63 protein-coding genes and 1 pseudogene are annotated in these 115,343 nt (G+C 73.3%); 34 read left to right on the top strand and 30 right to left on the bottom strand.

Going from position 1 to position 115,343, the window contains the following annotated elements:
- Positions 1-271: 271 nt before the first annotated feature.
- The 9 genes from ABH925_RS27075 to ABH925_RS27035 form a co-directional block, all read right to left on the bottom strand.
- Positions 272-1,618 (bottom strand): cytochrome P450, encoded by a 1,347-nt coding sequence (locus ABH925_RS27075; protein ID WP_370151745.1) that lies wholly within the window; start codon positions 1,616-1,618, stop codon positions 272-274.
- 58 nt (positions 1,619-1,676) lie between these two features.
- On the bottom strand, positions 1,677-2,759 hold the full coding sequence (locus tag ABH925_RS27070; protein ID WP_370151743.1) for a selina-4(15),7(11)-diene synthase: 1,083 nt from the start codon (positions 2,757-2,759) through the stop codon (positions 1,677-1,679).
- 201 nt (positions 2,760-2,960) lie between these two features.
- On the bottom strand, positions 2,961-4,436 hold the full coding sequence (locus tag ABH925_RS27065) for a cytochrome P450 (RefSeq protein ID WP_370151741.1): 1,476 nt from the start codon (positions 4,434-4,436) through the stop codon (positions 2,961-2,963).
- Entirely contained in the window at positions 4,433-5,101 is a 669-nt protein-coding gene (locus ABH925_RS27060; RefSeq protein ID WP_370151739.1) for an ATP/GTP-binding protein, read from the bottom strand. Before ABH925_RS27060 ends, ABH925_RS27065 begins: the two co-directional genes overlap by 4 nt.
- The gene (locus tag ABH925_RS27055; RefSeq protein WP_370151737.1) at positions 5,082-5,483 is read right to left on the bottom strand and encodes a DUF742 domain-containing protein; all 402 of its coding nucleotides are present in this window, start codon (positions 5,481-5,483) and stop codon (positions 5,082-5,084) included. Before ABH925_RS27055 ends, ABH925_RS27060 begins: the two co-directional genes overlap by 20 nt.
- Complete coding sequence (locus ABH925_RS27050; protein ID WP_370151753.1) at positions 5,480-5,866, bottom strand: roadblock/LC7 domain-containing protein; 387 nt, start codon at positions 5,864-5,866, stop codon at positions 5,480-5,482. Before ABH925_RS27050 ends, ABH925_RS27055 begins: the two co-directional genes overlap by 4 nt.
- A 17-nt stretch (positions 5,867-5,883) precedes the next feature.
- Positions 5,884-7,455 carry a sensor histidine kinase gene (locus tag ABH925_RS27045; RefSeq protein WP_370151735.1) on the bottom strand — a complete coding sequence of 524 codons (1,572 nt, stop codon included), beginning with the start codon at positions 7,453-7,455 and terminating at the stop codon, positions 5,884-5,886.
- A gap of 356 nt (positions 7,456-7,811) precedes the next feature.
- The gene (locus tag ABH925_RS27040) at positions 7,812-8,222 is read right to left on the bottom strand and encodes a nitroreductase family deazaflavin-dependent oxidoreductase (protein ID WP_370151734.1); all 411 of its coding nucleotides are present in this window, start codon (positions 8,220-8,222) and stop codon (positions 7,812-7,814) included.
- A gap of 81 nt (positions 8,223-8,303) precedes the next feature.
- Entirely contained in the window at positions 8,304-9,527 is a 1,224-nt protein-coding gene (locus tag ABH925_RS27035) for an FAD-dependent oxidoreductase (RefSeq protein ID WP_370151732.1), read from the bottom strand.
- Between the two features lie 776 nt (positions 9,528-10,303).
- On the opposite strand from ABH925_RS27035, the gene ABH925_RS27030 reads away from it, so the two are divergent.
- On the top strand, positions 10,304-10,531 hold the full coding sequence (locus tag ABH925_RS27030) for a hypothetical protein (protein ID WP_370151730.1): 228 nt from the start codon (positions 10,304-10,306) through the stop codon (positions 10,529-10,531).
- Between the two features lie 54 nt (positions 10,532-10,585).
- Complete coding sequence (locus ABH925_RS27025) at positions 10,586-11,137, top strand: GNAT family N-acetyltransferase (protein ID WP_370151728.1); 552 nt, start codon at positions 10,586-10,588, stop codon at positions 11,135-11,137.
- Positions 11,138-11,162: 25 nt separating this feature from the next.
- Here ABH925_RS27025 and ABH925_RS27020 read toward each other — a convergent pair whose 3' ends face one another.
- On the bottom strand, positions 11,163-11,942 hold the full coding sequence (locus tag ABH925_RS27020) for an SDR family NAD(P)-dependent oxidoreductase (protein WP_370151726.1): 780 nt from the start codon (positions 11,940-11,942) through the stop codon (positions 11,163-11,165).
- Positions 11,943-12,012: 70 nt separating this feature from the next.
- Here ABH925_RS27020 and ABH925_RS27015 point away from each other — a divergent pair, with 70 nt between their 5' ends.
- The 4 genes from ABH925_RS27015 (at position 12,013) to ABH925_RS27000 (ending at position 17,740) form a co-directional block, all read left to right on the top strand.
- On the top strand, positions 12,013-12,921 hold the full coding sequence (locus ABH925_RS27015; RefSeq protein ID WP_370151724.1) for an arylamine N-acetyltransferase: 909 nt from the start codon (positions 12,013-12,015) through the stop codon (positions 12,919-12,921).
- A gap of 332 nt (positions 12,922-13,253) precedes the next feature.
- Positions 13,254-13,766 (top strand): potassium channel family protein, encoded by a 513-nt coding sequence (locus ABH925_RS27010; RefSeq protein ID WP_370151722.1) that lies wholly within the window; start codon positions 13,254-13,256, stop codon positions 13,764-13,766.
- Positions 13,767-13,924: 158 nt separating this feature from the next.
- Positions 13,925-15,856: an alkaline phosphatase family protein gene (locus ABH925_RS27005; RefSeq protein WP_370151720.1), complete on the top strand. Its 1,932-nt coding sequence runs from the start codon at positions 13,925-13,927 to the stop codon at positions 15,854-15,856.
- A gap of 267 nt (positions 15,857-16,123) precedes the next feature.
- The gene (locus tag ABH925_RS27000) at positions 16,124-17,740 is read left to right on the top strand and encodes a carboxylesterase/lipase family protein (RefSeq protein ID WP_370151717.1); all 1,617 of its coding nucleotides are present in this window, start codon (positions 16,124-16,126) and stop codon (positions 17,738-17,740) included.
- Between the two features lie 46 nt (positions 17,741-17,786).
- On the opposite strand, the gene ABH925_RS26995 is transcribed toward ABH925_RS27000, so the two are convergent.
- From ABH925_RS26995 to ABH925_RS26935, 13 genes are all read right to left on the bottom strand, one after another.
- On the bottom strand, positions 17,787-19,223 hold the full coding sequence (locus ABH925_RS26995; protein ID WP_370151715.1) for a zinc ribbon domain-containing protein: 1,437 nt from the start codon (positions 19,221-19,223) through the stop codon (positions 17,787-17,789).
- Positions 19,220-19,777 carry a phage tail protein gene (locus ABH925_RS26990; RefSeq protein ID WP_370151714.1) on the bottom strand — a complete coding sequence of 186 codons (558 nt, stop codon included), beginning with the start codon at positions 19,775-19,777 and terminating at the stop codon, positions 19,220-19,222. Before ABH925_RS26990 ends, ABH925_RS26995 begins: the two co-directional genes overlap by 4 nt.
- Positions 19,774-21,732, bottom strand: a complete 1,959-nt coding sequence (locus tag ABH925_RS26985; protein WP_370151712.1) for a putative baseplate assembly protein — start codon at positions 21,730-21,732, stop codon at positions 19,774-19,776. The genes ABH925_RS26990 and ABH925_RS26985 overlap by 4 nt, the downstream gene beginning before the upstream one ends.
- Positions 21,732-22,178 (bottom strand): GPW/gp25 family protein, encoded by a 447-nt coding sequence (locus ABH925_RS26980; protein WP_370151710.1) that lies wholly within the window; start codon positions 22,176-22,178, stop codon positions 21,732-21,734. Before ABH925_RS26980 ends, ABH925_RS26985 begins: the two co-directional genes overlap by 1 nt.
- Positions 22,179-22,194: 16 nt before the next feature.
- Entirely contained in the window at positions 22,195-24,102 is a 1,908-nt protein-coding gene (locus ABH925_RS26975; protein ID WP_370151708.1) for a VgrG-related protein, read from the bottom strand.
- Complete coding sequence (locus ABH925_RS26970) at positions 24,102-24,821, bottom strand: LysM peptidoglycan-binding domain-containing protein (RefSeq protein WP_370151706.1); 720 nt, start codon at positions 24,819-24,821, stop codon at positions 24,102-24,104. The genes ABH925_RS26975 and ABH925_RS26970 overlap by 1 nt, the downstream gene beginning before the upstream one ends.
- Positions 24,822-25,259, bottom strand: a complete 438-nt coding sequence (locus tag ABH925_RS26965) for a phage tail protein (protein ID WP_370151703.1) — start codon at positions 25,257-25,259, stop codon at positions 24,822-24,824.
- A 125-nt stretch (positions 25,260-25,384) separates the two neighbouring features.
- On the bottom strand, positions 25,385-25,768 hold the full coding sequence (locus ABH925_RS26960) for a hypothetical protein (protein WP_370151700.1): 384 nt from the start codon (positions 25,766-25,768) through the stop codon (positions 25,385-25,387).
- 2,955 nt (positions 25,769-28,723) lie between these two features.
- Positions 28,724-28,882, bottom strand: a complete 159-nt coding sequence (locus tag ABH925_RS26955) for a DUF6760 family protein (RefSeq protein ID WP_370151697.1) — start codon at positions 28,880-28,882, stop codon at positions 28,724-28,726.
- Positions 28,879-29,355: a hypothetical protein gene (locus tag ABH925_RS26950; RefSeq protein ID WP_370151695.1), complete on the bottom strand. Its 477-nt coding sequence runs from the start codon at positions 29,353-29,355 to the stop codon at positions 28,879-28,881. The genes ABH925_RS26955 and ABH925_RS26950 overlap by 4 nt, the downstream gene beginning before the upstream one ends.
- Entirely contained in the window at positions 29,355-29,798 is a 444-nt protein-coding gene (locus tag ABH925_RS26945) for a phage tail protein (RefSeq protein WP_370151693.1), read from the bottom strand. Before ABH925_RS26945 ends, ABH925_RS26950 begins: the two co-directional genes overlap by 1 nt.
- A gap of 53 nt (positions 29,799-29,851) precedes the next feature.
- Positions 29,852-31,450 (bottom strand): phage tail sheath family protein, encoded by a 1,599-nt coding sequence (locus ABH925_RS26940; protein ID WP_370151690.1) that lies wholly within the window; start codon positions 31,448-31,450, stop codon positions 29,852-29,854.
- A 157-nt stretch (positions 31,451-31,607) separates the two neighbouring features.
- Positions 31,608-32,225, bottom strand: coding sequence for a DUF4157 domain-containing protein (locus ABH925_RS26935; protein ID WP_370151687.1), 618 nt, complete (start codon positions 32,223-32,225; stop codon positions 31,608-31,610).
- A 164-nt stretch (positions 32,226-32,389) separates the two neighbouring features.
- On the opposite strand from ABH925_RS26935, the gene ABH925_RS26930 reads away from it, so the two are divergent.
- The gene (locus ABH925_RS26930; protein WP_370151684.1) at positions 32,390-33,793 is read left to right on the top strand and encodes a hydrolase; all 1,404 of its coding nucleotides are present in this window, start codon (positions 32,390-32,392) and stop codon (positions 33,791-33,793) included.
- A 67-nt stretch (positions 33,794-33,860) separates the two neighbouring features.
- Here ABH925_RS26930 and ABH925_RS26925 read toward each other — a convergent pair whose 3' ends face one another.
- From ABH925_RS26925 to ABH925_RS26915, 3 genes are all read right to left on the bottom strand, one after another.
- Positions 33,861-35,975, bottom strand: a complete 2,115-nt coding sequence (locus ABH925_RS26925) for an ATP-binding protein (protein ID WP_370151681.1) — start codon at positions 35,973-35,975, stop codon at positions 33,861-33,863.
- The gene (locus ABH925_RS26920) at positions 35,972-36,640 is read right to left on the bottom strand and encodes a DUF4255 domain-containing protein (RefSeq protein WP_370151678.1); all 669 of its coding nucleotides are present in this window, start codon (positions 36,638-36,640) and stop codon (positions 35,972-35,974) included. The genes ABH925_RS26925 and ABH925_RS26920 overlap by 4 nt, the downstream gene beginning before the upstream one ends.
- Positions 36,641-36,796: 156 nt before the next feature.
- Positions 36,797-37,462: a LuxR C-terminal-related transcriptional regulator gene (locus tag ABH925_RS26915; RefSeq protein ID WP_370151676.1), complete on the bottom strand. Its 666-nt coding sequence runs from the start codon at positions 37,460-37,462 to the stop codon at positions 36,797-36,799.
- Positions 37,463-37,589: 127 nt separating this feature from the next.
- On the opposite strand from ABH925_RS26915, the gene ABH925_RS26910 reads away from it, so the two are divergent.
- The 4 genes from ABH925_RS26910 (at position 37,590) to ABH925_RS26895 (ending at position 44,735) form a co-directional block, all read left to right on the top strand.
- Entirely contained in the window at positions 37,590-40,538 is a 2,949-nt protein-coding gene (locus ABH925_RS26910; RefSeq protein ID WP_370151674.1) for an AAA family ATPase, read from the top strand.
- Between the two features lie 92 nt (positions 40,539-40,630).
- A complete protein-coding gene (locus ABH925_RS26905; RefSeq protein WP_370151672.1) occupies positions 40,631-41,740 on the top strand; it encodes a hypothetical protein in 1,110 nt (369 codons plus the stop codon).
- 167 nt (positions 41,741-41,907) lie between these two features.
- On the top strand, positions 41,908-44,214 hold the full coding sequence (locus ABH925_RS26900) for a molybdopterin cofactor-binding domain-containing protein (protein WP_370151670.1): 2,307 nt from the start codon (positions 41,908-41,910) through the stop codon (positions 44,212-44,214).
- Between the two features lie 44 nt (positions 44,215-44,258).
- Positions 44,259-44,735 carry a (2Fe-2S)-binding protein gene (locus ABH925_RS26895; protein WP_370151668.1) on the top strand — a complete coding sequence of 159 codons (477 nt, stop codon included), beginning with the start codon at positions 44,259-44,261 and terminating at the stop codon, positions 44,733-44,735.
- Positions 44,736-44,763: 28 nt separating this feature from the next.
- On the opposite strand, the gene ABH925_RS26890 is transcribed toward ABH925_RS26895, so the two are convergent.
- Together ABH925_RS26890 and ABH925_RS26885 are read right to left on the bottom strand one after the other, a co-directional pair.
- The gene (locus ABH925_RS26890; RefSeq protein WP_370151665.1) at positions 44,764-45,012 is read right to left on the bottom strand and encodes a VOC family protein; all 249 of its coding nucleotides are present in this window, start codon (positions 45,010-45,012) and stop codon (positions 44,764-44,766) included.
- Positions 45,009-45,194 carry a hypothetical protein gene (locus ABH925_RS26885; protein WP_370151664.1) on the bottom strand — a complete coding sequence of 62 codons (186 nt, stop codon included), beginning with the start codon at positions 45,192-45,194 and terminating at the stop codon, positions 45,009-45,011. Before ABH925_RS26885 ends, ABH925_RS26890 begins: the two co-directional genes overlap by 4 nt.
- 514 nt (positions 45,195-45,708) lie before the next feature.
- On the opposite strand from ABH925_RS26885, the gene ABH925_RS26880 reads away from it, so the two are divergent.
- Positions 45,709-48,702: an amino acid adenylation domain-containing protein gene (locus tag ABH925_RS26880; RefSeq protein WP_370151662.1), complete on the top strand. Its 2,994-nt coding sequence runs from the start codon at positions 45,709-45,711 to the stop codon at positions 48,700-48,702.
- 13 nt (positions 48,703-48,715) lie between these two features.
- Here ABH925_RS26880 and ABH925_RS26875 read toward each other — a convergent pair whose 3' ends face one another.
- Positions 48,716-49,402, bottom strand: a complete 687-nt coding sequence (locus ABH925_RS26875) for an SH3 domain-containing protein (protein WP_370151661.1) — start codon at positions 49,400-49,402, stop codon at positions 48,716-48,718.
- A 251-nt stretch (positions 49,403-49,653) separates the two neighbouring features.
- Here ABH925_RS26875 and ABH925_RS26870 point away from each other — a divergent pair, with 251 nt between their 5' ends.
- The 12 genes and pseudogenes from ABH925_RS26870 (at position 49,654) to ABH925_RS26815 (ending at position 78,255) form a co-directional block, all read left to right on the top strand.
- Positions 49,654-50,262 (top strand): TetR family transcriptional regulator, encoded by a 609-nt coding sequence (locus ABH925_RS26870; RefSeq protein WP_370151659.1) that lies wholly within the window; start codon positions 49,654-49,656, stop codon positions 50,260-50,262.
- A complete protein-coding gene (locus ABH925_RS26865; RefSeq protein WP_370151657.1) occupies positions 50,259-50,975 on the top strand; it encodes a rhomboid family intramembrane serine protease in 717 nt (238 codons plus the stop codon). The genes ABH925_RS26870 and ABH925_RS26865 overlap by 4 nt, the downstream gene beginning before the upstream one ends.
- Entirely contained in the window at positions 50,968-51,711 is a 744-nt protein-coding gene (locus ABH925_RS26860; protein WP_370151655.1) for a class I SAM-dependent methyltransferase, read from the top strand. The genes ABH925_RS26865 and ABH925_RS26860 overlap by 8 nt, the downstream gene beginning before the upstream one ends.
- Before the next feature lie 186 nt (positions 51,712-51,897).
- Positions 51,898-61,746, top strand: a complete 9,849-nt coding sequence (locus ABH925_RS26855; protein ID WP_370151653.1) for an amino acid adenylation domain-containing protein — start codon at positions 51,898-51,900, stop codon at positions 61,744-61,746.
- Between the two features lie 137 nt (positions 61,747-61,883).
- Positions 61,884-63,917 (top strand): AMP-binding protein, encoded by a 2,034-nt coding sequence (locus ABH925_RS26850; RefSeq protein WP_370151650.1) that lies wholly within the window; start codon positions 61,884-61,886, stop codon positions 63,915-63,917.
- 47 nt (positions 63,918-63,964) lie between these two features.
- Positions 63,965-64,894 (top strand): fatty acid desaturase, encoded by a 930-nt coding sequence (locus ABH925_RS26845; protein WP_370151648.1) that lies wholly within the window; start codon positions 63,965-63,967, stop codon positions 64,892-64,894.
- Between the two features lie 29 nt (positions 64,895-64,923).
- Positions 64,924-64,995 (top strand): annotated as a pseudogene (locus tag ABH925_RS26840) (DUF664 domain-containing protein); the annotation flags it as partial.
- Between the two features lie 103 nt (positions 64,996-65,098).
- On the top strand, positions 65,099-65,371 hold the full coding sequence (locus ABH925_RS26835; protein WP_370151646.1) for a hypothetical protein: 273 nt from the start codon (positions 65,099-65,101) through the stop codon (positions 65,369-65,371).
- Positions 65,372-65,426: 55 nt separating this feature from the next.
- A complete protein-coding gene (locus tag ABH925_RS26830) occupies positions 65,427-66,155 on the top strand; it encodes an aspartate/glutamate racemase family protein (RefSeq protein ID WP_370151644.1) in 729 nt (242 codons plus the stop codon).
- Between the two features lie 11 nt (positions 66,156-66,166).
- Positions 66,167-68,845 (top strand): amino acid adenylation domain-containing protein, encoded by a 2,679-nt coding sequence (locus ABH925_RS26825; protein ID WP_370151641.1) that lies wholly within the window; start codon positions 66,167-66,169, stop codon positions 68,843-68,845.
- Entirely contained in the window at positions 68,823-76,934 is an 8,112-nt protein-coding gene (locus tag ABH925_RS26820; RefSeq protein WP_370151639.1) for an amino acid adenylation domain-containing protein, read from the top strand. The genes ABH925_RS26825 and ABH925_RS26820 overlap by 23 nt, the downstream gene beginning before the upstream one ends.
- 1 nt (position 76,935) lies before the next feature.
- On the top strand, positions 76,936-78,255 hold the full coding sequence (locus ABH925_RS26815; protein ID WP_370151637.1) for an MFS transporter: 1,320 nt from the start codon (positions 76,936-76,938) through the stop codon (positions 78,253-78,255).
- 69 nt (positions 78,256-78,324) lie between these two features.
- Here ABH925_RS26815 and ABH925_RS26810 read toward each other — a convergent pair whose 3' ends face one another.
- A complete protein-coding gene (locus tag ABH925_RS26810; RefSeq protein WP_370151636.1) occupies positions 78,325-79,764 on the bottom strand; it encodes an NDP-hexose 2,3-dehydratase family protein in 1,440 nt (479 codons plus the stop codon).
- 202 nt (positions 79,765-79,966) lie between these two features.
- Between ABH925_RS26810 and ABH925_RS26805 the strand changes: the two genes are divergently transcribed.
- From ABH925_RS26805 to ABH925_RS26760, 10 genes are all read left to right on the top strand, one after another.
- Positions 79,967-83,128 (top strand): amino acid adenylation domain-containing protein, encoded by a 3,162-nt coding sequence (locus ABH925_RS26805; RefSeq protein WP_370151635.1) that lies wholly within the window; start codon positions 79,967-79,969, stop codon positions 83,126-83,128.
- Complete coding sequence (locus ABH925_RS26800; RefSeq protein WP_370151632.1) at positions 83,125-83,613, top strand: hypothetical protein; 489 nt, start codon at positions 83,125-83,127, stop codon at positions 83,611-83,613. Before ABH925_RS26805 ends, ABH925_RS26800 begins: the two co-directional genes overlap by 4 nt.
- On the top strand, positions 83,610-84,518 hold the full coding sequence (locus tag ABH925_RS26795; protein ID WP_370151631.1) for an ABC transporter ATP-binding protein: 909 nt from the start codon (positions 83,610-83,612) through the stop codon (positions 84,516-84,518). The genes ABH925_RS26800 and ABH925_RS26795 overlap by 4 nt, the downstream gene beginning before the upstream one ends.
- Entirely contained in the window at positions 84,515-85,360 is an 846-nt protein-coding gene (locus ABH925_RS26790) for an ABC transporter permease (protein ID WP_370151629.1), read from the top strand. Before ABH925_RS26795 ends, ABH925_RS26790 begins: the two co-directional genes overlap by 4 nt.
- A 2-nt stretch (positions 85,361-85,362) precedes the next feature.
- Positions 85,363-86,556 (top strand): macrolide family glycosyltransferase, encoded by a 1,194-nt coding sequence (locus ABH925_RS26785; protein ID WP_370151627.1) that lies wholly within the window; start codon positions 85,363-85,365, stop codon positions 86,554-86,556.
- 26 nt (positions 86,557-86,582) lie between these two features.
- Positions 86,583-87,368, top strand: coding sequence for an FkbM family methyltransferase (locus ABH925_RS26780; RefSeq protein ID WP_370151625.1), 786 nt, complete (start codon positions 86,583-86,585; stop codon positions 87,366-87,368).
- Positions 87,369-87,378: 10 nt separating this feature from the next.
- Positions 87,379-88,494 carry a Gfo/Idh/MocA family protein gene (locus ABH925_RS26775; RefSeq protein ID WP_370151622.1) on the top strand — a complete coding sequence of 372 codons (1,116 nt, stop codon included), beginning with the start codon at positions 87,379-87,381 and terminating at the stop codon, positions 88,492-88,494.
- A gap of 159 nt (positions 88,495-88,653) precedes the next feature.
- Positions 88,654-91,929, top strand: coding sequence for a non-ribosomal peptide synthetase (locus tag ABH925_RS26770; protein WP_370151620.1), 3,276 nt, complete (start codon positions 88,654-88,656; stop codon positions 91,927-91,929).
- 94 nt (positions 91,930-92,023) lie between these two features.
- The gene (locus ABH925_RS26765) at positions 92,024-106,888 is read left to right on the top strand and encodes a type I polyketide synthase (RefSeq protein ID WP_370151618.1); all 14,865 of its coding nucleotides are present in this window, start codon (positions 92,024-92,026) and stop codon (positions 106,886-106,888) included.
- Between the two features lie 53 nt (positions 106,889-106,941).
- The coding region (locus ABH925_RS26760) for a type I polyketide synthase (protein WP_370151616.1) at positions 106,942-115,343 on the top strand (8,402 nt) is incomplete at its 3' end.

Below are 115,343 nucleotides of genomic sequence, written 5' to 3'. Positions count from 1 at the left end.
GGCCCCAAAACCATCACCGGCTCCACCCACGACTTCTCGAACGGCTGGAACAGCGGCCCCGGCAGCGCCGACTTCCACTACTGAGCCTTCGCGTAGGCAAGCCTTCGCGTAGGCAATGCGAAGGCCCCGGCGCTCGTGACGGGCGCCCGGGCCTTCAGCATTGTTCGGGTCAGCCGCGGGTGACGCTGGCGGCCCCTTCAGTCCCTCCCTTGGCCAGCTCGCGGCAACCGTTCGAGTTGATCGCGCTGTAGTGGCTCATAGTCCGCCGGGCTCACCGCCCGCGCGGTGTCACCCGCATCGGCAGCCGGTCGGGGTGCGGCATGGCCGCGACGGCCTCGCGCGGGGTGTGACCGGGCTCGGGCACCAGCCGCCAGCGGGCCAGCACCGTCGCCAGTGCGATGGTCATCTCCGCCGACGCGTAGGCGTCGCCGATGCACTTCCGGGCGCCTGCGCCGAACGGCAGGTAGGACTCCCGGGACATTCGGGCTCGTCGTTCCGGCAGCCAGCGGTCCGGATCGAAGCGCCGGGACTCCGGGTCCAGCCGCCGGTTCAGCGCGTAGAGGCTGAACGCCACCTCGGTCCCCTCCGGCAGCAGGTGCCCGCCGAGCTCGACCGGCTCGGTGGTGCGGCGCATCAGCAGCGTTACGCTGTGCAGGCGCAGCGACTCCTCGACCACCCGGCCGGTGAGGTCGAGCTTAGGCAGGTCCTCGAAGCCGATGGGGCCCGGGCCGACTACGGAGTCGACCTCGTCGAACAGCCGCTGCTCGATCCGGGGGTTCCCGGCGATCTCGTGGAAGGCCCAGGCGAGGGTGCTGGCGGCGGTCTCGGTACCCGCGAACAGGATGGTCATCAGTTCGTCACGCACCTCCTCGTCGGTGAGCGCGTCGCCGGTGTCGGCGTCGCGGGCCGCGAGCAGCAGCGACAGCAGGTCGGGGCTGTTGGTGTCGCCGGAGTGCCGCGCGGCGGCGATCACTTGGTCGATGACCTGACGCAGCCGCGCCGCGGCCGCGTCGAACGCGCGGTTGGGGGTGATCGGCAGCCGGTCCAGGGCGGGCGGGAACATCGCGCGCAGCAGCATGTTCTTGAGGATCACCGGTACGTCCCGGCGCACCACCTCGACCGCCGACCGGCCTATGTCCGCCGAGAACATCGTCTCGGCCAGCGTCGCGATCGCGAAGCCGCTTGCCGCGTCGTCGACGTCCAGCAGTTGTCCGGGGTGCCAGGACTCGGCCATCTCGACGGCCCGACGGCCCATCACCTCGCCGTAGCCGGCGATCCGGGAGCGATGGAATGCGGGCTGCATCAGCCTGCGGTGCCTGCGATGCACCTCGGTGGCCGCGGTGGCCAGCCCATCGCCCACCAGCGGACGCATCCGGGTGAACAGCCTGCCCTTCTCGAAGCAGGCGGCCTTGCCGACCATCACCTCGTGGGCGAGCTCGGGCCGGGTGGCGAACAGGACCGGCAGGGTGCCGACGTCCACCCGCACCAGCGGGGCCACGTCCCCGAGGGACTCCAGGAAAGCCAGCAGGTGATGCCGGACCCGCCACAGTGCCCAGGTGTGCCCGAGCAGCGGGAGGCCACCGGGGGCAGGCGGGACAGTTCGCAGTGCGGCGGGCACGCGGTACTCCTTTCGGGCGGGCAGGCAGTGGGCACTCGGCAGGTGGTTGGGAGTGTGGCTACGCGGTGAGGCGGACCCGCGGGGGGGCGGCCAGTGCCGGGAGCAGGTCCCACCACCAGGCGATGGCGGGGATGTCCAGGGGGTCGGGGCTGTCATCGGTCGGCGTTTCGCGGAACGCGCCCGGGAGGTCGGCCGGGTCCTCGGGCCGGGTGTAGCGGATCGAGCTGATGCCCCAGTCCTGGGCGCCGCGGATGAAGCTGCCCAGACCGTCCAGGTACTGCCGCAGTTGCGGGCTTCCCTGTCTACGAAGGTCGGTGCAGAGGCGCAGGAACAGGCTCATCACCCGGTCGCGCTGCCCGATCGCGACGGTCATCGCCTTGTCGGGGGTGCAGCCGTGCTCCTGTTCCAGGACCCGGATCACATTGAGGTAGTAGTGACCGGTCCGGCTCTCCTTGTGGTAGGAGAACAGGTCGTTGTCCCAGGTGATGATGAAGAAGGCCATCTCCGCCGCGGCCCGGACCCGGACGTGGTCGCGCTCGTGCGGCTGGAGCTCGTAGCCGTGGCCCATCTCCAGGAGCGGGAGAACCACCGAGGTCGCGCCGTCGTACAGCCGCATCAGGGTGTAGTCGTTGAGGTCCGGTACGGTCCCGGCGCTGCGGTGCGACGCCTCCCACACCACGGTGAAGAAGTACTCGCGCAGGGCGTCGATCCAGCGCACCACCTGCCCCGGAGTCGCGTGGTCGGAGAGCCGGTGGCGCAGGTCGCGCAGGCCCATCGCCAGCGGATCGCCCAGCATCATGGGGACCTCGGGGTTCTGCGCGATCCGCAGCAGTCTGCCCAGGGTCGCCGTCAGCTGGCCGGGGAGGCGCCCCAGTTCGCCCTCCTCGCAGTGGCCGTCGTCGACGCCGAAGAGCCACAGAACGAAGTCGGCGAGTATCCCGATGACCTCCTCGCGGCCCTCGGGCAGGATGCGGGCGGCAAAGGCGCCGATGCCGTGTGCCACCAACTGGCCGCGCAGTTCCTCCGATCCGATACCGAAGCGGTGCGCCCACTCGGCGGTCCGCCGGTCGATGGCAGCATGCCGGGGATGGATGGCGGGAGGTATGGGGGAGTAGATCGGGGGCACCGTCAGGGCGCGCATAGGTCCTCATCTCGGTCATCCGGCATCGGCCTGCCACTGTCCGTCCGGTTCGCCGAGCAAGCTCGCGGCACCGGCCGAAGTGGATCACACGAGAGGCAAATACACCGGAAACGGAGGCGAACCGTCAAGGTATGACAATGCGCCACTGGCGCATTGTCATACCCGGACACATTCAGTCGCTCAGGGCGCGGACTCCGCCGCTCAGCGTCCCAGCAGTCGGCGCCACCACGAACGGCGTGCCACCGGCGCCGGCAGTTCCGTCTGCCCGGACGGTGCAGGGCCCACGGTGGCGGTTGCAGTGTCGGGCGCGGCCGTGGCGGCTGGCTGCGGCGTGGGGGCCGGGATCTCACCGGTCCGCTCCCTGGGCGCCTGCGTCCGGGGCCTGAACTCCACCGGAAGCTCGGCCAGATGGCGTGAGAGCCACGCCGAGGTCCAGCTCAGCCCGCTTTCGTCGACCGCCAGGTGCACGTCGGCGAGCCGGGTCAGCAGCACGTCGATGCCGGTGTCAGCGATGGCCCGGCCCAGGTCCTGGCCCGGGCACTCGTGCGGGCCGCTGCTGAAAGAGAGGTGCGAGCGGTTGCCGTGCACCGGCGTGGTGAGGTCGGGGCGGACCTGCGGGTCGACGTTGCCGGCCGCCAGGGCGAGCAGCAGCATGTCGCCCTCCTTGATCTGCTGGCCGGCCAGCTCGGTGTCGCCGGTGGCCCAGCGTCCGGGCACCACGGCCAGCGGCGGCTCGTCCCACAGCACCTGCTCCAGGGCGTCGGGCAGGGTCATGTGCCCGCCGGACAGATTGGCCCGGAACCGGTCGTCGGTGAGTACCATCCGCAGGGTGTTGGCGATCAGGTTGACCGTGGTCTCGTTGGCGGCGACCAGGATCAGCCGCAGGTGCTCCAGGACCTCGTCCTGGCTGAGCTCCGCGTCGTGCGACATCAGCCAGGACGTGAGGTCCTGGGACGGCTCGGCGGCCTTGCGCATCAGCAGCTGACGCAGCGTCTCCACCACAAAGTCATTGCTGGCCAGGGCGGTTTCGGTGCCCTTCATCAGATCGCGGGCCGCGGCGACCAGACGCGGTCCGTACTCCTCGGGCATGCCGAGCAACTGCGTCATCACCAACATCGGCAGCTGTTCCGCGAACTGGCTGACCAGGTCGGCCCGGCCATCCGCGGCGAAGGCGTCGATCAGCTGGTCCGCGAAGCGGGTGACATGGCGGCGGACGCCGCGGCGGTCGAAGCGGCCGAGGCTGTCGGTGACCGCGCCGCGCAGCCGCTTGTGCTCCTCGCCGTCGGCGAACACGCACAGCGGCTGCCAGCCGACCATCGGCAGCAGCGGCGAGTCCGCGGCGATCCTGCCGTCCTGCAGCGCCTTCCACCGCCGGGAGTCCCGGGAGAAGGTGGACGAGGTGCGCATCACGGTCAGGTTCTCCCGGTGGCCCAGCACGAGCCAGGCCGGGAGGTCGCCGTGCAGCAGCACCGGCGCGACCGCGCCGTGCTCGGCACGCAGCTTCTCGTACAGGCCAGTGGGGTCGGCCTCGGCCTCCTCGCCGTAGAGCCGGCGGATTCCGTCCGTCCCGAGGCCGTGGGCCGGGCAGCCCGGCGGCGGGACGGCGGCGGGGTCCAGGGTGCCCGGACCGGCGGGAGAGGTCTCACTGCGGTTGTGGTCGGTGTGGGGGGTGGTCACGGTTGCTCCGGGGACACGGTGAGGGAGTAGAGGTAACGCATCAGGGACATCAGTACGTCCCGGCTGGACTCGCGCAGGCGGGCGTCGCAGTCCACGATCGGTACGTCGTCGGGCAGGTCCAGCGCGGCGCGCAGTTCCTCGACGGGGTGGGACGGGGCGCCGGGGAAGGTGTTGAGGGCGACGACGAACGGCACGCCGCGTTCCTCCAGCCGTCCGATCACGTCGAAGCTGACCTCCAGACGGCGGGTGTCGACCAGCACCACCGCGCCCAGCGCGCCCTCGAACAGCCCGTTCCAGAGGAACCAGAAGCGCTGCTGACCCGGGGTGCCGAAGAGGTAGAGCACCAGTTCGTCGTTGATGCTGATCCGGCCGAAGTCCATCGCCACCGTGGTCGCGGCCTTGCGCTCCACCCCGACGGTGTCATCGACGCCGACGCCGGCCTGCGTCATCGTCTCCTCGGTCGTCAGTGGTCGGATCTCGCTCACCGAGCCGACCATGGTGGTCTTGCCGACGCCGAAACCACCCACGATCACGATCTTGACGGCGGCCGTCGCCGACGCCGGCAGCGCGTCGTCGCTGCTCGGGCCGACCAGGGTGTCCGAACCGCCGTGGGTGTCGGAGCCGTTGACGTCGGCGCTCCTGATGTCAGAGCCGTTGAAGTCCATGCATCACCGCCTCGATCAGGGCAGGGTCGGGAAGGAGGGCCTTGGGGATGGGAGCGCGGGCCTTGACCCGGCCGTCCGCTAACAGGTCGGCGAGCAGCACCGTCACCAGGCTCACCGGCAGCCGCAGGTAGGCGGAGAGCTCGGCAACGGACAACGGGGAGCGACAGAGCCGCAGGATGGAAGCCTGCTCCGGCGGCATGACCGGATCGGGCTCGGCACTCGACACGATCAGGGTGACCAGATCGAGCGCGGCCCGCTGCCGCACTCCACCGCGCCCCCGCGTGATCACGTACAGCCGCTCCGGCTCGTCGTCGTCCCACTGCCGACCGCGGTCGCGACCGCGGTCCCGGCCCTGGCCGCGGCTCCGGTCCGGACCACTCATTCGGCCTGCTCGTCGTTGCGCGGCGGGGTACTGAGGTGCTCGCCGATCCGGGCCACCAGGTCCCGCATCCGCTGGCCCATCAGCCCGGCGTCCACGCCCTCGTCGGCGAGTACCGCGAGGTACGCCCGGGCGCCGGCCGCCATCAGGTAGAAGAACCCGCCGGACATCTCGATCACGACCAGCCGCATCCGCCCGTCGGCGTGCGGGAACTCCAGGGCGACGGCGGCCGCCAGGCTCTGAAGTCCGGCGCAGGCCGCGGCCAGGCGGTCGGCGGTGTCGGTGTCGGTCCCGTACTGGGCCATGCGCAGCCCGTCGGAGGACAGCACCACCACGTGGCGCGTCTGCGGGACGCCGTCCGCTAGATCCTTGAGCATCCAGTCCATGTTGGCCCGTTGCTGAATCACGGCTGCTGCTCCCTCATGCCTGACGTGTCGTCACTGTTGCTGTGGCCGGCCGGCGCTGACGGGCGCGACTCACGCGAGTCGCCACTCACCGCGCTCTGGAAGGCGGCCAGCCACAGGCCGGGTTGCACGGCTTCCGAGGTTCCGTGTCCGCTCGCGTCGCGGTGGTCGTTCGCCGGTCCGGAGTCGTGCTCGGCCCGGAGCGCCGCGGTGGCGGTGGCCGCCGCCGGGGCCGGGCTGCGGCGGCGCCGCTGCGGCAGCCCGATCGGGGTCCGCTCGGTCACCACCGGGGCCTCGTCCTCCCCCGCAGCGATCGGCTGCGGTCCGTTCACCGGCCGACGGGCGGCCGGGGTGGTGCCGGTGGTGTCCGCCGGGGCGGTCGGACGCGGGCCGGAGGAGGCGCCGATTCCGTGCGCCTTTCCGGTCGCCGGGGCCGTGGTGATCAGCTCCTGCGGCACGATCAGCACCGCGCGGACCCCGCCATAGGCGGACGGCCGCAGCGACACCTGGAACCCGTAGGCCTGCGCGAGCCGGCCGACCACGGCCAGACCGAGCCGGGGAGTCTCGCCGAGGTCGTTGAGGTCGATCCCGGCCTGGGCCTCCTTGAGCATCCGCTCGGCCCGGGCCCGGCCCTCCTCGCTCAGGCTCAGCCCGCCGTCCTCGATCTCGATGGCGATGCCGGTCTGCACCTCGACCGCGGTCAGGTGCACCCGGGTCTGCGGCGGCGAGTAGCGGGTGGCGTTGTCCAGCAGCTCGGCCAGCGCGTGGATCAGCGGCTCGACGGCCAGGCCGACCACGGCGACCTCGGACACCGGGTGCAGTTCCACCCGCTGGTAGTCCAGGATCCGCGACATGGAGCCGCGCAGCACGCTGTAGAGCGGGACCGGGTTGCTCCACTGGCGTCCCGGCCGGGCGCCGCCGAGCACCGCGATGCTGTCCGCGAGCCGTCCGACCAGCGCGTTCCCGTGGTCCACACGCAGCAGGTCGTCGAAGACGGCGGGGTCGTGGCCGTGCCAGTCCTCCATCTCCCGCAGCTCCTGGGCCTGGCGGTGCACGATGGCCTGCACCCGGCGGGCGATGTTCACGAAGGCGCGCTGCGCGGACTCGCGCAGACCCTCCTCCGCCTCGACCGCCTGCAGCACCCAGCGCAGCACCGACAGCCGCGCGGCGTGGAACTCGGGGGTGACCGCGCCGGTGTCGGCGGCGGCGTCCCTGAGCACGTCCTCGACGAAGTCGCCCTGCTGCAGTCGTGCCACCGCCTGCGGGAGCAGTACCTCGGCGAGCCGGACGGTCTGCGCCTCCTGCTCGGCGAGCCGGTGCCGCAGCTCCGCCTCGGCCTGCGCGTGGCGTTCCCGCAGCGTGCTGAGGGCACGCCCGCGACGGGCCGCCTCGACGGCCACGGCGGCCACCATCACCGTCGCGGCGACGCCGCACCAGATGACCTCGGCGCGCGCGGCCGCCGCGGCGAACGACGCGGCGGCGACCGCCGCACCCGCCGTCACGACCGTGGGCAGGAGCCACGCGAGAACCGGAGCCGGTCGGCGTTCGGGTGGGGATCCAGCACGAACCATCAGCGTCCTCAAGCGATCGGAAGGTCGGGGGAACGACGAGCGGAAGGGGTCGGCGCGGAGTGGCCGGGCAGGGGTGAACCCACCGCCCGAAGCGTCAGGCAAGCCGGGGCTATTCTGTCATGGACGCAACATATGGCCGAACCCGTCCGTAGCTTAGCCGGTTTGGATCATTGTGATGCAACATCAACCGCCTTACACGGCGCCACCTTTGATGTATCCCTAGCGCTCGGCGAAGGCCCTGCGCGGGATTCGGCGCTGCTGCTACGGCGCGCGCAGCCCGGCCGGCGCGTGCCGGATCTACGGTAATCCCCCACAGCGGCACGGGAGTTCACCGGCCAGGCGGTGCGGACCACGGGTCAGCCGGCGCGGCGCTCCAGCGCCACCACCGGGATGACCCGGGTGGTCTTCTCCTGGTACTCGCCGAAACCGGGGTAGAGCCGGGCCTGTTCCGCGTAGATCCGGTCGCGTTCGGCGCCCTCGGTGACGGTGGCGGTCACCTCGACCGTCTCCGAGCCGACCTCGATCACGGCATCCGGGTTGGCGCGCAGATTGTGGTACCAGGCGGGGTTGGTGGGGGCGCCCGCGTTGGACGCGAACACCAGCCAGCGGTCGCCCTCGGCCAGGTACATCATCGGCGAGGTGGACGGTCGGCCGGACTTCGCGCCGCTGCTGGTCAGCAGGAGCAGTGGCGCGCCGGCGAAGTTGCCGCCCACCCGGCCCTCGTTGGCCCGGAACTCGGCGATGATCGCGGCATTGTAGGAACTCACAGAAGTCCTCCGTCGCACGGGTGGCACTCGGTCGTCTCTCCGGTCCCAGCCTAGGTGCCGGGTCGGCTCGATGGCTGTCCGTCAGCGATTTCGCAGCCGGGTGGCCAGCGAGGCCAGGGCGCCGGCCACGCCGCCGCTCCGGCGGGCGAGGGCCAGCGAGTCGCTGACGGCGGTGAAGCCGTAGTCCACCATCTCCGCCTCGTAGCCGGCGACCGCGTCCGCCGGCGGGTGCCCGCCCCGGGCGGCGGCGGTCAGCTCCGTGCACAGCAGCGCGGCGTCCTTCAGCGCGATGTTCGCCCCCGAGCCGCGGCTCGGCGACATCGCGTGGATCGCGTCGCCGAGCAGCGTCACCGCCGTCGCCGGCCACGGGTCGATCCGCTCCGAGGTGCGGACGGCGAGGTAGAACGTCCCGGCGACGTCGGCGTGGCGCACCAGTGCCCGGAGGTCGGGGTGCCAGCGGCGGACCAGGGACGTGGCCACCGCGTGCAGTCCGGCGCTGTCGAGCGCCCGCATCCGGGCGTCGCCGGGGAACGCCCGGGCCTCGCCGGACAGCGCCCACATCGCGTAGGGGGCGCAGTCCCGGACGGCCGCACCGGGCCGCAGCCGCGCCGCCGCCTCGGCGGGCGGCTCCCGGAAGTCGACCAGCCCGAGGGCCATGCCCAGCGAGCGGGAGCCGACCACGGCGGTGAAGCCCTCCCACATCGTCGGCGGCAGCTGCGCCCGCACCTCGTCCGTCAGCGGAGTCCTGCCGTACAGGGTCCGGCCGCCGGTGTCGCGCACGACCGCGTGCGGCAGGTACTGGCCGCGGATCCGCGAGCCGACCCCGTCCGCGGCCACCAGCAGGTCGCCGTGGTCCCGGCCGCCGTCGGCGAAGTGCGCCGTCACCGACCCGTCCGGGCCGGTCTCATACCGTTCGAACTCCTTGCCGAAGCGGACCACGTCCTGCAGTCCGCAGAGCATGACCGAGCGGAGCACGGCGCGGTCCACGCCGGCGCTCACCGTCGCGGGGCTGGACAGGTCCGGATCGGAGCCCCGGACCGTGTGCAGGGTGCGCAACTGCCGGCTGACGACGGTCGTCTGCCGGCTCGGCCGGCTCATGGTGGCGAGGAAGAGCTCGTACAGCTCCGGGGGCAGGCAGGCGTGCAGGGCGAGCGCGCCGCGCCCGTCCAGATGGATCCGGTACCCCTGCCGCCGGCTGTCCACGCCGGGGTCGCGCTCGTACACGACGGTCTCGATGCCCGCCCGCACCAGCCCCTGCGCCAGGCACAGCCCGCCGATCCCGGCTCCGATGATCACGACGCGCATCAAGCAGCCCCCCGCCGCCCCGCAGCAAGCGCCGGCCGCGCGCAGCGGCCGGCAGCCCCACCATGTTACCTCCGGGCTGGCCTCGGGCAGTGCCCGCCTTGGGATGGCGTTGTGACGTTCGCTCAGCTTCCGGTCCGGTCCGGGGCCTACAGTGGCCGGATGGCCAGGGAGGAGCTGACTCACAACCGGCAGAACGCGGTGACCGGCGGCATCCGGCGTGAGGGCGGGGTGGTCCACAAGGTGCTCTCCCGTGGACGTGAAGGGCAGGCACTCGGGTCAGCTGTCCGTCGAGGACATCGCCGAGACCGCCCGGGCCCTGGGCCATAGCCAGGGCCGGCGTGAGCTTCCCGACCACCCGCGGCTCAGCCGCGGGTTCTTGACGGACTACAGCACCTCGCGGCCCGCGGACTGGAGCCTGCTCGACGACGACCGGGCCTGGTCCCAGCCGCTCGTTCGGGACCACTTTCCCCCGGATCTCCGACACGCGCTCCGGCGGCTGCACGATGACCGCGAGCGCCTGCTGTCGGTCGCGCGGAGGCTGCCCCGTACGGTCTGCCACCTCGATGTCTGGCCCAGCAACGTCATCCGCCGCCCCGACGGCGAGGTGGTGCTACTCGATTGGTCCTTCGTGGGCGACGGCGCGCTGGGGGAGGACGTGGGCAACCTCGTCCCGGACTCGGTCTTCGACCTGCTGCTGCCCCACACGCTGCTCGACGAGATCGATTCCCGGGCCACCCGGGCCTACCTCGCCGGCCTCGCCGAGGCAGGCTGGTCCGGTGACGAGCGCCTGGTCCCGGCTCGGCATCTGTGCCTCCGGGGTGAAGCACGACTGGCTGACCGTCAGAAGCCTTGCCCTCGCCTCCGCCGGTCAGCAGCGCGACTACGGCGGCGAGGCCGCCGTCGACGGGGGCGCCCGCTACGCTGCGCGAGCCGCCAGCCTGGCGCTCTGCGCCCGCTGGGCCCGCGAGGCCGAACACCTCGCCCGCACCCTCGGCCTCTGGTGACCCCCGTCATTCATTTGGGTCTGATCGACGGGACACGGGTGGGATGATCGTCTGATGCTTCTTGAGACTCCTCGACTCCAGGTACGCCGCTTCCGGCCGGAGGACGCGCCCGCGCTCGCCGCGTACCGCTCGGACCCGGCCGTGGCCTTCTATCAGGGCTGGACCGCGCCGGTGTCGGCCGAGGCCGCGGCCGCTCTGGTGCGGGAGTTCGCCGCAGCGGACCCCGGACGGCCCGGGTGGTTCCAGTACGCGATCGAACTCCGGGCCGAGGGTTGCCTGGTGGGCGATGTGGGGGTGAAGCTGCACGAGAACCTGATGCAGGCCGAGGTGGGGTTCACCCTCGCCAGGGAGCGGCAGGGACAGGGGTACGCCACCGAGGCGGTGCGCGCGGTGCTGCGGGACCTGTTCGAGCGGCGTGGTCTGCACCGCGTGTCCGCGGAGTGCGACGCCCGCAACCTGGACTCCGCGCGGCTGCTGGAGCGGCTGGGCTTCCAGGAGGAGGGGCGGCGCCCCGCCAACACCTGGATGAAGGGGGAGTGGACCGACGACGTGCTCTTCGGCCTGCTGGCCGACCGCTGGACCCGGCTGGCCGCCTCGACGGGGTGAGCCCGGCGGGGCTGGTGCACCGCGGTCAGTGGACCGAGAGGCCGCCGTCGACGAAGAGCGACTGGCCGGTGACGTAGGCGGCGGCGGGGCTCGCCAGGAACAGCGCGGGCGCGGCGAAGTCCTCGGCCAGGCCGTTGCGTCCGACCAGGGTGCGCGCGGCCAGCGCCGCGACCCGCTCCGGGTCGGAGGACAGCCGTGCGTTGAGCGGGGTCATCACGAAGCCCGGCACCAGCGTGTTGGCGGTGACCCCGTGCGGCGACCAGGCCTCGGCCTGCGAGCGGGCCAGTGACTCCAGCGCGCCCTTGGAGACCCCGTAGGCGCCGCTCTGCACGAACGCCCGGTGCGCCTGCTGCGAGCTGATGTGGATGATCCGGCCGAAGCCCCGCTCGGCCATCCCCGGGCCGAACCGCTGGCCCAGCAGGAAGGGCGCCTCCAGGTTCACCGCCATGGTGGTGTCCCAGACGTCCTCGCCGAGCTCGCCCAGCGGCGGCCGCAGGTTGACGCCGGCGCTGTTGACCAGGATGTCGGGCTCCCCGAACACGGCCGCGGCCTGCTCGGCCGCCGCCCGCACGCCCGCGCGGCTGCCCAGGTCGCCGCTCACCCAGGCGGCCTCGCAGCCGTCCGCCGTCAGCTCGGCGACGGTGGCCGCCAGTTCCTCCTCGCGGCGCGCCACGACCACGACACGCGCCCCGGCCCGCGCGAGCGCCCCGGCGATGGCCCGGCCGATGCCCGAACTTCCGCCGGTCACCGCGGCGACGCGGCCGTCGAGCGAGAACAGGCCGGAGAGGTACGTCTGCGCAGTCATGGCCGCACCCTAGTGCAGCGGCGCGTTAATCCCTGAGCGGATTCGCGGCGCTGCACTAGGGTGCGGAGCCATGACCTCGAAGACGAACGATCATCCCGCCTGGACCGCGCCCTACCTGGCCAGGCTCGGCGTCGACGACCCGCAGTCCCTCGGCGCCCCGTCGGTCGACACCCTGCGCAGACTGCACCGCGCACACGTCGAGCTCATCGCCTTCGAGAACTTCGACATCCAGCTCGGACGCCCGCAGGGCATCGACCCGGCCGAGTCCATAGCCCGCATCCTGGCCGGCCGGGGCGGCTACTGCTTCAACCTGAACAACGCCTTCTGCGAGCTGCTGACCGTCCTCGGGTACGACGTCACCGTGCACCGCGGCCAGATAAACGGCTCCGCCGCGACCGCCAAGGCGACCGCCGACGAATACGACACGCACATGGCCCTCACCGTCGTGATCGACGGCGAACGCTGGTCGGTCGACGTCGGCCTGGCCAACTCGCACCACGAGCCCATCCCGCTTCGGGAGGGCGTCCACGTCCAGGGTCCCTTCCGCTTCGAGCTGCGGCCGCTGCCGGAGATCGGCCCGGACGCCTGGCGGTTCTTCACCGATCCGGCGCAGACGACCTTCCACAGCATGGACTTCACGCTGGCGCCGGCCACGTGGGAGGACTTCAGGAGCTGCCACACCGAGTTGTCGACGTCGCCGCAGTCTCCCTACGTCAGGTGGTTCGAGCTCTTCCGCCGCGACGCGGGCTGCGCCGAGTTCGTGCTGGATGACGAGTTCACGCGCGATGAGGGGGCCGGACGGCGCACGACACGCACCCTCGAGTCCGCTGAGGAGCTGTTCAAGATCGCAACGGACGTGTTCCATCTGGACCTGTCGGCCATCGACGACGCCGACCGCGCTGCTCTGTGGGACCGCATCCAGCGCGCGGGGGCCGAGTGGCGGGCGAAGCAGCAGTCGGCCGAGAACCAGACCATGTGACATGAGTGTTCATGAAACGCCGGAAGCCCTGAAGAAGCCCTCGACTGCGCCTGCGGCGGGCTCCACCTCGGCGACCCAACAGTCTGGCGACAAGCCCTCAAGGATTAACGCGGCGCCGCACGGGTACGCCGCCGCCTGTCACCCGTACGGGTGGCCGGGTCCGCCGTCCGCGCGTGGTCGGATTGCGGGCGGCCCGGCCGGGACCGAAGATCGGGGTGGCGTGCAGTGCGGGTGAACGGGGAGGTCATGGTGGGTGGGGTCGTCGGCCGGCCGGTGAGCGGCCGGTGAGGACCGGTCGCGGAGGGCGGCAGCCGCAGCGCCCCACCCGCCTCATGGAGCTGTCCCCGCGGCGACGCGCCCGGGCACTCGTGGGCGTCGTCGTCGAGGTGGTCGCCTCGGTCTCGGCGCTGCTGGTCCTGTACGCGCTGGCGCCGCTGGACCGCCCGTGGAGGGACAGCTGGCTGGGGCTGGCCGCGAGCCTGGCGGTCTTCGCCGGAGTGGTCGGCTGGCAGCTGCGCGGAGTGCTGCGGTCCGCGATGCCGATGCTGCGCGCGGCACGGGCGGTCGCGGTCGGCGTCGTGCTGTTCCTGGTGATCTTCGCCTCGCTGTACTGGTCGCTCGCCGACAGTACGCCGGGCTCCTTCAACGAGTCGCTGGACCGCCTCGACGCCCTGTACTTCACCATCTCCGTCTTCGCCACGGTCGGCTTCGGCGACATCGCCCCGGTCAGCCAGACCGCGCGGGCGGCCGTCAGCGTGCAGATGCTGCTCGACCTGGCGGTCCTGGGCCTGGTCGTCCGGCTGGTCATCAGCGTGGCCAGAAGCAGGATGAACAGGCCCGACTGATCAGGCGTCCGATTCGACGGGGGCACCACGGCCCCTGCGCGTTCCTGCGCGGATCTTGGCGTGGCCTGCGCGAAACTGACGGATTGTTCGTCCGATCGACATGAGAACGTCGCCCGGAGGAGGGAGGCGAACCGCTGGGCTCTGGGAATCTCGCCCACATGTCTGAACAACTTGAGGGTCGACCCGCCTGGCACCTGCGCCGCGGAGTCCGTTCCAGCATGGTCATCGCCGCAGCTGTGGCCGTGGTGGGCGCCGGAGTCACGCAGGCCGTCTCCGCTCCCCAGCCCACGGCTTCCGCGCACACCGCCGCCGCCCAGAGCGGCGGCGCGTCACTGACCGAGACGACCACGACGCCGGTGCACCAGGGCGACCAGGTCACCTTCGCCTACTCGACGCCCGCCGCGCAGCTCAGCGCCAAGAACTGGATCGGGATCTACCCGGCCGGAGCCACCCCCGGCACGCAGGGCTCGACCATCTGGCAGTACACCCCCAACGCCAGCGGTAGCGTCAGCTTCGACACCCACACGCTGGCCGCCGGCAACTGGAACGTCTACTACCTCTACAACGACGGCTACACGGTCCTGTCCGGTCCGCTGACCCTGACCGTCCTGCCCGTCGTGACTCCGCCGTCGGGGAACCCGCCGCCCAAGCAGCCGGACACCGGGACCGGGCCCAACCTGATCGTCAACGGCGGGGCCGAGCAGGGTGAGGGCACCCTCGACGGCGTCGACACCAACACGGTGCCCGGCTGGAAGGTCACCGGACTGCTCAACTCCGTGGCCTACGGCGCCCAGGGCGGAGAGGGGGTCTCCGGCTACCCGACGCTCACCTCGACCGGGCCGGTGGACCGCGGCCAGAACTTCTTCTCCGGCGGTGGTGGCGGCGTCAGCACCGGTACCCAGACCGCCGACGTGTCGGCCGCGGCCAAGCGCATCGACAAGGGCACCGTCAGCTACAACCTGACCGGCTGGCTCGGCGGCACCGGTTCGCTGGCCGACAACGCCACGGTGACCAGCACCTTCCTCAACGGCAAGGGCAAGGCGCTGGGAACGGCCACCCTCAAGCCGGTCACCGCGGCGCAGCGCGGCAACACCACCGAGCTGCTGCCCGTGCAGGCGCTGGGGAAGATCCCGGCCGGCACCCGCTCGATCCGCACCGTGCTCACCATCACCGGCAACCTGCCCACCGACCGTACCGGCCACGGCCAGGGTTACGCCGACGACCTCTCGCTGCGGATCTCCGCGCCGGTCCCGGCCCCGGCACTGCCCCTGCCCTCGCAGGCCCACGTCCCCGGGTACGACCACGTCTTCGTCGTGATGATGGAGAACCAGGACTACAACGGCATCGTCGGCAACAAGAGCAAGGCGCCGTACCTCAACAGCCTGCTCCCCAAGGGCGCCAGTCTCACCAACGCCGTCGGCGAGACCCACCCGAGCGACCCCAACTACGTCGCCCTGGCCGGCGGCAGCCTGTTCGGCGTCACCGGCAACACGCCGTTCACCAGCACCGTCAACGCCCAGCACATCGGCGACCTGGTCGACAACGCCGGTGGCAGCTGGCGCGGTTACATGGAGAACGCGGCCACGCCGTGTGACACCACCAGCCACGGCGCCTACACCATCGACGACCTGCCGTTCTACTTCTTCAACGACATCAAGAACAACCCGGCCAACTGCCAGGCGCACCTGCTGCCGCTCACCCAGATGACCACCGACCTGAAGTCGGCCGCGACCACGCCCACCTTCGCCTGGCTCAGCGCCGACGACTGCGACGACATGGAGGGCTGCGGCGTCACCGCCGGTGACACCTGGCTCTCCAAGACGCTGCCGACCCTCTTCAACTCGCCTGCCTGGAAGACCCAGCGCTCGCTTCTCATCGTCACCTGGGACGAGGACGCGGCCGACGGGCAGAAGCAGCTGCAGCGGATCCCCACCCTGGTCCTCGGCTCCCAGGGCGTCCGGGCCGGCAGCACCTCCGCCGACCGCTACACCCACTACAGCGTGCTGCGCACCGTCGAGGCGGCACTCAGCCTGCCCAGCCTCACCAAGAACGACCTCTACGCCGACCCGATCAACGGCATCTGGAAGTAGCACCAGCCAGGCGCACCCTCGGCAGAGCCCGAGGGTGCGCCCGCAGCGGCCAGGCCGCGCGCGATACCGGCCGCGTGCGGGGGAGCCACGCCGTGAGTCTGATGAGACGTCAAACACCTTCTGGTGCATGCCTCATCCGCCGCCGCATCTCCAGCCGGGGGTGGAGACGGGCTGTCCACCCGGGCTCCGATGACCTCGGGTGGTCGGCTCGTCGATGCTGGGCCCGGGGGCCGCCTCCGTGCGCGGCACCATGAGGAGGAGACCGTGATGTTCCCGGGGATGAAGGCGCTACGGCGCAGGATCGGCGCGGTGGTGGCGGTGCTCGCCCTTGCGCTGGGCATGGTGGCGGGCCTGCCGGGGCCTGCCGGTGCGGCGTCCCGGGCGGGTTGCCTGGTGCGGACCTCGCTGGGCCGGGTCCAGGGCGCACCGGAGGCGGGGACCTGCTCCTACCTCGGCGTGCCGTACGCCGCGCCGCCCACCGGCGCCCGGCGGTTCCGGCCGCCGGCCCCGCCCGCGCCCTGGCACGGCGTCCTGCCGGCGACCGTCGCGAAGCCGGGCTGCCCGCAGGACCTCACCGACGCGGGCGGCGGCGGGGTCGAGGACTGTCTGCATGTCGACATCTGGTCGTCGCGGGCGCCGGGCGGGAACAAGCCCGTCATGGTGTTTCTGCACGGCGGAGCCGACGTCTACGGATCCGCCGGCGACTCCGGGTACGACGGCGCCGAACTCGCCGCGCGGGGCGGTGCGATCGTGGTCGGGGTGGACTACCGGCTTGGCGTGCTGGGCTGGACGGAGCTCGGCGGCCTCGATCCGCGGTACGCCGGGTCGGGCGACAACGGGCTGCGTGACCAGATCGCGGCGCTGGCCTGGGTGCGGCAGCACGTCCGCTCCTTCGGTGGCAACCCGCGGGATGTCACCGTCTTCGGTGAGTCCGCGGGGGCGATCTCGATCGACGCACTGCTGGCCGGACACCAGCCCGAGCGGCTGTTCAGCCGCGCCGTCGCCGAGAGCGGGCCGGGATACCTGGTGCACACCCGGGACTACGCTCAGGCGGTCGCGTCGCGTGTGCTGACCGCGGGCGGCATCCGCAGTATCGGCCAGCTGGACTCCCTGACGACGCAGCAGGTCCTGCTCCTGCAGCAGAAGGCGCAGAACGGCCTGTCCGGTCTGGCCGGTGCCGTGTTCTTCGGGCCCTACATCGACGGGTCGCTGGTGCCCGGACCCGTGGTCGACCGGATCGCCGCAGGCAGTGCCCGCAACGTCGACGTGATGGTCGGGACCAACGAGAACGAGACCGACTACTTCGCGATGTTCGAACCGGCGGTGCTGAACTATCCGCTCAGTGCCTACCGCAGCTTCCCGGCCGTGCTCGCGGCCCGCAAGCAGCAGATGTTCGACGTCTACGCCGCGGACCGCCCGGGGGAGACCGAGGGCCGGGTCGTGAACGCGATGCTCACCGACCAGCTCGAACGGGTGCCCACCCTGCGGCTCGCCGAGGCCCAGTCGCACTGGCGGCCCACCTACGTCTACCAGTTCGACTGGCATGTGCCCTACGTCGAGGGGCTGCCCGCGGCCCAGAACCTCGGTGCCATGCACACCCTGGAACTGCCGTTCGTGTTCGGGAACCTCGACCTGGGCAGGGTCCCGCGCGGGGCGGCGACCGTCGCCGCGAACCGGCCGGCACTGACCCGGCTGTCTCACGACATGATCGGCGCCTGGACCTCGTTCGCCCGCTCCGGCGCCCCCGGCTGGCCGTCCTATACGGCAGCGGTCCGCGCGACCCGGATCTGGGACCTGCGACCGAGCGTGCAGGACGCCCCACAGGAGAACGAGCGGGCCCTGTGGAACGACTACTCCTTCCCCGACTGGGACTTCCTGGCGTAGGCCCGTCGCCGCAGGCCGGGTGCGACCCCGGGACGGTGCCTCGCCGTCAGGAGTTGCCGGCGCTGGACGGGCCGAAGAACTCGATCTCGGCGATGGCCACCTGCTTGTCCGGCGCGGCGCCGTAGGCCGAGCGAATGATGAAGCGGACGTCGGTGACCGAGCCGACCCGGAAGTCGCGGGTCTGGCCCCCGCTGACCTGGTCCAGGGTGAGGAAGACGGACTTGGTCCTGCCGTCGGCGGTGGTGACGACGGCCTCGATGCTGTGCGGGAGGGCGGACTTCGCCAGGTCGCTCGGCTGGGTCGATTCGCCCGAGGTGATGACCAGGTTCAGCAGGCGGGTCGGCTGGTCGAAGTGGGCGTCGATCCACTGGCCCGCGCCGTCCCCGGAGATGCCGGGTCCCCACCAGGTGTTGTTGATCTTGTCGAAGGCCAGCTCGGGACCGTGGCCGGGGAACGACCGGGAGGCGGTGGAGGAGTCCGGCGACACCGGGGCCCGCTTGGCGAAGTGGTCGCTCACCGCCTGGACTGCCGTGCCGACGTTGAGCGCGGCGTACACCACCAGCGTCAGCAGCGCGGCCCAGCCCACCCAGGTCGCGATGCGGCCCAGGTCCCGGCGCAGCCGGGGCCGCTCGCCGGCCCACGGCACCCGCCGCTCGCGGAGGCCCGGGAGCCGGCGCCACCAGGGCCGGCGGGCCGGGTCCTGCGACCGTCCGGCCATGCTCATCGCGCAGCGACGGCAGAAGTGGCGGTCGGGCCGGTTGCCGGTGCCGCACCACGGACAGGGGGCGCCGCCCTCGTCGCCCGACTCCGCGCCGGGCGCCTGGACCTGCGGCGGCGCCGCGATCGGACGCCCCGGCAGGACGGGCGCGACCGACGGCGTGGACGCCACCGGCTGCGCCGGGTCGGCAACCGGCACGAGCAGGGCCCGGGCCCGTTCGGCGGCGGAGACCGTCGGCTGCGGGACCGCTGGCTGTGGCACGGTCGGCTGCGGGAGGGTCGGCTGCGGGACGGTATCCGGGGCTTTGGTCGGTTCGGCGATGCCCGTAGGGGGCCCCGCCATCGGGGTGCCCGGCTCCGGCGGGGCCGCCGCCGGAGGGAAGGCCGGTCGCGGCGGGACGGCCGCCGGGGGGAGGGGAGCGGCGGCGGGAGCCAGTGGCTGGGGCACCGTGTCGTCTTCGGCCCGGACGGCGGCGGGGGCAGCAGAGGCAGCAGTGGCGGCCGTGGACGCGTCGGACCGGGACCGGGACGCGGCGTCTGACGCGGGCTCGGCTGCGGGCTCCGGCGACAGGGCCGCAGGTGCGGGCTTCGGCGCGGGTGCGGGCGCCGTCCCGGGCGTGGCGGCGCGCTCCCGGTCCGGGGTCCAGCTGAGCACCGCGCCGCAGCCGTCGCAGAACGACTGGCCCAGGGGCGACCGGGTGCCGCACTCGGCGCAGGTCTGGGCGGCGCCACCCTCGGGGCCTTGGTCGGAGGTCTGGCTGGTCACCTGTGGGGAGTCCTTTCGGCGGCGGTCACCTGGACCGTGTAGGGCATGTGGGCGGGGCGGGCGGCGGCCACGACGGTCTCCAGCCGGTGCCGGTCGGCGGGCGTCGGGTCGGGCAGCGCGACGGCGACGTGCAGGCGCGGGCGGGGTTCGCCGGGTACCGGGCCCAGCGGCCGGGCGTCCCAGGCGGCGGCGCCGCTCTCGGTGATCTCCGGCTCCACGCCGAAGGCGAGACGTACCGCCTCGGCCAGGCCGCGCCGGGTGCCACGGATCCGGTGCAGGCCCGCGGCGGCCGCGACCGCCGCGCGGAGCACCGCCTCCGACTCCACCCCGTCGGTCTCCGCGCCGACCCAGTCGCCGAGCCAGCGGGTGAAGTCGACGGGGGCCAACGACGGGTCGAAGTAGGCTTCCAGGCAGTCCAGGACGTTGTGGATCGGGGCCAGCACCTCGTCAAGACCGGCGACGAAGCGCTGGGCCAGGTCGTCCTCGGCGAAGACGGCGGGCAGCATCCCGCCCAGCGGGGCGGAGGACTCCAGACCGTCGATGGAACCCCTCACGACGGGTCCCCGATCACGCGGACCCGGTGGTCGAAGGAGAAGACCAGGGACGGGGCGTCGAGGTTGATCCGCTCCGTCGCGTCGCCGCGCTTGCCGGTCAGCGGGTCGGCCGGGTGCAGCAGCACCTCGTCGACGAGCTCGATGCCGGGCACCCGCTGCAGCACCGCGAAGACCTCGCCCGACTGCACCGGGCGGCCGAACGGCCAGCCGGTGCCGTGGGCTCCGCCGACCAGCGGGTCGAGGTGCCGGTACAGGGCGTCATGGGCCTGCCGGCGGACCCGGTCGGTGTCGGTGCCCCGGAAGGCGTGCACGGTCGCGACGACGGTGACGCCCTGGTAGTACGGCGGGCCGACGGCCAGCCGGGTGCCGATCAGCCGACGGTCGTCGAGATACCGGGTGATCCGCTCCAGCAGCGCGTCGCCCGGGACCAGTTGCTCGAAACGCAGCCGTCCGCCGGGGTCGGGCACGGCCTGCGGGACCACCAGCACCCGTACCGCGTGGGCGCCGTGCTGGTCCGGGTCGCCTTCGAGGCAGGTGATCCGGGCGGTCTCCGGGGCGGCGCGCCGGGCCAGCTCCTCGTAGTCGCGCAGGGTCACCGCGCGGTCCTGGGCGCGCAGCGTGATCGGGGCGCGGGCCTTCGCCTCGGCGACGGTCTCACCGTCCACCCCGCCGCCGGCGGCCTCGCGGTTGACGACCTCGGAGACGTAGGGGACGGAGCTGCGCAGCACCTGGACCGCGCCCCGGGCGACGTTGCCCGCCCTTCCGCCGCCGGTGCGGTACCGGCGGGCGCGGATGAAGGCGCCCTTGGACGGCACGCCGCCGTACTGGCGCAGGGTGCCGTCGGGTTCGCGGACGGCGGGGCCGAAGGCGATCTCGCCGGTGGTCGCGTCCAGGGTGAGGTGGCGGTCGTCCGGGCCGGAGGTGGTGAAGTGCGGGACGACCTCCCAGTCGGCCCAGCCGTCGTCCTCGGCGACCTGGAGCAGCAGCGGGGGCACATCGCCGACCACGGGTGCGTGGGCGAGCCGAAGCCGCTGGCCGGGCAGCCCGGTGGACTCCCCGAGCCCCTCGTCCCGCACCGTCTCGGAGTGCACCACGCGGGTGGTGCCGCCGATGGTGAACGCCTCGGCCGACCGGACCGTGGGCGAGGTGGTGTAGAAGGGCTGGTCGGGCAGCGGGTCGGTGACCCGGCAGCGGAGCCAGCCCGCCTCGCGCCGCCCGAAGCGGGACAGGGTGTGGCCGCCGGGGACGTGCAGGACCACCTCGCCGGGACGGTTGAGGCCGCCGGTGCCGTCTCGGTCGACCTCGCACGCGCTCCAGCCGTCGGGGGTCCACGCCTCCCAGACCAGCGGCGGCTGCCGGGGGTCCACACCGACGCCGTCGACCCGGCTGTCGAGCGTCAGCGCCACCGCGCAGTGCGGGACGGCCGCGCTCAGCCCCAGCAGCAGGCAGTCCCCGGGCTGCGGCGACTCGGCGAAGCAGAGCAGGTCCTTGCCCTCGGCGAGGTCCGAAGTCCGGTCGACCACCGACTCCCCGTGGTGCTGGACCACGAGGTAGGACAACTCGCTGGACACCACCACGAGTTCGCGCTCGGTGGCGAAGACCGCGGCCTCCTCGCTCTCGGTGCGGGCGGTGGCGACCTCGGTGCCCAGGGGCACCCGGACGGCCTCGTCCAGGGGAGCGGACAGCCAGAAGGTGACATCGGTGCGCGCGGCAGACGGCGGGAAGCGGGTGATCCCGATGAGGTCGAGGAAGGCCAGGTGGTTCTTCTCCGGCACGCGGTTGAGCCGGTACACCACCTGGTCGGCCATGTGGGCGACCGTCTCGATCAGGGTGACGCCGGGGTCGGACACGTTGTGGTCGGTCCATTCCGGGGCGCGCTGCTGGATGTAGCGCTTGGCGTCGTCGACGAACTGCTGGAAGCGGCGGTCGTCGAGGTTGGGGGAGGGCAGTGCCATCAGCGGTCGCTTTCGGTGGCCGGTCCCCGGCCCGGGGACGCCTCGCCGGGGGAGTCGTGGGAGGGGATGACGTAGAACGGGAAGACCAGGCTGCGCGGGTTGTTGGTGCCCCGGATCGAGTAGCGGACGTCGATGTAGAGCACGCCCTGGTCCTCGCCGGCCGTCACCTGGACGTCCTCGACCTCGATGCGCGGCTCCCAGCGGTCCAGGCTGGCGTACACCTCGTGCTGGATGCGGCCCGCGGTGGCCTCGTTGACGGGGGCGAAGACCATGTCGTGGATGGCGCAGCCGAATTCGGGGCGCATCGGCCGTTCGCCCGGCGCGGTCGCCAGCACCAGCCGCATCGCCTCCTCGACCTCGCGTTCCCCGCTGACCAGGGCGATGCCGCCGGTGGGGCCGATCCGCATCGGGAACGCCCAGCCGGTGCCGACGAACTGCTCTGCCATCAGACCACCTCTGCCATCAGACCACCGGCAATGCGTTGGCGGTGACGACGCCCACCATCGCGACGTTGAGGCCGCCGATGTTGACGTTCGCGGGCGAGGCGAGGACCAGCGAGGCCTCGCCGGACAGCAGGGCGGTGCCCAGCGCGTTCATCTCCAGCGCCGCCCCGGCGTTCACGGTGACCGCCGCCAGCCCCTCGATGCTGAACGGGCCCAGCGACTTGGCGTTGACGGTGCTCGCCTCGATGTTGAGGATGCCGCCGCTCTTGATCGAGAGGTCTCCGCCCGCCTCCAGCGACATGGTCGCCCCGGCCTTGACGGACACCGAGGTGGTGCCGGTGATGGTGACGTCGCCCTTGCTGTCGATGCTGATCTCGGTGCCGGTCCGGTCCAGGTTGATGGTCAGCCGGTCGTCGCCGGTGCTCAGCCGCACCCCGCGCTTGCCGCCGGCGCTCTGGTCGAGCAGGTCCAGACGGTTGTTGCTGCGGTCGGCCAGGGTGCGCCGGTTGATCTTTCCGCTGGTCGGATGGAAGACCGGGACGTCGCCGCGCGGGGGCATGTCCTTGCCGTTGTAGAGGCCGCCGATGACGAAGGGGTGGTCCAGGGCGCCCCGGTCGAACGCCACCAGCACCTCGTCGCCGACGTCCGGGGTGATCAGCCCGCCGCCGCCCTTCCCGCCGAACTGCACGCTACGGGTCCAGTCGCTGATGTACAGGTCGTCCAGCCAGGGGAACCGCAGCTTGACCCGGCCCTGCTTGAGCGGGTCCTTGACGTCGGTGACCAGGGCGTTGGCGACGCTCGGCAGCCGGGGTACGGCCCCGGTGCCGCCCGAGGCGAGGCCGTACAGCGAACGCCACTGGCGTCCGCTGACGGTCAGCACGGTCGTGTAGTGCTCGCTGTCCCCGAAGCTGTGGCGCGCGGCGGTGACGGTGTACTGGCCCTCGAAGGGCTTGCCCACGTCGGAGAGGGTGACCGGGCGGCCGGGACGCAGCAGGGGATTGCCGTACACGGTCACCTCCAACTCGGCGAAGGCGGCGGTCACGTCCGCGGCGAGGGCGTCGGCGGCGTTCTTCACCTCGGCCTGCTTGTCGTAGGGCGTGTCCGTCTCCACCAGCGTGACCGGGCCGAAGGCGCTGACGGCCCTGGCGGGCGAGGTCCCGATGGTGATGCCGGGGTTGGCCTCCGCGGTCGCCCGGCCGATCAGGTCCCGCTTGGCCGTCACGTCCCAGCCGCGCGCCTCCACGGTGGCCACCTGGTCGGCGGCGGTGACCGCGGCGCGGCAGCGCAGGATGTCGACGCCGCCCTGCAGGACGGACGGGCTCTTCTCGCTCGCCAGGCCCACCGGCGGCGCGCCGGACGCCGGTTCGGGTCTGACGAACCGGAGCTCGCCCTCGGCGCTGAGGGACAGCACCCTGTCGTTCTCGTCGGCGAGCCGGCAGAGGAAGTCCCAGTCGGTGACATTGGCCTGGGTGATGAACTCGTACTCGGTCTTCGTCGCGTGGACGGTGCCGAGCGGGACGCTGTCCTTGCCGGCCAGCTCGGCCACGATGGCGGAGGCGGTCATCCTGGTGTAGCCGACCACCCGGCGCTGCCGCAGCAACCGGTGGCCCAGGTCGTAGCCGCGGACGACGGTGTAGGTGCCGGTGCCGTCGTAGTCCGTCTCCAGCCCGGTGACCTCGCCGGTGAGCAGCGGCGACTGCGCCCCCTGACCGTCGGCGACCGGGGCCAGCACCACCTTGGTGCCGAGTTCGATACCGGCCTCGCCGAGCAACTGCTTCTTCGGGTCGCGGAAGGTGAGCTGGAACGCGCCCGGCACACCGGCGCCGAAGTCGACCCAGCCCGCCACCAGCAGCGTGGAGAGGGGCTCCTTGAGCACCACGCCGCCGATCGTGACGTGCAGGACGTTGGAGTAGCCGATCTGCGTCATCAGTGGCCGACCTCTTCAGCGGCGGGGAGCATGAGTTCGGTACCCGGGCGCAGCTGTGCCGGGTCGTCGATGCCGTTGGCCTCGGCGATGGTGCGCCAGGCGGTGGCGTCCCCGTACTCGCGCCAGGCCAGGAACTGCAGCGAGTCGCCCGAGACCACCCGGTGCACCCGCCGGGCGGTGAGCGCGCCGGAGGTGGGGTTCTGGCCGGCGGTCATGCTCGGGATCTCGTTCAGCTGCACCTGGCAGACGGCGCGGGTCGGCACCCCGGTGGTGCTGAACTGGACGTACGACACGTCCACCGAGCTGATGTAGGCGGTGAAGCGCACGGTGGAGTGTGCGCCCCAGTTGAAGACCACCCAGGGCGTCGAGGGCTGCTTCGCCGAAATGCTGGCCGAGGTCGTCTCGCAGCATGAGAAGAGCAACTCGACGTTCTTGCGCACGTCGTGGCTGTCCGGGTCCTGCGAACGGTCCAGCAGGATCTCCAGCGACAGGGTGCGCGGGACCGGGCCCATGAATTCCGGGACCGATCCCGAGCGCGCGGCCGCGGCCGGGCTCCTCCGCCACTGGGCACGGCGGCTCAGCGCCAGCTGGGACGGGTTGAAGTCGAAGTCCAGGGTCTTCATCAGGGCGCCCGGTGTGGTGCTGTAGCCGACGGGCGGCTGGTGAATGGCCAGGGAGGCCCGCACCAGGCTCTTGCCCGCGCCTCCGCTGCCCGCCATCTACGCCGCCCCCGCGTCGGTGAAGCCGTGGTGGGTGATCTCCAGGGTCTCCACGGCCACGGCCGGACTGGACGGGTTGAGCGACGGCCCCCTCCAGCTCACCGGGAGCACGTCGATCAGCCCCCAGCGGGCGACGACCGAGCCGTCGGCGCGCTTCGCGGCGATCTGCGCGGTGGGGCGGGTGATGCCGGTGGTGACGGAGCTGATCCAGGCCGCGACCTTGGAGGTGTCGGGGGTGAGCGGGCGGGTCAGCGTGATGGTGGAGAACGTGACCCGGGACGGCAGTTGCCACACGAAGCCGTTGTTGCCGCCCTCCTGGTGCTGATGGATCTCCACGGTGGAGGAGAGTCCTTCGCAGGTGTTGAAGTCGCCCAGGCTCTCACCGTCGATGGTCAGGTTGAAGAAGATGGTGGAACCGGGGTCCAGGTCCTGGGGCATCGGATGCGGCCTTCCTGCGGGCGGGTCGTGGCGGTGCGGGGCGGCGTGTCGGCCGCGGCTGCGGGTCTGCGGGTTTGCAGGTCCGTGGGTTCGCGGGGCGGGCGAGCGGTCAGCGGGTCCGCGGGTCAGCGTCGGGGGTCACGCAATCTGCCGATCCGCTCGCGGTCGAGTCGGAGCTCGGTCCGCAGCAGCCTGGTCAGCGGGCCGATCAGCCGGTGGCTCAGCTCGTCGACCTGTCCGTCGGAGAGCGCGCGGGCGTCGAACCCGCCGGTGGTGCTGTTCGGGTCGTGCCGGCTGTACGCCGGCGGATCGTCGGTGGCCCGAGAAGTGGTGGCCTGAGAGCCGGTGGCCGGATTGTCGGCGGACGCGCTGTACGGCGGAGGCGGGATCGACCTGCCACCTCCGCCACCGCTGCCGCCTTCGCCGCCGCCGACGTCCCGTTGGACGGCGACCGGCGTCGGCCGTGATCGCGGCCGCGGTGGTGGTGGCGGGGAAACCGGCGTTCGCACCGGGGCGGCCACAGGGGGAGTCGCCGACGCGCGCTGTACCGGCAACGCCACCGACGGCGCGGGCGCGGCCATCGTGACCGGTACCGGACGGTCAGGCCCGTGCCCGTGCCCGTGCCCGTGCGGTGCGCTTGAGGGCACGGCCGGGCCCGGCGCAACGCTGCGGAGTGGAGCCGACCGCAGCACGGCGGGGAAGGCCTGCGCCACACCGCTGAACCTGAGGCCCTCGGCGCTGCGTTGGACCGGAGCGGCAGCCTGCGACGCGGGAGGGCGCGAGTCCGGACCGCCAGCTGCGGCCCGTGCGGCGCGCTGCACGGAAGGCCCAGCCGGTGCCGGTGCCGGTACACGGACTGTACGTGCAGTCGTGGCTGAACCTGCGGGCCCCTCCGTCGGCCCGAGGGCGGCGGCGCGCAGCGGAACCGCGCTCGGCGTGCCCTGCCGCTGGACTGCGACGCCCGATGGGGGCATCAGCGGCCGCACCGAGGCCAACGGCCGTAGCGGCGGCAGCACTTGATCGGCGACGGGCGGCGCGGACCGATGCACGGTGGGTGCCGACGGCGTGCCGGCAGCCGGAGTCGGCCGCTCCACCGGGGGCGAACCAGGCGTCACGCCGACCACAGGGCCGGGCGTGACGGCAGTCCGGATGCCTCCAGCAGGAGTTGACGGAACAGCAGAACCCGTTGGGCGAACTGCCGTTGCCCGCTGCACCGTCGGGCCGGCCCCGGCGGCGGGCCGGGAGGATCGTCCGGTGAGCGGCACTGCCCCCGGGGGCGGCGCGGCCAACGGGGCACCGAGCAGTGGGCGGCGACGCGGGGTCGAGGGGCCGGCCGGGGTCGACAGCGGGCTGCTGGAGAGCCCGGCGCCAGGACCGACCGGAACCCCGCCGCTGGGCGCGCCCAGCCCCGACGCCCGGCGCTGCACGGGCGCCGCACTCTGCGGCGCCGGCACGACCGAGGGGTTGCCCGCGCCGCGTGGACCAGGCTGGGCCAACTGCTGGACCGATCCTGCTCCAGGCCCAGCAAGGGGCAGCGCAGTTGAGGCCGGTGCGGGTACGCCGCCCATCCCGGATGCGGCGCCCGGAACAACCCGCCGCTGCACCGGCGACGAGACCGGCGACGGGATGTCAGCTCCGGAAGGAGGTCCACCCGGGACGACCCGCCGCTGAAGGGAGCGTGGGACAGGGGGCGGGGCATCCGTCGGCGTGACGCCGCCGGGCGCTGTGGTGGGTGCAGGGTTGGCGGCGCGCGCAGGAAGGGCACCTGTTCGCGGAGCCGTCACGGATGCCGCGGCCGCGCTCGGTGGGACCTGACGCTGCACCGGTGGCGGGACGGGCGATGGGAGCGGTCCGGGTGATGGCGTGTCGCCGCCGCCCGGGGCGGTGGTGCGGGCCGCGCGAGCTGTCCCGGCTGGCGGCGCACCCGTTTCCTTGGCCCCGGCAGGCACCTCCGCCGCGCCCGGTACGACGCGCCGCTGAACCACTGGCACGCCAGGCAGTTGATCCGGAACCTGGCCAGCCGAGCCCGGTGCTGGTATGGGTGCCGGTGCTGAGCGTGGAGCCGGGGTGGGCGCCGAGCCCGGAGCTGAGGACGGGGCATGGACCGGTGACGCGGGGGCCGCCGAGACCGCAGGCGCGGCCGGAGTCGAGGCCTGGACCGGAACTGCCGGCGGCGGACCTGGAGTTGAGGCGCGGATCGGAACGGGCGGGGCCGGAGCCGGGGACGGTGGAGCGGGCGAAGGGGCCTGGGCCGGAACGGAGAGTGGTTGCGCCGGGGGCGAGGACTGGACCGGGACCGGCGGAGTCGGTGACGTTTGGGGCGGAGCTGAGGGTGAGGCTTGAACGGGGGCCGGCTGAGCTCGATCCGGGGTCGAGGTCTGGACTGGCACCGATGGGGCCGGAACTGACGACGGTGCAGCCGGAGACGCACCCCGGACCGGTACCGGCGGGGCGGGATCCGAGTGCACTGGAGCGGGGGACGAGGCCCCGCCGGGAACCGAGGGCGGTCGACGCGAGGACGAGCTCTGGACCGGTACCGGCGACGGCGTTCCCCCACTCGGGGTCGGCACAACCCGGCCCAGGGACGGCATCCCCGCACCTGCCGGAGCTGCGCCGGCGCCACCGTCAGCCGCCCTGACCCCGCCCGGAGCCGGTGCACCGCCTGCCGGTGCACCGCCTGTCGGTGCACTGCGCTCCGGGGCGATGGCGCGGGCCTGGTGGGTCCCAGTAGCAGGGGGTTCGCCCGAGGCGGACGCTCGGCCGGACACCGACGGCGACGCCGCGCCGGGCAGCGTCGTCGGCGCCGCGCCGGGGGCTGAGGCCGGCGTTGGCGTCGCGGTGGGGAGGAGTCGGCGTTGGGCCACGGGTGCGGCGGGGGCCCTGGTCAGTGGTGCGGAGCGGGCGGGCGGGGTGGACCGGGCGGGTTGGCTGCGTCGGGGGCGTACCGGGACGACCTGGGGGCCGGTCGCGCGGGCCGGTGACACCGACGGCTGCACCGGCTGGTCGTCCGTTGTCCCCTCGGCCGCTGGTACGGCGACCGGCAGGGAGAGAGCGGGTTCGCCGAGCCGCGCGGACGGTCCGGTGGCTGCCGTCACCGTGGGCGTCAGCAGGCCGTGGATCAGGCCGGTCGGAGCGGCCGCGAGGACGGCGTGCGAGAGCGACCCGGAGAATGCGGGGCTCCGCCAGGACGCCAGCGCGCCGGCGAAGTCGGTGGGCACGACGAGCTGCCGCTCCGGCGCGGCGGTCGCGCGCTGGATCGGCGGCAGGCCGGACCAGCCGCGTCGCCCACCGGGATCGGTGTCATGCGCGGCTGCGCCGGCGGAGGCGAAGCCGCCCGGCTCCACCTCCGTCACAGCCGTGGCGCCGTCCGTGGCGCTCGCGGCGCCCGTCGCGTCGGCGGCAGGTGCCGCGGACGTGCGTCCGCGCAGTCGGTCGAGGATTCCCATGGTGCTCCACCCGCCCCCTTACCGCTGTGCCGTGGCGCTGGTGACGAGCGTGGCGATCTGCTCGGCGTACCGGCGGCGGTCGCGGTGTTCGAGGTCCAGGATGTCCTCCAGGCTCCAGTGGAAGTGATAGGCGATGTACGCGATCTCCTCGTGAACACGGTCGGTCGCGTACGTCACGATTCCCCCAGGCGGCTCCCGCCGAGCTCGACCTCGAACGGCTGCTCGCAGTGCGGGCAGGTGACCCCGGCCCGGGTGTGGCCCTCGGCGTTGATCTGGCGGTAGAAGTCCTGCAGGAAGGCGAGGTCGGAGGCGAACATGTTCTCCACCACGCCGTCGTGGATGTGCGCCACCGAGCCCAGCCGGGTGATCACCCGGCCGAGCAGTACCACCGACAGGTACGCGGGGTTCTCCTGCACCCGCAGGTCCCGCAGCGGGATCAGCTCGTCCCTGGCGGTCGCCAGGCGCATCACCCCGTCCCGGTGCACGGTGCCGGAGTCGTCCACGTACCCGCGCGGCAGCTCGAACGCGAACTCGGTGCGCAACTGCCGCCGGGCGGGCGCTGCTTCTGCCGCCGGGGCCGCCGCCGGTCCCACCGGGACCGCCGCCTCCTCCAGGGGGGCGGCGGTCTTCTGGGGGGTTCCCCTGCGCATTACTCAATGATCATTTCTTCGAAGGTGATGGTCACGGTCTCGGTCAGCGCGGACGCCTCGCCGGCCTTCACCGTGCTGGCCTGGACGCTGCTGCACCAGGCGTTGCGCAGGTGGTACCGCCGCACCGGGTTGTTCATGTAGTCCATGACGATGATGCTGGCGTTCTTGCGCGCCGAGGACATGTCGCCCCGCTCGGAGGCGTTGATCCAGTCGTTGAACGCGGTGCTGTCGGTCATGCCGCGCACCACGGTCGCCTCTCCGGCCTTCTTCACGCCGGGCATCTTCTTGGTGACCGGCTGGCCGTTGGCCGAGACCTGCTGGAACTCGATGACGTCCTGGGTCATCGACAGGCCGTTGACCTCCTGGAGGTACTCGACGAAGACCCCGTCGATCTGGAGGCCGAAGTTGTGTGAGGTGAGCGCATCACCGGGCTGAAGACTCATGGGTTCTGCTCTTTCTGCTCGTACCGCTCATGCTGGGCGCTGCCTGCTGGGTGCTACTCGTCCAACTCGCCGCCGCCACTGGAGAACTGGGCCAGCCGGAAGATCACGAACTCGGCCGGCTTGACCGGGGAGACACCGATCTCGCAGATCACCCGTCCGAGGTCCACCGACTCCGGCGGGTTGGTCTCGGCGTCGCACTTCACGTAGTAGGCATCCTCCGGCGTGCCGCCGAACAGGGCCCCGCCGCGCCACTCGGTGACCAGGAAGGCGGAGATGTTCCGCCGGATCCGGGCCCACAGCGCCTGGTCGTTGGGCTCGAAGACCACCCACTGGGTGCCGGTCAGGATCGACTCTTCGAGGTAGTTGAAGTACCGGCGTACGTTGAGGTAGCGCCAGGCCGGGTCGGAGGAGAGGGTGCGGGCGCCCCAGACCCGGATGCCCCGGCCGGGGAAGGAGCGGATGCAGTTGATGCCCAGCGGGTTGAGCAGGTCCTGCTCGCCCCGGGTGATCTGCATCTCCAGGTCCACCGCGCCGCGCACGACCTCGTTGGCGGGCGCCTTGTGCACGCCGCGCTCGAAGTCGTTGCGGGCCCAGATGCCGGCGACGTGGCCGCTCGGCGGCACCATCCGGGTCTGGCCGCTGGCGGGGTCGAAGACCTTGATCCAGGGGAAGTACAGCGCCGCGTACTTGGAGTCGTAGCCGGCGGTGTCCTGGCGCCAGACCCGGATCTGACGGGCGTTCATGCCCGGCGGGGGGTCGATGACGGCCAGCCGGTCGCCCATCAGCTCGCAGTGCGCGATCAGGCCGAGCTGGACCGCCTTGACGGCCTCCATGTCGATGGCACCGCGCTGGTAGGCGGCCATCAGGTCGGGGACGGCGACCATCGAGATCTCGTCCACCGCCTCCAGCCCGCCGAAGCCGGTGCGGTCGGCGGAGTCGCCCAGGTACTCGCGGATGCCGACCTGGTCGCCGTGGCTCGCCGCAGGAGCCGTGGGGACGGCGGGTGCCGCCGGGGAGGCCAGCGCGACCGACTGGTTGTCCGGCCGGACCAACTGCCCGGCGGGGGCGGCCTCCTGGACGGTGATCAGCTTGGAGCGTTCCTTGACCTGGGTGACGACGTAGTTCCGGCCGCCCTTCTTCGCGGTCACGTCGAAGGTCTCGGCGGTCCGCTCGCCGTCCCTGACGACCAGTCGGAACCGCTCGGCGGGGCCTTCGCCCTCGGCGTCCGCGACCTCGACGCTGATCCCGGCGCCGCTCTCGCCGGACGCGATCGCCGCCACCGTGAAGGAGCCGAGCTGCTTCGCCTCGCCGGGCGGCAGCGCTGCCGGGGCGGTACCGGCGGCGACGGCGGCCGGGGTCTGCGACCCCTCGCCGGACACCCCGCCGACCGTGCCGCCGACGCGGATCACGTAGGCGGCCGAGCCGCCGTTGTTGAAGAACCCGTAGACCGAGTGGGCCAGGAAATACCCGTCGGTGAACTCACCGAAGGAGGCCACGTACTGCGACCAGTTGGTGACCAGCGTCGGCTCGTTCAACGGGCCGGTCGGCGCGAGGCCGACGAAGGCGGCCACGGAGGTGCCAACCCCCTCGATCGGACGCGAGCCGCTGGCCACCTCCTCGACGTAGACACCCGGTGACAGGTACGAAGGCATGCTCTGTTCTCCTCGGAGTTACGAGACAGGACCCAAGCAACACTTCCGGGCGGCACCCGATCGGTACACGTCCCAGGGGGCCTGACCTGGGGCACCGCGGGTGCCCCGTGCGGTGCCCCAAGGGGCAGCCCGCCGTGGCACTTCCTCGATTTCCGGCCTATTCCAGGGCGGCGGCGTGGGCCGCGACCGCCTCGGCCTCCCGCTCGGCGGGGTCGTTCGGGTCGGACGTCCGCAGACCGTCACCGGTGTCCGTGCCGGGCACCGGGCCCCTGCGCTGCTGGCCGACGTGGTGCAGTTCGTGCAGCAGCGTCTGCAGCCTGGAGACGTCTCCGACGACGTGCTCGCCCGAGGTGAAGGCGGTCGCGCCGATGGACCGGGACACCTGGATGTCGCGCGGGGAGTCGTGCAGGGAGACCGACCGGAACGTCCCCGAGGGCACCCCGAGCCGGTCTTCCGCGTCCGACCTGACCGGATCCGGCAACGACCGCCCCCGGGACTCGATCACCTCGTGGACGGCGGAGCGCTGGACCGGCGCGGCGGGCTCGTCGTGGCCGCATCCGGCGCCGTGCTCGTGCTCCGTCCGCCCGGGTGCCGTCTGCCCCAGCATCCGGGTCACGGCCGCGTTGCCCACGCTCCGCTGGAGGGCGAGGATCGCGGCCGGTGTGCCGCCGGCGCCGCCGAGCGCCACCGGATTCGGGGCGGCCCCCGCCACACGGGACTCGGGACGGCGTGGCCTGGCCACGCCGGGTGCCTTGACGGGGTCCTGCGCGCGCATGGGGCGGGCCTTCCCAGGGAGCCGAGAGTTGTCCTACCCCATTCCTAGGCGACCACGGGTGCGCCCGGAAGGAGAACGAGGGCAGCATGCGGTGCCCTCGCGCACCGGCACTCCTGCCTCGCGGGCCCCTGACGGGAGTTCGTCGATCACCGTAGCGTCGGTGGGTGAGCATATGGACTTCCCTGGAGCCCGCGTCCACTGTGGTGGACCCGGGCGGCACGACCACCGTCAGACTGCGGCTGCGCAACACCGGTGACGTGGTCGACGAGTACCGTTTCGCGCCGGTCGGCGACATCGCCCCGTACATGACCGTGGAGCCGCCGACGCTGCGGCTGTACCCGGGCACGACCGGAACCGTCCAGCTCACCTTCGCGCCGCCGCGTACTCCCGACGCCGTCGCCGGGCCGAATCCGTACGCCGTCCAGATCATCCCGACCGAACACCCCGAGGCGACCACCGTCCCCGAGGGCAACGTCACCATCACCCCCTTCACCGAGATACGGGCGGAGCTGGTCCCGCCCACCGTCAAGGGACGCTTCCGGGGCCGTTCCAGACTCGCCATCGACAACCTCGGCAACACCCGGCTCACCGCCTCGGTCAGCGGCAGCGACAACGGCGACCAGATCGGCTACGAGATCCACCCCGCCAACGTCCAGATCGAGCCCGGACGGGCGGCCTTCGTCAACACGACGCTCAGGCCCCGCCGGATCACCTGGTTCGGACGCAAGGAGAACCGCCCGTACCGGCTGTCCGTTCTGCGCTCCGGCACCACTCCGGTCGGCGTGGAGGGGACCTATGTGCAGAAGGGCGTGCTGCCGCGCTGGCTGGCGACCTCGCTCAGCCTTCTCGTCGGCCTGGCCGTGGCCCTGGTGGCGCTGTGGTTCGGCTACCGGCCCCACGTCGTCAGCCTGGCCCAGGAGCAGGTCCAGCCGGTCGCCGTGAGCACCATTCCGGTGCCCACCCCCACCCCCGTGGCGGTGACCCCGCCCCCGCCGCCGTCGCCCGCGGCCGCCGCCGCACCGTCGCCGACTCCCGCCCACGCACCGGCCAAGGGCGGCGGTGGGGGCGGGGGAGGAGGCGGGGCGAAGCCGGCGCCCGCCAAGCCCCCGGAGAACACCGCGGCTCTCGCGGTCCAGCGGCTGGACGCGACCAGTCCGGGGCGGCACATCTGCTACCGGGCCTACGAGACCGGCACCGGCTGGCAGGATCCGGTCTGCGACGGTGTCATGGCGGGCACCGTGGGACAGTGGCGCCCCATCAAGGCCCTCAACATCGCCGTGTCCGGGACCGGTGGCACAGCGGCCAACGGATACATCCAGAACGGCGGCTGGGTGACGCCCTGGACATCCGCCGCCGACGGCATCGATCTCTACATCGGGACGCCCTCGCAGACGGCGCTGAACATGCGGGGCTTCGTCATCAACGTCGGGTCGGGCTCCGTGTGCCAGAACGCGCAGGTGCACAACCAGGGCTGGCTGGGCCTGGCCTGTGACGTCCCCGGCCACTACATCTTCGGGGGGACGCTGGACAACACGCTCTGGCTGGAGGCGGTCACCTTCACGGTGTGACGCGACCGTCACCGCGCACCCGGACCGGCCCGTCCGGGTGCGTGGTGACCGGAGCCACGACGGGGCGTCACCAGCCGCCGTCGTCCAGCACCAGGCGTCCGGCCTTGCGGTACTCGCGCTGCGCTCCGGCCAGCAGGTCCGCGGTGGTGACCAGGTCGCCCCGGTCGGCCGAGGCGTACGCGGCGGTCACCACGGCGCTGCGGATCGACCCGCCGGCCAGCTCGAACTCCCGCGCGCACGGTCCGGGGTCGATGTCGTCCGAGCAGGGCACCGAGGCGAGGCTGTGCCGCCACAGGGCGAGGCGCTGCGCGGCGTCGGGGAAGGGGAAGTCGACCACCAGGTCCAGCCGCCGGGTGAACGCGTCGTCGATGTTGGACCGCAGGTTGGTGGTGAGCACGGCGATGCCGTCGAAGGACTCCAGCCGCTGGAGCAGGTAGGCGCTCTCCAGGTTGGCGTAGCGGTCGTGGGAGTCCTTGACCTCGGAGCGCTTGCCGAAGACGGCGTCCGCCTCGTCGAAGAGCAGGACGGCGTCGGTGCGGTCGGCCTCGGTGAAGATCCGCTCCAGGTTCTTCTCGGTCTCGCCGACGTACTTGTCGACCACGGAGGAGAGCTGGACGACGTAGAGGTCCAGGCCGAGTTCGGCGGCGACCACCTCGGCGGAGAGCGTCTTCCCGGTGCCGGACTCGCCCGCGAACAGTGCCAGCACCCCCCGGCCCCGCCCGCCGCCGGCACTCAGCCGCCAGTCGCCGAGGACCAGATCGCGGTGCCGGGCCCGGAGCGCCAGCTCACGCAGGTGCGTCAGCGGCTGTTCGGGCAGGACCAGATCGTCCCAGGTCACGGCGGGCCGGATCCGGCGGGCGTGCTGCTCCAGGCCGGACGCGGACTGCTGCCGGGCGGCCAGCCGCACATGCGCGCCGGACAGCGGGACGCCCTCGAACGCGGCCAGACCCCGGGCGGCGCGGGCGGCACGACGGATCCGGTCGCCGCCGAGCCGGTAGGACGTCACGACGGAGGCCAGGTCGAAGCCGGGTTCCCGCGCCGGCCCGAGGGCGTCCGCCCAGGTGTCGAGGTCGCCGGAGCGCTGCCGGGGGGCGTCGAGCACCAGCGGGTCGCGGTGGCGGTCGCACCACTGCGGGTCGTACGGCCGGGGTCCGGCCAGCAGCACCGGTACGTCGCCGACGGCCAGCGCGCGGACCAGTGGTCCCGGGCGTTCGGGCAGCGGGGCCACGACGAGGGCGCAGCCGCGCAGCCGGGCCTCGCGCAGCAGTTCGGCGACCGGGTCGCCGGGGTGACCCGGGTCGTGCTCGCCGCTGACGGGGGCTCCGGCGGCTCCGGAGGTGCGGGGGTCGGCGGGGGTGTAGTGCAGCGCTTCCAGTCCGGCCGCGCCCAGGGCGGCCGTCGCGCAGGCGAGCCCGTCGCCCTCGCGGCGTTCGCGCAGGTACACCGTGAGCGGACCGGCAGCGAGATGCCTGGCCAGCCGCTGGGTCAGCATGTCGAACGGAGCGGCATCGAGCAGGTGGGCGTCGAACGGCGGGGCGTCGAAGGGCCGTTGGCCGGGGTGCGGTGGCGGTGCCGGCAGCGGCCGGGTGTGCCCGTCGAGCGCCGGGTCCTGGGTGTCGTCGCCCAGCAGATGCGCGGCGACCCGGTCGGGCACGCGCAGTGAACGGCTGAGGAAGGGGCGTTCCGGCTCCTCGACGCGGAGCAGGTTCAGGGCGAACAGCGGTGCGGAGGGGTGGAAGCGTGCCCGTGCCTCGGCGGAGTGCGGGGGCAGGCCGACGAGTTGGAGCGCGAGCCCGGTGGTCGCCCGGCGGCGGCTGACGTCGTCGTTGAGGTAGCCGTACAGCGGCTCGAAGCCGCGATCGACATCCGGGGCGAGCGCCACCAGCAGGATCCGGGCGTCCAGCGCGGTGAGGCCGAACCGGAGCGCGAGCCGGTGCAGCCGGTCGCCCTCGCCGAACGTGTCGCCGTCCTCAGCGTCGCCGGCCTGGTCGTCGCCGGCCTGGGCCTTGCCCTGGGGCTCGTTGGCCGACCGCAGCAGGTGCCGTACGGCGTCGTCGGACAGGTACAGGCCGCGCAGCGGGTCGCCGGCGGTCGGGTCGTCGGCGCTGCGCCGCTCGACCAGCAGGGCGACCCGGTCGCGCAGTGCGGCGAGCCGGTCGAGCAGCGTGCCGGACGCGCTCACCGCTGTCCCGGTCCCGGTTCCGAGGTCTCGCCGGTCACCCGGGACAGGTGGCGCGGGCGGTGGTACCGCTCGGGCGAGCCCTCCAGGGTGCCGTCGGTGCCCCGGACCCGCACTCCCGCGCCCTCGGTGACCGGGGGCCCGGCCTCGTACTCGGGGAAGGCCGGGAAGGGAGCGGTGATCACCACGTCGAGGGACGGCTTGAGTTCGCCACCCAGCGCGGACCAGATGTCGGCCAGCGACCGGGCCTCGGTGTGCAGCCCGGCGACGGTGAGCGGCACGGTGAGACCGAGCGCGGCCAGCGCCCCGGTCAGCTGGTCGGGCGGCAGCACCTCGCGGGGCAGCAGGGTGGCCAGCACGGCGGAGAGCATCCGGTGCTCGTCCTGGGGCCGCTTGGTCCAGGCGGTGACGAGGTACGACAGCCGGAACCAGCGCGGCGGCTGACGCCGGCGCAGCACGATGCCGTGCTCGTCCTTGACCGAGATCGCCCCGCGCTCACGCCGCCTGACGTCCTCGCGGATGTCGTACAGGTAGGCGTTGATGGTCGGGGCGTTGCGCCGGGACGACCAGTCCCGGGTCGGGGCGTCAAAGGCGATCTCGACCCCGGTCCCGGCCAGGGCGCCGCCGGACAGCAGGCCCTTGAGGACCTCGTCCACTTCGTGGATCACCCTGGCGCCCTTCGGTGTCACCGGTCACAGGTCCGCCGCCCGGTTCGGCGCGCACCCGGAAGTCATCCTGCCCGCCGGGCCGCGGCCCTCACAGGGCCGTGGGGGATGTCCCGGGGGCAGCCGGGGTTGCCCCCCGGGGTCGTTGACATCCGGTGGTCAGATGTAGCCTTCCCGGAGGGCGTACGCCACGGCGTGTGCCCGGTTCCGCAGCAGCAGACGGGTCGTGAGGCCGTGCATCACGTTTTTGACGGTGCGTTCGGAGTACGACAGCTTGCCCGCGATCTCCTCGGTGTCCATGCCCTCGGCGACCAGCCGGAGCACGTCGACCTCGCGGGGTGCCAGGCCGGAGACGGGGCCGCCCGCCGCGCCCGACGTGCTGCGCTGCATCGAGCCGACCTGGGTGATCAGCCGTCCCAGCAGGTCGGAGGGAAGGTCTCCGTCGCCCCGCGAGGCCGCCAGGACCGCCTGCAACAGCCGGTGTCCGGTGGCCTCCTGCCGCCACACGATGGCCCCGACCCCGCATTCGATCACCTGGAGCAACTCGGCCTCGCGGATCATGCTCGCGACCAGCACCGCCCGCGCGCCGTCGGCCCGTACCAGCCGGCGCAACGACGACAGCGCGGCCTCGTCCAGCGTGTCGGTGACCAGGACCGCCACGGTTCCCGGTCGGCTGCCGGCCGGGTCGACCAGTTCTATCGTCGGCTGCTGGCGCAACTGGCTGTGAACTCCGGCGCGGGAGAGCGGATCCGAGGCGTGGACCGCGACCGGAATCGGCGTCGGGGGCAGGGATCCCGTTGCCCCGGAAGACGTTCGCTGAACCATTCGCTGATGTCCTTACGTACGTGCAGGTGTGGACCAAACGGACTCCCCCACTCAAACCTGTCTGGCGTGTCCGCCACAATCGTGGTTGACCACGAGACCGACCACGAGATCGAGCACCAGTACGACCATGACCACGAGTGACGAGTGCCACCCCAGCCGCCGGGAGGAACCGATGACGCGACTCGGCACCTCGGACCGGCACACCGGCGTCGTCGGTGCCGACGAAGCCCGCACCGACGACGCCGTGCTCCGCGAACGGCGGGACGCCCTGGACCTGGTGGCCTCGGAGACCGTGCGGGCCCGCGCCGGAGCCGGAGGGCTGACGCTGATCCGGGGCGCCACCGGGACCGGGCGCAGCGCGCTGCTGGAAGCGGTCGCGGACCTGGGCGCGGCGCAGGGGATGCGGGTGCTGCGGGCGCACTGCTCCGCCGAGGACACCGGCACCCCCTTCGCCACCGTGCTGCGGCTGCTGTGCCGGCGGCCCGGGTCGCACCCCGATGCCCCGTCCGGCCCCGCCGGCCCCGTCCGGGACCCCCTGCTGACCGTGGGTCAGCAGGGGACCGCCGCCCGGCTGTGGCAGTTGCTGTGCTCGCAGGCCGCCGCCCACCCGCTGCTGCTGATCGTGGACGACGTCCATCTCGCCGACCGTCCCTCGCGGAGCTGGCTCGCCGAGGCGGCCCGCAGGATCGACCGGTTACCGCTACTGATCGTGGCCAGCGAACGCAGCCAGTACGACATCGCCCCGCCGACGCCGGGACTGGCCCACGCCCTCTCGCCCACCCTGGTCCGGGTGCACACCCTCGCCCCGCTGAGCCGGGACGCCGCCCGGGACCTGGTCCGCGACCGCTTCGGCCGTCACGTCCCGGACACGTGGGTGGACGACTGCGTACGGGCCGGCGCGGGCAGTCCGCTGCTGCTGCGCGCGCTGCTGCACGACCTGGGCTCGCCGGCCGCCTCGCCCGCGGCCTGGAACGGCGCCCCCGCCGACGCGCCGGACGGCGCCGCCACCGGGGCGCTGCCGGACAGCTGCGCCGCCCTCTACCCGGGCGCCTTCGCGGCCGCCGTCGCCTGGTGGCTGGACAGCGCGGGGCCCGGCACGGCGGCCGTGGCCCGGACACTGGCCGAACTGGAGGACGGGGACGACGCCGCCGAGCTGCTCGCCGGGGTGGCCGGGGCGGACCCGGCCCGGGTGGCGGGATGGGTCACCGCGATGGTCCGGCTCGGGGTGCTCCGCCACGACCCGGTGTCCGGCGGCCCCCGCTTCGCGCACCCGCTGCTCCGGGACGCCGTGCTGGACGGCTGGCCCCGCGCGCACCGTCAGGCCGCGCACCACGCCGCCGCCGTGCTGCGGCACCGCCGGGGCGACCCGGCCGAGGCGGTGGCCGCGCACCTGCTCAAGGCGGCGCCGGTCGGCACGGCGTGGGCGGCGGACGCCCTGCTGGACGCGGTCCCCACCGCGGTCCGGGCGGACCGCCCCGAGGACGCGCTGGCGTACCTGCGCCGGGCGCTGGACGAGCCGATGCCGCGCGAGCGCAGGGCCGCGGCGCTCACCGAACTGGGGGTCCTGGAGTTCGCCACCGCCGCCCGCAGCACCGGGATTCCCCGGCTGACCGAGGCGCTGCGGCTGCAGGACCTGCCCCGCGACCGGGTCCAGGCCGCGGTCACCCTGGGCACCGCGCTGGCCCACCGGGGCGAGGCGCACGCCGCGTTCGCCGTGCTCCACGACCTCGACCTCGACCTCGGGCCCGACGGCGGTCCGGCCGGGGACCCGGTCCTGGCCCGCACGGTCCGGACCGCGTCCGCGCTGCTCTCGGACCACGACCGGGAGATCCGCCGGGAGGTCTACACCCGGCTGCGCGACACCGCCGCACAGTCCCCGGCCCTGATCGGACCGGCCGAGCAGGCCCTGCTGGTGCGCTACGAGGCTACCGCCGGCCTGGTCTCGGCCGAACAGGCCATGCGACGGGTGCACGCTCTGCTGGAAGCCCCGGAGGACCCGCTGCTGACGCCGTATCTGCTGGGCACGGCCGCCGCCGTCGCCCAGTGGGCCGACGCGCTCGACGACGCCGAACGGCTCGTCACCTCCGGCCTCGCCGAACGCCGCCTCTCGCCCCTGCACCCGATGCGCCGGGCGCTGCTCAACGTCCGCACCGACATCGCCGTCGCCCGCGGCCAGTACGCCCGGGTACTGGCCGGCCCCGGGCACCAGGACCTCCCGGCGGACCGCGCCGCCCCGGCCGGCCCCAGCAACCTCCAGGCGCAGACCCTGCTGGCGCTGGTCGAGTCCGGCCGTCTGCCCGAGGCCGAACGGTTCGCCGGCTCCGTCCTGCTCCGGGACGCGCACGACAACTGGGAACTTCACCGGTACCTCTTCGCGCGGGGCCTGCTGCGCACCGCCTCCGGCGATGCGGCGGGCGCCCTGGAGGACTTCCTGGAATGCGGCCGACGGCAGACCGCGCGCGAGGTCCTGAGCCCCGTGGTCACCCCCTGGCGGTCGGCCGCCGCAGAGTGCCTGCTGGCGCTCGGCCGCCCCCAGGCGGCCCTGCCGCTCGCCGAGGAGGAGTACCGGCTCGCCACGGTGTGGAACACCCCCCGGGTGCTCGGCCGGGCGCTGCGGGTCCTCGGCGCCGCCACCGGCGGCAGGCGCGGACTGGACCTGACCGCCGGTGCGGTCGACCTCCTGCGCGGCGCCGGCCTGGACACCGAACTCGTCGCGGCCCTCATCGCCCGGGGACGGCAGCTCACCGCCGCCGGGCACTCGGGGCAGGCCCGGCCGCTGCTGCACGAGGCCGCCGCCAGCGCCGAACGCCTCGGCGCGGCCCGCCTGCTCACCGATGCCGAGCTGGCCCTGCGCGACGGCGGCGGACGCCGCCGGGACACCCCCCTCACCGGCGCCGACGCGCTGACCGGCAGCGAGGACCGGATCGCCCGCCTCGCCGCGGACGGCAGCACCAACGCCGAGATCGCCGACCTTCTGCATCTCGCCCGCCGCACCGTCGAAACCCATCTGACCAGCACCTACCGCAAACTCGGCATCCGCGGCCGGGCCGACCTCCGGGCTGCCCTGGGCGACTGACCACGCGCCGGGCGGGGCGACCGTGGCAACACGAATCCCGGCCCTGGTCGGATGTCCTGAACAGTGCGGAAATGTACTGATATCTCTGTGTCATGAGACTGCAGACCCGCCCGCCGCACCGCGCCGCGTTGCTCGGCGCGGCCGCGGTGACCGTCGCGGCGACCGCCCTGCTGCCGGCCTGGTACGCCGCGGACGCCGCGCCGCCGGTGCCGGCCAGGGCCACCCTGGTGCAGCTGACGGACAGGCAGGTCGACGCGATCGGGCTGAACGCCTACCACGGCGTCTACGGCACCGCCGTCAGCACCGCCGTCGGCCAGGACGACAACGGGAACTTCAGCGACCCGGACAGCATGCTGGCGCGGATGACGATCGCCACGATGACCACGCGGACCTCCAGCCAGCCGTCGAAGAACTACGCCCAGGCGCAACTCACCGGCCTCACCGTCGGGTTCAACGGCAGGGACCTGGTCAGGCTGGGGCCGCGCAACGCCGGCTCGGTCGGCTCGCTGGACTCCTACGCGGAGTGCGTCCCGCCGCCGATCGGGCCGTGGGCGCTGGCCTACAACCGCACCGACGCCGCGCAGATCTTCGTGCTGGGGCGGCCGGTGCCGATCGGGACGACCCTGCTGACCATCACCGGGGCCGACCTGGGCCTGTCGACCATCGGCCCCAGCACGCTGACCGTGACCGTCACCCAGCACCAGGACCCCACCGTCCAGAGCCGCCAGTTCACCGCCCGTGCGGCGCTGGACATCAATGTCGCCGGGACCTTCAACGACACCGGCGGCACCCGGCTGTACCAGGGCGACGTCACCTTCCTGCGGCTGGGCGAGGTCCAGGTGAGCTGTCGGGACGAGGAGATCACACCCTCCCCGACGCCACCCACCCCGACCGAGACCACACCCGGGCCGCCGACCCCGACGGACCACACGCCCAGGCCGCCGACCCCCACCAGGACCGAGAACGAGGAGACGGCCTCGCCCACGCCCACCACCGCCGAGCCGACGGACGATGAGTCCTCGGAGTCGGGGGAGTCGTCCGAGCCCGGCCCCGGCCCCAGCCGCAGCTCGGGCCGGGACGGGCACCTGGCCGACACCGGGGCGTCCGGCGGGCCGCTGCTCCTCGGCGTCGCCGCCACCGCGGCCGCCGTCGGCACCGGGGCGACCCTGGTCACGCGCCGCCGCCGGGCCCGTCGCCACTGAGCCACCCTCAAGGGCCGGTACGGGCAGTGGCCGACGTCACCGCCCCCAGCGGCGAAGGCGTCCAGGCGGCTCCGAGGCTGCGCGGGGCGTGTACACGGTCATGTGGCGCTGAGGTGGTCGGATGTGCCAGGCTCCGCATCGACACAGCGGCAGGGGAGGGGCAGTTGATGGCCGATCGGGGGCCCGGGGTCGGGCGGCGTACGTTCCTGGGGTATGTGGTGGCGGCCTCGACGCTGACCGTCGCCGCGCAGCTCGGCGAGACGCTCGGCGTACCGACGACCGCCGCCGCGGCGATACCCTCACTGCCGGAGCCGTCCGAGGTCTACGACCTCAACGACATGCTCACCGACGCCGCGCTGCCGACGGCGAACCTGATCACCATCCAGATCAACACCGACGGCACCGCCTCGCTCGCGCTGCCGCGCGCCGAGGTCGGCCAGGGGGTGACCACCTCCAGCGCGATGCTGATCGCCGAGGAGCTGGACCTGCCGCTGTCCATGGTCCGGGTCACCCTCGCGGACGCCCGCCCCGAGCTGCTGTTCAACCAGCTGACCGGCGCGTCCAACACCACCATCTCCACCTACACCCCGATCCGGGTGGCCGCCGCCGTCGCCAGGGGCAGGCTGCTGCAGGCGGCCGCCACCGCGCTGGGCGAGGCGGTTCCCTCGCTGACCGTCGCGGCCGGCGTCATCACCGCGTCCACCGGCGCCAGCATGACCTACGCTCAACTGGCGGTGGCGGCAGCCAGCCTGACCACTCTTCAGGTGTCGGTCACGCTCAAGGACCCCACCCGGTTCACGATGATCGGCACTCCGCAGGGCCGGATCGACGCACTGGACGCGGTCACCGGCCGCAAGCAGTTCGCGATGGACCTGTCCGTCCCGGGGGCGCTGCCGACCATGGTCTGCCGCCCGCCGACGGTCAACGGCACGGTCCGGTCGGTGCAGAACCTCGCGGCGGTACAGGCGATGCCGGGCATCACCGACGTCGCGGTGGTCTCCACCGGGGTGGCCGTGCGCGGGTCGACCTTCGGGCAGTGCATCGACGCGGTCCGGGCGCTCCAGGTCGGCTGGGGCCCGGGCACCGAGGACAACTCCTCGGACGCCACCGTGCTGCAGGAGCTGGCCGCAGCCGAACTCCCGCTGGTGGTACCGCCGTTGCCGCTGCTCACACAGGCCGTGGACGCCCGCTTCACGTTCCACTTCGCCAGTAACAGCGCCCTGGAGCCCAACTGCGCGATCGCGGACGTACGCAGCGACTCGGCGGAGATCTGGGCCGCGGTGAAGTCGCCGATCGTCGCACAGGGGCAGATCGCCGCCGAGCTCGGCCTGCCCGTCCCGGCGGTCACCGTGCACGTGGTCCAGGGCGGGGGCTCGTTCGGCCGCAAGCTCTTCTTCGACGCCGCCCGCGAGGCCGCCGAGGTGTCCAGGGCCATGGGCAAACCGGTGAAGCTGATGTGGCACCGCACCGACGACTTCCGCCAGGGCCGGACCCATCCGATGTCCACCTCCCGGGTGCGCGCCACCTACGGACTGGGCCAGGTCATCAGCTACGAGCAGCGGCACACCTCGGTGGCCACCGACTTCAGCCACGGCCTGGGCGAGATCATCACCGCGATGGTGGCGAAGCTGCCGGTCGGCGACATCGGCTTCTCCGAGACCATCTTCGAGCTCACCCAGCAGACCCCCTACAACTTCGGGGTCACCACCCAGTTGCTCAGCGAGGTCGACAAGGGCTTCAACACCGGCAGCATGCGCAACATCTACTCGCCCAACGTCCGCTGCGCGCAGGAGCTGGTGGTCGACCAGCTCGCGGCGGGGATGGGCCAGGACCCTTACCAGTTCCGGCGCCAGTTCCTGAAGGACCCCCGGGCCCGCGCCGTGCTCGACCAGGTCGCCCAAGTGGGCGCCTGGGGACGGACCATGGCGCCGGGCACGGCGCAGGGGATCGCGCTGCACCCCGAGTACCACGGCTTCGTCGCCGTCCTCGTCGAGATCGACTGCACCGCGGCGACCACCGGCCGGCAGATCCCGAACGGCTACGCCGGACCGCGGGTCACCAAGGTCGTCTGCGCCGTGGACGTGGGCCTGGCGGTCAACCCGCGCGGCCTGGAGGCGCAGATGATGGGCGGCATCATGGACGGTATCGCGATCACCCTCAGCTCCAGCCTGCACCTGCAGAACGGCACGTTCCTGGAAGGCAGTTGGGACGAGTACTTCTACACCCGGCAGTGGAACACCCCGCCGGACCTGGAGATCATCGTGATGCCGCCGACCACCGGCAACCCGGGCGGCGCGGGCGAACTGGCGGTGGCCGGCGCGATGGCCGGGGTGGCCTGCGCCTACGCGCGGGCCACCGGCACCATGCCGACCGGCTTCCCGATCAACCACGACGCCCCGCTCGGCTTCACCCCGCTGCCCACCGTGCCGTCCATCCCGGCGTCCCCCACCGACGGCCTGAGCCGCGCCTACTAGAGCGCGCCGTCAGCGCCACGTGCCGTACCAGCTAGGAGAACCCCTTGCCCCAGCACACCTTCGTCCTGAACGGCACGCCGGTCACCGTCGACGTCGAGGACGACGTGCGGCTGCTGTGGGTCCTGCGTGACGTCCTCGGCGTCACCGGGCCCAAGTACGGCTGCGGCCTGGGCGTCTGCCAGGCGTGCACCAGCCACGTCAACGGCAAGGCCGTCAACCCGTGCTGCGTCCCGGTCTCCGACCTCCAGCCCACCGACCAGGTCACCACCATCGAGGGCCTGCCCGCGATCGTCGGCAAGCCGCTGCACCCCATGCAGGAGGCCTGGCTGGAGTTCGACGTCGCCCAGTGCGGGTACTGCCAGCCCGGCCAGATCATGGCCGCCGTCGCCAAGGTGCTGCAGGCCCGGGCCGCCGGGCACGAGATCGGCGACGCGGACTTCGACGAGATCCGCAACATCTGCCGCTGCGGCACCTACCACCGGATCCGCGAGGCGATCACCTCAGCCGCGAAGAACTTCTGAGGCCACCCCGTCCCGGCCGGCGTCCCGCTCAGTCGGCGAGCCAGGTCAGCAGGATCCAGATGTGGCCGAACGGGTCGCGCAGCGTCGACTGCCGGGCGCCGTAGGGCATGTCGGCCGCAGCGAGCAGCAGCTCCGCGCCGGCCGCCACGGCCCGCGTGGTCAGCGCGTCCACGTCGGGCACGAAGACGTGCAGCGCCACGGCGGGCCCGTCCTCGCCCGGGGTGGAGAACGGCCCGTCGGGATCGGGGTCGCTGAGCAACAGCACGGAGCCGCTCACGGCGATCTCGGCATGCGCGATGCGCCCTCCGTCGCCGTTAGTCGGCAGACCATGTTGTCCCAGCCGTTGGCCAGCACCTCGATGCCGAGCCCGGCAAGCTCGGGGTGTTGGTCGGCCAGCAGCCGTTGCACGAGGTGCGGGGAGACCCGCACCTCGGCGGCCGGCATGCTGTTGACGTTCACCGCGCAATCCTGGAACCCGCCTCGCCGGAAGCGCTGGTTCCGCCTGGCCGCCGCAGGTCACGGCCCTGGGCCTGGACCGGATGATTTGAGATGGGACACGTCTCGATGGTTCGCATTCGACGACGCTACGTCGGACGAGCGTGGCCGCGAGGGCACGCCTGCGGGTCTGCCGGGCCGTCAACTCGGGCAGTGTTTCTGCCGGCACGGCGTGGGTGAGGCTCCTGCGGGCGCCCTTAGGGGTTCCGCTAGGCGAAAAGGTGATAGAGGTGGTCATGTCAACATCGGAGGTCTGTATGCCCACCTTGACCCTTCTTCTGACGGCGTCGCCCATCCGGACCGTGGCCCGGACCGTGGCATGGGCCGGGAGAGCCCCAGGGGCGGCATCCCCAGGCGGGAGAGGGATGCACGCCGTGAGTGGGGCGCTGCGGTGAGCGCGGCGGCCGGGGAGGGGTACCGTCGGCCGCTGTCCGCGACGGACTGGTGGTTCGCCGCGCACCCGCGATCGATGTCCCCCGTGATCCAGACAGTGATCGAGGGCGACGGGGAACTGCGCCTCGACGACCTGACCGCCGCGGTCGCCCGCGCGGCCGACGTGCTCCCCGGCACCCGGCTGCGGCGGCGCGGGCGGATGTGGGTCGCCGTCGACGCGCCGCCTCCGGTCCGGCAGGTCCGCGCGGCGCCCGACGGGGCCGGGCTGCCGGGCGGCACAGTCGTGCCCGGGGTTACCGGGACAGCCGGAGGCCTCGAGGGTCCCGGCGTGCTCGGCATCGCCGCGCTGCACGATCCGCTGCCCGCCGCCGATGGTGCGTTCTGCGAGGTGCTGTGGTGCCCCGGCACGCCTGCGGTGCTGGTCTTCCGGGCCTCGCACGCCGTCATGGACGGCCGGGGCAAGGCGCTGTGGATCGCCGACGTGTTCCGGGCGCTGCGCGGCGAGGACCCGGTCGGCGCCGCCGACCCGGTGACCGATGCCGATGCGTACCAACGGCTCGGGATCACCAACGCGGAGAGCACGCCCGACGTCTGGCACCGCTCACCGCTGCCCCGCCCGCAGACCGTCGGCACGCCCCGGACCACCTGGGTGCGCCGTACCGTGGACGGCTACCACCCGGCCCTGACCGCGAAGGTGGCCACCGCGCTCACCGCCGCGTTCGGGCTGGACCCGGGACACTTCGCGGTCGCGTTCGACCTCCGCCGCCATCTGCCGGAGGCCAGGACCACCGGCAACATGGTGCAGACCGAACTGTTCCAGGTGGCGGCCGACGAGCCGTGGCAGGCGCTGCACGAGCGGCTGCTGAGCACGATGGCGGCCGGTCGCGAGATCAGCTGGCGGCTCGACCCGTCCCTGCTGAAGACCCCGCTGTTCGCCCTGCGCGGCATGATCCGGGTGCTGGACCGGGGTCGCAAGGACCGGCACGCCGCCGCGTCCGTGCTCTCCCACCTCGGCCGGGTCGAACCCACCGAGGTGTGCGCGCCGTCCTTCGAGGCCCGGTCGACCTACCTGCTGCCGCTGCTCGCCGGGATGACCCCGCCGGAGCTGAACTTCGTCGAGTTCGGCGGCCGGACCGAACTGACGCTGACCTGGCGCACCGGTGCCGGGACGGCGGAACGGGCCGGCGCGGTGCTGGACGCCGTGGTCGAGCGGCTCACCCCGGCCGCCCGGAGTGCGGTGCTGACCGGCCCGGTACCCGGGCCAGGGGCGGGCCCGACCGTCGTGCGACGGTTCCGGGAGGTGGTCGCCCGCGACCCCGGGGCGGTCGCACTGCGCTGGCCGGACGGGGAGATGAGCTTCGCCGAGCTGGACGCCCGCTCGGAGGCGGTCGCCGCCCGGTTGCGGGAACTCGGGCAGGGCCGGGGCGCGGTGGTGGGGGTGCTCGCCGAGCGGTCGGCGGCGGCGGTCACCGCGCTGTGGGGCGTACTGAAGGCGGGCGCCGCCTACCTGCCGCTGGATCCGGAGCACCCGGACGCCCGGCTCACCGGGCTGCTGGCCGACGCGGGCGCAGCGTACTGCCTGATGCCCGGACCCGAGCCGGAGCAGGTGCAGGAGCAGGGCTTCCTGCCCGAGGGCTGCGGGGCGCTGCGGCTGGACGCCCTGCCGTCCACCGCCGCACGGGTTCCCGTGGCCGGGGATCCCACGCCGGACGACCTCGCGTACGTGATCTACACCTCGGGCTCCACCGGCGAGCCGAAAGGCGTCGAGGTCGGGCACGCCCAGCTGGCGAGCTACGCGGCCTGGGCGGGCGAGCGGTTCGGCGTCGACGCGTCGACCCGCTTCGCGGTGTTCAGCTCGCTCTCCTTCGACCTGCCCAACACCGCCCTGTACCTGTCCACACTGGCGGGCGGCACGCTGGTGCTGGTGCCGGACCGGCCCAGCCATCTGACGATACGTCATCTGCTGGAAGGCTCCGGCGCGAACGCGCTCAAGCTCACCCCCTCCCACCTCGACCTGATCGCCCGGCTCGGGGTGAAACCGGAGGGTTTCCGCACCCTGGTGGTCGGCGGCGAGCCGCTGCGGTCCGAGGTGGCGGCCCGCGCGGCCCGGCAGTTCGGCCCGGACTGCGAGATCTTCAACCACTACGGCCCGACCGAGGCCACCGTCGGCTGCGTGGTGAACCGCTACCGGCCCGAGCACGACGAGCTGACCGTGGTCCCGATCGGCCGGCCCGCCCCGGGCTGCCGGGTGCACCTGCTGGACGCCGACCGCAGGCCGGTCCCGATGGGCGAGGCGGGCGAGATGTACCTCGCGGGTGCCCAGGTCGCGCAGGGCTACCGGGGACGCCCGGAGCTCACCCGGGAGCGCTTCGTCCGGCTCGCGGACGGCTCGCGGGCCTACCGCAGCGGGGACCTGGCCCGGCAACTGGAGTCCGGGGAACTGGAGTTCATCGGACGTGTGGACCAGCAGGCCAAGGTGATGGGGCACCGGGTGGAGCCGGCCGAGGTGACCCGTGCCCTGGAGACGCACCCAGGGGTGAGCCGGGCGGTGGCCGTGGTCCGGCGCGGCCCCGGCGGCGACGCGTTGCTGGTCGGGTACGCGGTCGCGGAACCCGGGGTCACCCCGGCCGACCTGACGGAGTTCCTGGCCGGACGGCTGCCGCGCTACCTCGTTCCCTCGGCGATACGGCTGGTGGACGACTTCACGCAGACGCCCAACGGCAAGATCGACGTGGACGCCCTGCCGGACCCGTTCCGCGACGGGCTCCCGGTCGCGCCCGCCGGCAGTGCTCTGGTTCCCCGGGGCGATGACGACGCGGACGGGGTGGTCGCGGCCGTCGCCGGGATCTGGGCGGGTGTGCTGGGCGTGGACGTCGGGCGGCTGGACGGCTCGTCCGACTTCCACCAGCTCGGCGGGACGTCGGTGCTGTTGCTGGCGATGCTGGCCCGGGTCGGCGCCGAAGTGGTGGGTGCGGATGGGGAGGCGGCCTTCATGGGCGGGCTCGGGGAGATCATCCGAGCCCCCACCCTGCGGACCGTCGCCACCCTGGCCCGCGACACGGCGGCGCGGCCCGCGTAGGCGGCTGCCTGCTCTAGCAGTAGGGTTCGATGGCTCCGACGTTGGGGGCGTAGCGGGCTGTGATCCAGCCTCGGCCGTCGGCCAGCTTGTACCAGCGCGGGTTACCGCCGATGACGGTGGAGTTCAGCTTGCAGTTGATGCCCACGATCCGCCCGTAAGGCAGTGAACCGACGGACTTGTATCCCAGACCGGGGCCGGAGCGGATCGGGAGGTTCGCCAGGATGATCCGGACCCTGTACGGGCTGACCTTCGACCCGCCGGGCGATCCACGTGGGCCGGCCGGACCGCGGTCGCCCTTCGGCCCCCGGGGTCCGGCAGGTCCGCGGTCGCCCATCGGCCCCAGCGCGCCGGCGGGCCCATGAGCGCCCTTCCGGGACGTGAGCCAGTCCTTGACGTTCTCATCGCGGGACTTGGCCTTGTCCGGTGTGAACGTCCCGGTCTCCACCGCCTCGTCGTAGGCGTCCTTGCCCTGGGCACCGGCTGGGCCGGTTCCCCCGGTGTCGCCCTTGACTCCCGCGGGGCCGGTGGCTCCCGTGTCCCCCTTCGCACCGCCGGGACCCGTCGCTCCGGTGCTGCCCTTCGGACCCTCAGCCCCGGTAGCCCCGGTCGCACCGTTGGCTCCCGCATCGCCCTTCGCACCAGCAGGACCCGTCGCACCGGTGTCGCCCTTGGCCCCGGTCGGGCCGGTCGGGCCCTCCACCGGTCTGCCCCGCCATGGAGCCCGTACGCCTCGGGGCGGTGCGGCACCATTGACTCCCACCCCATGGACCTGGCCGAACCGACGCGCCCTCACTAATCCGAAGATCACCTAATCGGCTGTTCTGACCAGCATGGCCGCCGTGGGCATCGTCACCAAGGGGGGAGGGCAGATCTGCGCTGGTCCCGGTTGGAGCGGGGAAAGCGGGGGGCGCATCCCGTTTGCGATTTACTCAGTCGTGGTAGAAATTGCTCATGGAAGTAACTGGAGAGCGGGGCGGGGGTCTGTCGTTCATCGCGGCCGCCCGCCGTACGCAGATCGTCAGCGCGGCCATCGAGACCATCGCCGAGCACGGCTTCGCGGCGGCCTCCTTCGCCCGGATCGCGGAACGGGCGGAGCTGTCCAGCACGCGGCTGATCTCGTATCACTTCACCGACAAGAAGGACCTGATCAGCGAGGTCGTGGTGCAGGTGCTGGCCTCGCTGGGCGAGTACGTCGGCACCCGGGTACAGCGGGAGACCACCGCGCGCGGCGCGCTGCACGTCTACCTGCGGGCCAACATCGAGTTCACCGCGAGCCACCGCACCGAGATGAAGGCGCTGCTGGCCGTGTTCACCGCGGGCGGGTTCCGCTTCGACGCGGTCGAGCACGAGCAGGTGCTGGCGCCGATCGAGGCGATCCTGCGGGACGGCCAGGCCGCGGGGGAGTTCCGCGCGTTCGACACCTATGTGATGGCGTCGGTGGTGCAGCGCTGTGTCGAGGGCTACCCGATACTGCTGGAGACCCGGCCTGACCTGGACCTCGACTCCTACAGCAGCGAGATCACGACCATGGTCGACCTGGCCACCCGGAGGACGCCGTGACCACCATCACCGAACGGGTGGGGCGCGCGTGGCGGCCCTCGCCGGTCACTCTCTGGGTCACCGGCGCGACCGCGCTGGTCGGCGCCGTGCAGCTGGCCCACCCGGCCGTGCTGCACCTGCTGCAGCGTGACCCCGACGCTCTGCACTCCGGCCAGGACTGGCGCCTGGTCAGCCCGGTGCTGGTGCAGTCCTCGGGCTGGACCCAGTACGCCTTCAACCTGACCGGCAGCCTGCTGGTGGGCGTCGCCGTGGAACCGTACTGGGGCCGTACCCGCTGGGTCGGCGCCTATCTCGCGGGCGGCGTCGCCGGGATCCTCGCCACGTACTACTGGGAGCCGCACGGCACCGGCGGTGGCTCCTCGGACGCCGTCGCCGCGCTGATCGGCATGCTGGTCGTCTCGCTGTGGTCCGACCGGCAGCCGCCGTGGTGGCCCGGATACCTCTACGCCGGGTACTTCATCAGCTATCTCGCCGTGCTGGACGCGGTCGGCCCGCTGCCCGCAATGGTGGTCGGCTCGGTCGGCGCCGCGGCGCTGATGACGCTGTGGCGCCAGGGTCGGTACCGGGGCCTGCGGACCGGACTGACCGTGTTCACCGTGGCCGGAGCCGCCGCGATGATCGCCATGCACGACAGCCACGGCGTCGGCCTGACCGTCGGCGTGGGCCTGGGTCTGCTGCTGCGGGCGGGGCGGAGAGCCCGTGGCCGTGCCTGATCCATTACCGGCACGGATACCTGGCGCAGCGTCAGAATCGCTGCTGGAGCCCACTTCCGGGCCCGAGTCGGAGTGGGGCGCGACGACCCGGGGCGGGTACGGCGAGTACGTCGCGTTCAAACGCCGTCTGATCGGGGAACTGCGCGGCAGGGTGCTGGAGATCGGCGCGGGGTCCGGTGCCAACCTCGCCGCGCTGGGCGACGGAGTGCGCTGGATCGGACTGGAACCGGACCCCGGCCGCCGACGCCGGCTCGCCCGGACCGCGACGGCGAGCACGGCCGCGACAGCGAGTGCCGCGGCGGTGACCGCGACCCCGGGGGCGGTGGCGGCAGCTGCGCCGTCGGGGGCGCGGGGGCCGGCCCGCGCCGTGGTGGCGGGCGTGGCCGAGGCGCTGCCGCTGGCCGACGGCTGCGTGGACGCGGTGCTCGCCACCGTGGTGCTCTGCTCGGTCCGGGACCAGGACGCGGTGCTGGCCGAGATCCGCAGAGTGCTGCGTCCCGGTGGCACCTTCGTGTTCGTCGAGCATGTCGCCGCACCAGAGGGCAGTTGGCGCTCCCGGGTCCAGCGGGCGTGGGCGCCGTGCTCCCGCCGCTGGGACGCGGGCTGTGACCCGCACCGCGCCACTTGGCGCCGGATCGAAGCGGCCGGCTTCGCCGCCGTCGACCTGCGCTGGTTCGAGTTCGGCTTCCGGCTGGACCCGCACGGCCCCTACGTCGGTGGACGAGCAGTCCGGTGAAGTGCCCCGGTGGTCAAGGTTGGTGATGGTCAGTCACCCTTTGTCGACCGCGCTCCGGTGCTGCTGTGAGCGACTGTTAGCAATGCCCCTAGGGGGTGCGTGGGTTTACTTTCCAAGGACGGCGACCGCCTTGTGTCGGTGACTGACAGTCACGGCGCTGCGCGGTCAGCAGGAGAAAGAGACCCCATGAAGCCGAGCCACCCCTCAGCGGATCCACCTCCCATCGCGGCTGCGGTCGAAGACTGGATCACCAGGCGGATCGCCGAACAGACCGGGCTGTCCCTGGAGACGATCGACCCGCGTGCCCCGTTCGCCGACTTCGGCCTCTCGTCACGCGACGCCGTACAGCTGGTGGGCGACCTCCAGGAGCACCTGTCGCGCGAGCTGTCGCCGACCCTGTTGTGGCATTTCCCGACGCCGCGGGCGCTGAGCGAGCACCTCGCCGATGAGCGCCCGGAGCACGACGCGCAGCCTGCCGCGGCACAGGGGTCCGGGTCCGGCCGGGAGTTGGGCCAGGGGGCGGAGCGCGGATCCGGTCCGGTGCCGGGGAACCAGCCCGAGCCGGTCGCGATCGTGGGCATCGGCTGCCGATTCCCCGGCGCGGACGGCCCCGACGCCTTCTGGCAGCGCCTGGCCGAGGGCGCCGATCTGGTCGGCGGCGCCGGTCGGCGGCTCGAACTGCTGGGCGCGCACAAGCCCTTGGGTCTGTTGGACGACATCGACGGATTCGACGCGGAGTTCTTCTCGCTGTCCGGCCGCGAGGCGGCCTATCTCGACCCGCAGCAGCGGCTGCTGCTGGAGTGCGCCTGGGAGGCGCTGGAGGGAGCGGGCATCGCACCGCCCTCCCTGGCCGGGACGGACACCGGGGTCTTCGTCGGCGTCAGCAACAGCGACTTCGGACGGTTGCAGAGCGCCGACACCCGGCTGCTCGGCCCGTACAGCGGCAGCGGGCAGGCCCACAGCATCGCCGCCAACCGGGTGTCGTACACCCTCGACCTGGGCGGGCCCAGCCTCGCCGTCGACACCGCCTGCTCCTCCTCGCTCGTCGCCGTGCACCTGGCCTGCCGCAGCCTGCGGTCGGGGGAGTCGACCACCGCGCTGGCCGGTGGGGTCAACGTGATCCTGGCGCCGGACGCCACCGAGGTGTTCGAGCAGGCGGGGATGATGGCGGCCGACGGCCGCTGCAAGACTTTCGACGCCTCGGCCGACGGCTATGTGCGGGCCGAGGGCTGCGGCGTACTGGTGCTGAAGACCCTCAGCGCCGCGCGGCGCGACGGCGACCCGGTGCTGGCGGTCATCCTCGGCTCGGCGGTGAACCAGGACGGGCGCAGCAACGGACTCACCGCGCCCAGCGCGGCGGCCCAGCGTCGGGTGGTCCGCGCGGCGCTCCGGGACGCCGGGGTCGAACCGGCCGCGGTCGGCTACGTGGAGGCCCACGGCACCGGTACCCCGCTCGGCGACCCCATCGAGATCAGCGCTCTGCGGGACGTCCTGGCGATGGATCGATCCGCCGGGGCTCCGCTCCTGGTCGGCTCGGTGAAGACCAACCTGGGGCACGCCGAGTCCGCCGCCGGGGTCGCCGGGCTGATCAAGACGGTGCTGATGCTGCGGCACGGGGCCGTCGCCCCGCACCTGCACCTGCGCGAGGTGAACCCGGAGATCGACCTCGGCGCACAGCTCGCCGTACCGACCACGCTCACCGACTGGCCCTCCGACGGCGTGCCACGCGTCGCCGGGGTCAGCTCCTTCGGCTTCGGCGGCACCAACGCGCATGTCATCGTGGGCGAGGCGCCACGGCCCGAGCCACAGCCCGAACCCGAGCCGGTCCCCGGGGCCGAGTCAGTCCCCGGGTCCGGGCCGCTGCCGGCGTCGGCGGTGCGGCCGGTCGAGGTGCTGACCGCGTCCGCCCGGTCGCGGACCGCGCTGACCGCCCTGGTCGCCAGGTACGCGGAGGCGTTGCGTGACCCCGCCGGACCGGCGTTCGAGGACCTCTGCCACACCGCCAACACCGGCCGCGCCGCCCTCCCGCACCGGCTGGCGATCACCGCCGGTTCCCGGGAGGAGGCGCTGACCCGCGCCGACCGATGGCTCGGTTCCGGCACCGCGCCCGGGGTGCGCACCGGTCGGGCCCCAGCCTCCGGGCCGCCCGGGCTGGCCTTCCTCTTCCCCGGCCAGGGATCCCAGTACCCGTCCATGGCACGGAAGCTGTACGAGACCGACGCCACGTTCCGGCGCGAGCTCGACGGCTGCGACGCGATGGCCGAGCCGCTGCTCGGCCGCCCGCTCACCTCTGTGCTCTTCGCCGCTCCCACCGACCGGGACCTGCTCGGCCGCACCCGCTGGACCCAGCCCGCCCTGTTCGCGGTCGAGTACGCGCTGGCCCGGCTGTGGCTGTCGTGGGGCGTGGAGCCCGACTACCTGCTCGGGCACAGCGTCGGCGCGCTGGCCGCTGCCTGCGTGGCGGGGGTGTTCGGCCCGGAGGACGGGATGCGCCTCGCGGTCGCCCGGGGACGTCTGGTCGAGGAACTGACCGGTCCCGGCCGGATGCTGCTGGTGCTCGCCGACGAGCAGACCGTCGGCGAGGTGCTGGAAGCGCTGCACGAGCACGGGACGATCGGCGTCGCGGCCGTCAACAGCGAGCGCACGACGGTGGTCTCCGGTTCTCCCGACGGCGTTGCCGAGGCCCGTCGCCGGTTCGCCGAACGCGGCGTCACCACCCATGAGCTGGAGGCCTCGTACGCCTTCCACTCGCCGATGATGGCCCCCGCGCGCGCGGCGTTCGCCGAGGAGGCCCGCTCGGTGCGCTACCGGGACCCGGCGATCCCGCTGGTCAGCGACACCGACGGGCGGCTGTTCGACGCCGGGCTGCGCCCGGACGCGGACCACTGGGCCCGGCACCTGGAGCAGCCGGTCCGGTTCGCCGACGGGCTGCGCGCGCTCGCCGCAGCGGGCTGCTCGGTGTTCCTGGAGACCGGCCCGGGACGGGCGCTGATCGGCGCGGGGCGCCGCACCGCTCCGGACGCCACCTGGCTGGCCTCGCTGCGGGACGGCGCGGCCGACTGGGCGGTGCTGGCCGACAGCGCGTCCGCGCTGCATGTGGACGGCAGGACCGTCGACTGGGCCGCCTTCGACGCCGGGCTGGCGCGCATGCGGGTCCCGATCCCCAGCTACCCCTTCGAACGCCGCCGCCACTGGCTGCCCGACGGCGGCGCCGAGACCGCCGTCGTCCCCGGACCGAGAGGACCCGCCGTCGTGGAAACCCCTCCGAGCGGCCCTTCCGCACAGGACCCCTCGCAGCACGCCCAGCCGGACCGGTCCCAGGACCCGTCGCCGGATCCGGTGCTGTCGCTGCTGGCGGCCACGGTCGCGCGGGTGCTGGAGAACGCCGGTCCGGTCGACCCGGACTCCTCCTTCCTGGAGCTGGGCGCGGACTCGCTGGCGCTGATGCAGACGTTGCAGACGGTGCAGCAGACCTTTGCGGTGAAGCTGCCGATCAGCCGGCTGTTCGAAGAGGTCAACACGCTGCGGCTGCTCGCCGCCCACATCCGGGCGCAGGCCCCGGCCGAGGTGCTCTCCGCGCTGACGGACGCGGACCATGCGCCCGCGTCGCCCGCTGCCGCCCCCGTCCCTTCGCCGACGACACCGCCGACCTCGGCGCCGCACCTGGGAGCCGCGAGTCCGGGTACCGGCACCGGGCCTGTCACCGGCCCGGTGCCGGTACCCGTCTCCGGCCCGGTCGAGGACGGTTCGGTGGAGCGGTTCCTGAGCGTGCACGCCCAGATGATGGAGGCTCACACCCAGGTGATGGGCCAGGCGTACGAGCTGCTGCGCGGCGGCGCTCGCGCTGCTGCCGCACCGTCCGCGGCCGTCCCGCCCGTCCCGCCGACGCTCGCACCGTACGTGCCCGTGCACGCTGCACCGCCCCGGCCCGACGCCGCCCCCGACGCCGTGGCCCCCGATGCCGCCGCCGGTGCGCCGCTGCCGGAGGGCAGCATCCCGCGTCAGCGGATTCCGCTGGCGTCGGCGGACACCTTCGTCGCGTTCCGGCCGGCCGGGCGGCAGGCCGCGCCGGCGACGGCCGACCCGGCCCGGCGGGCGTACGTCGCGGAGCTGGTCGCGCGGCACTGCGCGCGCACCGCCGGGTCCAAGGCGCAGGCCGTCCGTGAACGCGGGTTCCACTCCGACGTACGCCACGCCGTCCAGCCGTACCTGAACCTGCGGGAGACCCGTTACCCGCTGGTGGTGGAACGCTCCGAGGGGGCGCGGCTGTGGGACGTGGACGGCAACGAGTACCTCGACCTGACCATGGGCTTCGGGGTCAACTTCTTCGGGCACGGCGAACCGCTGGTCGACCGGGCGATCCGCGAGCAGCTGGCGCTGGGCATGCACCTCGGTCCGCACAACACCCTGGCCGCCGAGACCGCCGAACTGATCTGCGAGCTGACCGGTACGGAGCGGGCGGTGTTCTGCAACACCGGCTCGGAGGCGGTGATGGTGGCCGTCCGGCTCGCCCGCACGGTGACCGGACGGGCGAAGATCGCCCTGTTCGCGGGTGCCTACCACGGCTCGGCTGACCCGATCCTGGCCCGGCAGGGTTTCGACGGCGGGACGGGGGAGTCGGTGCCGCTGGCCCCGGGAATCCCCGACCAGGTCGCCGGCAACGTCCTGGTGCTGCCCTACGACGACCCCGCCTCGTTGGAGGCGCTGCGCGAGCACGCCCACGAGCTGGCGGCGGTGCTGGTCGAGCCGGTGCAGAGCCGGCGCCCCGACGTGCAGCCCGGTGCGTTCCTGCGCGAACTGCGGGAGCTGACCCGGGAGGCCGGTGTCGCGCTGATCTTCGACGAGGTGATCACCGGCTTCCGGATGCACCCGGGCGGAGCGCAGGCCCTTTTCGGGGTCGACGCCGACCTGGCCACCTACGGGAAGGTGATCGGCGGCGGCCTGCCGATCGGCGTGGTGGCCGGACGGGCCGAGTACCTCGACGCGATCGACGGGGGAGCCTGGACCTTCGGTGACACCCCGTACCCGCATGCCACCCGTACCTTCTTCACCGGGACGTTCTGCAAGCACCCGCTGGCCCTGGCCGCCGGGCGGGCGGTGCTGCGCGAGATGAAGCGGCGCGGACCGGAGCTCCAGGCCGAGGTCAGCCGCCGGACCTCGGCCCTCGCCAGCGAGGTCAACAGCCTGTTCGCGGCTGCCGGTGTGCCGATCCGGATCACCGACTTCGGTTCGCTGTTCCGGCTGCGCTTCCTCGACGAGACCCAGCTCTCGGAGACCGTGGAGGTGTTCCACACCGCGCTGCTGACCAGGGGCGTCTACGTCTGGGAGGGCCGCAACTGCTTCCTGTCGACCGCGCACGGCGACCAGGAGGTGGCGCGGATCGTCGCGGCGCTGGCGGCCACCGCGGACGAGATGACCGAGGCGGGCTTCTTCCCCGGCGCGGTCCCGGTCGGACCGCTGGGCGACCTGCCGCTCAGCGACGCCCAGCAGGAGCTGTGGCTGCTCGGGCAGATGGGCGACGAGCACTCCCGGGCCTACAACGAGAGCCTGCGGCTGGACCTGCGCGGTCCGCTGGACCTCCCGGCGCTGCGGGCGGCGGTGCTCACCTGCGTCGGCCGGCACGAGAGCCTGCGCACGGTGTTCAGCGCGGACGGCGGCACCCAGCGGGTGCGGGCGGCCGGCGGGTTCGAGCTGCCGCTGGTGGAGTTCACCGACGCCCAGGCCGCCGACTGGGCCGACCTGGTCTTCGACCTGGAGCAGGGACCGCTGCTGCGCGCGGCGGTCCGGCGGCTCGCCGAGGAGCACCACCAGCTGCTGGTGACGGCGCATCACACCGTGGTGGACGGCTGGTCGTTCGGCATCGTGCTGGACGAGATCGGGCAGGCCTACACCGCCGCCGTCAGCGGCGGCCCGGATCCGCTGCCGGTGCCGCACCAGTACCGCGAGCACGTCCGGCGGCAGCTCGCCCGGCGCGGCGGCGAGCAGTGGCAGGCGGACGAGGCCTACTGGCTGGACCGCTTCGGTGACGGCGTACCGGCGCTCCAGCTGCCCACCGACCGTCCCCGGCCGGCCCGGGACACCGCGCGCGGCGGCAGCGTCACCGTCGAACTCGACGAGCGGACCTCGGCCGGGATCGCGGCCGCGGGCAGCCGGCTCGGCTGCACCCCGTTCACCCTGCTGCTCGCCGCCTACGCCGCCCTGCTGCACCGGCTCAGCGGTCAGGACGACCTGGTCGTCGGCGTGCCGGTGGCGCTGCGCGACGCCCCCGGCGCGGACCGGATCGTCGGGAACTGCAGCAGCGTGCTGCCGATCCGCTCACGCCTCGGCGCCGGCGACTCGGTCCGCGCCTACACCGCCGGGCTGCAGCGCAGCCTGGTCGGCGGCTTCGCCCACTCCGGCCACCCGTTCGCCGCGCTGCGCTCCCGCCTGCCGCAGGACGGCGACGGGCCGCTCTACCGGACCATGTTCAACCTCGACCAGGAGCCGGAACCGCCCAAGCTGGCCGGGCTCGACGTGTCGGTGTCGGCCGCGGAACGCCACTGGGTGAAGTCCGACCTGGACGTCGACGTGCTCGCCGTCGGCGGCCGGCACACCGTCACCTTCGAGTTCAACGGCGATCTGTTCGACGAGCCGACGGTGCGCCGGTACGTCTCCGCCTACCAGCGGCTGCTGCAGGCGTTCCTGGACGACCCGGAGCAGCCGGCCGCCCGGGTCGCGCTGGCGGCGGGGGCCGAGCGCCAGGCACTGGTCGCCCTCGGCCGGGCGCCGCGCACCCCGCGCGGTCCCGAGACCTCGGCCGCCGACCTGGTCGAGGCATGGGCCCGGCGCACCCCGGACGCCCTCGCGGTCGCGTGGGGCAGCGAGGACCGGCTCAGCTACCGCGAGCTGAACGAGGCGGCGAACCGGCTCGCGCACCACCTGCGCGCCGAGGGCCACGGCCCGGACACCCGGATCGGCGTGTTGTTGGAGCGCGGCAGCGACCTGCTCGTCGCCGTGCTCGGCATCTGGAAGGCCGGCGCGGGCTATCTCGCCCTGGACCTGGAGACGCCGACGGCCCGCCGCGCGGCCATCGTCGAGGACGCCGGCCCGGCGCTGGTGCTCACCCACAGCGCGCTGCTGCCGGAGTTCTCCGGACGTCCCACGCCGACCCTCTGCCTGGACGCCGAGGCGGTGCGGGCCCGCCTCGCCGAGCAGCCCGGCCACGACCCGCGGCGGGCCGACCTGCCGGACGGCGTCGCCTTCATCGTCTACACGTCCGGCTCCACCGGCCGCCCCAAGGGCGTGGTGCTGACCCACCGCGGCCTGCTCGGTGTCTACCGGGGGTACGACCAGGCGTACGGGCTCAGCGGCCGGATCACCTCGCTGCTGCAGATGGCCAACTTCGGCTTCGACGTCTTCGCCGGGGACGTGGTCCGGGCGCTGTGCTCCGGCGCCGCGCTGGTGCTCTGTCCGCGCGACCTGCTGCTGGAGCCGGCCGAACTGCTGCGGCTGATGCGCCGCGAAGGCACCGACTACGCGGAGTTCGTCCCGCTGGTGCTCAAGGGCCTGGCCGAGCACATGCGCGTCACCGGCGAGCGGCTCGACTCGATCGCCCTGGTGGTCTGCGGCGCCGACGTCATCTACCACGGTGAACTGGAGGCGGTGCAGCAGGTGTTCGGCCCGCGGGTGCGGGTGCTGAACGCCTACGGCCTGACCGAGGCCACCATCGACAGCACCTACGTGCTGCACCAGGCCCTGCCCGGCTCCGGCCACCGGTCGCTGATCGGCGCGCCGTTCCCCAACGCCGAGGCGCACATCCTGGACGGGGATCTGCAGCCGGTCCCGCCCGGCGTCCCCGGCCTGCTGTACGTCGGCGGCGACGGTCTGGCCCGCGGCTACCTCGGCCGGCCCGATCTGACCGCCGAACGCTTTGTGCCGCATCCGTGGGGCGCGCCCGGCGAGCGGCTCTACTGCACCGGCGACCTCGCCTGCTACCGGCACACCCCGGACGGCCTGGTCATCGAGCACCTGGGCCGGCGCGACGGTCAGATCAAGATCCGCGGCTACCGGATCGAGCTCGGCGAGGTCGAGGCGGCCGTGCGCGCCGTCACCGGCATCGGCGCGGTCGCGGTGATCGACCACGAGGCCCCCGGCGGCGGCCGCCGTCTGCTCGCCCACGTGGCGACCGGCGCGGTCCCGAACGGCGGTGGGCCGAACCCCAGTGGACCGAACCCCAGTGGACCGGCCGGGACTGAACCGGCCGGTGTGGTCCGGGCGGTGGCCGAATGGAACGAGCGGCTGCGCGCACAGCTGCCCGGCTACATGGTCCCGGACGGGTTCGTGCTGCACGAGACCCTCCCGGCCAACGGCAACGGCAAGCTCGACCGGGCCGCGCTGCGCGCCGCGGAGGGCCGCCTGGTGTCCGCCACCCGCGCGTACCAGCCGCCCAGGAACACCATCGAGGCCCGGCTGCTGGACATCTGGCGCGAGGTGCTGGGCAGCGACGCCATCGGCGTCGGCGACGACTTCTTCGCCCTCGGCGGGCACTCGTTGCAGGCCACCCGGGTCGCGGCCAGGGTCCGCGCGGAACTGGGTGTGGAACTCCCGCTGCGGCGGCTGTTCGAGAACCCCACCGTGGCGGCGCTGGCCGCACGGCTCGGCGACGGCGGCGGCCGCCCGCCGCTGGTGCGCGCCGAACGGCCCGAGGTGCTGCCGCTCTCCTACGCCCAGCAGCGGCTGTGGTTCATCGGCAAGCTCGAAGGCCCCAGCCCCACCTACAACCTGCCCATGCCCTTGCGGCTCACCGGCGACCTCGACCGGGCCGCGCTGGCTGCGGCGCTGGCCGACGTGGTCGCCCGGCACGAGCCGTTGCGCACCGTTTTCGCCGAGCAGCGCGGTGTGCCGCGCCAGCGGATCGTGCCCGCGGCCGAGGCGGCGGTGCCGCTGACCGAGCGGCGGATCGACCCGGCCGAGGTGCCCGGCGCGCTGGCGGAGGGAGCGGCGCACACCTTCAACCTCTCCCGCGACCTGCCGGTCACCGCCACGCTGTTCGAGGTCGGCCCCAGCGAACAGGTACTGCTGCTGGTGCTGCACCACGCAGCCGGAGACGGCTGGTCGCTCGGCATCCTGGCCCGCGACCTGCTCGCCGCCTACGCGGCGCGGCGCGCCGGCCGGGCCCCGCAGTGGACGCCGCTGCCGGTCCAGTACGCCGACTACACGCTCTGGCAGCTGGCGGCCCTCGGTGGCGACAAGGATCCCGGCAGCCTGCTCAGCGAGCAGCTCGCCTACTGGCGGCAGGCGCTGGCCGGACTGCCGGACCAGCTGGAGCTGCCGGTCGACCGGCCGCGCCCCGCCGTCGCCGGCCACGCCGGGGACCAGCTCGGCTTCACCGTCGACGCCGCCGTGCACGGCGCGCTGGCCCGGCTGGCGCGGGAGAACCGCGCCAGCGTCTTCATGGTGGTGCAGGCCGCGCTCGCGGTGCTGCTCGACCGCTACGGCGCGGGCAGTGACATCCCCATCGGCACCCCGGTCTCCGGGCGCACCGATCAGGCGCTGGACGAGCTGGTCGGATTCTTCGTCAACACCCTGGTGCTGCGCACCGACACCTCCGGCAACCCGACCTTCCGGGAGCTGCTGGAACGGGTCAGGGACACCGACCTGGCCGCGTTCGGAAACCAGGACCTGCCGTTCGAACGCCTGGTCCAGGCCCTGAACCCGCCCCGCTCACGGGCCCGGCACCCGCTGTTCCAGGTGATGCTCGGCTTCGAGACCGAGACCCCGCTGGAGATCAGCGCGGCCGGCCTGGCCGTCACCGAGGAGCCGGACCCCACCGCCATCGCCAAGTTCGACCTCTTCTTCAGCGTCCAGGAACAGCACGGAGCGGACGGCGGCTGCGGCGGACTCGTCGGCGCGCTGGAGTACCGCACCGACCTGTTCGACCGGAGCACCGCGGAGGCGCTCGCGGCCCGGCTGGTCCGGCTGCTCACGGCAGTCTCGAACGCCCCGGAGACCCGATGCGCCGAGCTGCCCTTCGACCCGCAGGACGGGGACTACTAGCCCACCCACCGCACGCCGCCCGCGCGCGCCACGCCCAGCGGCGACCCGCAGGGGTCGGCTGCGGCACCGCCCACCCGCGGCACCGCCCACCCGCGGTACCCGACCGATCAGACCGCCGACCAGAGAGGGAATTTCGCATGCCCGTGCACGAGCAGCAGCACCGCGTGGTGGCCAACCACGCCGGCCAGTACGCGACCTGGCCAGCCGGACCGGACACCCCGTCCGGCTGGCACACCGTCGACACCGCCGCCGAACTCGACGCGGTCGCCGGTGCCGTCCACAGCCGGGAGTCCTGCGTGCAGCAGGTCGAACGGCTGTGGACGGACCTGCGGCCCACCCCGCTGCGCCGCCACCCGCTCAGCCCGCGCCCCGCCGTGGACACCCTCACCGCCCTGCTGCGCGGACAGGCCCGACAGCGCCCGGACGCGACCGCCTGCACCCTGCTGAGCCTCAAGGGAGCAGAGACCGAGCAGCTCGGCTACGCCGAACTCGACCGCCGCGCCCGGACCGTGGCCGCCGCGCTGCAGCGCCGCACGCTGCCCGGAGACCGGGCCCTGGTGCTCTTCCCGACCGGTACGGACTTCGTGGCGGCCTTCTTCGGCTGCCTGTACGCGGGCGTGATCGCGGTCCCGGTGCCCTACCCCGAGGCCATGGGCGGGTTCCGCCGCCAGCTGGAACGGCTGCGCACCGTGGTCGAGGACGCCGCCCCGGCCGTCGTGCTGACCACCCGTGAGCTGGTCGCCGACGAGGGCGCGGACGGCCTCGGCGGCGTCGAACGCATCGCTGTGCCCGACCTCGACCCGGCGCTCGCCGACGAGTGGCGCGAGCCGGACGCCGGTGCCGACGCGGTCGCCTTCCTCCAGTACACCTCGGGCTCCACCAGCGCCCCCAAAGGCGTGGTGCTCACCCACCGCAATGTGATGGAGAACCTCGCCGCGGTCGCCGGCGCCTTCCGTACCCGCGACGGCGAGGGCAGCGACGGGGGCCGGTGCGAGGACTTCCGGGTGGTGAGCTGGCTGCCGCTGTTCCACGACATGGGCCTGGCCCAGGTGCTCTGCTCCGTGTTCGTCGGGGGCCAGGTGGTGCTGATGCCGCCCGCGGCCTTCCTGATGCGGCCGGTGCTCTGGCTGGAGGCCGTGAGCCGCTACCGGGGCATGCTCAGCAGCGCACCCGACTTCGCCTACGAGCTGTGCGCCCGGAAGATCCCCGAGGAGAAACTGTCCGGCCTCGACCTGAGCAGCTGGCTCTTCGCCCTCAACGGCGCCGAGCCGGTGCGCTGGGACTCGCTGCGGGCGTTCGTCGAGCGCTTCGGCCCGGTCGGCTTCCGGGAGAGCACACTGCTGCCCTGCTACGGCATGGCCGAGGGCACGGTCTACGTCAGCGGCTCCCGCCCGGCCGGTCCGGTGCAGGTGCTGGAACTGGACGCGGCGGCGCTGGAACGCGACGGCCGGGTCGTCGCCGCGACCCCCGGCGCCGACCTGAGGCGGCTCGTCTCCTGCGGCCGGGTGCCGGCCAACCTCGACCTGCGCATCGTGGACGCGAAGGCGCCCGCATCGGCCGACGGACCGGCCGCGGACGCGCGGGTGGGACGGCCGCTGCCGGCCGGCCGGATCGGCGAGATCTGGGTCAGCGGCCCCAGCATCGGCCAGGGCTACTGGCAGCAGCCGCAGGCCACGCAGGAACGATTCGGCGGACGGCTCGACGGCACCGGCCAACGGTTCCTGCGCACCGGGGACCTCGGCTTCCTGTACCGGGGCGAGCTGTTCGTGGTCGGCCGCGCCGACGACCTGGTCATCGTCGACGGCCGCAACCACTTCCCGCAGGACATCGAGGACACCGCCGCCGCGAGCCACTGGGCGCTGGCCCCCGGCCGCTGCGTCGCCTTCGCCACCCGCGAGGCCGAGGGCAGTGCCGCGCGGCTCGTCCTCGTCGCCGAGACCATCGGCCGCTGCCGGATCCTGCCGGACGGCGAAGAGCCCTCCGCCGACCGCGATGTGACGGCCCTGGAGATCACCCGCGCGGTCGGGCGGCGGATCGCCGAGGACCACCACCTGGGCGTGGCCACCGTCGTCCTGCTCAGGCCGGGCGGGCTGCCCCGCACCACCAGCGGCAAGGTGCAGCGCCGGCTCACCCGCCGACTGCACGAGGGAGGCGGGCTCACCACCTGGTAGCACAACGCCCCCCGCACCGCACCGGCACGGAAAGCGAACACCTTCCCATGACGATCGACCAGCTCCAGCCCCCGCGCCCGCTGCTGTTCCGCCGGGTCGCGGTCACCCCGTCCGACCAGCGCGCCTTCCTGCTCCGACTGGCCCTCGCGGCAGCCCTGGGCCTGCTCGGCGGCTATCTCGCACTGCGTCCCGACTGGTACTGGACGGCAGCCGGCTGGCTCCTCCTCGGGGCCGTCTACACCCACGCCGTCGAACTCCAGCACCAGTGCCTGCACCACTCGGCCTTCCTGCGCCCCGGCGCGCACCGGCCGGTCGGCTTCCTGCTCGGCCTGCCGCTGCTGGTCTGCTTCAGCCACTACCGCATCCGCCACCTCCAGCACCACCGCTACCTCGGCACCCCGCAGGACGGCGAGTTCTTCGGCTTCGACACCCGGCGCGGTCTCACCCCGACGGCCCTGCTCAGCGGGCTGTTCGACTACCGGCGGCTGCTCCTGGTGCTGCCGCTCACGGTGCGGGCCTGGCGGCCGGGCGCCGGACCCGACTTCGGCCTCGGACAGACCAGCGAGCGGATGCGCCGCGCGGTCACCGTCGAGTACCGGCTGACGGGCGCGGTGCTGCTGCTGGTGCCGGTGGCACTGGTGCTCGGCGGCGGGCGGGAACTGCTCGACCTGTGGGCCGGGCCGCTGCTGGTGGCCGTGCCGATGCACTTCCTGGTCGAGCTGCCGGAACACGTGCTCTGCGACACCGAGAGCACCGACGTGCTGCGCAACACCCGCTCCATCAGCGGCAGCCGTCTGTCCACCTGGTTCACCAACGGCAACAACCTGCACGTGGAGCACCACGCCGCGATGACCGTCCCGATCAACCGGCTGCGCGAACGCCACGACGAGGTCCGCCGCACCGCCGTCCACGTCGAAGCCAGCTACGCCGCCTTCTTCCGCCTCGTGCTGCGTACCAGCCTGCGCCGCGACGGTTAGGCGGTGGTCCATGATGGGGCGGCCCGGACGAGGAGTACGCCCGCCACAACGGCCGTGCCGACCTCCTGCGCGAGGCGATCGACGGAGCGAGGGGGCTCTGAACCCGCCGACGGGGCGTCCCCGGTGCCCCCTGTGCTGCGACGCCGCCGCCGGGACGCGACTGCCGGGATGCGGCTGCCCGGCGGACGGTGCAGGGTGGGGAGCATGAACAGCGTGATCGTCCTGCTGGAGCTGGAGCCGGCCACGGAGGTCATCGACTCCGCCGAGGTGGACATCGGGGCGCGGGTTCGGTGGGTCCATGCCGCCGGCGCGGACCCGGACGCGCAGGAGGACCCGCTCCCGCGGACCCTCTGCGGGCTCGACTCCAGCGAGATGGAGCACGAGCACTACCGGCCGTCCGGCCCCGGGGATCCCTGGTATCCCGAGGAGTACCGCGGTCGGCGGTGCCAGGAGTGCGACGCGGCGCTGCGCGGATAGCGACGAGCCGGACGGGTTAGCAAACCCACTAGGCGGTCGTGGCTTTACTGTTCCCATGACGATCACTGGCAGCGACGGCGGTGTGCTCGGCATCCTCGGTGGGATGGGGCCGTTCGCCTCGGCCGGGTTCCTGCGGACCGTGTACGAGGTGGCCGCCGAGCGGTCGGGCTCGTTCGCGGAACAGGATCTGCCCCGGTGCCTGCTGGACTCGGATCCGGCGTTCCCCGACCGGACCGAGGCGATCCGCGCGGGGCGGGAGGCCGAGTTCGCCGAGCGGCTGAGGCTGCGGCTGGGTGGACTGCTGGACCTCGGTGCGACCCGGGTGGTGGTCGCCTGCGTGACCGCGCACCACTTCCTCGACCTGCTCGGGCCCGCTGAGCGGGCCCGGGTGATCTCGCTGGTGGACCTGGTCCTGGACGATCTGGCGACGGTCGGCCCGGACGAGCGCTACCTGCTGGTGGCCACCCATGGGACCCGGGACGCCCGGGTGTTCGAACGGACGCCGCGCTGGCCGGACCTGGCGCAGCGGGTGGTCCTGCCGGATCCGCAGGCCCAGGACCGGCTGCACGGTCTGCTCTACCGGCTGAAGTGGGAGCCGGTCGGTGCCGAACTTGTGGACGAGTTCCTGGAGTTGGCCGAACGGAACGGCTGCCGGGGGCTGATCGCGGGGTGCACCGAGGTCCATCTGCTGACGCGGTGGCTGCGGGAGCGCGGCGACGGCCCCCGGATCATCGACCCGCTGCTGACCGTCGCCGCCCATCTGAAGACCCTGCTCGCCGGATAGAGGAGTTCCTGGTGGAATCGGACGCAGCACTGCGGTACTGGCGGGAACGGCTCGCGGGCGTCGCCCAGCCGACCCGTCTCGGCATCGCGAACGGCGGCACAGCCCGGGCGGAGGCCCTCGCGGAGGCCCCGTCCCAGGCCCTGAGCGCCCGCGCCACGCTGGCGTGGACCTCGGATCGGACGGCCCTGCTGGGGCGCGCCGCCGACTCCCTGGGCCTACGCACCGAGCATCTGCTCCTCGCCGCCTGGGGCCTGGTGCTCGCCGCCCACGCGGGCGAGCTGGACGTGGTGTTCGGCATCGAGGCCGGCCGCCCGGACGCGGACCCGGTGCCGCTGCGCCTGGACGCCCGGCCGGACCGCTCGCTGCGCGGCTACCTCGACGAGGTCCGCGCCGGGACCGGTCTCGGGCGTGAGCACGCCCAGCTGACGATGGATCAACTCACCGCCTGCGCGGATCTGCCCGCCGACACCCCGCTGATCGACACGATGGTGCGATGTCGGCCCAGCACCGACCGCTCCGACGCCCCGGCCGGCTGCGCGGTGGTACTGACCGCGCTGCTGGGCCCGGAACCCGCCCTGATGCTGGATCACTGCGACGCGGCGCTCGCCGCTACCGACGCCCGGCGGCTGCTCTCCCACGTCGACCGGATGCTCACCGCGATCACCGAGGCCACGGCGCGGGACAGGGCGCAGGACGTCGCCCGGACCACGGTCGGGGACCTGCACCTGCTGTCGGTGGAGGAGTACCGGCAGGTCGTCCACGAGTGGAACGACACCGCGCGGGACTGGGGTGAGCCGCTGTGCCTGCACGAGCTCTTCGAGCGCCAGGCCGCCCGGACCCCGGACGCCCTGGCCGTGGTCCAGGGCGAGCGACGCCTCACCTACGCCGAACTCGACGCCGCCGCCGACCGGTTGGCCGCGCGGCTGGCGGCGGCCGGGGTCGGCTGCGGCGACCAGGTCGCGCTGTCGCTGCGCCGCACCGTGCACACCGTGGTCGCACTGCTCGGCGTGCTCAAGTCCGGTGCCGCGTATGCCCCGTTGGACCCGGCGCTGCCGGCCGGGCGGTTCCGCGCACTGGTCGAGGCGCTGGGCGCGCCGGTCGTCCTGACGGACCCGGAGGCGGTGTCCGGGATACTGGACCGCTGCCGGGGGCTGGACACGCTGCGCGAGGTCCTCTGGCTGGGTGACGCCGCCGCGGACGACTCGGGCGGGGATCAGCCGGCGGCCGGGCTCACCGCCGTCGGGTGGGCGCTGGGCGAGGTGCCGGCGGGTTCGCCGACCCCGGACCGGGCCCGGCCCGGCGACCTCGCGTACACGATCTTCACCTCTGGCTCCACCGGCACCCCCAAGGGTGTGCTGATGACCCACGCGCCGGCCGTCAACCTGATCCACTGGGTCAACGAGACCTACCGGATCGGCCCGGACGACCAGGTCCTGTTCATCGCCTCGCTGAGCTTCGACCTCTCGGTCTACGACGTGTTCGGGCTGCTCGCCGCCGGTGGCAGCATCCGGGTCGCGGCGGGGGAGGAGGTCCGCGACCCGCAGCGGCTGCTGGCCCTGCTGGACGGCGAGCCGATCACCTTCTGGGACTCCGCGCCGGCCGCGTTGCAGCAGCTCCAGCCGTTCCTGGCACTGCGCGAGGCCCCCGCCGAGCACTCGCTGCGGCTGGTCTTCCTCAGCGGCGACTGGGTGCCGCTGGCGCTGCCCGACGACATCCGCGCGGCCTTCGCCGAGCCCGAGGTGATCGCCCTCGGCGGCGCCACCGAGGCTGCGATCTGGTCCAACTTCCACCCGGTCGGCAAGGTCGACCCGAGCTGGACCAGCATCCCCTACGGTCGGCCGATCGCCAACGCCCGCTACTACGTGCTGGACGCCGGACGGCGGCCGGCCCCCGTCGGCGCGCCCGGGGACCTCTACATCGGCGGCCCGTGCCTGGCCGTCGGCTACCTGGGCGACCCCCGGCTGACCGAGGCCAGGTTCGTCCCCGACCCCTTCGGTGCCGACCCGGGAGGGCGGTTGTACGCGACCGGCGACCGGGCCCGGTTCTGGCCGGACGGGACCATCGAGTTCCTCGGCCGCCAGGACCACCAGGTGAAGATCCGCGGCTTCCGGGTGGAGCTCGGCGAGGTCGAGTCCGGTCTGGCCGTGCTGCCCGGGGTGGCCTCCGCCGTCGCGGTGGTGCACGACACGGCGGCCGGCGCGCGGCTGACCGGGTACGCCGTGCGCCGCCCCGGCGCCGTGCTGGACCCGGGCGCGCTGCGGGCCGCGCTGGCCGAGCGGCTGCCCGCGTACATGGTGCCCGCGCAGGTCGTGGTGCTGGACGCGCTGCCGGCCACCGCCAACGGCAAGCTGGACCGCGCCGCGCTGCCGGTGCCGGACGCCGCCGTCGGGCGGCCGCCGCACGTGCCGCCGCGTACCCCGGTCGAGCAGGCGGTCGCTGACATGTGGGCCGAGGTGCTCGACGTCCAGGGCATCGGGGTGGACGACAACTTCTTCGACCTGGGCGGTCACTCACTGCTGATCACCCAGGTGATGGCGCGGCTCCAGTCGGACCTGGAGGTGGAGGTGCCGCTGCTGGCGATGCTGGACCACCAGACACTGGGCGGCTTCGCGGCGGTGGTCGAGCAGACGCTCGTCGAGCAGATCGAACAGATCGAGGGGATGGACGATGGCGCAGAGCAGCGCGCCTGACCACCGGTCCGAGCGGGTGCGGGCGCTGCTCGCGGAGCGGCTGGAGCGGGCCTCGGCGGCCCGGGAGAGCCGGGCCGTCCGGCCCGGCGCGGGCCCGGGGCCGGTCTCTCCCGCGCAGCAGCGGATGCTGTTCCTGGAAGAGCTCGACCCGGGCAGCACCGCGTACCACCTGCTGTTCACCCTGCGGCTGGACGGCCCGCTGGACGCCGGCGCGCTGGAGCGCGCGCTGCTCGGCGTCGAGCGCCGGCACGAAGTGCTGCGCAGCACCTACCAGCGGCGCGACGGGGTGGAGACGCTGGTGCCGGGCGAGCCGTCCCTCGTCCTGCACCGCAACGAACTTCCGGACAGCGCTGGTGCGTTGGCGGAGCTGCAGCAGAGGTCCCTCGCCGAGCCGTTCGACCTCCGGGAGGGGCAGGTCTGGCGCGCTCAGCTGGCCCGCACCCATGACACGCTGCACCACCTGATCCTGACGGTTCATCACATCGCCTTCGACGGCTGGTCGGTCGACGTGCTGCGACGGGAGCTGACCCAGGGCTACGCGGCCGAGCTCGGACGGGGGGAGCAGCCGGCACCGCCCGCCGTCCGCTACGCCGACTACGCCGGCTGGCAGTGCGAGCGGCTGGACGCCGGCGCGTTCTCCGAGCAGCTGGCCTACTGGACCGGTCGGCTCGGCGACGCGCCGCCCGCGCTGGAGCTGCCCACCGACCGGCCCCGGCCCGCGCTGCGGCGCAGGCCGGGCGGGGTGGTCCGGGCGACGGTCGGCCCGGAGCTGGCCAGGGGGGTCCGCGCGCTCGCGCGGGAGGCGGCGGCGACGCCGTTCATGGTGCTGCTGGCCTGCTTCCAGACGTTGCTGCACCGCTACAGCGGGCAGTCGGACATCCTGGTCGGCACCCCGGTGGCCAACCGGGGATCGGCGCAGACCGAGGCGCTGATCGGACTGTTCGTCAACACCGTGGTGCTGCGCGCGGACTGCCGCCCCGGGCTGCCCTTCCGGGAGCTGCTGGCCGAGGTGCGCGCGGACTCGGCCGCCGCCCTCTCGCGCCAGGACCTGCCGTTCGAACGGGTGGTGGAGTCGCTGCCGTCGGTACGGGACCTGGCCGGTAGCCCGCTGTTCCAGGTGATGGTGCTGTGGAACCCGGCGGACCAGGGGGCGGAGGCCTTCGGCGACGCCAAGGCGACCCACGTCCCCTACGCGGAGCCCGGCACCGCCAAGTTCGACCTGACCCTGGAGGTCGGCGAGCAGGGCGACGGACTCGGCCTTGAACTGGAGTACGACCGGGAGTTGTGGGACGAGGCCTCCGCCGTCCGGATGCTGGGGCACTTCCTGGCCCTGGTCCGGTCGGTGGTGGCCGGGCCGCAGCAGGCACTCGGCGCGCTGCCGATGCTCGCGGCCGACGAGCGGGTGCTCGCCGAGCAGCAGGCCCGGGGCCCGGTGCGGGTCCATCCGGGGCCGGTGGACCTGGCCGCCATGGTCGCCGACCGCGCCGTACTGGACGGCGACGCCGTCGCCCTGGTGCTGCGCGGCGAGCAGCTGACCTACCGGGAGTTCGACCGGCGGGCCAACCGGCTCGCGCACCAGCTCCGCGCGCTCGGCGCGGTACCGGACCAGCCGGTCGGGGTGCTGCTGGAGCGCTCGTTCGACCTGGTGGTGGCCATCGTCGCGGCGGTCCGCTCCGGTGCGCCCTACCTTCCGCTGGACCCCGACCACCCCGGCGCGCGCAGCACCGCGGTACTGCGGGACGCCGGGGCGCGGCTGGTGGTGACCACCGCCGCCCGGGCCGACCTGGCCGCCGCCGCGGGCTGCACCCCGGTGCTGGTGGACGCGCACGCGGTGGAGATCGCCGCCCGGCCGGACGGCTGGGATCTGCCCCCGGCGCTGCCGGACCAACTGGCCTACGTCTTCTACACCTCGGGTTCCACCGGCCGCCCCAAGGGGGTGATGGTCCCGCACCGGGCCGCGCACAACCAGATCCGCTGGCAGATCGACCGCTTCGGGATCGGCCCCGGCGAGTCCGTCCTGCTGAAGACCAACGTCACCTTCGACGACTCGGTCGTCGAGGTCTTCGCGGCGCTGGCCGGGGGCGCCCGGCTGGTGCTCGCCGAGCCCGGCGGGCACCGTGATCCGGAGTACCTGCGCGCGCTGATGGCCGCCGAGCGGATCAGCTACGTCCGGTTCGTGCCCACCATGCTGGCCGCGCTGCTGGAGCACGGCGGCGACACCCCACTGCCGGCGCTGCGGGTGCTCAAGAGCGCGGGCGAGGCGCTGCCGCCGGAACTCGCCGCCCGCTGCCTGGCCGCGCTGGACGCCGAGCTCTACAACGCCTACGGGCCGACCGAGACGGCGGTGAACGTCACCGTGGCCCGCTGCCGTCCGGACGACCCCAGGGTGCCGATCGGCACACCCGTCGACAATGTGCGCTGCCATGTGCTGGACGCCGGGCTGGACCCGACGCCGGTCGGGGTCCCGGGGATGCTGTACGTGGGCGGCGTGCAGCTGGCCCGGGGGTACCTGGGCCGTCCCGACCTGACCGCGCAGCAGTTCGTCCCCGACCCCTTCGGCCCGCCGGGGGCCCGCCTCTACCGCACCGGCGACCTGGTCCGCCGCCGCGCGGACGGCGAGCTGGAATACCTCGGCCGCGCGGACCGGCAGGTCAAGATCCGGGGCCTGCGGATCGAGCTCGGCGAGATCGAGTCGCTGCTCGCCGAGCACCCCTCGGTCGGTCAGGCCGTCGTCACCGCCCGCGAGGACGGACCGGGCGGCCCCCGGCTGGCCGCGTACGTGCTGCCGAGCGCTGGAGGCGGTCCGGAGGCCGGGCAACTGCGCGGCTGGCTGGCAGCCCGGCTGCCCGGCTACATGGTGCCCGGCTCGTTCACCGTCCTGGCCGCGTTCCCGCAGCTGGCCAGCGGCAAGGTGGACCGGGGTGCGCTGCCCGCGCCCGCAGCCGGGGACGCCGCGGGAGTCGGCGACGCCGACGGGTCCGGCTCCGCGACGCGGTACGAGGCTCCGGTGGGCGAGCGCGAGCTCGCGCTCGCCGCGATCTGGGCGGACGCGCTCGGCGTGGAGCGGGTCGGCCGCCACGACGGGTTCTTCGCCCTCGGCGGGCACTCGCTGCTGGCGATGCAGGCCCTGCTCGCGGTCCGGTCCGGGCTGGCGCCAGGGGTGCCGCTGCGGCTGATCTTCGAGGAGCCGACAGTCGCCGGATTCGCCGCCCGCCTCACCACCCCGCCCACCCCCGGCACCCCGGCGGCCCCCGACGGCGTGCTGCCCGCAAGCACGGCGGCTCCCGGAAGCGCGCCCGCCCCCGACGGCGTGGTGCCCGGTGGTGCGGCAGCCCTCGGCGGCACTCCTGCCCCCGACGGTGTCGTGCCCGGCAGCGCCTCCGGGCTCGGCGGCGCCGGGGCTTCGGCGGTGCCGCTGGTGCCGGCCCGGGCCGAGGGTGTCGCGGACGTGTCCGCTGCCGAGGCCCGGATCTGGTTCGCGGACCAGCTGGACCCGGGCGACCCGGCCTACGTCATGCCGGTGGTCTGCCGACTGCGCGGCCCCGTCGACGCAGTCGCCCTGGCAGCGGCCCTGCGCGCGCTTCCGGCCGCGCACGAGGCCCTGCGCACCACCTTCCCCGCCGTCGACGGCCGCCCCGCGCGGCAGGTGGCGGACCGGATCGACCTGCCGCTGCGCATCGAGGACCTGCGTCCGCTGGATCCGTCGACCCGGGAACGTGAACTGGCGGCGGTCCTGGCCGCCGAGAGCGGGGTCCGCTTCGACCTCGGCGCCGGCCCACTCGTCCGCGCCGCCGTGCTGCTGGTGGACATCGACGAACTCGTCCTCGCGCTGACCCTGCATCACATCGTCGCCGACGGCTGGTCGATCCAGCTGCTGCTGGACGACCTGCGGGCCGCCTACCAGGCGGCCCGGGACGGACGGCACCTGCTGCTGCCGGGACGCCGGATCGGCGCGGGCGACTACGCCCACCACCAGCAGCGGATCGCCGCCGGTCAGCACCGGCAGGCCGAACTCAACCACTGGCGCGAACAGTTGTCGGCGGTCGACATCCAGGAACTGCCCACCGACGCTCCGCGCGGAGCCGACGACGGCTCGTCCGGCGCGGAGCACGGCTTCACCGTCCCGGCCGAACTCGGCCGGCGGATACGGGCGCTGGCCGAGGCGGAGCACTGCACGCCGTTCCAGGTGCTGCTGGCCGGTTACGCTGCGCTGCTCGCCCGGCACAGCGGCGGCGCCGACGAGGTGCTGCTGACCGCCCCGGTCGCGGACCGTGGCCGGCCGGACCTGGACGGCATCGTCGGCCTGCTGCTCGACACTGTCGCGCTGCGGATCCCGACCCCCGCCGACCGCGGCTTCCGCCAACTGCTGCACCAGGTCCGCGACGTGCTGCTGGACGCCTACGAGCACCGGACGCTGCCCTTCGACGAGGTGGTGGAGGCGCTCGGGCTGGACGGCCGGGCACTCACCCGGTACAGCGTCACCATGGATCCGCTGCGGGTCGGCACCGTGCCGTTCAGCGACGGGGTCACCCTCGAACCGGAGCCCTTCGCAGTGGAGTTCGCCAAAGCCGAGCTCAACCTGATGCTGGAGGACGGCGATCACGGCCTCGGCGGCTGGTTCGTGCACCGCACGCCGGTTCTGGCGCCGGAGCGGGTGCGGCGGATGGCGGGTCACCTGCTCGCCCTGCTGGACGCCGGCACCGCCGACCCGGACGCCCCGTTGGCCGCGCTGGCGATGCTCACCGCCGCCGAGCGGGCCGAGCTCGCCCCGGGCACCGGGGATCCCAGCGGCCCTGACGCCGCCGCCCGGGCCCAGGACGCGCCCGGCTGCCTGCACACCCTGGTCCTGGACCAGGCGGAGCGCACCCCCGACGGGGTCGCGGTGGTGAGCCGGGGGGTGGACCTGACCTACGGTCAACTGGTGCGGAGGGCCTCGCAACTCGCCCGGCACCTCATCGCGCGCGGGGTACGGCCCGGCGCGCTGGTCGCCCTCGGCATCGGCCGGGGGACGCAGCAGCCGGTCGCGGTGCTCGCGGTGCTGATGGCCGGGGCCGCCTACGTGGCGCTGGATCCGGCCCATCCGGCGGCCGTCACCCGGCGGGTGCTGGCCGACAGCGGCGCCGTGCTGCTCGTCACCGACCGTCCCTGGGCCGGGGCGTTTGCCGACGCGGCCGCCGTCCCGGGTGACGGCGACACCTGCGACCTCGCCCCGCTGCCCACGGTGGTGCTCGGCGACGACGCGGAGCTGATCGCCGCCCAGGACGACACGCCGCCGCCGAGCGCCGCCCGGGTCGAGCCGGCCGCGCTCGCCTATCTCGGCTACACCTCCGGTTCGACCGGCCGCCCCAAGGGGGTGCGCACCCCGCACCGCGCCGCCGCCGCCTACCTGCGCGACTACCTGGCCGCCCGGTTCGGTCTGGGCCCGCAGGACACCGCGCTGCAACTGGCCGGGCTGCCCTTCGACGCCTCGGTCCGTGATCTGCTCGGCCCGCTCACCGTCGGGGCCCGGGTCGTGCTGCTCGACGACGAGCGGGCCGCCGACCCGGAGGCCATCGTCGCGGCCATCGACGACCACGGCGTCAGCTGCCTGCTGAGCATCGTCCCGACCCTGCTGCGGGCGCTGCTGCCGGTCGCCGAACGCGGGCCCGGGCACGGCGGAAGGCTCCGGTTGCTGCTCACCGCGGGCGAGCCGCTCGACCTGGCCGACTGCGCCCGTACCCGCGCCGCCTTCGCGGGCCGTCCGGACGTGGTGAACCAGTACGGGCCGACCGAGGGCACGATGACCACCACCAGCGCCCGGATCACCGCCGACTCCGGGCGGAGCGGACCCGCCCCGCTGGGCCGGCCGGTGGCCGGAGCCCGACTGTGGATCGTCGACCGGCACGGCGATCTGGCTCCGGTCGGCGTCCCCGGCGAGGTCTGGATCGGCGGCGACCGGCTGGCCGAGGGCTACCACGGCGCTCCCGCGCTGACCGCCGAGCGCTTCGTCCCCGAGCCGTTCTCCGGGCTGCCGGGCGCCCGCGCCTACCGCACCGGCGATCTGGCCCGCCGGAATCCCGACGGCACGCTGACCTTCCTGGGGCGCGGCGACGACCAGGTCAAGATCCGTGGCCGACGGGTCGAGCCGGCCGGGATCGAGAGCGCGCTGCGCACCCTGCCCGGGGTCGCGGAGGCTGCGGTGCTCGCCGTCCCACCGGACCGTCCGGGCGGCAGCGTCCGGCTGGTCGCCTGGGTGGCCCCGGCGACGCTCGCCCCGGACGCGGTGCGCGCGGCACTGCGTGGCCTGCTGCCGGAGCATCAGGTGCCCGGCACGGTGCAGGTGCTGCCCGCGCTGCCGCGTACGCCGAACAACAAAGTGGACCGCCGGGCCCTGGCCGCCCTCGGTGAACCGGACGGCCCGGCCGGGACGCCGAGCCCGCCCGGCAGCAGTACCGAGCACACCGTCGCGGCGGTCTTCGCCGAGGTGCTGGGGGCCGAGCGGATCGGCGGCCGGGCGATCGGCCGGGACGACGACTTCTTCGCCCGCGGCGGCCACTCGCTGCTCGCCGCCCGGCTCTCCGCCCGGCTGCACCGTGCCACCGGACGGCCGCTGCCGCTGCGCGCGGTGATGGACCTGCGCACCGTCGCCGCCCTGGCCGCCCGGCTGGACGCGACCGAACCGTCCGCACCGGCCGCGTCTGCCGCGTCGACTGCGTCGGCCGCAGTGTCGCAGCGCCCGGCCGGGGCCGCGCCGACCCCGGGCCAGGTGGCCCTGCTGCGGCATACCCGTCGTGACCCCGCCACCGCCGCCTACCACATCGGGTTCCACGCGAAGGTGCAGGGACCCCTCGACGAGGTCGCGCTGATCCGCGCCCTGGACGCGCTGGCGGCACGTCACGAGGCGCTGCGCACCGGGTTCCCGGACACCCCGGACGGGCCGGTGGCCGTGGTCGCACCGGCGATCCTGCTGCCGGTGCGCCGCGCGGACACCCGTACCGAGCCCGACCCGCTCGCGGCGGCGCTGGCGCTGGCCACCGCCGACCTGCGTGCCCCCTTCGACCTCGGCGCGGGGCCGCCTGCCCGGGCCACGCTGATCCGCTGCGGCGGGGCCGAGCATGTGCTCGGCCTGACCGTGCATCACATCGTGGCCGACGGCTGGACACTGTCGGTGCTGGAGCACGATCTGGCGGTGCTCTACAACGCGTTGGCCGCCGGGCGGCTGCCGGAGCTGGAGCCGGTTCCGGGCTTCGGTCGCTGGGCCGCGCGCACGCCGCCGGACTCGCCCGGCTACGCGGCGGACGCCGGTTACTGGGCGGAGCGGCTGCGCGGGATACCCACGGCGCTGCCGCTGCCCACCGACCGGCCCCGGCCCGCCGCGTGGTCGCTCGCCGGAGCACTGCACCTGTTCGACCTCGACCCGGCGCTGGCCGACGGCGTCCGCCGGCTGGCCGACGAGTCCGACGCCACCGAGTTCGCGGTGCTGCTGGCGGCGTTCGAGCTGTGGCTCGGACGGCTGGCGGGAACGGAGCGGCTGCTGGTCGCGGTTCCGGTGGCCAATCGCCCGGACGCCGAGTCGGAGCAGGTGGCAGGCCCGTTCGCGGACATCCTGCCGGTCCCGGCCGACCTGCGCGGAACACCGACCTTCCGGGAACTGGTGGCGCGGGCCCGGGAGACCTTCCTGGAGGCCTGGGAGCACCGTGCCGTCCCCTTCGAGCGGCTGGTGGAGGCACACGGGGACGGCGACCCCGGCCGCCCGCCGCTGTGTCAGGCGATGTTCGCGGTGCAGAACGTCCCGGCCGCCGGCCGGTCGCTGGACGGGCTCGACGTCGTGCCGCTGACGCTGGACCGCGGCACCTGCCGCTACGAGCTGCATCTGCGCTGCTACCGGACCCCCGACGGGCTGTCCGGCTGGCTGGAGTACAGCACAGCGCTGTTCGAACCGGAGGGCGCGAGGGCGCGACTGGACGAGTTCCTTGCCGTGCTGCGCGCCGGCATCGACCGTCCGGACCTGCCGCTGCCACCGGTCCGTCCGGTCCCGGCGGAGAACCCGGAGCGTCCCGGCCATGCCGAGCGTCCCGACCACCCCGACCGTACGCTCGGAGGCCGCTGACGTGCGCGTGTTCACACTGGTCTGGGCGGGACAGGCGGTCTCGCTGATCGGCACCGCGATGACGACCTTCGGCATCGGCGTCTGGGTGTTCGCCCACACGGGTTCGCCGACCGCCTTCGCCACGCTGATCATGACGGGCGCGCTGCCCGGCCTGCTGGCGCTGCCGTTCGCCGGGACCCTGGTGGACCGCTGGGACCGCCGCCGGGTGATGCTCCTCAGCGACCTGGGCACCGCGGTGACCCCGCTGGCCGCGCTGGCCCTGGACGCGGCCGGCGCACTGCGGCTGTGGGAGCTGTACGTCCTGGTCGCGCTCGGCTCGATGTTCAAGGCCTTCCAGTGGCCGGCCTTCTCCAGCCTGGTGCCGCAACTGGTCGGCCCGGACGACCCGGACGCGCTGGGCCGGGCCAACGGCCGGGTGGGTCTGGCCGAGGCGGCCGCGATGGTCCTCGGCGAACTGCTCGGCGGCGGCCTGTACGCGGTCACCGGTCTGAGCGGGCTGCTCGGTGCCGACCTGGTCAGCTTCCTGTTCGCGGTGGCGACCACGCTGCTCTCCTACCGGCTGCTTCCCGCGCTCCCGCCACCGCGCCGGCCGGACGCCGAACGCGGCACGCTGCGCTCCGAGACGGCGCAGGGCTGGCGGTTCATCAGGGAGCGCCCCGGCCTGTCCGGCCTGCTGACGTTCTTCGCTCTCAACAACCTGCTGATGGAGACGGCGCTGGTGCTGGTGCCGCCGCTGGTGCTCAGCGCGCACACTCCGGCGGCGCTCGGGCTGGTGAACGCCGTCGGCGCGGTGGGCATGGTGGCGGTGAGCGGCCTGGTCAGCCTGGTGCGGCTGCCCCGGAACCTGGTCCGGGCGGTGCTCACGGTGGCCGCCGGGCACGGGTGCCTGCTGGTCGTGATGGGTCTGGGCCACGGGTCGCCGGCCGTGCTCGCGGCCGGCCTGTTCGGCATCCTCGGCGGGTACGCGGTGACCAATGCCGTGACCGCGACGCTGTGGCAGCACAAGACCCCGACCGGCCTGCAGGGCCGGGTGTTCGCGGTCCGTCGGATGATCGCCTGGTCGGCCGAGCCGGTCGCCTACGGCCTGGCCGGCCCGCTGGCCCAGTACGTGGGCGGGCCGCTCGCGTCCTCGGCCCACCGGCTCACCGGCGCGGGTTCCGGCGCCGGCGGCGGCGCGGGGATCGCCATGGTCTTTCTGCTGTCCGGTCCGCTGCTGCTGGCGGTGGCCGCGCTCACCTGGCTACGGCCCCGGGTGCGCCGGATGGAGCGGGAACTCCCCGACGCCACCGCCGAGCGGGAACTCGTCACCAGCCCGGCCTGACGCCCTGACCACGGCCCCGGCCGGGCGTCTGCCGGCCGGGGCCACGCGTGTCACCGTGTCAGCGGAGCGTCACCAGAGCGTGTGCAGGCAGGCCAGCAGGCTGCGGGCCTCCACGTTCACCCCGACGCCGAAGCCGACCAGCGCGCTCAGCTGGTGCACCGTCAGCCAGCGGAACCCGTCCGGCTCCTGCTCCGGGAAGTCGTCCTCGACCTCGATCACCTGGTAGCGGATGTGCGCGTTGAGGAAGCGGCCGCCCTCCTCGGACTGCCAGGCGACATACCGCACCCGGTTCTGCGGCACGGCGATCACCTCGTCCAGGAACCGGGGCCGGTGCTCGGCCGGCAGGCCGAGGTAGGTCTCCGGGGTGCACTGCAGGGTCGGCGCCACCTCGACGATGTCCAGCGCGCCGGCCGACGGGCGGGCCTGGATCAGGATGTGCAGCACCCCGTCGATCTTCTTGACCAGGAACGCCACCAGGCCCTCATGGGCCGGCGCCAGCAGCGGCTGGGTCCACGACCCGACCTCCCGGTTCTCGGCGCGGACGGCCACGCCGACGATGCTGAAGAAGCCGCCGTCCTGGTGCGCGATCCGCTCCTCGTCGCGGTGCCAGCAGTCCACCTCGTCCAGCCGGATCCGCTGCTGGGTGAGTTCGTAGCGGGCCTTGTTCTCGGTCAGCCAGCTCATCGCCTCGGTGACGGAGTGCACCGTGGGCGACTCGGCGTCCAGCGAGCGGACCAGCGCGGCGCGGAAGCCGGTGTCCTGCTCGGCGGGGGCCTCCGGCGGGGCGAACGGCATGATGGAGAGCACGGTGCGCGCGTCCATGTTCACCACGTTGTCGAGACGCAGCAGTTCCTGGATCTGATACAGGGTCAGCCAGGCGAAGTCCGGCAGCAGTTCGATGTCCTCGGTGGTCTCCACCACGATGTTGCGGTTGCGCTTGTGCAGGAACCAGCCGCTCTGCTCGGACTGCAGCGAGTCGACCAGCACCGTGCCCTGCCGGGGCGCCCTGAAGTGCTCCAGGTAGGGGATCGCCTTGCCCTTGTGCACGCCGGTGTAGTTGGAGCGGGTGGCCTGGACGGTGGGGGAGAGCTGCACCAGGTTGCTGTTGCCCGGCTCCATCTTGGCCTGCATCAGGCAGTGCAGCACCCCGTCGAACTCCTTGACCAGGATGCCGAGGATGCCGATCTCGCGCTGCACGATGATGGGCTGGTTCCAGTCCTGCACCCGGGCCGGCTCCAGGTGGACCTGCAGGCCCTCGATGGTGAAGAACCGTCCGCTCTGGTGCACCAGGTTGCCGGTGTCCTTGTGGAAGTGCCAGCCGACCAGCTGGTCGAAGGGCACCTGCTCCACCGAGAAGGCCCGCTGCGCGCGTTGCTGCGCCAGCCAGTCGAGGCACTGCTCGGTGCTGATCAACCTCCCCTTGGTGGTCGCCGAGGCGGTGAACCTGGGGGCGGTGAGGGCGCCGTCGGGGGCGTTCGACCGCCCGGCGCGAGATCCTGCCTGGTACACGTCGCCTCCAGGGCGAGAGGAGAAGCCGGATGCTCGCAGACTAGGGTCGGCGATCGGCGCCACCGTGGCCTAGCAGAGCGGGTCTGGGCGTCACCACAGTGTTGTGGCCCCGGTTTCTAGGGCTTCCACCAGCCGGGCGCGGCGACCATGGGACCTGCGGCGCACGGCCGCGCCAGTCGAGGGCGGGTGGAGGACCGTGGACATGCCAGACCCTCAGTACCGGCGGACCGCTCAGTCCTGGCCGGCCGCCGGGTACCGCAAGGACGTCTCGCAGAGCGACTGGTGGTGGCTCGCCCATCCGCCGGAACTGTCCCCGGTGGTCCAGGTGGTGGTGGAGGGCGTCGGCGAGATCGACCCGGACCGGCTGGCCGGGGCCCTCGCCGAGGTCACCCGCGCCTGCCCGGATCTCGCGCTGCGCCGTCGCCGCCGCCGATGGTACGCCACCGGGATCCCGCCGAGGGTGCGCACCGTCCCCGGCGCCGCCGACGGCCGGGGCGTCGCCGCCCTGCCCGCGCTGCACGACCCGCTGCCCGGGCCGGACGGCGCGATGTGCGAGGTGCTGTGGCGCCCCGGCACTCCCGCGAGCCCCGGCACCCCTGCGAGCCCGGGCGCCCCCGGCACCCCCGCCGTGCTGGTCTTCCGGGCCTCGCACGCGGTGATGGACTGGCCGGGGATGACCATCTGGGTCCAGGAGACCTTCCGCGCGCTGCGAGGCGAGCCGGTCGCCGCCGCCGCGTCCACCGTCACCGAGGCGGACGTGTTCGCCCGCTTCGCGCCGACCGCCGTGGCCGCGCCCAAGCCGCCGATCGACCGCCGCGCCCCGCTGGACCTGCCGGCCGGGACGACCGCCCGGCGCACCCTGTGGGCGCGGCGCAGCGTCGACGGCTACCATCCCGGCCTGGTCGCCAAGGCCGCGACCGCGCTGACCCGCGCCTACGGCGACGGGCCCGGCCGCTTCTCGGTGGCCTTCGACCTGCGCCGGCACGTCCCCGGCGAGCGCAGCACCGGCAACCTCTCCCAGGTGGAGCTGTTCGACGTGGCCGCCGGCCGGCCCTGGGAGAGCCTGCACGAGGAGATCCTCACCGCCATGGCCGAGGGCCGCGAGGTCAGCCAGCGGATGGAGTCCGGCCTGCTGAAACTGCCGCTGCCGGTACTGCGGACCATGGTGCGGCTGATGGAGCGCGGCCCCGCCGAGAAGAAGCGCTACCCCTCGCAGACCGTGCTCGCACACATGGGCCGGCTGCCCGACGGCGCCCTGGACGCACCGGGGTTCGACGGCTGGACGGCGTACCCGGTGCCGCTGCTCACGGCGATGAGCCCGCCCGACGTCAACCTGGTCGAGGTCGGCGGGCGCACCGAGATCACCCTCGCCTGGCGGGACGCCCCCGGCAACGCGGAGCGCGCCGAGGCGCTGCTGGACCGGGTCGCGGACCTGCTGGTGCCGCCCGCCGACCGTGACTGGCCGGGCAACGACACCGCCCGGCCGCTGCCCGCGGACACCGTGGTGGACCGCTTCCGGGCCCGCGCCGCGGCCGCCCCGGAGGCGGTCGCGCTGCGCTGGCCGGAGGGCACCATGACGCTGGGCGAGCTGGACCGCCGCTCCGAGACCGTCGCCGCGCACCTGGTCGGGCTGGGCGTGGGCCGGGAGTCGGTGGTCGCGCTGCTCGCCGACCGCTCCGCCCCGACCGTGGTCGCGCTGTGGGGCGTACTCAAGGCCGGTGCCGCCTACCTGCCGCTGGACCCGAGGCACCCGGACGGCCGACTGGCCGGGGTGGTCGCCGACGCGGGTGCGGCGGCCTGCCTGCTGCCCGCCTCCGCCGTGGACCGCCCGCTCGCGCCCGAGGGCTGTCCCGTCGTCCTGCTCGACGACCTGCCCTACGACCGGCCCCAGCCGCCGGTGCCGCGGACGCCGGCCCCGGACGACCTCGCCTACGTCATCTACACCTCGGGCTCGACCGGTCGGCCCAAGGGTGTGGAGATCGAGCACCGGGCGCTGGCCGCCTACGTGGACCGGGCCACCGAGCGGTTCGCGGTGACCGCCTCGACCGCGTTCGCGGTGCTCACCTCGCTGGCCTTCGACCTGTCCAACACCGCGCTGTTCGCCCCGGTGCTGGCGGGCGGCTCGCTGGTGCTGATGCCGGGCGAGCCCGATCATCTGACGTTGCGTCATCTGCTGGAGGAGTCCGGCGCGGAGACCCTCTCGCTGACCCCCTCGCACCTGGAACTCATCGGCCGGCTCGACCTGCGTCCGGCCGCCTTCCGCACCCTGGTCGTGGTCGGCGAGCAGCTGCGCCGCTCGGTGGCGCTGCGGGCGGCGGAGCTGTTCGGCCCGGACTGCCGGATCCTCAACATGTACGGTCCCACCGAGGTCACCGTCGGCTGCACCCTGCACACCTTCGACCCGGCCGGAGGCGGGGCGGCGGCGGTCGCGGTCGGCGTGCCGATGGACAACTGCACCGTGCACCTGCTCGACCCGCAGCGACGGCCGGTGCCGGCGGGCGAGGTCGGCGAGATGTACCTGGGCGGGGTCCAGGTCGCCCGCGGCTACCGGGGCCGGCCCGACCTCACCCGGGAGCGCTTCGTCCGGCTGGCCGACGGCAGTCGCGTCTACCGCAGCGGCGACCTGGCCCGGCTGCTGCCCGACGGCGAGCTGGAGTTCGTCGGACGGGCGGACGACCAGGTCAAGGTGATGGGGCACCGGATCGAACCCGCCGAGATCGCCCAGGCGCTGGAGACCCACCCGGCCGTGCACGGCGCCGCGGTGCTGGCCAGGACCAGGGGCGGGCACCCGTACCTCTGCGCCTACCTGGTGCTGCGGCCCGGCGCCGGGGCCGGTGCCTGGGAGTCCTTCCTGGCCGAGCGGCTGCCCCCGTACATGGTCCCCTCGGCGGTCACCGTCGTGGACGCGATCCCGTACAACGCCAACGGCAAGGTCGACCGGGACGCCCTGCCCGACCCGGACACCGGGCCGGGCGGCGGGCCGGCGGGCACCGCGTCCGCGCGCTCCGGTGCCGACGGCCACGGCCCGGCCGGCGGCGGTCCCGCGCCGGAGCGGGACGACCTGGAGCGCGCCGTGGCCAAGGTCTGGGCGGACACCCTGGACGTGGACCCCAGCCGGCTGGACTCCCAGGCCGACTTCCACCAACTGGGCGGCAACTCCCTGCTGTTGCTGTCGATGCTCGCCGAGGTGTGCCGCACCGTCGTCGGCGAGGAGCGGGAGCGGGCGTTCATGGCCGAACTCGGCCGGATCGTCCGTCAACCCACCCTGGAGCAGGTGACCGCGATCGCCCGGCAGGTCCACGCGGCGGGCGCGGAAACCGTGATGTCGCCGACCCCCGGGTCCGGCGAATGGAGGCACGTGTGACCAGTTTGACGCTCAGTCCCGCACGCTCGGGCGGGAGTTACGTCCTGGTGGAGGAGAGCGGGCGGATGTGCGGCCTGCTCTCGGTCGACAAGCGGATGCGCAAGGGGGAGATGTCCGGCGACTGGGGCAGCGTCCCGCTGCGCAGCGTCGGTATGCGCCGCGCCAGCGCCTACGCCGGCGACGAGCAGGCGCCGCTGGTGCGGCTGGCCCCGCCGGTCGCCACCCTCTCCGACGGGCCGCCCGCCCGCTGGGAGATCCGGCGCGACCGGCACGAGTACACCGGGACGCTCAGCGCCGACGGCGCCGAGATCCGGATCACGGTGCCGGCGCACGGGGCGGTCTCGGCGACGGCCCAGGTCACCGGCCAGTGGCCGCAACGGGACCGGCTGCTGCTCACCGCGATCTTCGCGATGCTGGCCCGGCGGCGCGGCGACGTCATGGCCACCGCCGTGGGCGTCGCCATCGCCACCGGCGGTTCGCGATGACCGAGACGGTGCGCGAGCCGGCCCTGACGCCTGCCGCCGAACCGCAGGCCCCGGTCATCGAGGTGCGCGGACTGCGCAAGCTCTACGGCGAGGCGGTCGCCCTGCACGCGGTCGACCTGGAGGTGCGGCGCGGCGAGGTGTTCGCGCTGCTGGGCCCCAACGGGGCTGGGAAGACCACCATGGTGGAGATCCTGGAGGGCTTCCGCGGCCACGACGGCGGCACCGTCCGGGTGCTGGGCACCGACCCCTGGAAGGCCCCGGAGCAGTGGCGGGCCCGGGTCGGCGTGGTGCTGCAGAGCACCAGCGAGTTCGAGGACATGACCGTCGCCGAGGTGGTGCGCGAGTTCGGCCGCTACTACCCCGACGCCCGGGACCCGGACGAGCTGATCGAGCTGGTCGGCCTGACCGCGCACCGCGGCAAGCGCACCAGCAAGCTCTCCGGCGGCCAGCAGCGCCGGATGGACGTGGCACTGGGCATCATCGGCCGGCCCGAACTGCTGTTCCTGGACGAGCCCACCACCGGCTTCGACCCCAAGAGCCGCCGGGACTTCTGGCACCTGATCAGACAGCTGGTCGCCGGCGGCACCACCATCATGCTGACCACGCACTACCTGGAGGAGGCCGAGTTCCTGGCCGACCGGGTCGCGGTGATCGTCGACGGCCGGATCCTGGAGACCGGCATACCGGAGACCCTCGGCGGCCGGGACCACGAGACGGCCACCGTCTCCTGGATCGGCCCGGACGGACCGCAGAGCCTGCGGACCACCTCGCCCACCAGGGTCATCGCCGACCTGCACGACCGGTTCGCGGGCGAGGCCCCGGGCCTGACGGTCAGTCGGCCGTCCCTGGAGGACGTCTACCTGGAGATGATCGGCGCCGCGAGCGCCGGTACGGAGGCATCATGACCACCTCGTCCGTCGCGCTCGCCGCCCCGTCCCCGGCCGGCCGGCTGCAACGCCTGCTGGTGCTCGGCTGGCACCGGGGCCGGATGGAGGTGCTGCTGTTCTTCCGGGGCACCGAGACCGTGGTGTTCTCGCTGCTGTTCCCGGTGTTCGCGCTGGTCATCTTCAGCTCCATGTTCAAGGGCCAGCTCGCCCCCGGGGTCACCTACAGCGACTACCTGGTGCCCGGCGTGATCGCCACCGGGCTGATGGTCACCGGCTTCCAGACGCTGGCGATCTCCATCGCCATCGAACGCGACCGGGGCACCCTGAAGCGGATCGCTGCCACCCCGATGCCGCGCTCCGCGTACTTCATCGGCAAGATCGTCATGGTGCTGGTCACCAGCGTGGTGGAGACCGCGGTGCTGCTGGCGGTGTCGGTCGTCGCCTACGGCACCCACCTGCCCCGGGGCTCGGCGGGCTGGTTCACCTTCGCCTGGGTCAGCCTGCTCGGCACCACCGCCTGCACCCTGTGCGGCATCGCGCTGTCCTCGCTGCCGCGCACCGGACGGTCCGCGCCGGCCGTGGTGGCGCCGTTCGCCTTCGTGCTCCAGTTCATCTCCGGCGCGGCCCTGGTCTACACCGACCTGCCGCCGTGGCTGCAGTGGGTGGCCTCGGCCTTCCCGCTGAAGTGGATGTGCCAGGGCCTGCGCTCGGTGTTCCTGCCCAACAGCTACGCCGTCCACGAGGCCTCCCACAGCTGGCAGTTGGGCTGGGTCGCGGTGGCCCTGTCGGTCTGGGTGGTGCTCGGCCTGGTGCTCTGCCCGCTCACCTTCCGCTGGACGAAGACCAGGAACGGCGGCTGACGGTGGCTCATGTCGCTATCCTCACCCCGCCGTCCTCCGGTCACGTCAATCCGACCCTCGGCGTGGCCGCCGAACTGCTGCGCCGTGGCCACCGGGTGAGCTACGCCACCACCGACGACTACGCCGAGCGGGTCGGCGAGGTCAGCACCGCCGTGGTGCGCTACCGGGAGCAGCACGCCGGGGACTTCCGCTCGTTCCGGTTCACCGGGCGCAGCCTGGTGGACGCCATGTCGGCCAGCCTCGCCGAGACCGCCGCACTCTACCCCGAGCTGCTCCGGGCCTTCGCCGACGACCGGCCCGACCTGGTCGTGTACGACAACGGGGCGTGGTGGGGACGGCTGCTGGCCGAGCACTGGCAGGTCCCGGCGGTGCAGGTGTGCCCGATGCTGGTCTCCAACGAGCACTGGTCGATGGCCGACCGGTACACCCGGCTCAGCCCGTTCAGCCCCCGGCTGTGGGTGTTCTTCGCCCGGATGAGCCGGCTGCTGCGCGAACTGGGCTCCACCGTCAGCCCCAAGGACCTGCTGACCGGCAACGGGGCGGAGCGCCGGCTGGTCTTCATCCCGCGCGCGTTCCAGTACCGGGGGGAGACCTTCGACGACAGCTTCCGCTTCGTCGGGCCCTGCCTGCACCCGCGCCGCTTCCTCGGCAGCTGGCAGCTGCCGGCCGACCACCGGGGCCCGCTGGTGCTGGTGACCCTGGGCACCATCTACAACCAGCACCCGGACTTCTTCCGCACCTGCATCGCGGCCTGCACCGGGCTCGGCGGCCGGGTGGTGGTCGCCGTCGGCGACGGCGTCGACCCGGACGACCTCGGCCCGCCGCCCGCCGACGTCGAGGTGCACCGCTTCGTCCCCCAGCTGCAGGTACTCCCGCACGCCGACCTGTTCATCACCCACGCCGGCATGGGCAGCACCATGGAGGCGCTCTACCACGGCGTGCCGATGCTCGCCGTCCCGCAGATGGCCGAGGAGCAGGCCAACGCCGACCGGATCGCCGAACTCGGCATCGGCCGCACCCTGGCCCCCGAGGGCCTGACCGCCGCGGTGCTGCGCAGCGCCGTCCAGCAACTCCTCGCCGACGAGGCGGTCCGCCGCCGGGCCGCCGCCCTGCGCGACGAGACCCGCTCCGCGGGCGGAGCCGCCGCGGCCGCCGACGCCATCGAGGCACGACTCCGCGACCACGTCGCAGTCTGACCGAACTATCCCTGGGAGTAGCCCGCATGAGCGTGACCGAACACCTGCCGATGCACCGGGCCGAGCTCGCCGACCGCCGGCAGATCGCCTGCACCAACCCGCAGGACGCGCAGATCTGGCCCGGCCTGTGGGAGGACTCGCCGTACGACGACGGGGTGGCCGCGCTCTCCGCCGGCGACCTGATGCTGGACGTCGGCGCGCACATCGGCCTGACCTCGCTGTACTTCAGCGACCTGGTCCCCGGCCTGCGGATCATCGCCTTCGAGCCGGCCCCGGACACCTTCGCCTGCCTCGCCGACAACGCGGCCCGGCTGATGCCGAACGCCACCTCCCTCAACCTGGCCCTGGGCGCCGTGCCCGGCACCGCCGAGCTGACCTTCTACCCCAACCACACCATGATGGCCACCCTGGTCGTCGACGACGCCGACGACGAGCGCAACATGACCGCCGTGCTCGACAACTTCGGTGTGGAGCAGGGCGACCGGGGCGCCTTCTGGCAGGACTTCCGCGACGGCCTGCGCCGCTACCCGGTCCGGGTCGCCACCCTCGGCGACGTCCTGGACGAACACGGCATCGACGAGGTCGGACTGCTGAAGATCGACGTCGAGCGCGGCGAACTCGCGGTGCTGCACGGCCTTCGGCCCGAACAGTGGGGCAGGGTGCGGCAGATCGTCGCCGAGGTGCACGCCATCGACGGCAACCTGGAGACCGTGGTCGACCTGCTGCACGCCCGCGGGTACGACACCAAGGTGTTCCAGGAGCCGGTGTTCCGCGGCGGCAGCGTGCACATGGTGTACGCGGCCCGGCGCTGAGGAGGGCCCGATGACCGCGACCACTCCGGCGTCCGCGACGTCTGCGACGACCCCGGCGTCCGCGACGTCTGCGACGACCCCGGCGTCCGCGACGTCTGCGACGACCACGGCGTCCGCGCCGAAGGCGCCGCTGCGGATCGGCGTGCTCGGCTGCTCCGCCATCGCCTGGCGCCGCGCCATCCCCGCCGTGATCGGCTGCCGCCGCACCGAGCTCACCGCCGTCGCCAGCCGTGACCCGGACAAGGCCCGCCGCTTCGCCGGCCAGTTCGACTGCGCGGCCGCCGCCGGCTACCGGGAGCTGCTGGCCCGCGACGACGTCGACGCCGTCTACCTGCCGCTCCCCGCCTCCCTGCACGTCCCGTGGGGTCTGGAGGTGCTACGGGCCGGCAAGCACCTGCTGGTGGAGAAGCCCGCCGCGGAGACCGCCGCCGGGGCCCGCGAGCTGGCCCGCGCGGCGGCCGAGGGCGGACTGGTGCTGCGGGAGAACTTCACCTTCCTGCACCACTCCCAGCACCGCGCCGTCCAGGACCTGCTGGCCGCCGCGCGGATCGGCGAACTGCGGTCGCTGAGCGCCGCGTTCTGCTTCCCGCCGCTGCCCGCCGACGACATCAGGTACCGCGCCGACCTCGGCGGCGGAGCCCTGTTCGACGCCGGTGTCTACCCGCTGCGCGCCGCCCAGCTGCTGCTCGGCGACGGCCTCACCGTCACCGGCGCCACCCTGCGGATCGACACCGACCGCGGCGTCGACATCGCCGGCCAAGCCCTGCTCCGGTCTGCCGACGGGGTCCTGGTGGACATCGCCTTCGGCTTCGAGCACGCCTACGGCTCCTGGTACTCGCTGTGGGGCAGCACCGGGCGGCTGCACCTGGACCGGGCCTTCACCCCGCCGGAGACCTGGGCGCCGCGGCTGCGCATCGACGAACAGAACCGCGGCGAGGAACTGACGCTCCCCCCGGACCACCAGTTCCACAACAGCGTCGACTCCTTCGCGGAGGCGGTCCTGGCCGGGCGAGGCGCCGCCGACCCGGGGGAGGCCGCGCGCTGCGAGCAGACCGCGCAGACCCTGGAGCTGGTCCAGGAGATCCAGCGGCTCGCCGTCCGGGTCGACGTCACCAGCGGGAAATAGGCGCTGGCCGCAGGCCCTAAGGGTTCTCCTAGGAAACCCCTGCAGCCCCGCCGGAGGCCCGTTCCGGGCCCGCATACTCGGTCACACCAGGCGGGGCGAGGTGCGTCCGGAGCCTGTCACTCACCGCGCGCCGTGCACGCGGCGAAAGGGGAGACCGACGTGTCAGCCGTCCAGCAGCAGCAGCCGTTCCGGCGGCCGGTGTCACCGGTCGAGTGGTGGATCGCCGCACACCCACGCGGCATGACGCCCGTGCTGCACGTCGTCGTCGAAGGCACCGGCCCGCTGGCCGCCGAGCGGCTCACCGAAGCCGTCGTCGCAGCCTCGGACTCCGTACCCGGCACCCGGCTCACTCGCCGGGGGCGGTACTGGGTCGACACCGGCCGTCCCCCCGGCGTGCGGGAGATCCCCGTCGCCGCAGGGGCGGCCGTGACCGACCTCGCCGAACTGCGCCGCCCGCTGACCGACCGGCACGGACCCACCTGCGAGGTACTGCTGGTCACCGGCCCGAGCACCACCTCCGTGGTGCCCCAACCTGCCACCACCTCCGTGGTGCCCCAACCTGCCACCACCTCCGTGGTGTTCCGTGCCTCGCACGCGGTGATGGACGCCCACGGCGTGCTCTTCTGGGCCGCCGAGGTGTTCCGCGCGCTGCGCGGCGAGCCGCTGCTCGGCGCCCGCGACACCGCCACCGAGACCGACGTGCTGCCGCCGCTGGAGCCCGGCACCACGCCCGAGCCGCCCGCCCTGGACTGCCCCCCGCTGCTGGGCGCGCACGTCCCGGGACGGGAACGCAGCACCTTCTGGCGCCGCCGCACCGTGGACGGCTACCACCCCGGGCTGGTCGCCCGGCTGGCCACCCTGATCGCCGCCGAGGTCGACGCCGGCCAGGCCCGCTTCGCCGTGCCGGTCGACCTGCGCCGCCACGCCCCGGACATCCGCTCCACCGCCAGCCTCTCGCACAGCGTCCCGCTCGCGGTGCCGTCCGGCCAGCCGTGGGAGACCACGCACCAGCAACTGCTCACCCAGCTGGCGGACGGCGCCGACAGCCGGGCCCGGCTCAGCCCGGCCGTGCTCAGGGTCCCGATGCCGCTGCTGCGGATCATGAACGCTCGGCTGCAGTCGCAGGCGGCGACCAACGGCCGCTACGCCGCCGACGCGTCACTGGCCCACCTCGGCCGGGTCGAACTCGCCGACTACAGCACCGACCACGGCCCGCACGTCCCGTCCGGCGGCGCGGCGTTCCAGGCGCGCAGCCTCTACTCGCTGTCCATGTCGCCGGTCGGCGGGCCGGTGGAGTTCGACCTGGTCGAGTCCGGCGGCCACACCGAGATCACCGTCACCTGGCACGACGGACCCGGCATCGCCGAGCGCGCCGAGCAGTTGCTCGACCGGATCGCCGAGCAGTTGTCCCCGGCCGCGCACCGGCACTGGACCGGCAACGACACCGCGGCCCCCCGCCCCGACGACGGCGACACCGTGGTCCGGCGCTTCGCGGCGCAGGTCGCCGCCACCCCCGACGCGATCGCCGTCTCCGGCCCGCAGGGCGACCTCAGCTACGCCGAACTCGACCGCCGCTCCCGGGCCGTGGCCCAGGCGCTGGCCGCCCGCGGCATCGGCCGCGACGACGTCGTCGGCGTGCTCGCCGACCGCTCCGCGGCCGCGGTCACCGCGATCTGGGGCATCCTCCGGGCCGGCGCCGCCTACCTGCCGCTGGACGCCCAGCACCCGGACGCCCGGATCGCCGGACTGCTCGACGACGCCGGATCCACCGTCTGCCTGGTCGAGCGCCCGCACGACACCCGCTCCGCCGTACCGGACGGCTGCGCCGCCCTCGTCTTGGACAACCTGAGTCTGGACAACCCGAGTCCGGACAACCTGAGTCCCGACGACGTGGGCCCCACCCCCGAGGGCGACTGGCGGGACGTGGAGCCGCAACCCGGCGACCTCGTCTACGTGATGTACACCTCGGGCTCCACCGGCCGCCCCAAGGGCGTCGAGATCGAGCACGGTTCCCTGCTCAACTACGTCGACTGGGCCACCCCGTTCATCGGCGTGGACGGCGACACCCGGATCCCGCTGCTCACCTCGCTGTCCTTCGACGTCTCGGTCACCTCGATCTTCCTGCCGCTGCTGGTCGGTGGCACCCTGCTGCTGCCGTCCGGCCCGCTCGACCACACGACGCTTCGCGAACTGCTGCTGACGTCCAACGCCACCGTGCTGTCGATGACGCCCTCGCTGCTGGAACTGATCTGCGAACTCGACGTCGAGCCGCGCGGCGTCCGCGCCGTCGTCGCGGCCGGCGAGGTGCTGCGCAGGACCGTCGCCGACCGGGTGCTGACGATGTTCGGCGAGGACTGCGCCCTGCTCAACCTGTACGGGCCCACCGAGTGCACCATCGAGGTCACCGCGCACCGCTACGACCCTGCGGTCGACGCCGCGTCGGGAATCCCGATCGGCGCGCCCACCGAGAACTGCACGGTGCACCTGCTCGACGGCCACGGCCGCTTCACCGCACCCGGCGAACTCGGCGAACTCCACATCGGTGGCCTGCAGTTGGCGCGCGGCTACCGGGGCCGTCCGGACCTCACCCGGGACCGCTTCGTCCACCTCGCCGACGGCACCCGGGTCTACCGGACCGGCGACGTCGGCCGGGTGCTGCCCTCCGGTGCGATCGAGTACGTGGGACGTGCCGACGATCAGGTCAAGGTGCTCGGCAACCGGATCGAACCCGCTGAGATCGCCTCGGCGCTGGAGGAGCACCCGACCGTCACCCGCGCCGCCGTCGTGGTCCGCGCCGTCGAGGGTCACGCCGTCAAGGGTCGCAGCAGGGCCGGCGGCGGCCACAAGGCGCTGTGCGCCTACGTCCAAGGGGACGGCATCGACACCGAGGTCCTGGCCGGGCACCTCGCCGAACGGCTGCCGCGCTCGATGATCCCGGCCGCGATCACGGTGGTTTCGGGGTTCCCGCAGACCGTCAACGGCAAGATCGACGTGCGGGGCCTGCCCGACCCCTTCGCCGACCCGGCGGCGGAACCCGCCGTCACCCCGGTCCGCGACGAGATCGGCGCGGCCGTCGCCGCGGTCTGGGCCGACGTCCTCGGGATCGACCCCGAACGCCTGGGCGAGGACTCCGACTTCCACCAGCTCGGCGGGAACTCCCTACTGATGCTGTCGATGATCGCGGCCGTCTGCCGGGAGGTGCTGGACCCCTCGGTCGAGCCGCAGTTCATGGCCCGGCTCGGCGACATCATCCGGGACCCGACGATCGCCCGGGTCGCCGAGATCGCCCGGGAGGCCCACATCGGTCGAGAGGGCCAGATCAGCCAAGACGGCCAGATCAGTCGACAAGGCCAGATCAGCCGGGAGGACCGGCCCGCCCGGGACACCGGGACCACCCGCGAGGTCAGTGACGACGGGTCCACCGTCCCGGCCTGACCCCACCCCACTTCACCACCAGGTCCAGGAGGCCGGCCGTGCCCGACCCGCCGGCCCCGGACCACCGCGCGCCGCCGACGAGGAGCCAACTGAGATGGCGAACGAGGACAAGCTCCGCGACTACCTCAAGCGGGTCACGGCCGACCTGCGTCACGCCAACCGCCGCCTCCGCGAGGCCGAGGAGCGGGCCGCCGAACCGATCGCGATCGTGGCGATGAGCTGCCGCCTCCCCGGCGGCGTGAGCTCCCCGGAGCAGTTGTGGGATCTGGTCGCGGAGGGCCGGGACGCGGTCGGCCCGGTGCCCGCCAACCGGGGCTGGGACATCGACGCGGTGTACCACCCGGAGCCCGGCCGGCCCGGCCGCAGCTACGCCCGTACCGGCGGATTCCTCTACGACGCCGACGAGTTCGACGCCGACTTCTTCGGCATCAGCCCGCGCGAGGCGCTGGCCACCGACCCGCAGCAGCGGCTGCTGCTGGAGGCCGCCTGGGAGGCGTTCGAGAACGCCGGGATCGACCCGCACACCGTCCGCGACACGCAGACCGGCGTCTTCGTCGGCGCCAGCTCCCAGGGCTACGGCGCGGCGTTCCAGACCGTCCCCGAGGAGGTCGAGGGCCACCTGCTGACCGGCAGCGCGTCGGCGGTGCTCTCCGGCAGGATCGCCTACACCTTCGGCCTGCAGGGTCCGGCGATCACCGTCGACACCATGTGCTCCTCCTCGCTGGTCGCGCTGCACCTGGCGGTGCGCTCGCTGCGCCAGGACGAGTGCGGCCTCGCCCTGGTCGGCGGCGCCACCGTGATGGCCAACCTGCGCTCCTTCGTGGAGTTCAGCCGTCAGCGCGGCCTGGCCGCCGACGGCCGCTGCAAGTCCTTCTCGGACGACGCCGACGGCACCGGGTGGGGCGAGGGCATCGGTGTGCTGCTGGTCGAGCGGCTGTCCGACGCCCGGCGCAACGGGCATCCGGTGCTGGCGGTGGTGCGTGGCAGTGCGGTGAACCAGGACGGCGCGTCCAACGGCCTGACCGCTCCCAACGGCCCCGCGCAGCAGCGGGTGATCGCGGTGGCCCTGGCCGACTCGGGCCTGACGGCCGCCGAGGTGGACGCCGTGGAGGCGCACGGCACCGGGACCTCGCTGGGCGACCCGATCGAGGCGCAGGCGCTGCTGGCGACCTACGGTCAGGGCCGGGACGCCGAACGTCCGCTGTGGCTCGGCACGTTGAAGTCGAACATCGGCCACGCCCAGGCTGCGGCGGGGGTGGCCGGGGTCATCAAGATGGTGCAGGCAATGCGGTATGCGTCCCTGCCGCGGACCCTGCACGTCACGCAGCCGTCCAGCGCGGTGGACTGGTCGGCGGGCGCGGTGGAACTGCTGACCGAGCCCCGCGACTGGCCCGATGCCGCGGACCGTCCGCGCCGGGCCGGTGTCTCCGCCTTCGGCGCCAGCGGCACCAACGCGCACGTGATCCTGGAGCAGGCGCCCGAGCCGGTGGCGAGTGATGCCGCCGCGCCCGAACCGGCAGCGACCGAGGGCGTGGTGGCCGACGCGGCCCTGTCTTCCGTCGAGGGTGCTGCCGTCGAGGGGCCTGCTGCCGTGGCCTCCGACTCCGACGTGCCGGTGAGTTCGCCGCCGCTGACGGTGCTGCCGTGGCCGGTCTCGGCGCGTACCGCGCCGGGGCTGCGCGACCAGGCCGCCCGCCTCGCGGCGTTCGTGGCGGAGACGGACGCCGACCCGGTCGACATCGCCCACTCGCTGGCCACCGGCCGCGCCGCGCTGGAGCACCGTGCCGTGGTGCTCGGCGCCGACCGCGCCGAGCTGCTCGCCGGACTCCAGGCCCTGGCCGACGGCCGCCCGGGGACCGGAGTGCTCACTGGAACCGCCGACCTGGACGACGACGGGGCCACCGCGCTGCTGTTCACCGGCCAGGGTGCGCAGTGGGCCGGGATGGGACGCGGGCTGAGCGCGGCGTTCCCGGTGTTCGCGACGGCGCTGGACGAGGTGTGCGCCGAGTTCGGGCCCGGCCTGCGCGAGGTGATGGTCACCGGTGAGTCGCTGGACGAGACCGGGTGGACGCAGCCGGCCCTGTTCGCGTTCGAGGTGGCGGCCTACCGCCTGGTCGAGTCCTGGGGGGTGCGGGCGGACTACCTGCTCGGCCACTCCATCGGCGAGTTGGCCGCGGCCCATGTGGCGGGGGTGTGGTCGCTGTCGGATGCGTGTCGGGTGGTGGCCGCGCGAGGACGGCTGATGCAGGCACTGCCGGCCGGTGGTGCGATGGTCGCGGCCGAGGCGACCGAGGACGAGGTACTGCCGCTGCTGACCGGCACGGTGAGCCTCGCGGCGGTCAACGGCCCGACGTCCGTGGTGATTTCCGGCGAGGTGGACGAAGTAGGGCGCATCGCCGCCCACTTCACCGGGATCGGCCGCCGGACCCGGCGTCTGCGGGTGAGTCATGCGTTCCACTCCGCGCGAATGGACGCGATGCTGGACGACTTCCGGGTGGTGCTGGAGGGCGTCGAGTTCCACCATCCGCGCATCGGCGTGGTGTCCAATGTGACGGGCCGTCCGGCCACCGCCGACGAGCTGATGTCGCCCGGCTACTGGCTCTCCCAGGTTCGTCAGCCGGTCCGCTTCGCCGACGGTCTCGGCGAGTTGAGGGAACGCGGGGTCACCCGGTTCGTCGAGGTCGGACCCGACGGCGTGCTGTCGGCCCTGGCGGACGAGCCGGCCGGCGGCGTCTCCGTCGCCCTCGCGCGCCGCGACCGCGAGGCCGTGCCCACCGCGCTGGAGGCGCTGGCCCGGCTGCAGATCGCGGGTGCTCCGGTCGACTGGTCGGCGGTCATCGGTGGCGGCCGCCGGGTCGCCCTGCCGACCTACGCCTTCCGCCGCCGCAGCTACTGGCTGCGGGACCCGGCATCGGCCGCCGCGACGGGAGTCGGCAGCTGGATGTACCGGGAGGCCTGGCGCCCGCTGCCCGCCTCGCCCACCCAGCAGCTCGACGGCCGCTGGTTGCTGCTCGCCGCCGAGGGCTCCGACGCCTCCGGCGTCGCCGCCGCGCTCGGTGGCGCGGTCGTCATGACCGTGCCCGCGCAGGACCACGCCGACCGAGGGGCACTGGCCGCCCTGCTCGCCCACGCCACCGCTGAGGGTGCTGACGAAATCGGCGCCGACGCCCGATTCGCGGGCGTGCTCTCGCTGCTGGCGCTCGACACGGCGGCGCCGGAGGAGTCGGCTCTCGCGGTGCTGCAGGCCCTTGGCGATGCCGGGGTCGCCGCTCCGCTGTGGGTGGCGACCAGGGGTGCGGTGAGCGCCGCTCCCGAGGACCCGGCCGGTCTGGCCCGCCAGGCCGCCGCCTGGGGCCTGGGCCGGGTGGCCGCGCTGGAGCACCCGGACCGCTGGGGCGGTCTGGTGGACCTGCCGCCCGCCGGGGACGGATCCGAACTGCAGTCCCTTGCCTCGCTGTTGACCCGTGCCGATGGCGAGGACCAACTCGCCCTCCGTGCCACCGGCGGCTACGCACGCAGGCTGGTCCGGGCCCCGTTGTCCTTGGGCGGCGGCTGGCGCACCAGCGGCACCGCCCTGGTCACCGGTGGCACCGGCGGCCTCGGCGCCCGTACCGCGTGCTGGCTCGCCGCGCACGGCGCGGACCACCTGGTGCTGGTCAGCCGCCGGGGTGAGCGGGCGCCCGGCGTGGAGGCCGTGGTGGCCGAACTGACCGCGCTCGGCGTCGGGGTGAGCGTCGCCGCCTGCGATGTCGCCGACCGGGACGCGCTGGCGGAGCTGGTCGCCCGGACCGAGGCCCAGCACGGCCCGATCCGTACCGTGGTGCACGCGGCCGGGGTCGGCGTGCTCGGACGGCTGGCCGACACCGGACCGGACGACCTGCGCACCGCGGCCCGGGGCAAGACACGTGGCGCGGAGAACCTGGACGCGCTCTTCCCGGCGGACACCCTGGACGCCTTCGTCGTCTACTCCTCGGTGGCCGGTGTCTGGGGCAGCGGCGGCCACGGCGCCTACGCGGCGGCCAACGCGCAGTTGGACGCCCTGGCCGGAGAGCGCCGTGCCCGGGGTCTCGCCGGGACGGCGGTCGCCTGGGGCATGTGGAGCCCGGAGAGCGGCGGGATGACCCGGGACGCCGATGTGCACGACTCGGCGAACTGGCACGGTCTCGCCTTCATGGCCCCCGATGCCGCCCTGTCCGCCCTGGAACGGGTGCTGGACCACGGCGAGGCTTCTCTGGCCGTCGCCGACGTCGACTGGGAGCGGTTCGCCCCGGTCTTCGCCGCCGCCCGGCCCCGTCCGCTGATCGCAGAACTGCCTGAGGTCGCCGCGCTGCTCGGCCGCGAGGCCGCCTCCGGCCGGGAGGCCGAGCCGACGGCGGCAGCCGAACCCGACGGACTCCGGGGACGGCTGGCCGCACTGGCCCCGGCCGACCGGCTGCGCGAGCTGGTGGAGCTGGTCCGGTCGGCGACCGCCGCCGTCCTCGGCCACGACGGCGCGGACGCGGTGCAGCCGGCCCGTCCGTTCCGTGATCTCGGCCTCGACTCGCTGACGGCCGTCGAGCTGCGCCGGGTCCTCGGCGATGCCACCGGTCTGCGGCTGCCCGCCACCATCGTCTTCGACCATCCGACCCCGCGCGTGCTCGCGGCCCACCTGCTGACCGAACTCCTCGGCGCACAGCCGGAGTCGGACGCGACAGCCGGGCCGGGCACCGTGCCGGGTACGGCGGACGAGCCCATCGCCATCGTCGGGATGAGCTGCCGCTACCCCGGCGGCATCGAGTCCCCGCAGGACCTGTGGCGGGTCGTCGCCGAGGGCCGCGACGTGATCTCCGGACTGCCCACCGACCGGGGCTGGGACGTCGACGGCCTGTACGACCCCGACCCGGACCGGCCCGGCACCAGCTACGTCCGCGAGGGCGGATTCCTCTACGGCGCGGCAGACTTCGACGCCGACTTCTTCGGCATCTCGCCGCGCGAGGCGACGGCGATGGACCCGCAGCAGCGGCTGCTGCTCGAAATCGCCTGGGAGGCCTTCGAACACGCGGGCGTGGACGCCGCGACGCTGCGCGGCAGCAGTGGCGGTGTCTTCGTCGGCGCGGCCGGGGGCGACTACGGTTCCCGGCTCCAGCAGGTGCCCGAGGGCGCCGAGGGCCACCTCATCATCGGCACCGAGGGCAGCGTCGCCTCGGGCCGGATCGCCTACACCTTCGGCCTGGAGGGCCCCGCAGTCACCGTCGACACCGCCTGCTCCTCGTCGATGGTGGCGCTGCACCTGGCCGCACAGTCGCTGCGGCGCGGCGAGTGCTCCTTCGCGCTGGCCGGCGGCGTCGCGGTGATGTCGACCATGGACGCCTTCGTGGGCTTCAGCGGGCAGCGGGGCCTGGCCGCCGACGGCCGGTGCAAGGCCTTCTCCGAGACCGCCGACGGCTTCGGCCTGGCCGAGGGCGCCGGCATGCTGATGCTGGAGCGGTTGAGCGACGCCGAGGCCAAGGGTCACCGGGTGCTGGCGGTGGTGCGCGGCTCGGCGGTGAACCAGGACGGTGCGTCGAACGGCCTGACCGCCCCCAACGGGCCGTCGCAGCAGCGGGTGATCCGGGCCGCCCTCGCCGACGCCGGTCTCACCCCCGTCGAGGTCGACGCGGTCGAGGCGCACGGTACCGGGACGTCGCTGGGTGACCCGATCGAGGCCCAGGCCGTCCTGGCCGGATACGGCCAGGACCGGTCGGCGGACCGGCAGTTGTGGCTCGGCTCGGTGAAGTCCAACATCGGCCACACCCAGGCGGCCTCCGGTGTCGCGGGCGTGATCAAGATGGTGCAGGCGATGCGCCACGGCGTCCTGCCGAAGACCCTGCACATCACCGAGCCGTCCACGCATGTGGACTGGTCAGCCGGAGCTGTGGCACTGCTGACCGAGGCTCAGCAGTGGCCGGCCACCGGCCGCCCGCGCCGCGCGGCCGTCTCCTCCTTCGGCGTCTCGGGCACCAACGCCCATGTGATCCTTGAACAGCCGGCCGGGCCTGTCGCCGTTGCGGCCGATGTGTCCGATAGTGACGTCTCGTCAGTGTCCGTTGCTGACACGGTCGTCGGCGCCGATGCGTCGACCCCGGTGTCGGCTGACCGGCCTCGGGCGATGTCGGTGGTGCCGTGGGCGCTCTCGGGTCGTTCGGCAGCCGCGTTGCGCGGTCAGGCCGCGCGGTTGCTCGCGTACCTCGACGCGCATCCCGGCCTCGACCCGGCCGCCGTCGGCTGGACCCTCGCCACCGCCCGTACCGCGCACGACCACCGTGCGGTGCTTCTCGGCGCGGACCTGCCCGCGCTGCGGCACGCCCTGGACCGGCTCGCCGCAGGACAGCCCGAGTCCGCCGTGGTCACCGGAAACGCCGCGCTCGGCGGCGGCAGAACCGCCTTCGTGTTCCCGGGCCAGGGCGCCCAGTGGGTGGGGATGGCGGTCGGGCTGCTGGACCACTGGCCGGTGTTCCGGGACCGGATCGCCGAGTGCGAGGAGGCCCTCCGCCCGTACACCGGCTGGTCACTGACGGCCGTGCTGCGCGGCGAGCCGGGCGCGCCGGGCATGGAGCGCGTCGACGTGGTGCAGCCGGCGTCCTGGGCGGTGATGGTGTCGCTCGCCGCCGTCTGGCAGGCCTGCGGCGTCGTCCCCGACGCCGTGGTCGGCCACAGCCAGGGCGAGATCGCGGCGGCCTGCGTCGCCGGACTGCTCAGTATCGAGGACGCGGCCCGGGTGGTCGCCCTGCGCAGCCGGACCATCCTGGCGATCTCCGGTAGCGGCGGCATGGTGTCCGTGGCCGCGTCGCTCGCCGACGTCACCGCGCGACTCGCCGCCTACGACGGCCGGATCACCGTCGCCGCGGCCAACGGCCCCACGTCGGTGGTGGTCTCCGGTGACGCCGACGCGCTGCAGGAGTTCATCGGGGCGTGCAGGCAGGACGGCGTCCGCGCCCGTGGGGTCGATGTCGACTACGCCTCGCACAGTGTCCACGTCGAGGCGCTCCGCGAGCGGATCATCGCCGACCTCGCCCCGATCGTCCCGCTCACCCCGCACACCGACTTCCGCTCCACCGTCGGCCCGGACGGGGACGGAACCGACCGCAACGTGCCCGAGCACGACGTTGCCCCTCTCGGCAGCGCCGAGTACTGGTACCGCAGCATGCGGAACCGGGTGCAGTTCGAGTCGGCGGTCCACGGTCTCGCCGAGGACGGATTCACCACCTTCATCGAGGTCAGCCCGCACCCGGTGGTCGGCATGGCGGTCCAGGAGACCGCCGACGCGGCCGGCCGCGACGTCTTCGTCACCGGCACGCTGCGCCGTGACGACGGCGGCCCGGCCCGGCTGCTGGCCTCCCTCGGTGCCGCCTTCGCGCACGGTGCCCCGGTCGACTGGACGGCGGTCTTCGGCAGCGTCCTGCAGAGCGTCGGCCTGCAGTGCACCGACCTGCCCCGCGTCGAGTTGCCCACCTACGCGTTCCAGCGCCGCCGTTACTGGCTCGATGCCGCGCCCGTCGTGGCCGGCGCCGACCCGGTCGACGCGCGGTTCTGGGAGGTCGTCGAGAACGAGGACCTGCAGGCCCTCGCCCACACCCTCGCGGTCGACCCCTCCGCCCTGGAGGGCGTGCTGCCCGCGCTGCACACCTGGCGCCGGGACCGCCACGAGCAGTCCGCGCTGGACGGCTGGCGCTACCAGGTGACCTGGCGGCGCATCCCGGACGCTGTCGCCGTCCCGGCGGGCCCGCTCCTCGTCGTCCTCCCGGCCCACGGCGGCGCGCAGCCCTGGGCCCGGCAGGTCGTCGACGGCCTCGCGGCCCGCTCCGTCCCGTTCGAGCTGGTGGAGCTGCCCATTGACGGCACCACCCGGGAGGCCGTCGCCGAGCACCTCGCAAGCGTCGGCGTCGGTATCGCGGGCGGAGCCGGTGCCGCGCATCGCGGCGTCGGCGACGGCAGCGACCCGGTGGCGGTGCTCAGCCTGCTGGCCGCGGACGACCGCCCCTGGCGCTACGGCTCCACTCTGCCCACCGGCACCGTCGCCGGTGCGGCCCTGCTCCAGGCCCTCGGCGACCTCGGCGTCACCGCCCCGTTGTGGTGCGCCACCCAGGGCGCGGTTGCCGTCGACCCCGTGGAACGGGTCGACCGGCCGGGCCAGTCCACCCTCTGGGGCCTGGGCCGGATCGCCGCGCTGGAACACCCGCAGCGCTGGGGCGGCCTGGTGGACCTGCCCGCCACCATCACCGCGGCGACCGTCGACCAGCTCTGCACCACCCTGGCCGGTCCCAGCGTCAGCACGCGCAACGGCGAGGACCAGGTCGCGCTGCGCCCGTCCGGCAGCTACGGCGCCCGCCTCACCCGACCGCGCACCGCGCTGCCCGGCGGTGAGCCGGCCTGGCGTCCCGGCGGCACCGTGCTGATCACCGGCGGCACCGGTGGCATCGGCGCCCACCTCGCCCGCCGACTCGCCCGTGCGGGTGCCCCGCATCTGCTGCTTGCCAGCCGGAGCGGAGGCGGCGCGCCCGGCGCCGCCGAGCTGGTCGCCGAGCTGCGGGCGGCGGGCGCCCGGGTGACCGTCACCGCCGTCGACGTCGCCGACCGCGACGCGGTGGCCGGGCTGCTCGCCTCGGTGCCCGACGACCTGCCGTTGCGGTCGGTGTTTCACACCGCCGCGATCCTCGACGACGGGGTCCTCGACGCCCTGACCGGCGACCGCGCCGCCGCCGTGCATGCGCCCAAGGCCGACGCCGCACAGCACCTGCACGAGCTCACCCGCGACCTCGACCTCGACGCCTTCGTGCTGTTCTCGTCCATGGGCGGGACCCTCGGCGGCCCCGGCCAGGGCAGCTACTCCGCCGCCAACGCCTACCTCGACGCGCTGGCCCGCCAGCGCGCCGCCGACGGCCTGCCCGCCACCTCCGTGGCCTGGGGCGTCTGGGCGGGCGGTGGCCTCGCCGACGGTGAGGTCGGTGAACTCGCCCGCCGGCTCGGGATGACACCGATGGACCCCGAACGGGCGCTGACACTGCTGTTCCGCGCCATCGACAGCGGCGAACCCGCCGTCGCCGCCGCCGACATCGACTGGGCGCGCTACGCCACCTCGTTCACCCTCTCCCGGCCCAGTGCGGCGCTGCGTGAACTGCCCGAGGCGGCGACCGCCCTCGCGGAGGCCGATCCGGCCGAGCAGGACACCGCGGCCGACCTCGGCCGGGAACTCGCCGCCCTGCCGAAGCCGGACCAGGACCGACGACTGCTGGACCTGGTGCGCTCACACGCCGCCGCGAGCCTCGGCCACGCCGAGGCGGACGCCATCGCCCCGACCCGGGCCTTCCGGGAGCTGGGTTTCGACTCGCTCACCGCCGTGGAACTGCGCAACCGGCTCGCCGCCGCCACCGGTCTGCGGCTGCCCGTGAGCCTGGTCTTCGACCAGCCGACGGCGACTGTCCTGGCCCGCCATCTGCGCAGCCTGCTGCTGGATGACGGACCGTCTGCTGATGCTCCGTCAGCACCGGTACCAGTAACGACCCTCGTCGACGACGACCCGATCGCCATCGTCGCCATGTCCTGCCGGCTGCCCGGCGGTGTCGCCTCGCCCGACGACCTGTGGCGTCTGCTGGTCGAGGAGCGGGACGCGGTCGGCCCCTTCCCGACCGACCGGGGCTGGGACATCGAGGGCCTGTACGACCCGAACCCCGAGCACACCGGCACCTTTTACGCCCGCGAGGGCGGATTCCTTTACCAGGCCGCCGACTTCGACCCCGGCTTCTTCGGCATCTCGCCACGCGAGGCGCTGGCGATGGACCCGCAGCAGCGGTTGCTGCTGGAGACCTCCTGGGAGGCGTTCGAGCGCGCGGGCATCAACCCCGAGACGGTACGCGGCAGCCGCACGGGCGTCTTCGTCGGCTCCAACTACCACGACTACGTCTGCCGCCTGCACGACGCACCCGAGGGGTTCGAGGGCCAACTGGCCCTCGGCAGCGCGGCCAGCGTCGCCTCCGGACGGATCAGCTACGTGCTCGGGCTTGAGGGCCCGGCGGTAACGGTGGACACGGCGTGCTCGTCCTCGCTGGTGGCGCTGCACCTGGCGGTGCAGGCGCTGCGGCGCGGCGAGTGCACCCTGGCGCTGGCCGGTGGTGTCACCGTCATCTCCTCCCCGGAGACCTTCGTCGAGTTCAGCCGCCAGCGCGCACTCGCCCCCGACGGCCGCTGCAAGGCCTTCGGCGAGGACGCCGACGGGGCCGGCTGGGCGGAGGGCGTAGCACTGCTGCTGGTCGAGCGGCTGAGCGACGCGCGGCGCAACGGGCACCCCGTGCTGGCGGTCGTGCGTGGCAGCGCGGTCAACCAGGACGGCGCGTCCAACGGCCTGACCGCCCCCAACGGCCCGTCACAGCAACGGGTGATCGGCGCGGCCCTGGCCGACGCGGGCCTGTCCGCCGCCGAGGTGGACGCCGTGGAGGCACACGGTACGGGGACGTCACTGGGCGACCCGATCGAGGCACAGGCCCTGCTGGCGACCTACGGGCAGGGACGCGACGCCGAACACCCGCTGTGGCTCGGGTCGGTGAAGTCCAACATCGCCCACACCCAGGCCGCCGCCGGTGCCGCGGGGGTGATCAAGATGGTGCAGGCGCTGCGGCACAGCCTGCTGCCCCGGACCCTGCACGCGGACCAGCCGTCGACCCGGATCGACTGGACGGCCGGCGCGGTGGAACTGCTCACCCGGGCCCGGCCGTGGACCACCGGCCCCCGCCCGCGTCGCTTCGGCGTCTCGGCCTTCGGCATCTCCGGTACCAATGCGCATGTCGTGATCGAGGAGGCCCCGGCCGTCGAACCTGTCGAGACCCTCGTGGACGTCGAGTCGGAGGCCGGGCCCGGCGCAGGGTTGATCCCGTGGACGCTGTCGGCCCGAACCGCAGACGCCCTGCGCCAGCAGGCAGTCTCCCTGCGGAACTCGGCAGGCGAGTTGGATCCGGTGGATGTGGGGTTCTCGTTGGCGTCGGGTCGTGCGGCGTTGGAGTACCGGGCGGTGGTGGTGGGTGCGGATCGTGAGGAGTTGCTGGCCGGACTTGACCGTCTGGGTGACGGGTCGCGTCCGGTGGGTGCCGGGGTGCGGCGTGAGGGCTCATTGGCGGTGTTGTTCACGGGTCAGGGTGCGCAGTGGGCGGGGATGGGGCGTGAGTTGTATGCCGCGTTTCCGGTGTTCGCGGCTGTGTTGGATGAGGTGTGTGCGCAGTTCGGGTCTGACTTGCGTGAGGTGATGTTCGGCGGGGTGGGTTTGGATGAGACGGGGTGGACGCAGCCGGCGTTGTTCGCGTTCGAGGTGGCTGCGTACCGTCTGGTCGAGTCTTGGGGTGTGGAGGCCGACTACCTGCTCGGGCACTCGATCGGTGAGTTGGCGGCGGCGTATGTGGCGGGGGTGTGGTCGCTGTCGGATGCGTGCCGGGTGGTGGCTGCGCGGGGTCGGTTGATGCAGGCGTTGCCCGCGGGTGGTGCGATGGTCGCGGTTGAGGCGAGCGAGGACGAGGTGCTGCCGCTGCTCACCGACGGGGTGAGCATTGCGGCGGTCAACGGCCCCACCTCAGTGGTGGTTTCCGGTGACGAGGACGAGGTCGAGCGCGTCGCCGCGCACTTCACCGGGGCCGGACGCCGTACCCGGCGTCTTCGGGTGAGTCATGCGTTCCACTCCGCGCGGATGGACGCGATGTTGGACGACTTCGCTGCTGTCCTGGCACAGGTCGAGTTCCGGGTGCCGCAGTTGGCGGTCATGTCGAATGTGACGGGTCGTCTGGCCACAGCCGAGGAGCTGATGTCGTCGGCGTACTGGGTGTCCCAGGTGCGCCAGGCCGTCCGCTTTGCCGACGGTGTGCGGGAGCTGACGGAGCGTGGCGTGACCCGCTTCGTGGAGGTGGGCCCGGACGGCGTGCTGTCGACCCTGACGGCCGACCTGGCCGAGGACGGCGTCGCCGTTCCGCTGGCCCGCCGCGACCGCGAGGCCGAACGGACCGCACTGGACGCGGTCGCCCAGCTGTATGTCGCCGGGGTACCCGTCGACTGGGCCCGGGTCATCGGCGCCGGACGACGCGTCGACCTGCCCACCTATCCCTTCCAGCGTGACCGCTACTGGCTGGACGCACCGCCGCGCGGCGGCGACCCGGTCGCCCTGGGGCAGGGAGCCGTCGAGCACCCGCTGCTCGGCGCGGCGGTCCCGCTGGCCGACGGCGACGGCTACGTCTTCACCAGTAGGCTGTCGGCCGCCGACCAGCCCTGGCTGGCGGACCACCGCGTCATGGACGCGACCCTGGTCCCCGGCACGGCGTTCGTCGACCTCGTACTGGGCGTCGGCGCCGTCGTCGGCTGCGAGCGCATCGAGGAGCTGACGCTGCAGGCACCGCTCGTCCTGGAGGACTCCGGTGCGGTGCAGGTCCAGCTGACCGTGGGGGCGCCGGACGAGATGGGCTCCCGCGCGGTGCGGGTCTTTTCCCGGGCGGGCGGCGCCGACCTGGACGAGCCGTGGACCCGGCACGCCACGGGCCGGCTGGTCGTCGGCCGTCAGTGGGTCGCCCCCGACCTGGGCGCCTGGCCGCCCGCCGAGGCTGAGGCAGTCGCGGTGGACGAGCTGTACGACACGCTCGCCGAGGCCGGATTCGCTTACGGTCCCGCGTTCCGGGGACTGCGCGCGGTGTGGCGGCGGGGCGCCGAGGTCTACGCCGAGGTCGGTCTCGCGCCGAACGAGCAAGCCGAGGCCGGCAGGTTCGGGATCCACCCGGCACTGCTCGACGCAGCCCTGCACACGCTCGCCTTCGCCGAGGGAGTCGCCGGGCGCGGCGTCCTCCCGTACTCGTTCGAGCGGGTGTCACTGGAACGCGTCGGCGCCGCCGCGCTCCGGGTGCGGCTGGTGGCGACCGCGCCGGACACCGTCACCGTCGACCTCGCCGACCACACCGGCAGCCCGGTGGCGACGATCGGCGGCCTGATCCTGCGGCCGGTCACCGCCGACCAGGTGAAGGCCGCCCGCTCCCGCTACCACGACTCGCTGTTCCGGGTCGACATGGTGATGGCGCCCACCGCCCCGGCCGGTGCCCACACCGGTGAGCACTGGGCGGTGCTCGGCCCGAACCCGGCCAAACTGGTGAAGGCGCTCGCGGTGGCCGGCGCTACGGTCGAGCCCTACCCGGACCTCGACGCGCTGCGCGACGCGATCACCGGCGGCACACCCGTCCCGGACCGGGTGATCGTCACCGGGATGGACGAGCAGGCCGGCAGCCTGTCGAGGCGCGTCCGCCACGCCACCTACTGGGCGCTGCAGCTCGTGCAGACCTGGCTCGGCGACGAGCGGTTCACCGACGCGCGGCTGGTCTTCGTCACCAGGAGCACCGGCGACGCGGTCGAGGACGACCTCGCCTGGGCACCCGTCTGGGGCCTGGTGCGGTCTGCCCTGTCCGAGAACCCCGAGCGCTTCGCCCTGCTTGACCTCGACGACCACGACGTCTCGTACCACGCACTCGCGGCGGCCGTCACCTGTGGCGAACCCAACGTCGCGGTCCGGGTGGGCGCGGTGCACGTCCCGCGCCTGGCCCGGGTGGCCGCCACCCCCGGCCTCACCCCGTCCGCCAGCTGGGACGGCGACGGCACCTTTCTGATCACCGGCGGCACCGGCGGCCTCGGCAGCCTGCTCGCCCGGCACCTGGTCGCCGAGCACGGCGTGCGGCATCTGCTGATCACCAGCCGGCGCGGCCTGGCGGCCGAGGGCGCGGAGGAGCTGCGCGCCGAACTGACCGCGCTCGGCGCCGAGGTGCGGATCGCCGAGTGCGACGTCGCCGACCGGGCCGCCCTGGTGGAACTGCTCGCCTCGATCCCCGCCGAGCACCCGCTGCGCGGTGTGGTGCACGCCGCCGGGGTCGTGGACGACGGTGTGGTCTCCTCGCTCACCCGCGAGCAGATCGACATCGTGCTGCGCCCGAAGGTCGACGCGGCGATCAATCTGGACCAGCTCACCCGGGGCATGGACCTGTCCGCGTTCGTGCTGTTCTCCTCGCTGGCCGGGACGTTCGGCGGCACCGGGCAGGCCAACTACGCCGCCGCCAACACCTTCCTGGACGCCCTGGCGCACCAGCGCAAGGCCTCCGGCCTGCCCGCGCTGTCCCTGGCTTGGGGACTGTGGGAGCAGCCCAGCGGCATGACCTCCAAGTTGGACGAAAGCGACTTCAAGCGGATGGCCCGGGGTGGCCTCGAACCGCTGTCCTCGGCCGAGGGCCTCGCCCTGTTCGACATCGCCTGCGTCGTCGACGAGGCCGTGCTGGTGCCCGCCCGGCTCGTGATCGACTCCATCGCCGCCCAGGCCGGCACCGAGGCCGTCCCGGCGATCCTGCGCGGCCTCGTCGGCCGCCCGGCCCGGCACGCCGTCACGGCCGCGGCCGGTCCCGCGACGGTCGGTGCGGCGGCACCCAGCGGCGGCCTGGAGCGGCAACTCGCGCAGATGTCCCCAGCCGAGCGGGAGCACACCCTGCTCGAACTCGTGCGCACGGAAGCCGCGATGGTCCTCGGTTACCCGGGTCCTGGCGCCGTCGAGGCCGAACGCGGCTTCCTGGAGCTCGGTTTCGACTCACTCACCGCACTCGAACTGCGCAACCGGCTCACCGGCGCCACCGGACTGCGGCTTCCCGCCACCGTCCTGTTCGACTACCCGTCGCCGACCTCGATGGCGGCACACCTGCTCGGCCACCTCGTCCAGGACGAGGCCGAGTCGGCCCGGGACATCGCCCTCGCCGGCCTGGCCGGCCTGGAGACCGCCCTGCCCGAACTCACTGCGGACGACGACACCCGCGAGCAGCTCGCCAGGCGCCTCCAGGACCTGCTGGACCGGATCGCGGGCCGCCCGGCCGATGGTCCCACCGTCGTCGACCGCCTCGACGAGGCCACCGACGACGACCTGTTCGCCTTCATCGAGAACGATCTCGGTCTCTGACTCCCCGCCGTGCTCCACGCGGTGGCGCACCTCCAGAAAGGCAACGACCCCCGATGAACGAAGACAAGCTGCGCGACTACCTCAAGCGCGTGACGGTCGATCTGACCCGGGTCCGGGAGCGGCTGCAGGAGGTCGAGTACAAGGCCCAGGAACCGATCGCGATTGTGGCGATGAGTTGTCGGTATCCGGGTGGTGTGGGGTCGCCGGAGGATTTGTGGCGGTTGGTTGCTGAGGGTGGGGACGGGGTGGGGGCGTTCCCGTCGGATCGTGGGTGGGATCTGGAGAACTTGTATCACCCGGATCCGGATCATCGGGGGACGACGTACTCGATGGAGGGTGGGTTCCTGTACGACGCTGCGGAGTTCGACCCGGAGATGTTCGGGATCTCGCCGCGCGAGGCGCTGGGCATGGACCCGCAACAGCGCCTTCTGCTGGAGGCCTCCTGGGAGGGTTTCGAGCGCGCCGGTATCGACCCGGAGTCCCTGCGCAGCAGCCGGACCGGGGTCTTCGTCGGCGTGATGTACAACGACTACGGCGCCCGGCTGCGGGAGATCCCCGAAGGCATGGAGGGGTACGTCGGCAACGGCAGTGCGCCGAGTGTTGCCTCGGGTCGGATTTCGTACACGTTCGGTCTTGAGGGTCCGGCGGTGACGGTGGATACGGCGTGTTCGTCGTCGTTGGTGGCGTTGCATCTGGCGGTGACGGCGCTGCGGCGTGGTGAGTGCTCGCTGGCGCTGGCGGGTGGTGTGACGGTGATGTCCACGCCGGGTACTTTCGTCGGCTTCAGCCGGCAGCGGGGGCTGTCCCTGACCGGTCGCTGCCGGGCGTTCTCGGACGATGCGGATGGTACGGGGTGGGGTGAGGGTGTTGGGTTGTTGTTGGTGGAGCGGTTGTCGGATGCGCGGCGTCTTGGGCATCCGGTGTTGGCGGTGGTGCGTGGGAGTGCGGTGAATCAGGATGGTGCGTCGAGTGGTTTGACGGCGCCGAATGGTCCGTCGCAGCAGCGGGTGATCGGGGCGGCGTTGGCGTCGGCTGGGTTGTCCGCCACTGAGGTGGATGTGGTGGAGGCGCATGGTACGGGGACGTCGTTGGGTGATCCGATTGAGGCTCAGGCGTTGTTGGCGACGTATGGGCAGGGTCGTGATTCGGGCAGTCCGTTGTGGTTGGGGTCGGTGAAGTCGAATGTGGGTCATACGCAGGCTGCTGCGGGTGTGGCGGGTGTGATCAAGATGGTGCAGGCGATGCGGGCTGGTGTGCTGCCCAAGACGCTGCATGTCTCGGAGCCCTCGACGCATGTGGACTGGTCGGCGGGTGCGGTGGAACTGCTGACGGAGGCTCGGGTCTGGCCGGAGGTGGACCGTCCGCGGCGTGCGGGTGTCTCGGCGTTCGGTGTGTCGGGGACCAATGCGCACGTGATCCTGGAGCAGGCGCCCGAGGCTGAGGCTGACGTCGAGGTGGCTGTCTCGCCGCTGACGGTGGTGCCGTGGGTGCTGTCGGGGCGTACGGAGGAGGCGTTGCGGTCGGCCGCGGGTCGGTTGCGGGACTCGGCTGGCGAGTTGGATCCGGTGGATGTGGGGTTTTCGTTGGCGTCGGGTCGTGCGGCGCTGGAGCATCGTGCGGTGGTGCTGGGTGGGGGTCGTGAGGAGTTGCTGGCCGGGTTGGGTGACCTGGCGGTGCGTGGTGTGGTGCGTTCGGGTCGGTCGGCGGTGTTGTTTACGGGTCAGGGTGCGCAGTGGGCGGGGATGGGGCGTGAGTTGTATGCCGCGTTTCCGGTGTTCGCGGCTGCGTTGGACGAGGTGTGTGCGGAGTTCGGGTCTGGCTTGCGTGAGGTGATGTTCGGCGGGGTGGGTTTGGATGAGACGGGGTGGACGCAGCCGGCGTTGTTCGCGTTCGAGGTGGCTGCGTACCGTCTGGTCGAGTCTTGGGGTGTGGAGGCCGACTATCTGCTCGGGCACTCGATCGGTGAGTTGGCGGCGGCGTATGTGGCGGGGGTGTGGTCGCTGTCGGATGCGTGTCGGGTGGTGGCTGCGCGGGGTCGTTTGATGCAGGCGTTGCCTGCGGGTGGTGCGATGGTCGCGGTTGAGGCGAGCGAGGACGAGGTGCTGCTCGTGCTCACCGACGGGGTGAGTATCGCGGCGGTCAACGGTCCCACCTCGGTGGTGGTTTCCGGTGACGAGGACGAGGTCGACCGTATCGCCGCGCACTTCACCGGGTCTGGTCGTCGTACTCGGCGTCTGCGGGTGAGTCATGCGTTCCACTCCTCCCGGATGGACGCGATGTTGGACGATTTTGCGGCCGTCCTGGAGGGTGTTGAGTTCTCGCGTCCGCGGATCGGTGTGGTGTCGAATGTGACAGGTCGTCTGGCCACAGCTGATGAGCTGATGTCTCCCGTGTACTGGGTGTCCCAGGTCCGTCGGGCGGTTCGCTTTGCTGATGGTGTGGGTGAGTTGGTGGAGCGTGGGGTGACGCGCTTCGTCGAGGTCGGGCCTGACGGGGTGCTCACGGCTCTGGCAGCGGAGTTGGCCGAGGGGACGGTGGTGGCACTTGCCCGTCGTGACCGTGAGGCGGAGCGTACGGTGCTGGAGGCGCTGGGGCGGTTGTACGTTTCGGGGGCCCGGGTGGACTGGGTTGCGGTGATCGGCGGCGGTCGACAGGTCGATCTGCCGACTTATGCCTTCCAGCACCAGCGCTACTGGCTCGACAACCCGATCGACGGCGGAGACCCGACAGCCCTCGGTCAGCGGGCGGTCGACCATCCGCTGCTGGCCTCCGCGATCAGCCTGGCCGACGGCGACGGCTATGTGTTCACCAGCCGCCTGTCCGTCATCGACCAGCCCTGGTTGGCCGATCACGCGGTCCTCGGCACGGTACTGCTCCCGGGGACAGCGTTCGTCGACCTCGCCCTGCGCGTGGCCGAGATGCTGGACTGCGACCAGGTCGAGGATCTGGCCCTGGAGGCACCGCTCGTCGTCCCGGCGTCCGGCGGGGTCCAGCTGCAGCTGGCCGTGGGGGTTCCGGACGCGGACGGGGCCAGGGAGCTCACCGTCCACTCCCGGGTGGACGGATCGGACGACCCCTGGGTTCGGCACGCCACCGGCCGCATCGCCCCTGGCGTACGCGAGGACGCCCCTGACCTGGTGATCTGGCCCCCGGCCGATGCTCAGCCGCTGTCCGTCGACGGACTGTACGAGGCGTTCGCCGAGGCCGGGCTCGGCTACGGGCCTGCCTTCCAGGGGCTGCAGGCCGCGTGGCAGCGCGGCGGGGAGCTGTTCGCCGAGGTCGCCCTGGCCGAGCAGTTCCAGGTGGACGCCTCACGCTTCTGTGTCCATCCGGCGCTGCTCGACGCGGCCCTGCACGTCCTCGCTTTCGCCGACCAGGACGGTAGCGCAGCCAACGCCCTGCCGTTCGCCTTCCGGGGCGTCTCGGTACAGGCCACCGGCGCCGTCGCGCTTCGGGTCCGGCTGACGATGTCCGCGCCCGACACGGCGTCGCTCGACCTCGCGGACCACTCCGGCCGCCCGCTCGCCTCCGTCGCAGCCCTCATGCTGCGTCCGGTCACCGCCGCCCAGCTCGGGTCGGGCCAGGACGCGCTGTTCAGGATCGACCTGACGCCCGCCCCGGCCGGGGCGCAGCAGCCAGTCGGCCGGGTCGCCGTCCTCGGTTCCGATCCGCTCGGCGCCGGGGAGGTTCTGCGAGCGGCCGGTGCGGACGTGGCTCAGCACCCGGACCTCGCCGCCCTGACTGGTGCACTCGACGACGGTGCCGAGCTGCCCGGCGTGATCCTCATCCCCGCCGCCGGGCTTGGCTGCTCCGTGTCGGCGGACGAGCCGGACCACCGTTCGGATGAGGTCGACGCGGCCGCCGACGCACACCGAACCAGCCGTCAGGCCCTGGCCCTGATCCAGGCCGTCCTCCGCGACGGACGGCTGGAGTCGACGCGCCTGGTCTTCCTCGCGTCGGACCCCGACTCGGACGCGGCCCGGGCCTGCGCCACCCTCACCGGGCTGGTGCGATCCGCAGACTCCGAATACCCGGGCCGGTTCGCTGTCGTGCAGCTCGGTACCGACGAGTCCGACCTCGCGAGTCTTCCCGCGGCGCTGGCCTGCGCCGAACCGGTCGTCACGGTGCGTGCCGGCGCGGTGCTCGTGCCACGTCTCGCCCGGGCGGGCGCGGAGAGCACCGAGGCACCGTCCGCGAGCTGGAGCCCGGACGGCACCGTCCTGGTGACGGGTGGAACCGGTGGTCTGGGCGCACTGATCGCCGAACACCTGGTCTCCCGGCACGGCGTGCGGCACCTGCTCCTGACCAGCCGGCGCGGCCAGGACGCGCCAGGCGCAGCACAGTTGGCCGAGACACTGACGGGATTTGGCGCGCAGGTCACCATCGCGGCCTGTGACGTCGCGGACCGCTCCGCTCTCGCCCGCCTGCTCGCCGCCATCCCCGCCGAGCACCCGCTGCGCGGCGTGGTCCACACGGCGGGCGTCACCCACGACGCGATGCTGCCCTCGCTCACCGCGGAGACGCTCGACTCGGTCCTTCGGCCCAAGGTCGACGCCGCCGTCCACCTCGACGCGCTGACCCGTGACGCCGACCTCACCGCCTTCGTCCTCTACTCCTCGCTGGCGGGAACCCTCGGCGGTGCCGGCCAGGCCGCGTACTCCGCCGCCAACACCTACCTCGACGCGCTGGCGCAGCGCCGTCGTGCTGCCGGACTCCCCGGCCTCTCGCTCGCCTGGGGCCTGTGGGAGCAGACCAGTGGGATCACCGCGAAGCTGAGCAACGTGGACCGGCAGCGGATGGCGCGCAACGGTCTCGACCCGCTGCCCTCCGAGGAGGCCCTGAGTCTCTTCGACCGGGCCTGTACTGCGGACGCTCCCGTGCTCGCCCTTGCCAGGCTGAGGATCGAGAAACTGCGCGCCCAGGCGGTCGTTCCGGCCGTGCTGCATGGCCTGACCGGTCGACCCGCCCGGCGCGGCGGGCGCTCGCTCGGGTCCGGCACCGATGACGTTCTTCGCCAGCGCCTGATCACCATGGCGCCGGCCGACCGGGAACGCGCCATGCTCCGGCTCGTCCGGGCGGAGGCGGCCACCGTTCTGGGCCACACCAGTGCCGACGCAGTCGACTCGGAGCGCGGCTTCCTGGAGTCCGGCTTCGACTCGCTCACCGTCCTCGAACTGCGCAACCGGCTCGCGGCGGCCACCGGACTCAGCCTGCCCGCGACGCTGCTCTTCGACCACCCGGTGCCGCGCCGCCTCGCCGCGCATCTGTTGGAGCGCCTGCTGGCGGACAGTGCCACCAGGGCAATAGCCACCCGGCCGGAGACCGGTGCCGGTTCCACTGTGGCTGGTGCCGATGACGAACCGATCGCGATTGTGGCGATGAGTTGTCGGTATCCGGGTGGTGTGGGGTCGCCGGAGGATTTGTGGCGGTTGGTTGCTGAGGGTGGGGACGGGGTGGGGGCGTTCCCGTCGGATCGTGGGTGGGATCTGGAGAACTTGTATCACCCGGATCCGGATCATCGGGGGACGACGTACTCGATGGAGGGTGGGTTCCTGTACGACGCTGCGGAGTTCGACCCGGAGATGTTCGGGATCTCGCCGCGTGAGGCGCTGGCGATGGATCCGCAGCAGCGTCTGCTGCTGGAGACCTCCTGGGAGGTACTGGAGAACGCCGCCATCGACCCCGCCACGCTGCGGCAGAGTCGGACCGGTGTGTTCGTCGGCGTGATGTACAACGACTACGCCTCGCGGCTGCGCGAGGTGCCGGACGGGCTGGAGGGGTACGTCGGCAACGGGAGTGCGCCGAGTGTTGCCTCGGGTCGGATTTCGTACACGTTCGGGTTTGAGGGTCCGGCGGTGACGGTGGATACGGCGTGTTCGTCGTCGTTGGTGGCGTTGCACCTGGCGGTGACGGCGTTGCGGCGCGGCGAGTGCTCGCTCGCGCTCGCCGGCGGCGTCACGGTGATGTCCACGCCGGGTACGTTCGTCGGCTTCAGCCGGCAGCGCGGCTTGGCGGCGGACGGCCGTTGCAAGGCCTTCTCGGACGATGCGGATGGTACGGGGTGGGGTGAGGGTGTTGGGTTGTTGTTGGTGGAGCGGTTGTCGGATGCGCGGCGTCTTGGGCATCCGGTGTTGGCGGTGGTGCGTGGGAGTGCGGTGAATCAGGATGGTGCGTCGAGTGGTTTGACGGCGCCGAATGGTCCGTCGCAGCAGCGGGTGATCGGGGCGGCGTTGGCGTCGGCTGGGTTGTCTGCGGCTGAGGTGGATGTGGTGGAGGCGCATGGTACGGGGACGTCGTTGGGTGATCCGATTGAGGCTCAGGCGTTGTTGGCGACGTATGGGCAGGGTCGTGATTCGGGCAGTCCGTTGTGGTTGGGGTCGGTGAAGTCGAATCTGGGTCATACGCAGGCTGCTGCTGGTGTGGCGGGTGTGATCAAGATGGTGCAGGCGATGCGGGCTGGTGTGCTGCCCAAGACGCTGCATGTCTCTGAGCCCTCGACGCACGTGGACTGGTCGGCGGGCGAGGTCCAGTTGCTGACCGAGGCTCGGGTCTGGCCGGAGGTGAATCGTCCGCGCCGGGCCGCAGTGTCCGCGTTCGGAATCTCGGGGACCAACGCGCACGTGATTCTGGAACAGGTGACCGAGGCTGATGTTGAGGTGACCGCCTCGCCGCTGTCGGTCGTGCCGTGGGTGCTGTCGGCGCGTTCGGAAGAGGCGTTGCGGGCCGCGGCGGGCCGGTTGCGGGAGTCCGTGACGGATGTGGATCCGGTGGATGTGGGGTTCTCGTTGGCGTCGGGTCGTGCGGCGTTGGAGTATCGGGCGGTGGTGGTGGGTGCGGATCGTGAGGAGTTGCTGGCCGGTCTTGACCGTCTGGGTGATGGGTCGGGTCCGGTGGGTGCTGGGGTGCGGCGTGAGGGCTCATTGGCGGTGTTGTTCACGGGTCAGGGTGCGCAGTGGGCGGGGATGGGGCGTGAGTTGTATGGGGCGTTTCCGGTGTTCGCGGCTGTGTTGGATGAGGTGTGTGCGCAGTTCGGGTCTGGCTTGCGTGAGGTGATGTTCGGCGGGGTGGGTTTGGATGAGACGGGGTGGACGCAGCCGGCGCTGTTCGCGTTCGAGGTGGCTGCGTACCGTCTGGTCGAGTCGTGGGGTGTGGAGGCCGACTACCTTCTGGGTCATTCGATCGGTGAGTTGGCGGCGGCGTACGTGGCGGGGGTGTGGTCGCTGTCGGACGCCTGCCGGGTGGTGGCTGCGCGGGGTCGGTTGATGCAGGCGTTGCCTGCGGGTGGTGCGATGGTCGCGGTTGAGGCGACCGAGGACGAGGTGCTGCCCGTGCTCACCGACGGGGTGAGTATCGCGGCGGTCAACGGTCCCACCTCGGTGGTGGTTTCCGGTGACGAGGACGAGGTCGAGCGCGTCGCCGCGCACTTCACCGCGATCGGCCGCCGTACCCGGCGTCTTCGGGTGAGTCATGCGTTCCACTCCGCGCGGATGGACGCGATGCTGGACGACTTCCGTGCGGTGCTTGAGGGCGTTGAGTTCTCACATCCGCGGATCGACATCGTGTCGAATGTGACAGGTCGTCTGGCTACGGCTGATGAGCTGATGTCGCCGGCGTACTGGGTGTCTCAGGTTCGTCGGGCGGTTCGCTTCGCTGATGGTGTGGGGGTGTTGGTGGAGCGTGGGGTGACGCGCTTCGTGGAGGTCGGACCTGACGGGGTGCTGGCCGCATTGACGGCTGACCTGGTCGACGGGACAGCTGTGTCCATCGCCCGGCGTGAGCGTGAGGCGGAGCGGACCGCGCTGGAAGCCCTGGGACGGCTGCATGTGTCCGGGGTTCGGGTGGACTGGGCTGCGGTGATCGGTGGCGGTCGGCGGGTGGAACTGCCGACGTATGCCTTCCAGCGCGAGCGGTACTGGCTCGACGCGCCGAGCGTCACCGACGGAGATCTCCAGGATCTCGTGGATGGCCAGGACTTGGCGCTATTGGGTGTGGAGTTGGGTTTGGGTGGTGGGGTGTTGGAGGAGGTGGTTCCGGCGTTGTCGGAGTGGCGTCGCCGGCGCGTGGAGCGCGGGCGGGTGGGGTCGTGGGTGTACCGGGAGGTGTGGAGGGAGATCGGGACGATCGCCGAGTCCGGAGAGGCTGTTCCTCCCGCCGGGGATTGGCTGGTCGTGGCGACGGAGGGGGCTGATGCGTCTGAGGTGGTTGTGGGCCTGGGCGCCGGAACGCGGTTGGTGACTGTGGATGGGGGGGCGGATCGCGCGGCGGTGGCGAAGGCGCTGGAGGGTGTTGCGGGCGCTGGGAAGCTTGCTGGGGTTGTGTCGTTGGTGGCGCTTGGTGCGGTGGATGCGGTGTTGTCGACGTTGGTGGTGGTGCAGGGGTTGGGTGATGTGGGTGTGGGTGTGCCGTTGTGGGTGGTGACGCAGGGGGGTGTGTGTGCGGTTGAGGGTGATGTGGT

The organism is Streptacidiphilus sp. EB129 (genome assembly GCF_041262645.1).
In the GTDB taxonomy this organism is placed as follows: Bacteria; Actinomycetota; Actinomycetes; order Streptomycetales; family Streptomycetaceae; genus Streptacidiphilus.
This window is presented reverse-complemented; position numbering and strand designations above follow the sequence as displayed.

Bases quoted from the DNA above. Each gene is read 5' to 3' on its own strand.
- ABH925_RS27020 (WP_370151726.1), bottom strand. From the start codon at position 11,942: ATGACTGCGCAGACGTACCTCTCCGGCCTGTTCTCGCTCGACGGCCGC.
- ABH925_RS26965 (WP_370151703.1), bottom strand. From the start codon at position 25,259: ATGCCCCAGGACCTGGACCCCGGTTCCACCATCTTCTTCAACCTGACC.
- ABH925_RS26780 (WP_370151625.1), top strand. From the start codon at position 86,583: ATGAGCGTGACCGAACACCTGCCGATGCACCGGGCCGAGCTCGCCGAC.
- ABH925_RS26830 (WP_370151644.1), top strand. From the start codon at position 65,427: ATGACGATCACTGGCAGCGACGGCGGTGTGCTCGGCATCCTCGGTGGG.
- ABH925_RS27070 (WP_370151743.1), bottom strand. From the start codon at position 2,759: ATGCGCGCCCTGACGGTGCCCCCGATCTACTCCCCCATACCTCCCGCC.
- ABH925_RS27045 (WP_370151735.1), bottom strand. From the start codon at position 7,455: ATGGTTCGTGCTGGATCCCCACCCGAACGCCGACCGGCTCCGGTTCTC.
- ABH925_RS26820 (WP_370151639.1), top strand. From the start codon at position 68,823: ATGGCGCAGAGCAGCGCGCCTGACCACCGGTCCGAGCGGGTGCGGGCG.
- ABH925_RS27025 (WP_370151728.1), top strand. From the start codon at position 10,586: ATGCTTCTTGAGACTCCTCGACTCCAGGTACGCCGCTTCCGGCCGGAG.
- ABH925_RS26980 (WP_370151710.1), bottom strand. From the start codon at position 22,178: ATGGCAGAGCAGTTCGTCGGCACCGGCTGGGCGTTCCCGATGCGGATC.
- ABH925_RS26915 (WP_370151676.1), bottom strand. From the start codon at position 37,462: ATGGTTCAGCGAACGTCTTCCGGGGCAACGGGATCCCTGCCCCCGACG.
- ABH925_RS27055 (WP_370151737.1), bottom strand. From the start codon at position 5,483: ATGAGTGGTCCGGACCGGAGCCGCGGCCAGGGCCGGGACCGCGGTCGC.
- ABH925_RS26975 (WP_370151708.1), bottom strand. From the start codon at position 24,102: ATGACGCAGATCGGCTACTCCAACGTCCTGCACGTCACGATCGGCGGC.
- ABH925_RS27015 (WP_370151724.1), top strand. From the start codon at position 12,013: ATGACCTCGAAGACGAACGATCATCCCGCCTGGACCGCGCCCTACCTG.
- ABH925_RS26765 (WP_370151618.1), top strand. From the start codon at position 92,024: ATGGCGAACGAGGACAAGCTCCGCGACTACCTCAAGCGGGTCACGGCC.
- ABH925_RS27060 (WP_370151739.1), bottom strand. From the start codon at position 5,101: ATGGACTTCAACGGCTCTGACATCAGGAGCGCCGACGTCAACGGCTCC.
- ABH925_RS26900 (WP_370151670.1), top strand. From the start codon at position 41,908: ATGGCCGATCGGGGGCCCGGGGTCGGGCGGCGTACGTTCCTGGGGTAT.
- ABH925_RS26805 (WP_370151635.1), top strand. From the start codon at position 79,967: ATGCCAGACCCTCAGTACCGGCGGACCGCTCAGTCCTGGCCGGCCGCC.
- ABH925_RS26850 (WP_370151650.1), top strand. From the start codon at position 61,884: ATGCCCGTGCACGAGCAGCAGCACCGCGTGGTGGCCAACCACGCCGGC.
- ABH925_RS26775 (WP_370151622.1), top strand. From the start codon at position 87,379: ATGACCGCGACCACTCCGGCGTCCGCGACGTCTGCGACGACCCCGGCG.
- ABH925_RS26910 (WP_370151674.1), top strand. From the start codon at position 37,590: ATGACCACGAGTGACGAGTGCCACCCCAGCCGCCGGGAGGAACCGATG.
- ABH925_RS26855 (WP_370151653.1), top strand. From the start codon at position 51,898: ATGAAGCCGAGCCACCCCTCAGCGGATCCACCTCCCATCGCGGCTGCG.
- ABH925_RS26795 (WP_370151631.1), top strand. From the start codon at position 83,610: ATGACCGAGACGGTGCGCGAGCCGGCCCTGACGCCTGCCGCCGAACCG.
- ABH925_RS26985 (WP_370151712.1), bottom strand. From the start codon at position 21,732: ATGGCACTGCCCTCCCCCAACCTCGACGACCGCCGCTTCCAGCAGTTC.
- ABH925_RS26945 (WP_370151693.1), bottom strand. From the start codon at position 29,798: ATGAGTCTTCAGCCCGGTGATGCGCTCACCTCACACAACTTCGGCCTC.
- ABH925_RS27000 (WP_370151717.1), top strand. From the start codon at position 16,124: ATGTTCCCGGGGATGAAGGCGCTACGGCGCAGGATCGGCGCGGTGGTG.
- ABH925_RS26870 (WP_370151659.1), top strand. From the start codon at position 49,654: ATGGAAGTAACTGGAGAGCGGGGCGGGGGTCTGTCGTTCATCGCGGCC.
- ABH925_RS26790 (WP_370151629.1), top strand. From the start codon at position 84,515: ATGACCACCTCGTCCGTCGCGCTCGCCGCCCCGTCCCCGGCCGGCCGG.
- ABH925_RS26905 (WP_370151672.1), top strand. From the start codon at position 40,631: ATGAGACTGCAGACCCGCCCGCCGCACCGCGCCGCGTTGCTCGGCGCG.
- ABH925_RS26935 (WP_370151687.1), bottom strand. From the start codon at position 32,225: ATGCGCGCGCAGGACCCCGTCAAGGCACCCGGCGTGGCCAGGCCACGC.
- ABH925_RS26950 (WP_370151695.1), bottom strand. From the start codon at position 29,355: ATGCGCAGGGGAACCCCCCAGAAGACCGCCGCCCCCCTGGAGGAGGCG.
- ABH925_RS26970 (WP_370151706.1), bottom strand. From the start codon at position 24,821: ATGGCGGGCAGCGGAGGCGCGGGCAAGAGCCTGGTGCGGGCCTCCCTG.
- ABH925_RS26835 (WP_370151646.1), top strand. From the start codon at position 65,099: ATGAACAGCGTGATCGTCCTGCTGGAGCTGGAGCCGGCCACGGAGGTC.
- ABH925_RS27005 (WP_370151720.1), top strand. From the start codon at position 13,925: ATGTCTGAACAACTTGAGGGTCGACCCGCCTGGCACCTGCGCCGCGGA.
- ABH925_RS27010 (WP_370151722.1), top strand. From the start codon at position 13,254: ATGGAGCTGTCCCCGCGGCGACGCGCCCGGGCACTCGTGGGCGTCGTC.
- ABH925_RS26845 (WP_370151648.1), top strand. From the start codon at position 63,965: ATGACGATCGACCAGCTCCAGCCCCCGCGCCCGCTGCTGTTCCGCCGG.
- ABH925_RS27050 (WP_370151753.1), bottom strand. From the start codon at position 5,866: ATGGACTGGATGCTCAAGGATCTAGCGGACGGCGTCCCGCAGACGCGC.
- ABH925_RS26940 (WP_370151690.1), bottom strand. From the start codon at position 31,450: ATGCCTTCGTACCTGTCACCGGGTGTCTACGTCGAGGAGGTGGCCAGC.
- ABH925_RS27035 (WP_370151732.1), bottom strand. From the start codon at position 9,527: ATGCGCGTCGTGATCATCGGAGCCGGGATCGGCGGGCTGTGCCTGGCG.